A 115,343-nucleotide genomic window follows, 5' to 3' on the forward strand; every position below is an offset into this window, starting at 1 on the left:
CACACCTTTGTCGAAAAATTCCGGCGCATTGATACCGTGCAGACGGCCCAGACGCTGTGCGATCTCCTGACTCTTGGCCTCCAGATCAGCTTTGGCCAGATGCGGGCATGCAACCAGCAGGTTGAGCGCAATCGCATAGCGCTGCAGGGTTTCCGAGATGGTGCGTCCCAGCAGCATCAGTACCTGAGTGTTAGCCTGATTAATGGTTGCAACCCCATCTTCTACCGTCAGTAACTGCTGGCTTTCCAGCTCGGCCAGATACTGATCCACCCTTTCATCCAGCTGATCAGCGGCAATACTCAGGAACAGCTCCTGTTGCAAAAACGGATACACCTTGGCGACACAGGTCTTGATCTGGCTGACCGGCATCTGCTGCTGGCGAATCAGCATCTGCGCAATCAGCGACGGCAATGCCAGCAGATGAATGATGTTATTGCGGTAGTAGGTCATTAAAATCGACTGGTTACGATCCAGGGAAACAATGTCGCCCATGGTATCGCTTTCGACCACAAACTTATCCAGTGACTCAGCATGCTCGACCAGACTCTGGGCACTTTCATCCGGAATGGTGAAGGTGGCCGAGTAGGGCACATTGCGCAGCAGAGACAGGTAGCAGTCAATCTGTTTGATCAGCTTGTCACGCGCCAGAGCGCGCTGACGTGAGGCCAGCAGCGCCGTCGCGCACAGGGTCATGGCATTGGCCGCCGCGGCATCGTTGATATGGGTCATCATCTTAGTGGCCAGCGTATTGACCACCGGATTCATCCATTGCGGCTTGCTGCTGCCCATGGGGTCGATGTCCTGGGTCCACTGCGGTACCTGTTCATTAAGAAAGGCATTCAGCGGAATCGGTTCACCGAAGTTAACGTAACCCTGGCCGAAATTGCGCAGTTTGCGGATGGTACGCAGCACCAGGCTGGCATTCTCTTTCTCTTTGCGTTTGCCGCGCAGCTCTTTGGCGTAAGTGCCTACTTCCATCACATGTTCGTAGCCGATGTAGACCGGAACCAGAGTGACCGGACGATTGAGACCGCGCAGCATGGCCTGAATGGTCATCGCCAGCATGCCGGTTTTAGCCTGCAGCAGGCGACCGGTACGCGAGCGTCCGCCTTCGCTGAAGTACTCGACCGAGTAGCCTTTACTGAACAGCTCGGCCAGATACTCGCGGAAAATGGTTGAATATAGCTTATTGCCTTTAAAGCTGCGGCGGATAAAGAACGCACCGCCACGGCGGAAAATTGGCCCAGCCGGGAAGAAATTGAGGTTGATACCGGCGGCAATGTGCGGCGGAACCAGACCTTCATGATAGAGCACGTACGACAGCAGCAAATAATCCATATGGCTGCGATGACAAGGGACATAGACAATTTCGTGCCCGTCCTGTGCCAGGCGGCGCACGGTCGCGGCGTTGTTGATATTCAGCCCCTGATAGATGCGATTCCACAGCCAGCCCAGCAGACGATCGCCTTTTTTCACCAGTGAGTAGGAGAAATCCGCGGCAATTTCATCCAGAATCGCGTGGGCTTCTTTACGCGCTTTTTCCAGCGAAATATTTTTCGCCGCCGCTTCATCATGGATCGCTTTTTCGATCGCCGGTGAATCCATCAGGCGCTCAAACAGCCGCTGACGTTGTGGCAGGTTAGGGCCTGAGGCTGCCAGTTTCTGGCGTGAGAAGTGAATGCGGGCAACCCGGGCCAGCTTGTGAGCAATCGACGCGTCGGTGCCGTGTTCGTCTGCCATATAGCGCAGTGAGACGACCGGGCTGAAGCGCAGCAGGCAGTCGCGGCCTGAGCTGAGTACGGCTTTGGCTTTCTGGGCACCATTCAGAGCCAGCAGATAAGGGCGTTCACGACCTTCCTGACCGGGTTTCCGCCCCCACAATACACTGGCCGGAATGACCTGAACATCCAGTTGCTGATCGCTGTGGTGCAACTTAAGCAGTTCCGAGAAGGTATCAATCGAGTCGCTCGGCACGTGGTTATCATCCTGCAGCAGCGCCGGACGTGATGAGATGAACACGTAGCGGTTCAGGGTCTGGCCGTTGATCTCCAGCGGCTGCAGCGGATCGGGTAAACCGGCTTTCAGTGCGAGGGTCTGCAGAGTCAGCAAATCGACATTGGAGCGAAATGGTAGTGCGTAGACAATCGGCTTGTTAATATCTATATCCAGATCCTCAATCGGATTGGATGGAATGGCGGTTCCTTTAACCAGCATCGAGAGCGGCAGTTTTAACAGGGAACGCGATAACGAGTGTCCAGAAGACATAAGGTTCAGAGCCTCAAATATGGATACATGACCAGAGTATCAAGCTGTACTTTGCGCTGTGATTCATTGAAATGAAACAAGATGCGCAGACAGTAAAATACGTTGCAGTCGGTGTCTTTTTTGAGCTGCAAGAATACCAGAAACTGGTCAAACCTTTTAATATAATTGGGCTTATTTACGTCATTTCTGAGTGAAATGTTGGGAACAGGAACATAAAGTGCAAAAAAAGAATCCGCAGGGATTAAAACGTATCCTCAAGGCCAGTCGCTATTCATACCAGGGAATTGGGGCCGCGTTTAAAAATGAAGCGGCCTTTCGTGAAGAGATTATTCTGGCGTGTGTCTTGATTCCGCTTGCGGTGTGGCTCGATGTCAGCCAACTGGAACGGGTACTGATGATCGCCACAGTGTTATTGGTCATGGTGGTTGAGTTGCTCAACAGTGCGATTGAAGCTGTGGTGGACCGCATCGGTCCCGAACACCATGAACTGGCGGGACGCGCCAAAGACATGGGATCGGCCGCGGTATTTATCACCATGCTGCTCTGTGGCTATGTCTGGATAGAGGCCCTGTTTATCTGAACAGCGCTTTATCTAAAAAACAAGCAATTGGCTTTCCATTTCACCAATTACTGGATATACTCACAGTCAACTGTATAAAAAGACAGGTGACTTATGAAGCCGTTAACGCCACGCCAACAAGAAGTGTTTGATCTGATTAAAAGTAAGATCGAAGAAACCGGAATGCCACCTACTCGGGCGGAAATCGCTCGTGAACTGGGTTTTCGCTCAGCCAATGCGGCCGAAGAACACCTCAAAGCACTGGCACGCAAGCAAGTGATTGAGATCGTTCCGGGTGCCTCACGCGGCATTCGTATTCTGCTTGGAGCGGCCAACGATGAAGCCGATGAAATCGGATTACCGCTGATTGGCCGTGTTGCCGCGGGTGAACCGATTCTGGCTCAGGAGCATGTAGAGACTCATTATCAGGTCGATCCTGGCATGTTCCGTCCGCAGGCTGACTTTCTGCTGCGGGTGCAAGGCGAAAGCATGAAGAACATCGGTATTATGGATGGTGATCTGCTGGCAGTGCATAAAACTCAGGACGTGCGTAATGGTCAGGTCGTGGTGGCGCGGGTCGAAGAGGATGTAACGGTAAAACGTCTTGAGCGTAACGGCGCGAAAGTGCTATTGCACGCAGAAAACGAAGCGTTTGCCCCAATCGAAGTCGACCTCACCTGTCAGGAAATGACTATCGAAGGTATCGCAGTCGGTATTATCCGCAATACTGACTGGATGTGAGGTTAGTTGAGATTTATTCTCAATAACTTGCCAATCTAATTGATATTCATTATCATCTTTCTTGTGTCACACAAGGAAGATGATAATGCGCCCGAATCAATCCCCTGCAACACGACGCTACCCGATACCGGCTAACCTGATGCAACCGCTGTGGTTACGTAGCCGTGAGAGCCTGGTCGATAATGGTCTGGTTTATGACCCGATTGCCGCGTCCGCCTGTCAGCGCTGTCAGCTGGCACCGGAATGTTTATCCGGCGATATCGATCAAAAACAGTTACTGCATGCCACGCTGACCCAATTGTGCGATCAGCAGGTACGAGCTTTCCTGCAATCTCATCCTGATGGCTGGATTGTCAATGTCGGTGCCGGCCTGGACACCCGTTTTTACCGGGTGGATAACGGGCGCTGCCACTGGATTGAACTCGATGTGACGGAGAATCTGCTCTGGCGACAAAAACTGTTTCACCGTAGCGAGCGCTACCAGCATGACTGCGGCAGTGTCAGCGATCTCTCCTGGCTCGATTGTCTGCCAGTCCCCGAATATGCCCCGATTCTGATTGTGTGTGAACATGCGTTGCTGGATTGTCAGGCCGATCAGGTTGCGCGTTTTATCCGCGCCCTGGGGCTTAACTTTGTTAATGCCAGTGCTTGTTTGGTGCTGGCCGGCGATAAAGCCGCCAGCCGGTTGGGGCAGAGCATGGGATCCGGCCAATATCAGCATGGTTTCAGCGATGCCGCCCATGCGGTACTCAACTGTTTACCCTGGGCACGCAGCGTGCGGTTGTATTCCCCCCTGGATCAGCACTGCGGGCGCTGGAAGTTCTGGCAGCGGGTGGTGAGTAAGCTGGGCGGTTATAAGCACAGATTTACTCCGATTGTCACTTCGCTCCGCTGGTAATTGATTTCGTTAAGCGCGGGTACCTGGCCTGGCTGAGCGCGCAATCGGGCGGTTGGCGTAGCCGCTGCCGGTTAACTCAGATACACTTTGCGTTCTATTGTCAGAGGGTAAAGTGGTGCAATCTTTTTTTCATATCTTAGCCAATCCGGCCATGCACCGTAAGGTGCTGTGGCTGGCGATTCCTATGGTGCTTTCCAATATTACCATTCCATTGCTTGGCCTGGTCGATGCGGCCGTGATCGGCCATCTTCAGCATGCCTGGTATCTGGGCGGTGTTGCTCTGGGCAGTACGGTTATCAGTGTCTGTTTCTGGTTACTCGGCTTTTTGCGGATGTCGACCACAGGTCTGACGGCTCAGGCGCTGGGGGGCCGATAATGGCTTTAACCTCGCCCGGGTGTGGCTGCAGGGTATGCTGATGGCGCTGGGTTTTGCTTTGGTGTTCTTGTTAGGGCACCGCTATCTGGCTGAGCTGGTGTTCGGCCTGAGTAGTGCCAGTGAGCAGGTTAAGCAGGCCGCTCAGGACTACTTTGTGGTGCGTGCCTGGAGTGCGCCGGCGTCTCTGGCTAACTATGTGCTGCTTGGCTGGTTGCTCGGCACCCAGAATGCACGCGCACCGATGTGGATGGTGATCATCACCAACACGGTTAATATTGTACTCGACCTGCTGTTTGTGATCGGATTTGGCTGGCAGGTGCAGGGGGCGGCGCTGGCGTCAGTGATCGCAGATTACAGTGGTATGTTGTTCGGCCTGTGGTGTGTGTGGCGCTACTGGCTGCGTGAGCAACTGCCGGCGTTAGCGGAGGTATTGCGTGTCTCTACTCAGGATCTTGGCCGCTTTGTGCGCCTGAATCGCGATATTTTCCTGCGTTCACTCTGTCTGCAAGCGGCTTTTAGTTTTATGACCTTTCAGGGGGCCGCATTTGGCGATCAGACCGTGGCCGCTAATGCGGTGCTGATGAGTTTTGTCATGATCATCTCTTACGGTATGGACGGCTTCGCTTATGCGATGGAAGCCATGGTCGGTAAAGCGATGGGAGCTAAGAGTGAGCAGCAGCTCAAGGCGGCCATGGTCGGCAGTGCATTCTGGAGTGTGATCATCTGTGTCGTCCTGACGCTGGTTTTTGCTTACAGCGGTTCAGCCCTGATCGGTTTAATTACCGATATACCAGCAGTACAGGCGACCGCGTATCAATATTTACCCTGGTTAGTCGCCATGCCGCTGACATCCATGTGGTGTTTTCTGCTGGATGGCGTGTTTATCGGCGCGACCAAAGGACGCGAGATGCGCAACTGTATGTTTGTGGCCGGCTTGACCTATTTTGTTCTGTTTTTTGCGTTTTCAGACTGGGGCAATCATGCTTTATGGCTGGCGATGCTGGGTTTTATGGCGATGCGCGGTGTGTCTCTTGGTGTACTGTTGGTGAAGCAATGGCGTAGCGGGACTTTCTTGGCGGCCTGAATCCGGAATGAATGCTCTGAACAAAAAACGCAGCACGAGGCTGCGTTTTTTATGTCGGATTGATTTAAGCCCATTCAGAACAGGCGATTCAAACCATTCAACGCGGCGACCCGGTAAGCTTCCGCCATGGTCGGGTAGTTGAAGGTAGTGTTAACGAAATACTCAATGGTATTGGCTTCACCTTTCTGCTCCATGATCGCCTGACCGATATGGATGATTTCCGCGGCACGTTCACCAAAGCAGTGAATGCCGAGAATTTCTCTGGTTTCACGATGGAACAGGATTTTCAGACTGCCCACATCCATGCCGGCAATTTGTGCGCGTGCCAGATGTTTAAACGAGGAGCGGCCGACTTCATACGGGACTTTGGCGGCGGTCAGTTCCTGCTCGGTACGACCCACTGAGCTGATTTCCGGAATGGTGTAAATACCGGTCGGAATATCCTCAATCAGTTTGTTGGTTGCGCTGCCCTGGGTAATCGCCTGGGCGGTAAAGCGGCCCTGATCGTAGGCGGCACTGGCCAGGCTAGGGTAGCCGATAACATCACCGACCGCATAGATATGGTCGACGTCAGTCTGGTAGTTGCCGTTAACTTTCAACTGGCCGCGCGAGTCCGGACTCAGGCCGACTACTTCCAGGTTCAGTTTGTCGGTATTACCGGTGCGACCATTGGCATACAGGATACAGTCAGCTTTCATCTTCTTGCCCGACTTGAGATGGACAATCACGCCATCTTCGGTACCTTCAATTTTCTCATAGGTTTCATCGTTGCGGATGATCACACCGCTGTTCCAGAAGTGATAGGACAGAGCATCGGAGATTTCATTGTCGAGGAAAGCCAGGAGTCGGTCTCGGGTATTAATTAAGTCGGTTTTCACCCCCAACCCGCGAAAAATTGAGGCATACTCACAACCAATCACACCGGCTCCATATATGATGATGTGTCTTGGGTCATGTTTCAGGCTCAGAATCGAATCGCTGTCGTAAATACGCGAGTGATCGAAATCAACATCAGCCGGGCGATAAGGACGTGAACCGGTGGCGATAATAAACTTATCGGCAGTGTAAAGGTCAACCGTGTTGTCACTCTTGGTCACCGCGACGGTATGAGCATCGACAAAATGGGCGCTACCAAAAATCAGTGAGCACTCATTGCGGTCATAAAAGCCCTGGCGCAGACGGGTCTGTTTATCAATCACGGATTTTGCATGGCCAAGAATATTGGAGAAGGTCGCATGCAGGCTGGTGTTGTTTTTGCAAAAGAGCGGGTTACTGTTGAATTCAATGATCCGGCTAACCGCATGACGTAACGCCTTGGAAGGTATGGTTCCCCAGTGGGTACATCCGCCGCCGACACCGTTTTCTTTCTCTATGATGGCGACATTCATTCCCGCTTTGGTGAGCCCCATAGCGGCCCCTTCACCGCCCGGGCCGCTACCGATTACAATGACGTCAAAGTGGTTAGGTTGTGCCATAGGATTTCCTTGTTATATTCACTTAACATTGCTGTAGCGATATTTTAACTGATTCTGTCGTGTGGTAAATCGCGTTCCCATCACAGAGTGCAGAGGATCACGCTATAAACGGCAAAAATTTAGGTGATTAACTCTAGAGTGATGGATAACGGCCAGCGCTTAGCGTGATGACGCAGTCGCGAAATTGTCTGTTGCTTCAAACAGACGCATTTTGCCCCTTAGACAAGTTTCACATTCGCGTTATAGTATGAGCCAACATTTCGGGTCAGGCAGAGAACTAACGCAGTATGAAATCCACGGGTATTCGTGCACAGCAAAAAGAGAAAACGCGTCGTTCACTGATAGATGCTGCATTCAGCCAACTGAGTGCGGATCGGAGTTTTTCCAATCTGAGCTTGCGGGAAGTTGCCCGCGAAGCCGGGATTGCTCCGACGTCCTTTTATCGCCATTTTAAAGATATGGATGAGCTCGGGCTCACCATGGTGGATGAAGGTGGTTTATTGCTGCGGCAGTTGATGCGTCAGGCGCGTCAGCGGATCGTCAAAGAAGGCAGCGTAATCCGTACCTCGGTAGAGACCTTTATGGAATTCATTGAAAGCAGCCCGAACGTGTTTCGTTTATTACTCCGCGAACGTTCCGGCACGTCATTTGAATTTCGTGCCGCAGTAGCTCGAGAAATTGAGCACTTTTCTGCGGAATTAACTGAATATCTGGTGAATACTGGTATGAACAGGGAAGAGGCCACAACTCAGGCCGAAGCTTCTGTGACTCTGGTATTCAGCTCCGGTGCTCAGGCGCTGGATTTAGACCGGCGCTCACGTGATGAATTGGCGGAGCGCCTTATCATGCAGTTGCGAATGATTGCCAAGGGTGCATTCTGGTATCGCAAAGAACGTGAACGTAATCGACTCAAAGGCGGGATAGATTAATGTCGAAGGATAGCAGCAAAACCAAACAAGGTTCAGAACGGAAAACTCTGGTATTGGCGGTCGTGGCCGGTATGTGCGGAGACGCACTTTTGTCCTGGTTGACCATGAGTGAAATTTCTTTTTCTATTTTTCCGGTGATTGCACTGGTGTTGTCAGTACAGGCGTTGTACCAGGAGTACCTCAGCCACCCGGTGTCAGAGGATATTCCTCTGGTCGGCCTGGCGTGTTTCTTTGTCGGTGCATTTGGTCATAATGCGTTTGTCAAAGCGCAGTACCCGGATTCTGGCTCTAACTTCTTTGCCATTATTGTGGCGTTGTTACTGCTGGTGTGGATTGGCAGAAAGCTGGGTTACCTGGGCCGCGCTTCTTAACCGGGATTCCGGTTGCACAAGATCGAAAGTAAAAAACGAGCCATGTGGCTCGTTTTTTGTTGGCAGTAAGGCTTACGCTTTGCGCTCAAGCAGTACACCCGCTTCCATGTGGTGGGTGTAAGGAAACTGGTCAAACAGGGCAAAACGGGTCACGTTGTGGGTTTGACCGAGGATATCCAAGTTCTCTTTCAGTGTTTCCGGATTGCAGGAGATGTACAGGATACGTTGGTAGCCTTGCACCATTTTACAGGTATCGACATCCATACCAGAGCGTGGCGGGTCGACAAAAATGGTGTTGCAGTTGTAGCTTTTCAGGTCCACACCGGCATCTTTCAGGCGGTTGAACTCACGTTTGCCTTCCATCGCCTGGGTAAAGTCTTCCGCCGACATGCGAATGATCTGCACGTTGTCGATGTGGTTGGCGGCAATGTTGTATTGTGCCGATTCAACAGACGGCTTGGCCAGCTCGGTTGCCAGAACACGCTCGAAGTTCTGCGCCAGAGCCAGGGAGAAGTTACCGTTACCACAGTACAGCTCCAGCAGATCACCCTGACTGTCCTGAGTACAGTCGACCGCCCATTCCAGCATTTTTTCTGCCACTTTACCGTTAGGCTGGGTAAAGCTGTTCTCTACCTGCTGATAAATGTATGGCTGGCCGTTGACGTGCAGTTTCTCCACCACATAGTCACGGTCCATCACGATTTTCATCTTACGCGCACGGCCAATCAGGTTAAGATTAAAGCCTTCATCATTCAGGCGCTGTTTCAGCTTGTCAGCCGCTGCTTTCCACTCTTCATCCAACTGACGGTGGTAAAGCAGTGAGACCAGTACTTCGCCGCTCAGGGTTGAGAGGAAATCCACCTGGAACAGTTTACGGCGCAGGGTGTCATTGTCTTTCATCGCATCAATCAGTAACGGCATCAAATCGTTAATCAGACGACTGGCGGCCGGGAACTGGTCAACGCGGTATTTTTCGCGCGTTTCCTGGTTGAACATGATGTAGTACATGTCGTCGCCTTCGTGCCAGACGCGGAATTCTGCACGCATACGGTAATACTGCTGCGGAGACTCGAACACTTCCAATTCCGGCACTTGGTAAGCCTGGAACATATCGGTCAGGCGCGAGACCTTTTCTTCCAGCTGTGCTTGGTATTGGTTCGGGTTTACATCAAGAGTCGCCATGGTTTTACCTTTTTGTGGTGCAGTGAAATAGAAAGTACTTTCAATAAAAGAGCGCAGATTTTATTCAATCCCGCGCGCTTGTCCAGTCTTGTCCCCGATTCGTTGTGTTTTGCTCTCATCACAACATCGGAATGGTTAAAAATATAGTTGAAGATAATCTCAGCTAGACAATTCATTGATGGGTGCATACTATCACGCCCAAGCTGGTGTTTTTAGCAACCTAGACGTCTAAAAACTGAAAAGGGAATCTGGTGCGAATCCAGAACTGACGCGCAGCGGTAAGAGAGAACGAAAACTCAAAGGACACTGCATAAGTGGGAAGTCGAGTAAGTAGGTGACAGTGCTCTCAAGTCCGAAGACCTGCCAGCAACTGAGCGAAGTAGTGGAATCCAGTGATGCTCAGTCGGTTTAACGCGATTTAGGACAATATAATGAATAAATCCCTTCTGGCGATGGCAGTTGCATCGCTGCTTCCTTACGCCCCTGTGTCTTTGGCGCAGGACACTGCTGCAGATGAAACTGTCGTCGTGACGGCGAACCGTTTTGCACAGACTCTGCAATCAACCACCTCACCAATTGAAGTGGTGACTCGTCAGGATATCGAACGCATTCAGGCCAACAATGTGTTGGAAGTGTTGCGAACCCTGCCTGGTGTTCAGGTTGCAGCCAACGGTGGCTATGGTCAGACACAAAGTTTGTTTGTACGCGGTACAAACTCCAGTCATGTTCTGGTTTTGATTGATGGCGTGCGTTTTGGTAGTGCGACTACAGGTACCGCTTCAATCTCAGCGATTCCATTAGTGGGTGTTGAACGTATTGAGTTTTTGCGTGGCAGCCGAGCTGCACTGTATGGCTCAGATGCGATTGGTGGTGTGATTAATATTATTACCGCCACTCAGGGCTCTGAACATCAAATCTCAGCCACAGCTGGCAGCGACAACTATTATTCAGGTCAACTGTTGACTTCTGGACAGGTAACGGACGATCTGCATATGTCATTGGGTTTATCAGGCGTTGATACTGACGGCTATTCAGTGCAAACCAGTGATCCTGATGATGATGGTTATCGCGCGAAAAGTGTTACTGCTAACGCCAACTACACCATTAACAATAACTGGGATGTCGGCTTATTGGTGATGGCGGAAGAGGGCGATGTAGAATTTGACGGCTATTATGTGCGTGGTGATGAGACCTTGTACAACATTGTGACACGTCTTAACTACCATGATGAGATATTGCAATCCCGACTGACCGCGAGCACTAATCAGGATAAGTCAAATAGCTTTACTGCTGCCTCAGATAAAAGCCTGTACCAGACCGATCGTCACGAATTCTCTTTTGATAACCAATATGCTTTGAGCAACGCGCTATCTGTCGGAGTAGGGATTAACTGGTTTAAAGATGATGTTTCTCAATCGACGGTAGGTTATGACGAAAGCTCACGTACCAACTTGGGTGTCTACCTATCATCTTTGTATCAGGCTGAACAATACAATGTTGAAGCCGCTGTGCGCAGTGACGACAACCAGCGTTATGGTCAGAATACTACCTGGCAACTGGGTGCTGGTTATAAAATCAACGACGTGTATCGGGTGACGGCAAACGCGGGGACGGCTTTTAAAGCGCCGACATTTAACCAACTTTATTACCCAGGTTATGGCAATCCAGATATTAAACCTGAAAAATCAAAGAACTATGAAGTGGGTATGACGGCCCAATACGAGTTCGCAGATTTTCGCTTCAATATATACCGTAATGAACTGACTGATATGATTGGTTCATCACCGTTGCAGAACTATGGTGAAGTGACGATTAATGGTCTTGAAGTCGGAGCGTCGTTTGAAACTGGCCCGTTACAGCACAAACTTTCGTATGATTTAACTGATGCGGAAGATAAAGAAACAGGTAACGAGTTGGCCCGTCGTGCCAAGCACAGCGCTAAGTGGAATCTGTTTTATGAGTTAGACCAGTGGTCATTCAATATGGATTACCTATTCCAAGGTAAACGTTTTGATGATTCCTCAAACGAAGATAAGCTAGCTGCTTACTCGCTAGTCGATATCTCTACCGCTTATCGATTCACGAATGGTGTTACTCTTTCCGGAAAAGTGGGTAACTTATTCGATAAAGAGTATGAGACCGCGGCCGGTTATCTGACTCCAGAGCGTAAATACTACGCGACTGTCGCGTACCAGTTCTAACCAAGTGAAGCCGCCTTCGGGCGGTTTTTGCTTTCTTGGGGATGTTCAAAATGCGGGAGCCATCATGAAAAATGTCGTGCTGAGTTGGTCAGCGGTAAAGATTACACCTTAACTCTGCTCAGATTACAGGAGAGTGCCGAACCTGAGCTATTGCCCCTTGTGGTGAGAACGGTGAATTTCATATCCTCGTGACCTGGGCTCCGGTCTTTCGCGGCCGGATTGAGCTCACGCTCACTTCTGTGCTGTGTGGTGAGCGTTTTTGTCATCAGCGTTATCTGGCGCGCATTTACCTGGATGGGCAGGAGTTGCCTAATCCGGAAGAGGGAGTATGATCAGGGCGTTTATTATCTTCCTAATGATGTGACCATCAGGGTACCACGTGTCTGATCATCCCCAATACAAAGCACTTATATTTGATTCCGGTGTCGGCGGCTTGTCGGTCTACCGTGAAATACAGGCGCGCTTGCCGCAACTCAGTTATACCTACCTGTTTGATAATGCCGCATACCCATATGGTGAACTGGCGCAGGATACACTTCTGCATCGGGTTGAAGCTTTGGTGACTGGGTTAGTCGAGCAGCAGGGGTTCGATATTGTCATTATCGCCTGTAATACTGCGAGCACCATTGTATTACCTGTTCTTCGGTCCAGATTGAATATTCCTGTGGTCGGTGTGGTACCAGCGATAAAGCCGGCATCTGTACTGGCGCATAAGGCCGTGGGCTTAATCGCAACGCCTGCGACTATTACCCGCCAGTATACTCACGATCTGATCCGTGATTTTGCATTGAATAAAAGTGTCGAGCTTTTGGGATCAACCCGGCTGGTGGATATGGCTGAAGAAAAGTTGCGAGGTCAACCTGTCGATTTGGAGGAGTTGGCCACAATCTTGAGTCCGCTTCATAATCAGATTGATGTAGCGGTATTGGGATGCACTCATTTCCCACTTATCAAGGCAGAGATCCAGACAGTGTTGGGAGAGGAGGTCATCTTGGTGGACTCCGGCCAAGCGATCGCTCGTCGGGTAGAAGAGTTATTGGAGATTAGTGCTGGTGAGCAGCAGGAGAGTGCGCACAACATCTTCTCCAGCGCACCTCCCTGGCAGGAAGATGCGTTGAATCGAACGCTGGCGCAACTCGGCTTTAGTCCTGTTCGCCCATACCCTCTTCAGGGTGTTTTGGATCATTAGCAATTCGTACTTTCAGAGTACGCTGCATATAATCCTTTTCGTTTAAAGCATCAATGGCGGTTTGCGCATGGCCAGCTGCCATTACCACAAAACCAAATCCGCGACGCTTACCTGTTCGTTTGTCTTTCATCAGACGAACTGCGAACACTTCACCATGTTGAGCAAACAGATCACGGACGTGAGATTCGTTTGCTTTATATGGCAGATTACCTACATACAAAGTTTTGGTTGCCGTTGAAGATTCATCCTGAGATTTGAATGGCGACGATGTGGAAGTAAAAAGTTTAAAGATAATTGCTGCTGCCACAACACCAAGCACAAAGCTCACGGAAGGGTGAGTTGATACCTGAGAGAAAATGATAGCGCCTAAAACAATAAGGACGACTATCCATAACATCGATTTTTTTGAGTTCATATTGGAATACTACTTTTCAGCATAAAAATAAGATGCGTGCCTAGATTAACAAAATAGACACATGAATCTTACGTATATGCTTCGTTTTTTTCCAACCAATTGCTGTGACCCCCCTCAAATGTTGGAATTTTATTCGATAAACAGCCATTTGGTGGCTTTTTAAGCGAACGGGAAATTATTTGCAAAAAGTGCTTGTCATAATTCCAGACCTCCCTATAATGCCGCCTCACCGACACGGAGTGAGACAAATATCACAAAGTGGTTAGCGGTAAAGAGTTAAGAAAGTTTGAAAATAACGATTGACTCTGAAAAAGTTTAGCGTATTATACGCACCCCTGGCAACGGCGCTTAAAGCGAAGGTTTTGCTGGTGGAAATGCTCTTTAACAATATAAACCTATCAATCTGTGTGGGCACTCGTTGATGATAATCGAAGATGATTCTAAAGAATCAACTTAGGTATCAATGAACTGAGTGACCAATTTGAATGAGCAATCATTCGAGCACAGTCAATTCATTACCATTCTGTTGGAATGGTAATAGCTTTGAATTACTAAGGTAATTTGAAGTCAGTATTCATTGAGCCGAACAAAATCTTAAATTGAAGAGTTTGATCATGGCTCAGATTGAACGCTGGCGGCAGGCCTAACACATGCAAGTCGAGCGGCAGCGACTTAACTGAACCTTCGGGGAACGTTAAGGGCGGCGAGCGGCGGACGGGTGAGTAATGCCTGGGAAATTGCCCTGATGTGGGGGATAACCATTGGAAACGATGGCTAATACCGCATGATGCCTTCGGGCCAAAGAGGGGGACCTTCGGGCCTCTCGCGTCAGGATATGCCCAGGTGGGATTAGCTAGTTGGTGAGGTAAGGGCTCACCAAGGCGACGATCCCTAGCTGGTCTGAGAGGATGATCAGCCACACTGGAACTGAGACACGGTCCAGACTCCTACGGGAGGCAGCAGTGGGGAATATTGCACAATGGGCGCAAGCCTGATGCAGCCATGCCGCGTGTATGAAGAAGGCCTTCGGGTTGTAAAGTACTTTCAGCAGTGAGGAAGACGGATGTGTTAATAGCGCATTCGTTTGACGTTAGCTGCAGAAGAAGCACCGGCTAACTCCGTGCCAGCAGCCGCGGTAATACGGAGGGTGCGAGCGTTAATCGGAATTACTGGGCGTAAAGCGCATGCAGGTGGTTTGTTAAGTCAGATGTGAAAGCCCGGGGCTCAACCTCGGAATTGCATTTGAAACTGGCAGGCTAGAGTACTGTAGAGGGGGGTAGAATTTCAGGTGTAGCGGTGAAATGCGTAGAGATCTGAAGGAATACCGGTGGCGAAGGCGGCCCCCTGGACAGATACTGACACTCAGATGCGAAAGCGTGGGGAGCAAACAGGATTAGATACCCTGGTAGTCCACGCCGTCAACGATGTCTACTTGGAGGTTGTGGCCTTGAGCCGTGGCTTTCGGAGCTAACGCGTTAAGTAGACCGCCTGGGGAGTACGGTCGCAAGATTAAAACTCAAATGAATTGACGGGGGCCCGCACAAGCGGTGGAGCATGTGGTTTAATTCGATGCAACGCGAAGAACCTTACCTACTCTTGACATCCTCAGAAGAGACTGGAGACAGTCTTGTGCCTTCGGGAACTGAGAGACAGGTGCTGCATGGCTGTCGTCAGCTCGTGTTGTGAAATGTTGGGTTAAGTCCCGCAACGAGCGCAACCCTTATCCTTGTTTGCCAGCGAGTAAAGTCGGGAACTCCAGGGAGACTGCCGGTGATAAACCGGAGGAAGGTGGGGACGACGTCAAGTCATCATGGCCCTTACGAGTAGGGCTACACACGTGCTACAATGGCGCATACAGAGGGCGGCCAACTTGCGAAAGTGAGCGAATCCCAAAAAGTGCGTCGTAGTCCGGATTGGAGTCTGCAACTCGACTCCATGAAGTCGGAATCGCTAGTAATCGTGGATCAGAATGCCACGGTGAATACGTTCCCGGGCCTTGTACACACCGCCCGTCACACCATGGGAGTGGGCTGCAAAAGAAGCAGGTAGTTTAACCTTCGGGAGGACGCTTGCCACTTTGTGGTTCATGACTGGGGTGAAGTCGTAACAAGGTAGCGCTAGGGGAACCTGGCGCTGGATCACCTCCTTATACGAATGATTATTGCGATGAGTGTTCACACAGATTGATGGTTTATACGATTTAAGAGACGATACTGGGTCTGTAGCTCAGGTGGTTAGAGCGTTCGCCTGATAAGCGAGAGGTCGGTGGTTCGAGTCCACTCAGACCCACCAATCTTCCTCCCAGGAGATTGGCACACAGTATCAACACCTGATGGGGCTATAGCTCAGCTGGGAGAGCGCCTGCCTTGCACGCAGGAGGTCAGCAGTTCGATCCTGCTTAGCTCCACCATCTTTAAGCGCATTCCTTCATAAAGAAGAAATCAGTGCTCTTAAACATGGTTCATCTCATTAGAGATATGAATCTTGCTCTTTAACAATTTGGAAAGCTGACAAAATAATCTTTTGTTTATTCATAAACGAAATATTATTTGTAAAGTTCTCAATGTATTCCGAAATGGAATACACCAACAACACATTCAAGTGTGCTTGGTAGAAGCTTGTTTAACAAGTTTCAAAATTGAGTCCGGCAAAATCGAAAAGTCTCTCGCTCATTCAAATAATGAGAGACAACGAAACCTTGGTGACTTGGTTCATCAACTCGAAACTCCTTCGGGTTGTATGGTTAAGTGACTAAGCGTACACGGTGGATGCCTTGGCAGTCAGAGGCGATGAAGGACGTACTAACTTGCGATAAGCGTAGATGAGGCAGTAAGAGCCACTTGAGTCTACGATTTCCGAATGGGGGAAACCCACCTGCATAAGCAGGTATCATTAACTGAATACATAGGTTAATGAGGCGAACCGGGGGAACTGAAACATCTAAGTACCCCGAGGAAAAGAAATCAATTGAGATTCCGAAAGTAGCGGCGAGCGAAATTGGATTAGCCCTTAAGCTTTACATGCGTCAGGTGAAGGTTCTGGAAAGGACCGCGAAACAGGGTGATAGCCCCGTAGCCGACAGCGTATGTTCAGTGAAATCGAGTAGGGCGGGACACGTGTTATCCTGTCTGAACATGGGGGGACCATCCTCCAAGGCTAAATACTCCTGACTGACCGATAGTGAACCAGTACCGTGAGGGAAAGGCGAAAAGAACCCCCTGTGAGGGGAGTGAAATAGAACCTGAAACCGTGTACGTACAAGCAGTAGGAGCACCTTCGTGGTGTGACTGCGTACCTTTTGTATAATGGGTCAGCGACTTATATTCAGTGGCAAGGTTAACCATTTAGGGGAGCCGTAGGGAAACCGAGTCTTAACTGGGCGTTCAGTCTCTGGATATAGACCCGAAACCGAGTGATCTAGCCATGGGCAGGTTGAAGATTGAGTAACATCAATTGGAGGACCGAACCGACTAATGTTGAAAAATTAGCGGATGACTTGTGGCTAGGGGTGAAAGGCCAATCAAACTCGGAGATAGCTGGTTCTCCCCGAAAGCTATTTAGGTAGCGCCTCGGACGAATACTACTGGGGGTAGAGCACTGTTAAGGCTAGGGGGTCATCCCGACTTACCAACCCTTTGCAAACTCCGAATACCAGTAAGTACTATCCGGGAGACACACGGCGGGTGCTAACGTCCGTCGTGGAGAGGGAAACAACCCAGACCGCCAGCTAAGGTCCCAAATTACAGCTAAGTGGGAAACGATGTGGGAAGGCTCAGACAGCTAGGATGTTGGCTTAGAAGCAGCCATCATTTAAAGAAAGCGTAATAGCTCACTAGTCGAGTCGGCCTGCGCGGAAGATGTAACGGGGCTAAGCTGTAAACCGAAGCTGCGGCAATGCGATTTATCGCATTGGGTAGGGGAGCGTTCTGTAAGCCGTTGAAGGTGTGCTGTAAGGCATGCTGGAGGTATCAGAAGTGCGAATGCTGACATGAGTAACGATAAAGGGGGTGAAAAACCTCCTCGCCGGAAGACCAAGGGTTCCTGTCCAACGTTAATCGGGGCAGGGTAAGTCGACCCCTAAGGCGAGGCCGAAAGGCGTAGTCGATGGGAAACGGGTTAATATTCCCGTACTTCTTACAATTGCGATGGGGGGGACGGAGAAGGCTAGGTGGGCCTGGCGACGGTTGTCCAGGTTCAAGTGCGTAGGCTTGAGGGTTAGGTAAATCCGGCTCTCTGTAAGGCTGAGACACGATGTCGAGTCACTACGGTGATGAAGTCATTGATGCCATGCTTCCAGGAAAAGCCTCTAAGCTTCAGATTGTAAGGAATCGTACCCCAAACCGACACAGGTGGTCGGGTAGAGAATACCAAGGCGCTTGAGAGAACTCGGGTGAAGGAACTAGGCAAAATGGTACCGTAACTTCGGGAGAAGGTACGCTTCTGACGGTGAAGTCCCTCGCGGATGGAGCTATTGGAAGTCGCAGATACCAGGTGGCTGCAACTGTTTATTAAAAACACAGCACTGTGCAAAATCGTAAGATGACGTATACGGTGTGACGCCTGCCCGGTGCCGGAAGGTTAATTGATGGGGTTAGACTTCGGTCGACGCTCTTGATCGAAGCCCCGGTAAACGGCGGCCGTAACTATAACGGTCCTAAGGTAGCGAAATTCCTTGTCGGGTAAGTTCCGACCTGCACGAATGGCGTAATGATGGCCACGCTGTCTCCACCCGAGACTCAGTGAAATTGAAATCGCTGTGAAGATGCAGTGTACCCGCGGCTAGACGGAAAGACCCCGTGAACCTTTACTACAGCTTGGCACTGAACATTGAACCTACATGTGTAGGATAGGTGGGAGGCTTTGAAGACGTGACGCCAGTTGCGTTGGAGCCGTCCTTGAAATACCACCCTTGTATGTTTGATGTTCTAACTCTGGACCGTTATCCGGTTCGAGGACAGTGCCTGGTGGGTAGTTTGACTGGGGCGGTCTCCTCCCAAAGAGTAACGGAGGAGCACGAAGGTGGGCTAATCACGGTTGGACATCGTGAGGTTAGTGCAATGGCATAAGCCCGCTTGACTGCGAGAATGACAATTCGAGCAGGTGCGAAAGCAGGTCATAGTGATCCGGTGGTTCTGAATGGAAGGGCCATCGCTCAACGGATAAAAGGTACTCCGGGGATAACAGGCTGATACCGCCCAAGAGTTCATATCGACGGCGGTGTTTGGCACCTCGATGTCGGCTCATCACATCCTGGGGCTGAAGTCGGTCCCAAGGGTATGGCTGTTCGCCATTTAAAGTGGTACGCGAGCTGGGTTTAGAACGTCGTGAGACAGTTCGGTCCCTATCTGCCGTGGGCGTTGGAAGATTGAAGGGGGCTGCTCCTAGTACGAGAGGACCGGAGTGGACGAACCTCTGGTGTTCGGGTTGTGTCGCCAGACGCATTGCCCGGTAGCTAAGTTCGGAATCGATAACCGCTGAAAGCATCTAAGCGGGAAGCGAGCCCTGAGATGAGTCTTCCCTGACACTTTAAGTGTCCTAAAGGGTTGTTCGAGACTAGAACGTTGATAGGCAGGGTGTGTAAGCGTTGTGAGGCGTTGAGCTAACCTGTACTAATTGCCCGTGAGGCTTAACCATACAACACCCAAGGGGTTTTGATTGGACTCAATGACCAGTACATTGAATGTGTAATGAGAACGAAAACAGCTTTCCAATCTTTTGTCTTCACTTTTAAAAAAGTGAAAATAAAAGGTAATTATCGCTTACAGCGGTAGTTAAACAGAATTTTGCTTGGCGACCATAGCGTTTTGGACCCACCTGACTCCATTCCGAACTCAGAAGTGAAACGAAACAGCGTCGATGGTAGTGTGGGGCCTCCCCATGTGAGAGTAGAACATCGCCAGGCTCTTATTTTTGTCTTCAGATTTTAGAAAATCTGAAAGCAAAACGGCGCACTTGTCTACTAAGCAGACAAGTCACCATAAAGCTTTTAAAAAACTTAAAGTTTTATGTTGACTTTCACGGTGCACAGCGTAATATACGCGTCCTGCCCAGGTGTTAAGGCACTGAAAGCAAAGCTCTTTAACAATATAAACCTATCAATCTGTGTGGGCACTCGTTGATGATAATCGAAGATGATTCTAAAGAATCAACTTAGGTATCAATGAACTGAGTGACCAATTTGAATGAGCAATCATTCGAGCACAGTCAATTCATTACCATTCTGTTGGAATGGTAATAGCTTTGAATTACTAAGGTAATTTGAAGTCAGTATTCATTGAGCCGAACAAAATCTTAAATTGAAGAGTTTGATCATGGCTCAGATTGAACGCTGGCGGCAGGCCTAACACATGCAAGTCGAGCGGCAGCGACTTAACTGAACCTTCGGGGAACGTTAAGGGCGGCGAGCGGCGGACGGGTGAGTAATGCCTGGGAAATTGCCCTGATGTGGGGGATAACCATTGGAAACGATGGCTAATACCGCATGATGCCTTCGGGCCAAAGAGGGGGACCTTCGGGCCTCTCGCGTCAGGATATGCCCAGGTGGGATTAGCTAGTTGGTGAGGTAAGGGCTCACCAAGGCGACGATCCCTAGCTGGTCTGAGAGGATGATCAGCCACACTGGAACTGAGACACGGTCCAGACTCCTACGGGAGGCAGCAGTGGGGAATATTGCACAATGGGCGCAAGCCTGATGCAGCCATGCCGCGTGTATGAAGAAGGCCTTCGGGTTGTAAAGTACTTTCAGCAGTGAGGAAGGCGGATGTGTTAATAGCGCATTCGTTTGACGTTAGCTGCAGAAGAAGCACCGGCTAACTCCGTGCCAGCAGCCGCGGTAATACGGAGGGTGCGAGCGTTAATCGGAATTACTGGGCGTAAAGCGCATGCAGGTGGTTTGTTAAGTCAGATGTGAAAGCCCGGGGCTCAACCTCGGAATTGCATTTGAAACTGGCAGGCTAGAGTACTGTAGAGGGGGGGTAGAATTTCAGGTGTAGCGGTGAAATGCGTAGAGATCTGAAGGAATACCGGTGGCGAAGGCGGCCCCCTGGACAGATACTGACACTCAGATGCGAAAGCGTGGGGAGCAAACAGGATTAGATACCCTGGTAGTCCACGCCGTCAACGATGTCTACTTGGAGGTTGTGGCCTTGAGCCGTGGCTTTCGGAGCTAACGCGTTAAGTAGACCGCCTGGGGAGTACGGTCGCAAGATTAAAACTCAAATGAATTGACGGGGGCCCGCACAAGCGGTGGAGCATGTGGTTTAATTCGATGCAACGCGAAGAACCTTACCTACTCTTGACATCCTCAGAAGAGACTGGAGACAGTCTTGTGCCTTCGGGAACTGAGAGACAGGTGCTGCATGGCTGTCGTCAGCTCGTGTTGTGAAATGTTGGGTTAAGTCCCGCAACGAGCGCAACCCTTATCCTTGTTTGCCAGCGAGTAAAGTCGGGAACTCCAGGGAGACTGCCGGTGATAAACCGGAGGAAGGTGGGGACGACGTCAAGTCATCATGGCCCTTACGAGTAGGGCTACACACGTGCTACAATGGCGCATACAGAGGGCGGCCAACTTGCGAGAGTGAGCGAATCCCAAAAAGTGCGTCGTAGTCCGGATTGGAGTCTGCAACTCGACTCCATGAAGTCGGAATCGCTAGTAATCGTGGATCAGAATGCCACGGTGAATACGTTCCCGGGCCTTGTACACACCGCCCGTCACACCATGGGAGTGGGCTGCAAAAGAAGCAGGTAGTTTAACCTTCGGGAGGACGCTTGCCACTTTGTGGTTCATGACTGGGGTGAAGTCGTAACAAGGTAGCGCTAGGGGAACCTGGCGCTGGATCACCTCCTTATACGAATGATTATTGCGATGAGTGTTCACACAGATTGATACGGTTTAGATAAAGAAGAGTATCTTAGTGTCCCGTTCGTCTAGAGGCCTAGGACACCGCCCTTTCACGGCGGTAACAGGGGTTCGACTCCCCTACGGGATACCATTTCCTTGTGAAATAAAAGGGGTCGTTAGCTCAGTTGGTAGAGCAGTTGACTTTTAATCAATTGGTCGCAGGTTCGAATCCTGCACGACCCACCATTCCTTCCATGGGAATTAAAATAAGATGGGCGATTAGCTCAGTTGGGAGAGCACCTGCCTTACAAGCAGGGGGTCACTGGTTCGAACCCGGTATCGCCCACCACTCTCTAAGTATTTTTGGATTTCAAATTCCAAACCACTTCAGTAAAACGTACGTGGTTCGGATTTCTGACGCTGAGAATCTTTAGAAAGTGCCAAACAGGTACTCTGTTTCGAAAGAAACAACGCTCTTTAACAATTTGGAAAGCTGACAAAATAATCTTTTGTTTATTCGTAAACGAAACATTATTTGTAAAGTTCTCAATGTATTCCGAAATGGAATACACCAACAACACATTCAAGTGTGCTTGGTAGAAGCTTGTTTAACAAGTTTCAAAATTGAGTCCGGCAAAATCGAAAAGTCTCTCGCTCATTCAAATAATGAGAGACAACGAAACCTTGGTGACTTGGTTCATCAACTCGAAACTCCTTCGGGTTGTATGGTTAAGTGACTAAGCGTACACGGTGGATGCCTTGGCAGTCAGAGGCGATGAAGGACGTACTAACTTGCGATAAGCGTAGATGAGGCAGTAAGAGCCACTTGAGTCTACGATTTCCGAATGGGGGAAACCCACCTGCATAAGCAGGTATCATTAACTGAATACATAGGTTAATGAGGCGAACCGGGGGAACTGAAACATCTAAGTACCCCGAGGAAAAGAAATCAATTGAGATTCCGAAAGTAGCGGCGAGCGAAATTGGATTAGCCCTTAAGCTTTACATGCGTCAGGTGAAGGTTCTGGAAAGGACCGCGAAACAGGGTGATAGCCCCGTAGCCGACAGCGTATGTTCAGTGAAATCGAGTAGGGCGGGACACGTGTTATCCTGTCTGAACATGGGGGGACCATCCTCCAAGGCTAAATACTCCTGACTGACCGATAGTGAACCAGTACCGTGAGGGAAAGGCGAAAAGAACCCCTGTGAGGGGAGTGAAATAGAACCTGAAACCGTGTACGTACAAGCAGTAGGAGCACCTTCGTGGTGTGACTGCGTACCTTTTGTATAATGGGTCAGCGACTTATATTCAGTGGCAAGGTTAACCATTTAGGGGAGCCGTAGGGAAACCGAGTCTTAACTGGGCGTTCAGTCTCTGGATATAGACCCGAAACCGAGTGATCTAGCCATGGGCAGGTTGAAGATTGAGTAACATCAATTGGAGGACCGAACCGACTAATGTTGAAAAATTAGCGGATGACTTGTGGCTAGGGGTGAAAGGCCAATCAAACTCGGAGATAGCTGGTTCTCCCCGAAAGCTATTTAGGTAGCGCCTCGGACGAATACTACTGGGGGTAGAGCACTGTTAAGGCTAGGGGGTCATCCCGACTTACCAACCCTTTGCAAACTCCGAATACCAGTAAGTACTATCCGGGAGACACACGGCGGGTGCTAACGTCCGTCGTGGAGAGGGAAACAACCCAGACCGCCAGCTAAGGTCCCAAATTACAGCTAAGTGGGAAACGATGTGGGAAGGCTCAGACAGCTAGGATGTTGGCTTAGAAGCAGCCATCATTTAAAGAAAGCGTAATAGCTCACTAGTCGAGTCGGCCTGCGCGGAAGATGTAACGGGGCTAAGCTGTAAACCGAAGCTGCGGCAATGCGATTTATCGCATTGGGTAGGGGAGCGTTCTGTAAGCCGTTGAAGGTGTGCTGTAAGGCATGCTGGAGGTATCAGAAGTGCGAATGCTGACATGAGTAACGATAAAGGGGGTGAAAAACCTCCTCGCCGGAAGACCAAGGGTTCCTGTCCAACGTTAATCGGGGCAGGGTAAGTCGACCCCTAAGGCGAGGCCGAAAGGCGTAGTCGATGGGAAACGGGTTAATATTCCCGTACTTCTTACAATTGCGATGGGGGGACGGAGAAGGCTAGGTGGGCCTGGCGACGGTTGTCCAGGTTCAAGTGCGTAGGCTTGAGAGTTAGGTAAATCCGGCTCTCTGTAAGGCTGAGACACGACGTCGAGCTACTACGGTAGTGAAGTCATTGATGCCATGCTTCCAGGAAAAGCCTCTAAGCTTCAGATTGTAAGGAATCGTACCCCAAACCGACACAGGTGGTCGGGTAGAGAATACCAAGGCGCTTGAGAGAACTCGGGTGAAGGAACTAGGCAAAATGGTACCGTAACTTCGGGAGAAGGTACGCTTCTGACGGTGAAGTCCCTTGCGGATGGAGCTATTGGAAGTCGCAGATACCAGGTGGCTGCAACTGTTTATTAAAAACACAGCACTGTGCAAAATCGTAAGATGACGTATACGGTGTGACGCCTGCCCGGTGCCGGAAGGTTAATTGATGGGGTTAGACTTCGGTCGACGCTCTTGATCGAAGCCCCGGTAAACGGCGGCCGTAACTATAACGGTCCTAAGGTAGCGAAATTCCTTGTCGGGTAAGTTCCGACCTGCACGAATGGCGTAATGATGGCCACGCTGTCTCCACCCGAGACTCAGTGAAATTGAAATCGCTGTGAAGATGCAGTGTACCCGCGGCTAGACGGAAAGACCCCGTGAACCTTTACTACAGCTTGGCACTGAACATTGAACCTACATGTGTAGGATAGGTGGGAGGCTTTGAAGACGTGACGCCAGTTGCGTTGGAGCCGTCCTTGAAATACCACCCTTGTATGTTTGATGTTCTAACTCTGGACCGTTATCCGGTTCGAGGACAGTGCCTGGTGGGTAGTTTGACTGGGGCGGTCTCCTCCCAAAGAGTAACGGAGGAGCACGAAGGTGGGCTAATCACGGTTGGACATCGTGAGGTTAGTGCAATGGCATAAGCCCGCTTGACTGCGAGAATGACAATTCGAGCAGGTGCGAAAGCAGGTCATAGTGATCCGGTGGTTCTGAATGGAAGGGCCATCGCTCAACGGATAAAAGGTACTCCGGGGATAACAGGCTGATACCGCCCAAGAGTTCATATCGACGGCGGTGTTTGGCACCTCGATGTCGGCTCATCACATCCTGGGGCTGAAGTCGGTCCCAAGGGTATGGCTGTTCGCCATTTAAAGTGGTACGCGAGCTGGGTTTAGAACGTCGTGAGACAGTTCGGTCCCTATCTGCCGTGGGCGTTGGAAGATTGAAGGGGGCTGCTCCTAGTACGAGAGGACCGGAGTGGACGAACCTCTGGTGTTCGGGTTGTGTCGCCAGACGCATTGCCCGGTAGCTAAGTTCGGAATCGATAACCGCTGAAAGCATCTAAGCGGGAAGCGAGCCCTGAGATGAGTCTTCCCTGATACTTTAAGTATCCTAAAGGGTTGTTCGAGACTAGAACGTTGATAGGCAGGGTGTGTAAGCGTTGTGAGGCGTTGAGCTAACCTGTACTAATTGCCCGTGAGGCTTAACCATACAACACCCAAGGGGTTTTGATTGGACTCAATGACCAGTACATTGAATGTGTAAAGAGAACGAAAACAGCTTTCCGAATTTTGGAATTGAATTTATTAACTACATCCATGTAGTTAACCCTTCGGGCCGCACTAAAGTGCGTTAAATTTTGTTCCTGACAAAATTTTGCTTGGCGACCATAGCGTTTTGGACCCACCTGATTCCATTCCGAACTCAGAAGTGAAACGAAACAGCGTCGATGGTAGTGTGGGGCCTCCCCATGTGAGAGTAGAACATCGCCAGGCTCATATTTGTACTTGTCTAGTAATTAGACAAGTCACCATAAAGCTTTTAAAAAACTTAAAGTTTTATGTTGACTTTCACGGTGCACAGCGTAATATACGCGTCCTGCCCAGGTGCTAAGGCACTGAAAGCCTTCTCTTTTTAGAGAAATGCTCTTTAACAATATAAACCTATCAATCTGTGTGGGCACTCGTTGATGATAATCGAAGATGATTCTAAAGAATCAACTTAGGTATCAATGAACTGAGTGACCAATTTGAATGAGCAATCATTCGAGCACAGTCAATTCATTACCATTCTGTTGGAATGGTAATAGCTTTGAATTACTAAGGTAATTTGAAGTCAGTATTCATTGAGCCGAACAAAATCTTAAATTGAAGAGTTTGATCATGGCTCAGATTGAACGCTGGCGGCAGGCCTAACACATGCAAGTCGAGCGGCAGCGACTTAACTGAACCTTCGGGGAACGTTAAGGGCGGCGAGCGGCGGACGGGTGAGTAATGCCTGGGAAATTGCCCTGATGTGGGGGATAACCATTGGAAACGATGGCTAATACCGCATGATGCCTTCGGGCCAAAGAGGGGGACCTTCGGGCCTCTCGCGTCAGGATATGCCCAGGTGGGATTAGCTAGTTGGTGAGGTAAGGGCTCACCAAGGCGACGATCCCTAGCTGGTCTGAGAGGATGATCAGCCACACTGGAACTGAGACACGGTCCAGACTCCTACGGGAGGCAGCAGTGGGGAATATTGCACAATGGGCGCAAGCCTGATGCAGCCATGCCGCGTGTATGAAGAAGGCCTTCGGGTTGTAAAGTACTTTCAGCAGTGAGGAAGGCGGATGTGTTAATAGCGCATTCGTTTGACGTTAGCTGCAGAAGAAGCACCGGCTAACTCCGTGCCAGCAGCCGCGGTAATACGGAGGGTGCGAGCGTTAATCGGAATTACTGGGCGTAAAGCGCATGCAGGTGGTTTGTTAAGTCAGATGTGAAAGCCCGGGGCTCAACCTCGGAATTGCATTTGAAACTGGCAGGCTAGAGTACTGTAGAGGGGGGTAGAATTTCAGGTGTAGCGGTGAAATGCGTAGAGATCTGAAGGAATACCGGTGGCGAAGGCGGCCCCCTGGACAGATACTGACACTCAGATGCGAAAGCGTGGGGAGCAAACAGGATTAGATACCCTGGTAGTCCACGCCGTCAACGATGTCTACTTGGAGGTTGTGGCCTTGAGCCGTGGCTTTCGGAGCTAACGCGTTAAGTAGACCGCCTGGGGAGTACGGTCGCAAGATTAAAACTCAAATGAATTGACGGGGGCCCGCACAAGCGGTGGAGCATGTGGTTTAATTCGATGCAACGCGAAGAACCTTACCTACTCTTGACATCCTCAGAAGAGACTGGAGACAGTCTTGTGCCTTCGGGAACTGAGAGACAGGTGCTGCATGGCTGTCGTCAGCTCGTGTTGTGAAATGTTGGGTTAAGTCCCGCAACGAGCGCAACCCTTATCCTTGTTTGCCAGCGAGTAAAGTCGGGAACTCCAGGGAGACTGCCGGTGATAAACCGGAGGAAGGTGGGGACGACGTCAAGTCATCATGGCCCTTACGAGTAGGGCTACACACGTGCTACAATGGCGCATACAGAGGGCGGCCAACTTGCGAAAGTGAGCGAATCCCAAAAAGTGCGTCGTAGTCCGGATTGGAGTCTGCAACTCGACTCCATGAAGTCGGAATCGCTAGTAATCGTGGATCAGAATGCCACGGTGAATACGTTCCCGGGCCTTGTACACACCGCCCGTCACACCATGGGAGTGGGCTGCAAAAGAAGCAGGTAGTTTAACCTTCGGGAGGACGCTTGCCACTTTGTGGTTCATGACTGGGGTGAAGTCGTAACAAGGTAGCGCTAGGGGAACCTGGCGCTGGATCACCTCCTTATACGAATGATTATTGCGATGAGTGTTCACACAGATTGATGGTTTATACGATTTAAGAGACGATACTGGGTCTGTAGCTCAGGTGGTTAGAGCGTTCGCCTGATAAGCGAGAGGTCGGTGGTTCGAGTCCACTCAGACCCACCAATCTTCCTCCCAGGAGATTGGCACACAGTATCAACACCTGATGGGGCTATAGCTCAGCTGGGAGAGCGCCTGCCTTGCACGCAGGAGGTCAGCAGTTCGATCCTGCTTAGCTCCACCATCTTTAAGCGCATTCCTTCATAAAGAAGAAATCAGTGCTCTTAAACATGGTTCATCTCATTAGAGATATGAATCTTGCTCTTTAACAATTTGGAAAGCTGACAAAATAATCTTTTGTTTATTCATAAACGAAATATTATTTGTAAAGTTCTCAATGTATTCCGAAATGGAATACACCAACAACACATTCAAGTGTGCTTGGTAGAAGCTTGTTTAACAAGTTTCAAAATTGAGTCCGGCAAAATCGAAAAGTCTCTCGCTCATTCAAATAATGAGAGACAACGAAACCTTGGTGACTTGGTTCATCAACTCGAAACTCCTTCGGGTTGTATGGTTAAGTGACTAAGCGTACACGGTGGATGCCTTGGCAGTCAGAGGCGATGAAGGACGTACTAACTTGCGATAAGCGTAGATGAGGCAGTAAGAGCCACTTGAGTCTACGATTTCCGAATGGGGAAACCCACCTGCATAAGCAGGTATCATTAACTGAATACATAGGTTAATGAGGCGAACCGGGGGAACTGAAACATCTAAGTACCCCGAGGAAAAGAAATCAATTGAGATTCCGAAAGTAGCGGCGAGCGAAATTGGATTAGCCCTTAAGCTTTACATGCGTCAGGTGAAGGTTCTGGAAAGGACCGCGAAACAGGGTGATAGCCCCGTAGCCGACAGCGTATGTTCAGTGAAATCGAGTAGGGCGGGACACGTGTTATCCTGTCTGAACATGGGGGGACCATCCTCCAAGGCTAAATACTCCTGACTGACCGATAGTGAACCAGTACCGTGAGGGAAAGGCGAAAAGAACCCCTGTGAGGGGAGTGAAATAGAACCTGAAACCGTGTACGTACAAGCAGTAGGAGCACCTTCGTGGTGTGACTGCGTACCTTTTGTATAATGGGTCAGCGACTTATATTCAGTGGCAAGGTTAACCATTTAGGGGAGCCGTAGGGAAACCGAGTCTTAACTGGGCGTTCAGTCTCTGGATATAGACCCGAAACCGAGTGATCTAGCCATGGGCAGGTTGAAGATTGAGTAACATCAATTGGAGGACCGAACCGACTAATGTTGAAAAATTAGCGGATGACTTGTGGCTAGGGGTGAAAGGCCAATCAAACTCGGAGATAGCTGGTTCTCCCCGAAAGCTATTTAGGTAGCGCCTCGGACGAATACTACTGGGGGTAGAGCACTGTTAAGGCTAGGGGGTCATCCCGACTTACCAACCCTTTGCAAACTCCGAATACCAGTAAGTACTATCCGGGAGACACACGGCGGGTGCTAACGTCCGTCGTGGAGAGGGAAACAACCCAGACCGCCAGCTAAGGTCCCAAATTACAGCTAAGTGGGAAACGATGTGGGAAGGCTCAGACAGCTAGGATGTTGGCTTAGAAGCAGCCATCATTTAAAGAAAGCGTAATAGCTCACTAGTCGAGTCGGCCTGCGCGGAAGATGTAACGGGGCTAAGCTGTAAACCGAAGCTGCGGCAATGCGATTTATCGCATTGGGTAGGGGAGCGTTCTGTAAGCCGTTGAAGGTGTGCTGTAAGGCATGCTGGAGGTATCAGAAGTGCGAATGCTGACATGAGTAACGATAAAGGGGGTGAAAAACCTCCTCGCCGGAAGACCAAGGGTTCCTGTCCAACGTTAATCGGGGCAGGGTAAGTCGACCCCTAAGGCGAGGCCGAAAGGCGTAGTCGATGGGAAACGGGTTAATATTCCCGTACTTCTTACAATTGCGATGGGGGGACGGAGAAGGCTAGGTGGGCCTGGCGACGGTTGTCCAGGTTCAAGTGCGTAGGCTTGAGGGTTAGGTAAATCCGGCTCTCTGTAAGGCTGAGACACGATGTCGAGTCACTACGGTGATGAAGTCATTGATGCCATGCTTCCAGGAAAAGCCTCTAAGCTTCAGATTGTAAGGAATCGTACCCCAAACCGACACAGGTGGTCGGGTAGAGAATACCAAGGCGCTTGAGAGAACTCGGGTGAAGGAACTAGGCAAAATGGTACCGTAACTTCGGGAGAAGGTACGCTTCTGACGGTGAAGTCCCTCGCGGATGGAGCTATTGGAAGTCGCAGATACCAGGTGGCTGCAACTGTTTATTAAAAACACAGCACTGTGCAAAATCGTAAGATGACGTATACGGTGTGACGCCTGCCCGGTGCCGGAAGGTTAATTGATGGGGTTAGACTTCGGTCGACGCTCTTGATCGAAGCCCCGGTAAACGGCGGCCGTAACTATAACGGTCCTAAGGTAGCGAAATTCCTTGTCGGGTAAGTTCCGACCTGCACGAATGGCGTAATGATGGCCACGCTGTCTCCACCCGAGACTCAGTGAAATTGAAATCGCTGTGAAGATGCAGTGTACCCGCGGCTAGACGGAAAGACCCCGTGAACCTTTACTACAGCTTGGCACTGAACATTGAACCTACATGTGTAGGATAGGTGGGAGGCTTTGAAGACGTGACGCCAGTTGCGTTGGAGCCGTCCTTGAAATACCACCCTTGTATGTTTGATGTTCTAACTCTGGACCGTTATCCGGTTCGAGGACAGTGCCTGGTGGGTAGTTTGACTGGGGCGGTCTCCTCCCAAAGAGTAACGGAGGAGCACGAAGGTGGGCTAATCACGGTTGGACATCGTGAGGTTAGTGCAATGGCATAAGCCCGCTTGACTGCGAGAATGACAATTCGAGCAGGTGCGAAAGCAGGTCATAGTGATCCGGTGGTTCTGAATGGAAGGGCCATCGCTCAACGGATAAAAGGTACTCCGGGGATAACAGGCTGATACCGCCCAAGAGTTCATATCGACGGCGGTGTTTGGCACCTCGATGTCGGCTCATCACATCCTGGGGCTGAAGTCGGTCCCAAGGGTATGGCTGTTCGCCATTTAAAGTGGTACGCGAGCTGGGTTTAGAACGTCGTGAGACAGTTCGGTCCCTATCTGCCGTGGGCGTTGGAAGATTGAAGGGGGCTGCTCCTAGTACGAGAGGACCGGAGTGGACGAACCTCTGGTGTTCGGGTTGTGTCGCCAGACGCATTGCCCGGTAGCTAAGTTCGGAATCGATAACCGCTGAAAGCATCTAAGCGGGAAGCGAGCCCTGAGATGAGTCTTCCCTGACACTTTAAGTGTCCTAAAGGGTTGTTCGAGACTAGAACGTTGATAGGCAGGGTGTGTAAGCGTTGTGAGGCGTTGAGCTAACCTGTACTAATTGCCCGTGAGGCTTAACCATACAACACCCAAGGGGTTTTGATGGACTCAATGACCAGTACATTGAATGTGTATGAGAATTTAAACAGCTTTCCGAATTTTAAAATTTTGCTTGGCGACCATAGCGTTTTGGACCCACCTGACTCCATTCCGAACTCAGAAGTGAAACGAAACAGCGTCGATGGTAGTGTGGGGCCTCCCCATGTGAGAGTAGAACATCGCCAGGCTTAAACTTCTTGTTTTGAGTTTTTTTAAGCAAAAGCTCAAAGCAAAAAATGAAAAAGACTTTTATAGTCTGACCAATGCGGAGCGGTAGTTCAGTTGGTTAGAATACCGGCCTGTCACGCCGGGGGTCGCGGGTTCGAGTCCCGTCCGCTCCGCCACTTATTTACAGAAACCCAGTCTTATGACTGGGTTTTTTGTTTATGGTGATAGAGAAGTGTTTCGTCCTTTGGCCGAACGAGTCCCGCTGGTGCGCCAGCCCGGCCGTCCGCCACTTATTCGAAACCCTAGCAGAAATGCTGGGGTTTTTTCGTTTGAGCTGAACTAAATTCATCGCGTTGCGATGACGAGTCCCGCTCGTGTGCGACCCCAGCCGTCCGCCCCTTATTTACAGAAACCCAGTCTTATGACTGGGTTTTTTGTTTAAGGTGATAGAGAAGTGTTTCGTCCTTTGGCCGAACGAGTCCCGGACGTGCGCGTCTCCGATGGTGCGCCAGCCCGGCCGTCCGCTATTTCTTTATCTATTCCAGCCAATATCGAGACCGGAATATATTGCTATCTTTCCAGGTTATTGATTTTAAATTCTAGACCCTAGACCCTAGACCCTAGACCCTAGACCCTAGACCCTAGACCCTAGACCCTAACAAAAAAGCCCCGCTTGTAAGGGCGGGGCTTTGGTATATTTTGCTTGATGAAAGTTTAACAGCGTTGAGCGACTTTATCCTTCAGTGTCTGTTTTTCTGCTTCAGACAAGAAAGCGAGCTCCAGGCCGTTGATTTGAGCCTGACGGATTTGCTCTTGGCTTAGACCTGCTTGCGGGGCTGCCACTTCATACTCGTATGGTAATTCGATGCCTTCTACTGCCGGATCATCGGTATTCAGACATGCTGGCACACCGTGCTCAAGGAAACGTTTGAGCGGGTGTTGTGCCAGACTGGCAACGGTGCTGGTTTGAATGTTCGATGTCAGGCACGACTCAATACCAATCCGGTGTTTAGCCAGATAATCCATCAGCTGCGGATCTTCAATTGCTTTGACACCGTGGCCTATACGGGTTGCGCCTAATTCGCGAATAGCCTGCCACATGCTCTGCGGGCCAGCGGCTTCGCCTGCGTGGACGGTAATATTCAGTCCGGCATCGCGTGCTTGTTTAAAGTGGCTGACAAAGCGATCTCCAGGTTGTCCCAGCTCATCCCCGGCTAAATCGAGTGCGACGATGTGCTGTTTCTGGCTCAGAATGCCCTCCAGCTCTTGCTGACACGCTTTTGTGCCGAAAGTACGGCTCAGTATGCCAATCAGGTTAGCTTGCACGCCAAAATCGCGTACACCGGCTTGTACGCCATCGACCACGGCTTCGACGACACCGGCAATGGGCAGGTTATGTTTCATTGCCATGTAATACGGAGAAAAACGCAGTTCGGCATAATCGATCTGCGCGTTGAGTGCATCCTCAACGTTTTCGTAGGCCACGCGGCGGCAAGCGTCCAGATCACCCAGTACTGCCACACCCCAGTCAAGTTTCGACAGAAAGGCAACCAGAGAGGGTTCGGCTTCGACAATTTGTACATGCGGTGTCAGAGCTTCCACAGTATCGGCGGGTAACGCCATACCAAACTTCTGGCCAAGCTCAAGGATGGTTTGAGTGCGGATGTTGCCGTCAAGGTGGCGGTGTAGATCAGTCAGGGGAATATTTTTTGTAATCATTGTCATCTACCAAGTCAAATTCTGCGCTAAGTATAAAAACCAATCGGGTCAGTGTCAGTAGCTGTAATGGCTGAATCTGGCTTATTTTGCTGCGACTTTGTTCTTGTTTACTGTATATGTTGATCTCTCGTCGCTCGCTGAAAGGAGACTGCTGCGGGCTGAATGCAGCGGCGGAAAATAAAAAGGTGGCCTGATTACAGACCACCTTGCATAGCTCTCAGTGAGATTATGCTTCGGGCTAATACAATTCTTTAAGCTTGCGCGTCAGGGTATTACGTCCCCAGCCAAGCACTTTGGCTGCATCTTGTTTATGGCCGTTAGTATGATTCAAAGCGGCTTCCAGCAGGATGCGTTCAAATTCCGGCAGAGCATAAGAGAGGATTTCAGTTTCACCAGATGCTAGGGCGGATTTTGCCCAGGCTTCAAGCTGCTTCTGCCAACTGACATCACTGTCAAAGTCGACCGTTTTCTTCTCTGCCAGTAACTCAGAAGGCAGGTCGCTTGGTAACACTTCGGTACCACTTGCCATTACCGTCAGCCAGCGGCACATGTTTTCTAACTGACGTACGTTACCCGGCCAATCGAGACGATTGAGAATTTCGATTGTTTTGCTATGCAGAGTTTTCATCTCCACGCCTAACTCTTTGGCAGCCAGAGCAAGAAAATGTTTGGTCAGTTTGTCGATGTCCTGACGACGCTCACGCAAAGCAGGAATTTGAATGCGGATGACGTTAAGACGGTGGAACAGGTCTTCACGGAACTTGCCCTGATGAACCAGTTTTTCCAGATTCTGGTGCGTTGCGGCGACAATTCGCACATCGACTTTGATTGCGGAATGGCCGCCGACACGATAGAACTGTCCATCGGCCAGTACCCGCAGCAAACGGGTCTGAATGTCGAGCGGCATGTCACCGATTTCATCCAGAAACAGTGTTCCGCCATTAGCCTGTTCAAAACGGCCCTGACGTACATTGTTGGCGCCGGTAAACGCGCCTTTTTCGTGGCCAAACAGTTCAGATTCGATCAGGTCTTTCGGGATAGCGGCCATATTGAGGGCGATAAAAGGGTTCTGCGCCCGCGGGCTGTGACGATGCAGAGCATGAGCGACCAATTCTTTACCGGTACCCGATTCACCGTTAATCAACACTGAAATCGAAGAGCGGGACAGGCGGCCGATGGCGCGAAACACTTCCTGCATTGCTGGCGCTTCGCCGATGATTTCCGGTGTATCGTAGGTGGGGACCTGATTTTGTGACTGCTCTTTACGCTGTTCCTGACCGTGGGCAATCGCACGTTCAACCAGAGTGAGGGTCTCATCCACATCAAACGGCTTAGGCAGATATTCGAATGCCCCCTTCTGATAGGCATTTACGGCTGCATCCAGGTCGGAGTGGGCCGTCATGATGATCACCGGGAGCTCTGGTGAGCGCGAGTGTACCTGATGCAGTAACTCGATTCCGTCGATCCCGGGCATACGAATATCAGAAACCAGTACATCCGGCGTTTCTCGTTCTAATGCCATCAGAACGCTTTCCGCATCGGAGAAGGTTTCACATTTAATGTTTGCTGACGACAGGGTTTTCTCCATCACCCAACGAATAGAACTGTCGTCATCGACAACCCAAACGTATCCTTTACTCATAGTATTCTTCCTCAACAGCAACCTACATTCTCAGTGGTCGCATAATCACACCATCAGATGGGTAAATAAATCGTAAATATGGTTCGTCCTGGCCAGCTTTCTACATCGATTTTTCCATTGTGCTGGTCGATCAGGTTTTGAGAGATTGACAGACCAAGTCCGGTCCCACCTTCCCGGCCACTGACCATCGGGTAGAACAGTGTATCCTGTAGTTCGAGTGGGATACCCGGGCCGTTATCAATGATCTCAATGCGGGCCACCAACTTATGTCGCTGGCCGTGAATATTGGCTTGGTGCACGGTGCGGGTGCGTAGGGTAATCACGCCATGCGACTGCTGTGACAAAATTTGCGCCGCATTACTGACGATATTGAGTAGAGCCTGCTCGATTTGATCGGTATCCATCATGATATTAGGCAGGCTGGGATCGTAATCCCGCTCAATCTGCAACTCTTTGCCACCTTCGAGTTCAACCAGCTGACGAACCTTTTCCAGAATCAGATGCAGGTTCTCCGACGTTTTCTTGCCAGGCTTCTGCGGGCCAAGTAAACGGTCGACCAGCGCACGCAGACGATCTGCCTGTTCGATAATAATCTGGGTGTATTCGGTCAGGCTCTGGTCCGGTAACATGCGTTCCAGCAACTGAGCTGCGCCGCGCAACCCCCCTAACGGGTTTTTAATTTCATGAGCTAAACCTCGCACCAGCAGTTTCGCTGCTTGTTGCTGCGCATGCTGATTGAGCTCCTGAGTCAGGCGGCGTTGCTGACCGATTTTTCGCATTTCAACCAACAGCATCAAGCTCTTCTGCCACGAAATCGGACTAACGGTCACTTCCAGCATTAAGGGTTTGCCGTCAACCACGAAGGTGACATCACTGTCTGTAATACTCTGTCCGCTTTGCAATGGCTGAGACAGTAAAGCCAGGTCCATCGAAGCGTGTTGAATCAGTTTTGACAGCGGTTGATTGATAATGCGCTTGGCACTTTGGGAAAACAGTTGTTCGGCCGCCGGGTTGGCGTAACGTACGCACAATGTTTCATCCAACATCAAGGTGGCGGTTACAACATTGTTCAGAATGGTTTCGCTTAGCTCTGCACTCACAGTATCGTCCTTGCCGTGTTCCAAAATGATGCAATGCACAATAATGGTGCACTGTTTTGTCAAGTATGGCGCAACGGTATAGAAATAAAAAGTGAAATCCCCTGTTAAATCGGGCGATTGAGTGTTGTTCACACCTATTTAATGGATGCCCGATGCAGATACACCGTTACTTTACTAGACGATGCAATAACCTTGCCGCTTACAAGAGCCTGAATTAAAAAGGTATGTGAGCCGCGTGCAATATTACTCAGCTGCCACACTGTTTTGGTGCCGGGTGCACCAAAAGGCTGATCATCGAGCAGTAATTGCAGTGTCTCTTGCTCAGACAGCGGGCGGTTTAGTGCGATATGCAGGGTGATGTTGCCCTGATTGTCGTGAACCGTCTGTTCATGAGTCGGTTTTAACCACTCTATGTGCAGCTCTGTTTGAGTGGTTGTGTGCTGTTTCGGTGCAACCTGTGCCGTTGCCGCATTGACCGACGGGGTTAAGGCCGGCGGTGTGTCATTAACGAGCAGTGCGTCATTAACGGATAGTCGCAGCACCCGGCTATGGGCATGACTTGGATTATCACTAAAATGAACGGTGCCGTGATGATCGGTCCAGGTATAGATGGTCTGGGGCTGAGTGTCTGCTGCGGGCAGCAGACACAGCAGTAATGCAAGGGGAGTGGTCCGTTTCATGCGACTCCTTGGCTGAGCTGTCATATGGCAGTGAGAAGACAAGGATAATAAGGCTCTGAACGTCAACCAATAGAAAAAAGGCCCGCCTGCGAGGCGAGCCTTATTATTGATTGCAACCGCGGTTACAACGGCACTGAGTGCGAATTATACAGAGTAGTACAGTTCGAACTCTAGTGGGTGTACTGCTACGTTCACGCGCTCTACATCTTTAGATTTCAGGTCGATGTAAGAGTTGATGAAGTCATCAGAGAATACGCCACCTGCTGTCAGGAACTCGCGGTCTTCGTCTAGGCATTGCAGAGCTTGTTGCAGAGATTCTGCCACTTTTGGAATTTCTGCAGCTTCTTCTGCTGGTAGATCGTACAGATCTTTATCCATCGCTTCACCTGGGTGGATCTTGTTCTTGATACCGTCAAGACCAGCCATCAGCATTGCTGCAAACGCCAGGTATGGGTTCGCTGCTGGATCGCCGAAACGAATTTCGATACGACGTGCTTTAGGGCTTGGTACCACTGGGATACGGATAGACGCTGAACGGTTACGTGCAGAGTATGCCAGCATAACTGGTGCTTCGAAGTGAGGAACCAGACGCTTGTATGAGTTAGTCGCTGGGTTAGCGAATGCGTTGATTGCACGAGCGTGTTTGATGATACCACCGATGTAGTAGATCGCCATTTCAGACAGGCCGCCGTACTTGTCGCCTGCGAACAGGTTAACGCCGTCTTTTGCCAGAGATTGGTGCACGTGCATACCTGAACCGTTGTCGCCAACGAGTGGTTTAGGCATGAAAGTCGCTGTTTTACCGAATGCGTGAGCAACGTTATGAACAACGTACTTGTAGATTTGGATTTCGTCCGCTTTAGTCGTCAGAGTGTTGAAACGCGTTGCGATTTCGTTCTGACCCGCTGTTGCTACTTCGTGGTGGTGTGCTTCAACAACCAGACCCATTTCTTCCATGATCAGACACATAGCTGAACGGATGTCTTGAGATGAGTCAACTGGCGCTACTGGGAAGTAACCGCCTTTCACACCTGGACGGTGACCTTTGTTACCGTTTTCGTATTCAGTGCCAGTGTTCCATGCCGCTTCCACGTCATCGATCTTGAAGAAAGAACCTGACATGTCAGTAGAGAATTTCACGTCGTCAAACAGGAAGAACTCTGGCTCTGGACCAACCAGAACAGTGTCTGCGATGCCAGTTGAACGCATGTATTCTTCAGCACGTTTTGCGATAGAACGTGGGTCACGATCGTAGCCTTGCATAGTTGCAGGCTCAAGAATGTCACAACGGATGTTTAGCGTTGCGTCTTCTGTGAACGGGTCTAGTACAGCAGATGATGCATCCGGCATCATTACCATGTCAGATTCGTTGATACCTTTCCAGCCAGCAACTGATGAACCATCGAACATTTTACCTTCTTCGAAGAAGTCTGCGTCGATTTGGTGAGCAGGAATAGAGATATGTTGCTCTTTACCTTTTGTATCTGTGAAGCGTAGGTCAACAAACTTAACTTCGTTTTCTTGGATCAGCGATAGAACGTTTTCTACTGACATCTTGGATAACCTCCAGTGTTAATAAAGCGGTTTGGGCTCGAATCAAAGTGAAACCAGCATTGCTTAAGGCTGCACTATTTCTTAAGCAATGCTGATTTTATTAAGCTAATATCGTGCCAATTTCTTAAGTTCCGTAATTTCAATGCTTTGCGAGTGTTTGGTTCTTTTTGGTGCTTTCCATTGCACCATGATGATCCCTTACTGCACTCTTATGGTGCATAGTGGTTTTTGCTGCACCAATTTATAACAAAGCGAACACTATTCAGCCGATTATTTCTGTGATTGTCAATTGTCTTTTCTGCTCCAGGACGGTTTGTGTTCATTTCAATTCGCGACTAGGCTCTAAATGTGCGAAATTCACAGAGTCAGATCACATATTTCTAGGCTTTTCGCCAAAATCTGGTACATTATTGGCCGTTTTTTTAACCAAACTCAGGTACTGGTTTGCACTTCCGTAAATCGGGCCATTTGTGTAATTAAGTGAAGCAAAATTCCATGGCTACTCAGATTGAAAAACTAAGAAACATCGCGATCATCGCGCACGTTGACCACGGCAAAACGACCCTGGTAGATAAACTGCTCCAGCAATCGGGCACGCTAGAGTCGCGCGGTGACGTTGAAGAGCGAGTCATGGACTCGAACGACATCGAAAAAGAGCGTGGTATTACCATCCTGGCGAAGAACACAGCGATCAACTGGAATGATTTCCGTATCAACATCGTTGACACCCCGGGACACGCGGACTTCGGTGGTGAAGTAGAGCGTATTATGTCGATGGTAGACTCTGTACTGCTGATCGTTGACGCGGTTGACGGCCCAATGCCACAAACCCGCTTTGTAACGCAGAAAGCGTTTGCTCACGGTCTGAAGCCTATCGTTGTTATCAACAAAATCGACCGCCCTGGCGCGCGTCCTGACTGGGTTATGGACCAGGTATTTGACCTGTTTGACAACCTGGGCGCGACTGACGAACAGCTTGACTTCCAAGTGGTTTACGCATCAGCACTGAACGGTTGGGCATCGCTGGAAGAAGGCGAGACCGGCGAAAACATGGAACCGCTGTTCCAGGCAATCGTTGATAATGTTGAATCACCAAACGTTGACCTTGATGGTCCACTGCAGATGCAGATTTCACAGCTGGATTACAGCTCTTACGTTGGTGTTATCGGTGTTGGCCGTGTAACCCGTGGTAGCGTGAAGCCAAACCAGCAAGTGACGGTAATCAGTGCTGATGGCAAGAAGCGTAACGGCAAAGTGGGTACGGTTCTGGGTTACCTGGGTCTGCAACGTTCTGAAACTGACCTGGCAACGGCTGGTGACATCGTTGCGATCACAGGTCTGGGTGAGCTGAAAATCTCTGACACTATCTGTGACGTGAACACAGTAGAAGCTCTGCCTGCACTGACTGTTGATGAACCAACCGTTACGATGACTTTCCAGGTCAACACTTCTCCGTTCGCGGGTAAAGAAGGTAAGTTCGTGACTTCACGTAACATCCTTGAGCGTCTGGAAAAAGAACTGGTACACAACGTAGCCCTGCGCGTTGAGCAAACTGACGATCCAGATAAATTCCGTGTATCTGGTCGTGGTGAACTGCACCTGTCTATCCTGATTGAAAACATGCGCCGTGAAGGTTTTGAGCTGGCAGTATCTCGTCCGGAAGTTATTCTGCGCGAAGAAGATGGCCAACTGATGGAACCGTTTGAAACTGTGACTATCGACGTACTGGAAGAGAACCAGGGCGGTATCATGGAGAAAATCGGTCTGCGTAAAGGCGAACTGAAAGACATGTCTCCGGACGGTAAAGGCCGTGTACGTCTTGACTTCGTGATGCCATCACGTGGCCTGATCGGCTTCCAGACTGAGTTCCTGACTCTGACTTCTGGTACTGGTCTGCTGTACCATACTTTTGACCACTACGCCCCGCACAAAGGTGGCGAAATCGGTCAACGTGTTAACGGCGTACTGATCTCTAACGCAACCGGTAAAGCACTGACTTACGCACTGTTTAACCTGCAAGAGCGTGGCCGTCTGTTTGCAGAACACGCGGATGAGGTTTATGAAGGTCAGGTAGTGGGTATCCACAACCGTTCTAACGACCTGACAGTAAACTGTCTGAAAGGTAAGCAGCTGACCAACGTACGTGCTTCTGGTACTGATGACGCTCAGGTTCTGACTCCTGCGATCAAATACACGCTGGAACAGGCTCTGGAGTTCATCGATGATGACGAGCTGGTAGAAGTAACACCGAAGAGCATCCGTATCCGTAAACGTCACCTGACTGAGAACGACCGTAAACGCGCTGCGCGTAAGTAATCGTTCAGCGGATTAAAAAAGCCCTCATTTGAGGGCTTTTTTATTGTCTGGCGCCATGAGCGGATTAACCGGAGCGGTCTATCTGAATACCGCTGCCGGTCCGGTATTGGCGGTCATTACTGTTTTAACTGGCTGAGGAACTGATCTGACTCGGCAATTGCAGCATTCATCTGACTGATCGCACTGCGGATATCCTTCTCCAGTGAGGCGAATTCACCTTGCAGCGAGCCGACCGCGCTGGCGTTGAGGTTGTGTTTGAGATACAGGGTGTTGTCACGCAGTGTATTGAGCACAGGTGTCATTGTATGCTCAGCCTGTTTCATCGCTTTCAGCATGGTCTGATACGATGCCTGAGTTTGTTTCAGCTTCTGCTCACTGGCGCGACGCAACTTGCTGCTGGTATACAGCGACAACTCTTGCTGCCACTCGGCAAACAAAGCCTGGGAAACATCTTCGATTGCGGCGATACGATCGCGCACATCCGCGGCGGCGTCTTCGCTTTGCTGATACTGATCGTTGATGCGCTCATAGGCGCTTTCCAGCTCTCCACCGTCGAACTGGGTAAAGGCTGACAGGGCTTCGAGCGCGCTGGTCAGCTCCTGCTGAGCGTCTTTCTGTGAGTCTTGTGCGGCTTCAACCCGATCAACCATGATGTCACGTTTATGGTAGCCGACTTTTTCCATTGCCGAATAATACGCACTCTGGCAACCAGTCAGGGTGAAGACAGATAACAAGATGGCCAACAAGTAAGGCATCATGAACTCCTTTCTATTAAAATAATTGCATTGTAACCTGATATAGTCAGCATACCGTATTCAACACCGCTTTACTGGTCGATTTAGTGATAACTGATAGTGGTGTTCAATAAACCGGTTCAGTTTGTGTATCGCGCTGCATTCTGTGTCATCTGGCCGCGTTGCGTGTCACACTAAGCGCTATGATCCGCTACAATTTCAAAACCTTATCTGTCAGATAATTCAAATGTTCATATGATCACTCCAGCCAGATTGGTCATTCAGGGACGGATATCGTTAAATGGGAGAAACACCTTGAACATCCAGTTACTGGTCAAGCATAGTCTGTTATTCGGCCGCTATTTATTTGCCCGCATGGGGCACGACAGAGTCAATGTGAACGCTGGCTATCTGGCTTACATCACCTTGCTGTCTATCGTGCCGATGTTGACCGTGCTGCTGTCGATCCTCTCTTCGTTTGCTATTTTCGATAACGTCGGCGATGAAGTGCAGGATTATGTCATTACCCATTTCGTGCCGGCGGCCGGTGATGCGGTGCGCACCGCGTTAGCCGAATTTGTCACCAATACCGGTAAAATGACGGCCGTTGGCGGTATGTTCCTCTTTATCGCGGCGCTGACACTGATCTCGAACATCGATAAAAATCTGAACTATATCTGGCGGGTGCGTAAAAAACGCCGTCTGGTCTTTTCATTCTCGATGTACTGGATGATCCTGACCCTGGGGCCGATTTTGGTCGGTGCCAGTATCGCGGTGACGTCGTACATTACGTCACTTAAGCTGCTGGACAATGAAGCGCTGACCGGCGCGTTTAATTTTTTCCTCGCCCGCCTGCCGTTATTGCTGTCCTTTTTTGCCTTTTCGGGGTTGTACCTGCTGGTGCCGAATAAAAAAGTCGTTATCTGGCACGCGGTCTCCGGCGCCCTGGTCGCGGCCTTGTTGTTTGAACTGAGTAAGAAAGGTTTTGCTGTTTACATTACTCAGTTTCCGTCTTACCAGCTGATTTACGGCGCGCTGGCGGCGATCCCGATTCTGTTTGTCTGGGTGTACCTGTGTTGGTTGATCGTGCTGATTGGGGCTGAAGTGACCGCGGCGCTCGGTGAGCGTGACGAGTGGAGCGACGAGCCAGACATGATAAACTCAGCGCTCAATTCCCCAACCCAACCACAAGGAAAAGAGCAGAGTGATAGCCTTGATTCAACGAGTAAGTGAAGCGGCAGTGCGCGTCGAAGGTGAAATTGTCGGCGAGATTGAACAGGGTTTACTGGTATTGCTCGGGGTCGAGCGTGAAGATGACGAAGCGAAAGCGAAACGCCTGATGGAACGGGTGACCAGCTACCGCGTATTTGAAGATCAAGCCGGTAAGATGAATCTGAGTGTCAAAGATGTCGGCGGCAGTGTGCTGGTGGTCTCGCAGTTTACCCTGCCAGCAGACACCAAAAAGGGCACCCGGGCCGGATTTTCCCGTGGTGCTCATCCAGAGGATGCTGAACGCCTGTACGATTACTTCTCCGATTTATGCACTCAGGTACTACCGACACAGCGTGGCCGTTTTGCCGCGGATATGAAAGTGTCACTGATCAATGATGGTCCGGTAACCTTCTGGTTACAGGCTTAACGACGGCTCTTTAGAGCCAGCAGGAACCGACTCTATGTACAAACTTATTACGCCGAAGACGGATAATCAGCTCAATAAGTATTTTCATTTTCGCTGGCAGATGTTGCGCGAGCCATGGCGAATGCCACTCGGTTCGGAGCGGGACGAATACGATGCCATGAGCCATCACCGCATGATTGTTGACGGACGTGGCCGGCCGATGGCGATTGGACGTCTGTACATTACTCCGGACAGTGACGGCCAGATTCGTTATATGGCGGTGAAAGCGAACCGGCGCAGCAAAGGTATGGGATCACTCATCCTGGTCGCGCTGGAGTCGCTGGCGCGTCAGGAAGGGGCCAAACGGCTGGTGTGTAATGCGCGTGAGGATGCGATAAAATTCTATGAAAAGAACGGATTCGAGCAACGCGGTGAACTCACGGATGAACGCGGCCCGGTCCGCCATCAGCAAATGGTCAAACACCTTGATCCGATGGCAGATGTACTGCGCAAACCGGAATGGTGCACTGAGTTGCAGGAACGCTGGGGCGAGCATATTCCGATCAGTGAAAAAATGGGCATCAAGGTACTGCAGTACACAGGTTACCAGTTTCAGTGCGGGGCTCAGCTTAATCCTAATCTTAACCCGCACAACACCATGTTTGCCGGTTCAGCATTTACTCTGGCCACTCTGACGGGGTGGGGGATGGCCTGGCTGCTGATGCGTGAACGCAATCTGGAAGGGGATATTGTGCTGGTGGACAGCCGTATCCGTTACCGCCATCCGGTAGTCTATAACCCGGTGGCGTCCACTTCTCTGGATGGGATCAGTGGTGATCTTGACCGTCTGGAGTCCGGGCGTAAAGCGCGGATTGTGATGCGCGTTATCATCGCCAGCGGCGACAAGGACGCGGTCGAGTTTACCGGAACCTACATGCTTATCCCCGATTATCAGTCTATTCTCGAGCACGCTCGCGACTGAGTGTGTCTGCACACGCTTTGGCTGACAGAGTCTCTTCAGCCTGTTGATTACGCAGCAGGTCGAAGCGGGTTTGCTGACAGCCTTGGCGCGACTGCAGTTCAAGTGTCCCTTGCTGCGGGGCGACTAAGTCGATATTCCCTTGCAGGCGGGCATCAAGTCCGGGCCCAGCTAGCGGCGCCGCGTTAAGCTGTAAACGTCCGCGGTCCGCGCTGATAGTCAGCCCATCCAGTGTAAATGGCTGAACCACTAATTGCTGGTTCTGTTGTGTGGTGAGCACGCCATGACGCAAACCCAGTTGCAGTTCACCGGTGAGTGAATGAGCCAGCATGGAATAATCGCCGGCCAGTCCTTCGGCATTGAGATCCAGATCCGCCAGAGCATCGAAACGAAAAGGCAGTGTCAGCCACTGGTGCAGCTCGGTCAGCGGTAGTCCGTCGGTATGCAGCGCCACTTTCCACGGCGCGCTGTCAGCCGCGAAATGCCATTCCGCATTGGCATCGATGTAGCCTTTTTCCAGTGGCAGAAATGCGCGATCCAACCACCAGCGGCCATTGTCACTGTGCATTTCAATAATGCCCTGACTGCTGAGCACTGAACCGATACTGGCGTTATTGGCGCTGATGATGGCGGAGCCTTGCCAAAGTCCCCATTTGCCATCCCGCATCAGCTCGGTATCGCGGCCTTCGGCATTGAGTCCAGTCAACTGCCAGGCCGGAGTATGTCGCAGTTGGATCAGCTGCAGGTTGTGCAGATCAAATTGATCAATTTGCAGCGCGTGCCAGTTGCTAAGATCCATGCTGAGCCAGTGCCAGTCGCTGTCTTGTTCGCCAAACCACTTCAGACCACGAGCCGTCAGGTGGTGCAGGTGCACCTGCCCGGGAGTCAGTTCACCACTCAGTTGCAGGCTGCCCTGCAACACCTCACTGGCAAAGTCGCTGATTTGGATCTTGTCTGGTTCGAAGTCCAGTTTAACGCTTGGCTCTACCCATTGCAGGCCATGGCTGGTCATGCTGTCAGCATTGAGCGACAGGTAACCTTGCTGCTGTTGCCACCAGGTATGGTCTAACTGCAGATTTTCTGCCGACAGGGCCAGGTTGGCCATCTCGCTGCCGGCCACGCGCAGATTGCTGTTGAGAATATCCAGGCTGTTGATGCGCGCAACATGGCTGCGTAGGAGTGGCCACCAAGGGGCAGTGAGTTGAGTGAGGTCCTGATCCAGGTTGAGCTGGTTGATGGTGACATTGACCAGTGACCAGCCTTGCGGATACTGCTCGGCCTGACCGGAGAACTGACCGCCGCGCCAGATAAAAGAGGCGCCATAAACCGTGCTGTCGGCGGGCTGGTAGTCAGCATCGACTAACACATTGTCGATGGCTTCACTGTGCCAGTAAAACTGCTCGGCAGACAGCTGCAACTCGCCATAGGGCAGAAGTTGTGTCGCGCTGTGCCAGGACGGGTTTTTAATCTGCAGGTCAAAGCCGCGTGCAATCAGACCATCCATTGCAAAATCAATATTGTGCAGCGCCAGTTGGTTTAGTTTCAGTTCGGACAGGAAAGGGTGGCTGGGCAGCCCAGCCGAGAAATTGGCGCCATCAAGCAGCAGACTGTCGATAACCCATTTATCATCCTGCCAGGGGCGGGCGCTAAGCCAGACATCCACCTGCTGAAAGTGCAGCGGTTTTTCATCTTGATCCAGGGTGACATCGTGCAGGCGGAAATGACGCGGATAGTCGTATTCTAACCGGGTGAAGGTCAGCTCGCCGGGCCATAAATGGTCGGTTAACCATTGAGCGGAAGGCGTCAGGTAGCGAGTATGCATCAGGCCAAATGTAGCCAGTATCAGCACCAGCAACAGTGCGATTAATCCCATCCCTAGCGCGAGCAGCTTTTTCATAGTTTCCTGACTGAGTGACATTCCTTAAGAATCACAGCTTGGAACAATTTCATTCTGGCTTCAACAAAAAAAGCCCCTCAAAAGAGGGGCTTGTTGGCAAGTTTTGGTTTTCAGTCCAGCTGAGGGCCGGCGGAAACCAGCGCTTTGCCTTCGGCATTATCCGTGTACTTGGCAAAGTTATTGATAAAGCGGGTCGCCAGATCCTGGGCTTTGCTTTCCCATTGCAGCGGATCGGTGTAGGTATCACGTGGATCAAGGATGGAAGCATCGACGCCTGGCAGCGAGGTTGGTACCTCAAGGTTAAAGATAGGCACCTGTTTGGTTTCTGCCTGCTCAATTGAGCCATCCAGAATGGCGTCAATAATGCCACGGGTATCTTTGATCGAAATACGCTTACCAGTGCCGTTCCAGCCAGTGTTAACCAGATAAGCTTCTGCGCCTGCTGCTTCCATGCGTTTGACCAGTACTTCAGCGTATTGGGTCGGATGCAGGGTCAGGAAAGCCGCACCGAAACAGGCCGAGAAGGTCGGTGTCGGTTCAGTGATGCCACGTTCAGTACCGGCCAGCTTGGCGGTAAAGCCGGACAGGAAGTGGTACTTGGTCTGTTCCGGGGTCAGTTTGGATACCGGAGGCAGTACGCCAAACGCATCGGCCGACAGGAAAATCACTTTGTTCGCGTGGCCGCCTTTGGAAACCGGTTTAACGATGTTATCGATATGGTAGATCGGGTAGGAAACTCGGGTATTCTCGGTTTTCGAACCGTCATCGAAGTCGATTGAGCCGTCACCACGCACGGTGACGTTTTCCAGCAAAGCGTCGCGGCGGATGGCATTGTAAATATCCGGTTCCGCTTCTTTGGACAGCTTGATGGTTTTTGCGTAGCAACCGCCTTCAAAGTTGAAGACGCCATCGTCATCCCAGCCGTGTTCGTCATCGCCAATCAGCGCGCGCTTAGGATCGGTGGACAGGGTGGTTTTACCGGTGCCGGACAGGCCAAAGAAGACCGCCACGTCACCATCCTGGCTCATGTTAGCACTGCAGTGCATTGAGGCGATGCCTTGCAGCGGCAGGAAGTAGTTCATCATCGCGAACATCCCTTTTTTCATCTCGCCGCCATACCAGGTGCCGCCGATGAGCTGCATTTTTTCGCTCAGGTTGAATACAGTGAAGTTCTCAGAGTTTAGCCCTTGCTGCTGCCAGTTCGGGTTGGTGCATTTGGCGCCGTTCATGACGACAAAATCTGGTTTAAAGTCCGCCAGCTCATCTTTGGCCGGGCGGATGAACATATTGGTCACGAAGTGGGCCTGCCAGGCGACCTCGGTAATAAAGCGCACACACAGGCGGGTATCGGCGTTGGCGCCACAGTAGCCGTCGACCACAAACAGGCGTTTGCCTGACAACTGCTGGCTGACCAGAGATTTCAGGTCATTCCATACCGCCTGGCTAATCGGTTTATTGTCGTTTTTGGCTTGGTCAGAAGTCCACCATAAGGTGTCGCGGGTAGTGTCGTCATTAACGATGAATTTATCTTTTGGTGAGCGGCCAGTGAAGATGCCGGTGTCTACTGCCACGGCCCCCAGTTCGGTGACCACGCCTTTCTCGTAGCCTTCCAGATCCGGACGGGTTTCTTCTTCAAATAGTAACTCGTAACTCGGGTTACGAATGACTTCGCTGGCATCGGTGATGCCGTATTGGGTAAGATCAAGTCGTGCAGCCTTTGTTTGTTCGATAACAGTCATAGGTGCTCCTTATCGGGAATTTGTAGGGATTTTTATAATGTTTGTATTTTTTCTGCTCACCATGCTAGCAACGGGGTCGGGAAAAAACAGGGAGATGGGTCAAAAATTAACCATGCCTGATTTGTGGTTTTAGGTAACCTGTCACATATTGCTGGCGGGCTTATTTTATATTGCGTTTTGGCGTCAGTACCAGAGCAAAACGATTATTAATTCGCGGAAATTAAGTCGGGTGTTCTGCAGGGGAGTATGTTGATTTTTTTGGGTTTTTATGGGTTTTGATCACAAAAAAGCCAGCATGAAGCTGGCTGTAAGACTGTGTTGACGTGCTTGTTAATTCACAAGAATTAATGCTTGGTCTGAGAACCTGAATCCTGCTGGGCGAACAATTCAAACACTTGAGTGGAATCAAATGAGTAGGTGGTACCGCAGTAATCACAATGCAGGTTCACCGCGCCGTCTTCGGCCAGAATTTGGTTCAGCTCATCACGGGCGACGGTAATAATGGCTGCCGCACTGCGTTCACGGGAGCAACCACACAGGAATTCGACGGCCTGAGGTTCAAACAGCTGGACTTTTTCCTGGTTGTACAGACGGTAGAGTACTTCGTTCGCTTCTAGGCTGAACAGCTCTTCATTTTTCACGGTCGCAGTCAGTTGCGCCAGGTGATCGAAGTCGTCGGCGGAGCCGGTGCCGTCAGGCATGATTTGCAGCAGCATGCCGGCAGCGTGCAGTTTGCCGTCCAGCTGACCGGTGCGGATCCACAGGCGGGTCTTCAGCTGCTCTGAACGCATGAAATAAGCTTCCAGTACTTCAGCCAGATTATCTCCTTCCAGACCAACCACCCCCTGATAGCGCTCGCCTTTCTTCGGCTCGATAGTGATCACCAGATGGCCTTTGCCCATCAGATCATGCAGGCTGGCATCGTCGGCAATCTCACCGTCCCAGCGCGCTACGCCGCGAACTTTCTGGTTATTGTCACCATTGATGACGGCCAGAGAAACCGGGCCGTCACCTTGCAGTTGCATGGTGATCGAACCTTCAAATTTCAGGGTCGCAGTCAACAGCGTGGTTGCGACTAGCAGTTCGCCCAGTAACTGTTGCAGCGGAGCTGGGTATTCCTTGCTGCTGATAATATGCTGATACGTGTCGTCCAGTTGTACCAACTCGCCACGTACCGACAGATCGTCAAACAGGTAGCGGTGTAATGTGTTTTTAGACTTTGAGCTTGTCGTCATAAGGAATAGTCCGGCTCGTTATTGATGTTTAAATTTCAGCAGATCGCGACGCTGTTTCTTATCCGGGCGGCGATCCGGTGCTGGATTGTGTGCATTCAGCTTGCGTGCCAGTGCCTGCTTTTCACGTTTCTCAACACTGTCAGTGGTTTCTGAATAAAGGGTCTGTGCCTCGGGGGCTCCTCGTCTTTGATCGGAAACTCTTTCGATAACAACGGTTTTCTCTTCGTTGCCCTGACGCAAGGTGATGATTGCACCGAGTTCAACCAGCTTGCTGGGTTTGGTTCGTTGGCCATTATAGTGAACTTTGCCACCATCGACCATATTCCGCGCCACTGAGCGGGTTTTATAAAATCGCGCGGCCCATAACCATTTATCGAGACGCACTGCTTCAGATGGGGAACTCATGCTGGCAAATTACCTCTAAATTCATTATTTTGCTGCGTTAATGCGGTTTACAATGGAGTCTGAGTCACAGTTTTTCAAGGTTGCGGACAATTTTAACCTAACTGAAAAGAAGTGTTCCTCGGTTGTGATATATTGCTATATTTTATTTAAAGCCCTGAAATACAAGGCTCCGACTAATAAAAAACATGACGTTAGCGTTTAAAACGGAACCAAAGGACACCGAAGTGGAGCGTATCAGTTTTCAACCGCTGGCATCCGTCAACTGGATGCAGCGCCTTTCCGGCTGGCAAAAGCCGCTGAGTGTTTGGCTGGCAGTGCTGTGTATTGCGCTTTCCGCCTGGATTGTCGGCAAGATGGTGTGGATGTTTCACGGTGATCAAACCGCCGTGTCAGCCTGGGCACCCTCTGTGACTGCGCGCCAGACCAATCAAACTCATTTTGACCTCACGAACCTGCAACAAGGTGCTATTTTTGGCCGCTATAGCGAGAAAGTGACGCCGGTGGCCACACCGGTCAAAGTCGACGCGCCGAAAACCCGTCTTAACCTTGTGCTGGTGGGGGTGGTGGCCAGTTCTGAACCAACCCAGAGCCTTGCGGTCATAGCTAACCGTGGCCAGCAGTCGACCTACGGCTTGAACGAGGTGATTGAAGGTACCCGGGTTAAGCTGAAAGCCGTTTTGCCGGATCGTGTCATTATTGATAATTCTGGTCGTAACGAGACCCTGATGTTGGAAGGGTTGGACTATTCTAAATTGAATACGGCCCAGCCAGAGCGACGTGCGCGTAATAGCGCTGAGACCGGCGCCAACGATCAGGAAGACAAACTGGCAGCCATTCGCGCTGCAGTGGCGAACAATCCCAGTGAGATCTTCCAGTATGTGACGATGTCGCAGGTTAAGCAGGATGATCAAATTTTGGGATATCGTGTCAGCCCGGGTAAAGATCGGGCGCTGTTTGAAGCCGTCGGGCTGCAAAATGGCGACATTGCCACCCAAATTAATGGTCTGGATCTGACCGATCCGGATGTGATGAGCAAACTTTTTGAGTCCGTGTCTGATTTGACCGAGCTTAACCTGACCGTAGAACGAGATGGACAGCAACATGACATCTATATTCAGTTTTAATTTTCACCTTTGTGTAAAGGTTGAGGAAGTATCCCGTGAAGCATTGGCTTAACAAAAGTGCGTGGCTGCTCGCCATGAGTCTGGCGGCATCGCCAATGGCACTGGCAAATGAATTCAGTGCCAGTTTTAAGGGCACTGATATTCAGGAATTCATCAACATCGTCGGTCGCAATCTCGAAAAAACCATTATTGTTGACCCTTCTGTCCGCGGCAAAGTCGATGTGCGCAGTTATGACACCCTGAATGAAGAGCAGTACTACAGCTTTTTTCTCAATGTGCTGGAAGTGTACGGGTTTGCCGTGATTGAGATGGACAACGGTGTGCTGAAAGTCGTCAAGTCGAAAGACGCCAAAACCTCGGCCATTCCGGTGCTGGGGGACAGTGACCGCATGGATGGTGACAGCGTTATCACTCAGGTCGTGGCGGTAAAGAACGTCTCGGTGCGCGAATTGTCACCGCTGTTGCGCCAGCTGATTGATAACGCGGGTGCCGGTAACGTGGTGCATTATGACCCGGCCAACATCATTCTGATCACCGGCCGTGCTGCGGTGGTCAACCGCCTGGCAGACATCATTCGCCGGGTCGATCAGGCCGGTGACAAAGATATTGAAGTGGTGGAACTGAAAAATGCGTCTGCCGCTGAAATGGTGCGTATTGTCGAGGCGCTGAATAAAGCGAATGACACTAAAAATACGCCTGAATTCCTGCAGCCAAAGTTTGTGGCGGACGAGCGTACCAACTCAATTCTTATTTCCGGTGACCCGAAAGTACGCCAGCGCCTCAAACGTCTGATCAACAAGCTCGACGTCGAGATGGCCACCAAAGGCAACAACCGGGTGGTGTACCTCAAATACGCCAAAGCTGAAGACATGGTCGATGTGCTGAAAGGAGTCTCGGAAAACCTGGTAGCGGAGAAGAAAAGTGGCCAGCCGGGCGCTTCTGCCAAGCGGGATGATGTGATGATTGCCGCGCATGCCGATACCAACGCGATCGTACTGACCGCACCACAGGACATTATGAGTGAATTGCTGGATGTGATTTCACAACTCGATATCCGCCGTGCTCAGGTGCTGATTGAAGCGCTGATTGTGGAAATGTCGGAAGCGGATGGTATCAACCTCGGCGTACAGTGGGGCTCACTGGAGAGTGGTTCGGCGATTCAGTTCAGCAACAGCGGTGCCTCGATTGGTAATGTGATGGTGGGGCTGGAAGAGGCTAAGGATCAAACGACAACAGAATACTACTACGATGGCAATGGTAACCGTGTGCCTTACTCGGTGACCGAGTCTGGTGACTATTCAACCTTGGCATCGGCCTTGTCCGGCGTGAATGGTGCGGCGGTGAGCGTGCTGATGGGTGACTGGACCGCGCTGATTAATGCCGTGGCGAGCACATCGAACACCAATATCCTCTCTTCGCCAAGCATCACTGTGATGGATAACGGCGAAGCGTCATTTATTGTCGGTGAAGAAGTGCCGGTGATTACCGGCTCGACGGCGGGTTCGAATAATGATAATCCGTTCCAGACCGTGGATCGTAAAGAAGTGGGTATCAAACTTAAAGTGGTGCCGCAAATCAACGAAGGCGACTCGGTGCAGCTGTCGATTGAACAGGAAGTGTCGAACGTGCTGGGTGCGAACGGCGCGGTCGATGTGCGCTTTGCCAAACGTCAGCTCAATACCTCGGTGATGGTGCAGGATGGCCAGATGCTGGTGCTGGGTGGTCTGATTGATGAGCGGACCGCCGAAAGTGAATCGAAAGTACCACTGCTGGGCGATATCCCGATTCTTGGCCAGTTGTTTACTTCCACCAGTACTCAGGTTGAAAAACGTAACCTGATGGTGTTCATCAAGCCGACCATTATCCGTACCGGCATGACGGCTGACGGCGTGACCCAGCGTAAATATAACTACATTCGCGCTGAGCAGTTATTTAAAGCCGATAAAGGGCTGAAACTGATGGATGACAACAATATTCCGGTGCTGCCGAAATATGGTCAGGATCGTCTGCATCCGCCGGAAATTCAGGCCTTTTTAGAACAAATGGAAGAGTAATCATGACGGATGTTGTGGTAGCGCAGGCGGCGCGTAATCTGGTGCGCCGCTTACCGTTCAGTTTCTCTAACCGCTTCAAACTGGTGCTGGAATGGCATGACAGCCAGGACACTCCCACCGTGTATTATGTTGCGCCGCTGTCGATGACCTCGCTGGCGGAAGTGCGCCGGGTGATTAAAGGCCGCCTCAATCTGATTGAACTGCAGCCGAATGAGTTTGAAAGTAAACTGACTCAGGTCTATCAGCGTGATTCTTCCGAGGCGCGGCAACTGATGGAAGATATCGGTGCGGACAGCGATGACTTTTTCTCGATTGCCGAGGAGTTACCGCAAAACGAAGACCTGCTGGAATCCGAAGATGATGCGCCAATCATCAAGCTGATCAACGCCATGCTTGGCGAAGCGATCAAAGAGGGGGCGTCGGATATTCATATCGAGACCTTCGAGAAAGAGTTGTCGATTCGTTTCCGGGTTGATGGAGTGCTGCGTGAGGTTTTGTCGCCGAGCCGTAAACTGGCGCCGCTGTTGGTGTCACGGGTGAAAGTGATGGCCAAACTGGACATTGCCGAAAAACGTGTCCCGCAGGACGGGCGGATTTCGCTGCGTATCGGTGGCCGTTCGGTGGATGTGCGGGTGTCGACCATGCCGTCGTCGCACGGCGAACGAGTGGTGATGCGCCTGCTGGATAAAAATGCCACCCGGCTTGATCTGCACAGTCTGGGGATGACGGAATATAACCACGACCATTTCCGTCATCTGATTCAGCGCCCGCACGGGATTTTGCTGGTGACCGGACCGACCGGATCAGGTAAATCAACCACCTTGTATGCCGGGTTACAGGAGCTCAACAGCAATGAGCGCAACATTCTGACGGTGGAAGACCCGATCGAGTTCGATATCGAAGGTATCGGCCAGACTCAGGTCAACCCGAAAGTGGACATGACCTTCGCCCGTGGTTTGCGTGCGATTTTACGTCAGGACCCGGATGTGGTGATGGTGGGCGAGATTCGTGACCTGGAAACGGCGCAGATCGCCGTGCAGGCCTCCTTGACCGGCCACCTGGTGATGTCAACCCTGCACACCAATACTGCGATTGGCGCCGTGACCCGTCTGCGTGACATGGGGATTGAGCCTTTCCTGATCTCCTCTTCGCTGCTTGGTGTACTGGCTCAGCGTCTGGTGCGCACCTTGTGTCCGGAGTGTAAAGAAGCGTATCAGCCGAACAAAGAGCAGCGTAAGTTGTTCGCACTGGACGACGCTGAACCACTGACGCTGTATAAAGCGCATGGCTGTGACAAGTGTAACTTCAAAGGTTACCGTGGCCGGACCGGGATTCATGAGCTGGTGTTGATTGATGATGAGCTGCAGGCGTTGATTCACGCCGAAGCCGGTGAGCAGGAAATCGAGAAACGGGTCCGTATCAGTACACCGAGTATTCGTCAGGATGGCTTGGATAAAGTCCGGCGTGGGATTACCTCGCTGGAAGAAGTGATGCGAGTCACCAAGGAGTCCTGATGGCGGCGTTTGAATATAAAGCGCTGGATGAGCGTGGCCGGCACAAAAAAGGGGTCCTGGAAGGGGATAATGCCCGCCAGGTGCGTCAGCGTCTCAAAGAGCAGGGGCTGGTGCCGGTGGAAGTGGTGGAAACCCGTGCCAGGGCCGCGAAATCGCAAAGCAGCGGGCTTGGGTTTTCCCAGCGTGGTATCAGCACGCCGGATCTGGCGCTGCTGACCCGTCAGTTATCGACGCTGGTGCAATCCGGCATGCCGCTGGAGGAGTGTTTGCGCGCGGTATCCGAGCAGTCGGAAAAGCCGCGCATTCGTAATATGCTCGCCGCGGTGCGCTCCAAAGTGACCGAAGGTTACACTCTGGCGGACAGTATGGCCGATTACCCGCATATTTTTGACGATCTGTTCCGCTCTATGGTGGCGGCCGGAGAAAAGTCCGGCCACCTGGATGCGGTGCTGGAACGTCTGGCCGATTATGCGGAAAACCGCCAGAAAATGCGCTCTAAACTGCTGCAGGCGATGCTGTATCCGATAGTGCTGGTCGTATTTGCGGTTGGCATTGTGGCCTTCCTGCTGGCCGCTGTGGTACCTAAGATTGTCGGTCAGTTTGTCCAGATGGGGCAGGAGCTGCCAAAATCGACCCAGTTCCTGCTCTCGTCCAGTGACTTTATCCAGCATTGGGGGTTGCAGCTTATGGTGCTATTCGTGTTGCTGGTGTATCTGGTGCGCTGGTTGCTGAGCAAACCGGATCTGCGCCTGCGCTGGGATCAGCGCGTGATTCATATGCCGCTGGTGGGAAAAATCTCGCGTGGCCTCAATACTTCGCGTTTTGCCCGGACTTTGTCTATCTGTACCTCGAGCGCAATTCCGATTCTGGACGGAATGCGGGTCGCGGTGGATGTGATGTCCAATCAATACGTCAAGCAACAGGTGCGTCTGGCGGCAGAAAATGTGCGCGAAGGTGCCAGCCTGCGCAAAGCACTTGATCAAACCAAACTCTTCCCGCCGATGATGCTGCATATGATCGCCAGTGGTGAACAGAGCGGCGAACTGGAAAGCATGCTGACCCGCGCCGCAGATAACCAGGACAACAGTTTTGAAGCGACGGTTAATATTGCGCTGGGCATTTTTACCCCGGCGCTGATTGCGTTGATGGCGGGTCTGGTGCTGTTCATCGTAATGGCTACTCTGATGCCTATCCTGGAAATGAATAATTTGATGAGCCGCTGATTTGGCTCACTTCGTCTTGAGTAACATGGAGTCTCTATGAACAAAAAAGTAAACAAACAGTCCGGTTTTACCCTGCTGGAAGTGATGGTTGTGGTCGTTATTCTGGGTATTCTGGCCAGCTTTGTGGTGCCTAACCTTCTCGGCAACAAAGAAAAAGCCGACCAACAGAAAGCGATCACAGACATTGTCGCGCTGGAAAATGCCCTCGATATGTACAAGCTGGATAACAATGTCTATCCGACCACTGATCAGGGGCTGGATGCGCTGGTCACTATGCCAGGCAGCCCTGAGCCACGTAATTACCGCGCCGGTGGTTACATCAAACGTCTGCCAAAAGACCCTTGGGGTAACGATTACCAATACCTGAGCCCGGGTGATAAAGCCACGATTGATGTGTTCACCTTAGGTGCGGATGGTCAGGAAGGCGGTGAAGGTACGGCCGTCGATATCGGTAACTGGAATCTGCAGGATTTTCAGTAACAGGTTAACGGTGGCGCTTGGCGCCACCTTTTATTGAATTCAGGTCTGGCTGTTGTGATGAAGCGCAAACATGGTTTTACTCTGTTGGAAATAATGCTGGTGTTAGTGCTGCTTTCCGTCAGTGCGGTGGCCGTGATCGCCACTCTGCCGGTCAGACATGATGATGAGATTAAAGAAGTGGCGCAGAGTATTTTTCAGCGTCTGCAACTGCTCAATGAGGAAGCCATCCTCAGCGGCCGTGATTACGGGCTGCGCATTGATGAGCAGGCACGCACACTGCGTTTTTTAAGCCTGGAACAGACAGGCTGGCAAAAATTGGATAAAAATGGCATCGCCGCGGATCTGCAGCTAGAGGAGGGACTGGCGCTGCAGTATCAAGCCGGTGGCGATGTCTGGCAGGATGAAGACCGCTTGTTTAAGCCGGGCTCTCTGTTTGATGAAGAGATGTTTGCTGAGCAGGATGGCGAGCACAAACAGCGTCCGCCCCAGGTCTTTATCTTATCCAGCGGCGAACTGACCCCGTTTACGCTGGATATTTACGTGCAGAATGCAAGTGTTGAGCGTGGATGGCAGGTGCAGGTACAAGATAACGGTCAGATCACTCTGCTGGCACCGGGAGAACATGATGAGGCGCGCTGAGCGGGGCTTTACGCTGCTGGAAGTGCTGGTTGCGCTGGCCATCTTTGCCACTGCCGCATTGAGTGTGATGCGCGCCGTGACCCAGCACATCAATACCATCAGTTATCTGGAAGAGAAAACGTTCGCCGCTATGGTGGTGGATAACCAGACCGCCAAGGTGTTTTTGAGTGAACAGACACCTCGGGCGCAAAACGGCAGCGAAGAGCTGGCCGGACGCACCTGGTACTGGAAAGTCGCGCCGGTGAAAACGGCCAATGATGTCCTGGCAGCATTTGATGTCAGTGCGGCGACCGAGAAGAACGGCGCGCCGGTGGTGACGGTAAGAAGTTATGTTGCAAAGTAAATATGGTTCATTGAGACGAGTTGCACGCCGCCGCGGTTTTACCCTGATTGAAGTGCTGGTCGCCATGGCGATTTTTGCCAGCCTCAGTCTGGCGGCCTATCAGGTGCTCAATCAGGTGCAACGCAGCAATACCCTGTCCGCGGAACGAGAAGCGCGTCTGAGCGAAGTGCAGCGTGCGATCGTCATGATGGATGCGGATTTTCGTCAGATGGCGTTGCGTCATTTCCGCCATAACGGGGAAGCGCCCGCTGAGCGTATGTTGCTCTGGAGCGATTATCTGAACGACTCTGACAGTAAGGGGGTGATGTTTATCCGCCTCGGCTGGCATAACCCGGAGCAGCAATTCCCGCGTGGAGAAGTGGCCAAGGTAGGCTATCGTTTAAAAGAAGGTGTGTTGGAGCGCCTTTATTGGCGCTATCCGGATACCACGGTCTCTGAGCCTGCGGTGGTGATGCCTGTGCTGACTCAGGTTGAATCCTGGTCGCTGCGTTTTTACGCCGAGGGCGGCTGGCGTGATACATGGGAGTCGGATCAGGCGTTGCCGAAAGCAGTGGAAGTGACACTGACATTGCAGGATTACGGTCAGATTCAACGAATTTATCTTACCACCGGCGCATCACTGGGAGAGGGCGGGAATGGCTAAATCTCAACAGCGCGGTGTGGCTCTGATCATCGTTTTGCTGCTGCTGGCGATCATGGTGTCGATTGCCGCGACCATGTCGCAGCGGATGTTTACCCAGTTTCAGCGTGCCAGTCATCAGCTCAATTACCAACAGGCGTACTGGTACAGTATCGGGGTTGAAGGGCTGGCCAAAGCGGCCATCGAGCAGAGCTATAAAGACAGTGATGTCGTCAGCCTCAATCAACCCTGGTCACAGCGCGATCGCAGTTATCCGCTCGACTACGGTCAGGTGACCGGCAGTATCGTCGACAAGCAGGCCTGCTTTAACATCAATGCGTTTGCCGGTCTGGCGCCGGTCGCAGCGCAGACCACGACACCGTATGTGTATCGGGTGTGGCGCGCCTTGCTCGATGAGCTCGATGTTGGCAGCTATCAGGCCGAAAACATTGCCGATGGCACCTGGGAGTTTCTTGATGCCAATGATTCGGTCAACACCGCGAGCGGGGTGGAAGACAGTTATTATGAATCAGTGTCGCCGGCCTATATGGCCCCCAATGGTATACTGGCTGACGTCAGTGAATTACGTGCGGTGCACGAAGTCAGTGGCGAAGTGATGCAGAGTCTGCAGCCCTATGTCTGTGCGTTACCGGTGCAGGACTGGCGTTTGAATATTAATACGCTGCAACCTGAGCAGGCTAAACTGCTGGCCGCCATGTTCAGCCCGAACCTGAGTGAGTCCAATGCGCGTACTGTGCTGGAAGGACGGCCCTATGACGGCTGGAGCAGTATCGAAGATTTTATGGCTGAGGCGCCTATCGCCGCGGTTGATGAGAGTGTGCGGGAACAGGCACGCGGTTATCTGAGTATCGACAGCCACTATTTTGAGCTGGATGCGAACATTCAGGTCGAGCAATCCCGGGTACGTATCCGCAGTCTGTTTTTTAGTAGTAATTTAGAAACTGCAACGGTTATTCGCCGTCGCTTTGGAGGAATCAGTGAGCGAGTTTCTGACCGTTCGGCTGAGTAGTCAAAAAGAAGCCACCATTCCCTGGCTGGTGTGGTCAACTGACCAGCAGGCAGTGATTGCCAGTGGTGAAATTGCGGGCCTGGATCAGCTCGAAGATCTGGCACCTTATGCGGCCCAGCGTCCGACACTGTTACTGTTGTCGGCCAGCGATGTGGTGCTGACTCAGGTTGCCATTCCGTCGGGTGCCAGTCGCCAGCTTGAGTCGATGCTGCCTTATCTGGTGGAAGAGGAAATTGCCCAGGATGTGGATAAAATGCATTTCACCATTCTGGCGAAAAGTGGCGGAGTGGCTCAGGTTGCCGGTGTCGATCGCCAGTGGCTGCGTTCGTGCCTCGATTCGCTGCGCGCACTGCAGTTTGATGTGCGCCGGGTTGTCCCGGATGTGCTGGCTATTCCTCACTCTGAAGGGCTGAGCGCGCTGCAAATCGGTGACGAGTGGCTGGTACGTAAAAGTGAGTTTTCCGGCCTGAGTATCGACGTGCAGTGGTTGCCACTGTTTAGTCAGTCGCAGTGGGTACGTGACGGCGAAAACTGGTTAGCTCTGAACGCTTACACACCGTTGCCGGAGCTGCAGCTGGCTGAGGGGCAGGAGTGGCATAACCAGCCGGCAGCGTTGGTGATGCAGTTGCTGACCGAACAGGCGCTCAGTCACAAAATCAACCTGCTCAGTGGTGAGTTTAAAACCAAGTCATCCTGGAACAAGTACTGGCAAGTGTGGCGTAAAGCCGCGATTGCGGCCGGTTTGCTGGTGGTGGTCAGCACCGGTTATCAGCTGGTACAGGCCAATCAGTATGAAAGTACCGCTCAAAGTTATCGCGCTGAAAGTGAACGCATTTTTCGCTCCATTTTTCCTGACAAACAGCGCATCCCGACCGTGAGCTATCTGAAGCGCCAGATGAGCGATGAAGTGGCGCTGCTGTCGGGTGGCGGGGGCGGGGAGCATGTGTTGTCCTGGCTGGATAAATTGCCGGAAACGCTACGCAATGTCAGCGCCATGCAGGTACAGAGCCTGCGCTTTGACGGGAATCGCGGTGAAGTGCGTCTGGAGGCGGTCAGCAAAGATTTTCAGACCTTCGAACAGGCACGGGTACAGCTCGAAGAGCACTTCTCGGTTGAGCAGGGCCAGCTGAGCCGCAATGGCGAACAGGTGGTGGGTTCGTATGTACTCACACGCAAATAGGGACAGAGCATGAAGAATTTACTCAACCCGGCGCAGGCATGGTGGAGCTCGATCAGTCAGCGTGAACAGCGTCTGGTGCTGGTGTGCGGCGGACTGCTGTTGCTTGGTCTGGTGTATTGGGGGGTGGTGCAGCCACTGCAGCAACGCAGTGAAAACGCCCGGACCCGCATTCAGTCGGAGCAGCAGTTGCTGCAGTGGGTCAAATCGACCGCCGATGACATTATCACCCTGCGTCGTCAGGGCGGCGTGGTGCGCACCAATCAGCCGTTCAACCAGGTGATTGCCAGCTCGACGCGGGATTTCAATATTGAGCTGATCCGGGTGCAGCCGCGCGGAGAAATGATGCAGGTCTGGGTTCAGCCGTTGCCATTTTCTCAGTTGGTGGCCTGGATAAACTTCCTGCGTGAGAAGCAGGGGATTGATGTCGAATTTATGGATCTGGACCGCGGCGCAGCGCCGGGTCTGGTTGAAGTCAAACGCTTGCAGTTAAAACGAGGCGGATAATGAAAGGTGTGATTGGATACGTCAGCGTATTTGTGGTGGTGGTGCTGATTAGTGCGCTTGTCCATATCCCGGCCTCGTTGGTGGTCAAATACGCGCCGCTGCCACGTGCTCTGCAATTGCAGGGCGTCAGCGGTACTCTGTGGCAGGGCAGTGCGGAGCAGGTCAGCTGGCAGCGTAATAAACTGGGCGCCGTGCAGTGGAACTGGCAATGGTCGGCTTTGCTGGGGGCGAAAGCTCAGGCTACGGTGCGTTTTGGCCGTGGCAGTGATCTGGAGATGCGCGGTAAAGGTGTGATCGGCTATGGTCTGAGTGGCGCTTTTGCCCGTGATCTCGTGGTGTCTATGCCCGCTCAGCAAGTGGTGCAAGCACTGCAGCTGCCTGTGCCTGTCACGGCGCAAGGTCAGGTCGAACTGACGGTACGTGATTTCCAGTACGGGCAACCGTGGTGCAGCGCCGCCAGTGGTAATCTGGTCTGGACACCGAGTCAGATTGGTTCACCGCTCGGTGAGCTGCAACTGGATCGTGTGATGGCTGATGTGCAGTGTCAGGATAACGTCGTGACAGTCAATGGCAACCAGAATAGTGCCCAGGTCAGTGCAGAATTTTCTGCAGAGCTTAACGCGGCACGTCGTTATCAGGCCAAGGGCTGGTTTAAGCCCGGGGCAGAATTTCCGCCGCGTCTGAGCGAGCAGCTTAATCTGCTGCCACGTCCCGATGGGCAGGGGCGTTATCAGTTTACCCGCCAGGGCAGGCTGTAACTATGTTCCACTGTGGTGAGTGACCAAATCAGCAAGGGCGAGTTAGAACTCGCCCTTTTTTGTCTTTTGGCAACGCAGTGCGCACTCAGTCTTTGATTTGTAGAATCTGATCCCACGGCAGGTCAGCGTCACCGAGTACGATAAAGTTAGGATTTTCCAGCGTATCGCGCTCGTTGTAGGACAATGGCTCAAGCTGAGTACTGAGAATACGTCCGCCAGCTTCTTCGACAATGCATTGAGTGGCCGCAGTATCCCATTCCCCGGTCGGCCCCAGGCGCAGATAACAGTCTACGGCGCCCTCGGCGACCAGACAGGCTTTCAGTGCGGCCGAGCCGAGTGGTACCAGCTCATAGTTCCACTGGCTGCTCAGGCGCTTGGTGATGCGGTTGATGTCCTGACGGCGGCTGATGGCCATCGCGATCGGCTGTCCCGGCAGTTCATGTTTGTGTGAGCGGATACGCAGGCTGTCTGACATGTCCGGGATCTTCCACGCCCCTTTGCCAGCATAAGCGTAGTAAATCACGCCGGACACCGGGCCGTACACCACGCCCATCACCGGACGATTATGCTCGACCAGAGCAATAATTGTGGCAAAGTCGCCGCTGCGGGCAATGAATTCCTGGGTGCCGTCGAGCGGGTCAACCAGCCAGTAGCGTTGCCAGGTTTCACGGGTGGTCAGGCTGATGTTCGCCGCTTCTTCCGACAGAACCGGGATGTCCGGGGTCAGTTCCGACAAACGTTCAGTGATCAGTTTATGCGCAGCTAAGTCGGCGCTGGTGACCGGGGTCTCGTCACTCTTGGTGAATGCTTCGTACGATTTGTTTTCGTAGATGTCGAGGATAAGTTGTCCAGCTGAACGTGCAATACTGATCACGTCAGGCAGCAGATGGGAGAGATCTTTCGCGGTTGGCATACGCTTTCCTATAACTCTGCGGGTCAGGATTTCAGATGACGCAGTGCCAGCAGCAGGGCGGTAATGCTGCGGGCTTCGCTGAAATCTAAATGGGTCAGCAACTCTTCGGCCTGCTCAAGCGGCCAGCGCACCAGTTCCAGCGGTTCCGGTTCGTCGCCATCCAACTGTTCTGAGTATAGATCCTGCGCAATGAAGAGTGTCATGCGGCTGGAAAAATAAGAGGGAGCCAGGATAACCTCTTTGAGCGCAATTAACTCGCGGGCACCAAAACCGATCTCTTCTTTCAGCTCGCGTACCGCCGCCTGTTGCGGGGTTTCACCCGGATCGATCAGGCCTTTGGGAAAACCGAGTTCATAGTTTTCGGTACCGGCGGCGTATTCCCGGATTAACAGCAGGTCACCTTGTTCGGTCACCGGCACCATCATCACTGCGTTGCGGCCGCTCGGTTTCATCCGTTCATAAGTGCGTTGCTCACCATTAGAAAAACGGAGATCCAGGGCTTCAATCGAGAACAGCTTTGACCTGGCCACTGTACTCTTGGCCAGAATCTCCGGTAATAATTTGGATGGCATACGCTAACTCCTTCGCTTTCAAACGTTTCTTACTATATGAGAAAATTCTGCAGCTGAAAATGTTCTGTTTTAACAGGCGGCCAGATTGGTGTGAATAAAAAGAAAAAAAGCTGATGCACGGCATCAGCTTTTGATAATGGGTTGCTTAGTAGTAAGAGTGCTCACCACGGTCATGCTCAGTCTGGTCACGCACCGCAGTCAGTTCACCTTCAAACTGAGCCAGCAGTTCTTTTTCGATGCCTTCTTTTAGCGTCACATCCACCATAGAGCAGCCGTTACACCCGCCGCCGAATTGCACCAGCGCAACGCCGTCGTCAGAGATTTCGATCAAACGTACGTGACCGCCGTGACCGGCAAGTTGTGGGTTAACCTGGGTTTGAATCGCATATTCAACACGTTCCATCAGCGATGCGTCATCAGACACTTTACGCATTTTGGCGTTAGGTGCTTTCAGGGTCAGTTGTGAGCCCATTTTATCGGTGACAAAATCGATCTCTGCCTCATCCAGGAACGGCAGGCTCAATTCATCGATGTACGCGGAAAAGGCGCTGTATTTGATCTCTGTATCAGTGGCTTCTACTGCTTCTGGTGGACAGTAAGAGACGCCACACTCTGCATTCTGCGTTCCCGGGTTTACCACGAAGACGCGGATGTTGGTGCCTTCCGGTTGCTGAGCCAGAAGCTTGGCAAAGTGAGACTGGGCGTTTTCTGTAATAGTAATAGTATTTGACACGACGAATACCTGAGTAAATTTGTAGGCTATTTAGTCACCATTCTACTCCTGTCGAGCCGAGGATCCAGCCCTTTTTACTGACGCTTTTTGCATCAGATTCAGCTTCCCGGCTCAGGAGTACGGCATATACAGTAAATATCAAGCCTTTTGACCCCCACATCAAGCAGTAAATTGCATAATTGCCGCATGGTACTGCCTGTGGTGACCACATCGTCGACGATAGCAATATGGCGACTGGCTGGTGGTTCACTGAGGCGGAATGCCTGAGTCAGGTTACGGGTGCGTTCGCGTTTATTCAGTCCCTGCTGCATGGCGGTGGCACGTACCCGTTGCAACAGCTGCGGCTGGTAATGACACTGCAGTGCTTGACTCAGCGCCCGCGCCAGCAGATCACTCTGATTGAAACCACGCAGCCAGTAACGGCGCCAGTGCAGGGGCACTGAAGTGAGAAGCGGAGCCGGATCCGTGATGCGTGTTGCCAGTAAACCGGCCAGTGACGGTGCCTGCCAGAACTGACGCTGATACTTGAGTTTATGCACCGCCTGACTGAGTGGAAAACGGTAATCCCCGAGACAAATCAGGCGTTGCCAGGGCGGTGGCGAGCGCAGGCATTCACCGCATTGTGTGACCGGCATCGGGCTTGGCAGTCCGCAGCGCTCGCATCGCGGTTGCGGCGTATACCACTCGAGGCAGGCGGCGCATAAGCCGTGCGTATCCTGCTTGGCCAGCGGCAGGCGGCACAGCGGGCAGGCCGGAGCCAGCCAGGAAAGCATGGTTTTTTGAAGCTGATTCGCTAACATAGGATCTTCTTAAATGGCAGCTGTGGGGTTGATTGTGACCGGTTGGGCTGCCTGGTGAGCATGGAATGAGTAGGAGAAAGTGTGACTATGGCGGCAGACTTGTATTGGCAGGTAAGTGGTAGCGGTCCGGATCTGGTGTTGGTGCATGGCTGGGGCATGAACGGGGCTGTGTGGCAACAGACCGAGCAGCGTCTGGCGCAGCATTTCACTGTCCATGTGGTGGATTTACCCGGCTACGGTCACAGTGCGCATCTGCATGCTGACAGCCTGGAAGCGATTGCCCGGCTGTTGATTCTTAAGGCCCCCAGACAGGCGATTTGGGTTGGCTGGTCGCTGGGCGGATTGGTGGCCACGCATATGGCACTGCATCACAGCGATTATGTCGCGAAACTGGTCACAGTCGCATCGTCACCTAAGTTTGCGGCTGAGCGGCCATGGCGCGGTATTCAGCCCCAGGTCCTGAGCGCGTTTACCGATCAACTGGTGGAAGACTTCCATGCCACCATTGAACGTTTTATGGCGTTGCAAGCCATGGGCAGCCCTTCCGCGCGGCAGGATGTCAAAACCCTCAAGCAGGCGGTGTTATCGCGTCCGACCCCGAATCCGGATTCGCTGCTGGCCGGGTTGCAGATGCTGGCGGACGTCGATCTGCGTGAGCAACTGGCGCATATTTCCGTGCCGTTGCTGCGTCTCTATGGCCGCCTCGATGGATTGGTGCCGGTCAAAGTTGCCCACGATCTTGCGCAGGTGGTGCCACACAGCCAGCAATATATCTTCACAGAATCGTCCCATGCGCCGTTTATGACCGAATTTGATGCGTTTTGTCAGCAACTGGTTGCGTTTGGCGGGCCAAAGTAACGGATGTGGATGATTTTTGGCCCGGACGGACAAATAAGACTAAATTTTGTCCTGTTCTGGCCGATATAAAATCAGGCCCGGGTAGCAGCGAATTGCAACGGGCCGGGCGATACTGAGGAGGTTTCGGCTATGATAGTGTCACCGACCAATGTCGGCGTGCCACTCATCGCCCCATCAGTGAACGTTCCGACAGAACAGGTTGCGCGCGATAACCGCGCCCGTGAACCTGTGACGCCGACCGTAGCGCTGACCAAAACCCACGCTGAACGTAAGATTAAAGCAGATGACAAACGACGCAGAGACTCATCCTGGGATCCGGCCGAACATCCGGGCTATGAACTGGATGCGGAGGATGGGGTCGGTTGGGAGGGCGATGATCAACCGTCCAGTGAACTGGAACGACTGTTCGGATTGCTGGCATTAGCCAGCTACAGTGAAGAGCAGGGCAAGGGTTATGCGATGCGGTTTCGCCTGCCGAAACGCGTCATTGATGAAGCGATAACTGAGGGCAAAATGGCGCAGCGCCGCACCGTGATTAAATACCACTACGGTCAGGCTGTGGCGCCCAATACACCGTCAGAAGTGATTGCAGTCCTGTAGTGATCGCGTCAGTGATGAGACTGAAATAAAAATCCCCGCCCGGTAGCCCGGACGGGGATTTTTTCTGTGCGAGTAAAGGCTTATTTCTTGGCTTTGGCAAAAGCTGCGGCAAACGCCCCGCTCATCGCTCCGCCGGACTGTGTTTCCTCGCGGCGGCGTGGTTTACGTTCTGCGTTTGGTGCGCTGGCGCGCGCGCCACGGCTTTCCTGACCCGGTTCATCGTTAAGACGCATGGACAGGGCGATTCGCTTACGCTGCACATCCACTTCCATCACTTTGACTTTGACGATATCGCCGGCTTTGACCACTTCACGCGGGTCAGAAACAAAACGGTCGGTCAGGGCAGAAATGTGTACCAGGCCATCCTGATGGACACCGATATCGACAAATGCGCCGAAGTTGGCCACGTTGGAAACCACGCCTTCCAGTACCATGCCGACTTCAAGATCGGACACCTGATTGACGCCGTCGGCGAACGTGGCGGTTTTAAATTCCGGGCGTGGGTCACGGCCGGGTTTATCCAGTTCTTTAATGATGTCGGTTACGGTCGGCACGCCGAAATGTTGGTCGGTGTAATCAACTGCGCGCAGACCACGCAGAAACTCACTGTTACCTATCAGCGTCTTAATCTGCTGCTGATTCTTTTCGGCGATCGCTTTGACGACCGGGTAGGCTTCCGGGTGCACCGCAGAACCGTCGAGCGGATTCTTGCCGTGCATGATACGCAGGAAACCGGCACACTGTTCAAATGCTTTGGGCCCCAGACGGGCGACTTTTTTCAGCGCGGTACGCGATTCAAAGCGGCCGTTTTCATCGCGATAATCGACGATATTCTGCGCCAGAGTACTCGACAGGCCCGCGACGCGGGTTAGCAGAGCCGGGGAGGCGGTGTTAACATCGACACCGACGGCGTTCACACAGTCTTCCACCACCGCATCAAGACGTTTGGCGAGCAGAGTCTGGCTGACATCGTGCTGGTACTGACCAACCCCGATTGATTTCGGGTCAATTTTAACCAGCTCGGCGAGCGGATCCTGCAGACGACGTGCGATAGACACGGCGCCGCGCAGCGAGACATCCAGGTTCGGAAACTCTTTCGCGGCCAGTTCAGAGGCCGAGTAGACCGATGCCCCAGCTTCGCTGACCATGATCTTCTGCACTTTGAGGTTGCCACGCTTAATCAGATCCGCGGCGAAGGCATCGGTTTCGCGCGAAGCGGTACCGTTACCGATCGCAATCAGATCGACATTGTGCTGTTTGACCAGCGCGGTCACGCTCGCCATGGCGCGATCGTACTGGTTTTGTGGCTGGTGCGGATAGATGGTATCGGTCGCCAGGACTTTGCCGGTGGCATCTACCACGGCCACTTTACAGCCGGTACGCAGGCCCGGATCCAGACCCAGAGTCGCACGCGGGCCTGCCGGTGCTGCCATCAGCAGGTCTTTAAGGTTAGTGGCGAACACTTCAATGGCTTCGATTTCAGCGCGCTCTTTCATCGCACTCATCAGCTCGGTTTCCATATGCATCGATACTTTGATGCGCCATGACCAGCTGATGACCTGCTTACGCCACGCGTCCGCAGCCGCCTGGCTGAGATGAATGCCGTAATGCTCGGCGATCAGGGTTTCGCAGTACGACTGGCGTACGCCCTCTTCCTGCTCCGGATCCGCATTGAGGGTCAGGGTCAGAAAGCCTTCGTTACGGCCACGCAGCATCGCCAGAGCGCGATGGGAAGGTGTCTTACTGATCGGCTCCTGATGGGCAAAGTAGTCTTTAAACTTCTCCCCGTCGCGCTCTTTACCTTCGACCACGCGCGCCACGATATGAGCGTTACGGTTGAGGTGCTGACGAATCTTTTCCAGCAAATCTGCATCTTCGGCGATACGTTCCATGATGATAGCGCGTGCGCCATCCAGAGCCGCTTTGCTGTCTTCGATGCCGTGTTGCGCAGCAAGATATTTGCCTGCTTCCAGCTCCGGATCGGTGTGCGGATGATGCCACAAGGTATCCGCCAGAGGCTCCAGACCGGCTTCAATCGCGATCTGGCCTTTGGTGCGGCGCTTCGGTTTATACGGCAGATACAAGTCTTCGAGACGGGTTTTGCTGTCGGCATCAATAATCGCCTGCTCCAGTTCCGCAGTGAGTTTACCCTGGTCCTGAATCGATTTGAGGATGGTTTGACGGCGGTCGTCCATTTCACGCAGGTAGGACAAGCGGCTGTCCAGGGTGCGCAGTTGAGTGTCATCCAGCCCGCCGGTGACTTCTTTACGGTAGCGGGCGATGAATGGCACTGTGTTGCCGTCGTCAATCAGTTTGACGGCGGCGATGACTTGCTCTGAGCGAACGTTCAGCTCTTGGGCAATCGAATGACAGATAGCTAAGCTCATGGTTGGTATCACTTGTTACAACAGACTTCTTGATGTGGGGACAAGATAGTCTATTTTAAACGTTTACCGGCGTTGTCAGAGCAGATTCAGCGACAGAAGTGCTACGTTGTGCACAAATGCAGTGGCGATAGGCCCCATAGGTCATCCAGGAGTAGCCCAGTAATTCCAGACCTTCCTGCAGCGCGCTTTTCAGCACATAGTCATAGTCATCGCCCATGATGTGTTCCCACAACAGGTGACCACTGCCAAATACACGGCTGAACACCAGCAGCAGCAGAACGCCACCGACCATAAAGACATACTCACGTGAACGGGTATAGTCTGCCATCGGTGCCAGTACGGAATCTTTATAACGGGTCATCGCCATGCCGATACAGGTCGCGGCGGTGATCGCGGCCGGGATCTGCCAGAAGCCGTGCCAGATGTAGTCCAGGAACTGATCGAGTTCGCGGATCAGAATGCAGGCAAAAAAGCCGCTGACCAGCAGGTAAAAACCGCGTGACGACGGGGTGGTTTTCGCGGCGCGGGCAAACATCAGCATGGAGAGTAATACGAAACCCTCTTGAGCTAGTTCGGTCACTGAGATTTCGCCGACATCGTTTTTAAGCACGGCCAGATCGAGATAGAGTGCCAGAGGAGCGACAAGCAACAGAGCGATGATGGCGATAAGCTCTTTGCTGGCGTTGAAAATTTGCTGTTTTGCATCAGGTGCGGACATAATGGTTTTGACTCCGAAAAGGTAACTCAGAATCGCGTAATTCTATTAAAACAGTGTTTTTTAATCTAATAAAACAACCTAAAATGTTCTGTTTTTATCTTTTTATAAATTTGTAAGATTTTGATTATTAATTATTTTGTGGATTAAATGAAAACGAAACTTATTACTCGTGAAGGGTTTAATAAACTCAAAAAAGAGCATGATTTTCTCTGGAATGAACGGCGTCCTGAGGTCACCAAAATTGTGACATGGGCCGCAAGCTTGGGTGATCGCTCTGAAAACGCTGATTACACTTTCAACAAACGACTGCTGCGCCAGATCGATCGCCGCGTGCGCTTCCTGCGTAAATTGCTGCCGGAACTGACCATAGTTGACTACTCGCCGCAGCAGGATGGCAAGGTGTTTTTTGGTGCCTGGGTGGAGATTGAAAACGAAGCCGGTGAGATGAAAAAGTTTCGAATCGTCGGTCCGGAAGAAATTTATGGTGATGAGGTCAAAAATTACATATCAATTGACTCACCAATGGCGCGTGCGCTGCTGAAAAAAGAGGTGGATGATGAATTTGTCGTCAGGACGCCAAGTGGCGATAAAGTCTGGTTCATCAATAGCATTGAGTATAAAATAGATGCATAGAAACTAGTTTATTATCATTTTTGCTCTGTTTTGTGAAAAGCTGGCATAGTTTCAGTTATCCGTATGTTTTATGATAAAAGTCTGACGCGAGGTCAACCCGGGCGGAAACCTGTCGCCACTGATTAGGAAAAGTATGCAGCGAAAAACCAGACCCACCTTACAAGACATTGCTGACCAGGTGGGGATTACCAAAATGACGGTGTCGCGTTATTTGCGTGACCCGGGCTCGGTAGCCCAGAAAACCCAGCAAAAAATCGCCGCTGTAATTGAAGAGCTGGGTTATATTCAGAATCGGGTACCGGCGATTTTGTCCAAATCCTCCAGCCGTGCTATCGGTATTATTCTGCCCTCGTTGTCGAATCAGGTGTTCGCTCATTTAGTGCAGGGGATTGAGTCTGTGACCAAGCAGGCCGGCTATGACACCCTGATAGCCCACACCGGTTACAGCTCGAAGGAAGAAGAAGAAAAAATTGCGGCGTTACTGTCGTATCGCGTCGATGGCCTGATCCTGACCGAAACCAACCATACGGAACGCACCCTGCAGATGCTGAGATCAGCCGCGGTGCCTGTGGTGGAAACCATGGAGATCCCGGCCTGCCCGATTGATATGGCTGTGGGGCTGGATCATGAGCAGACATCGTATGAAGTGGTGCAGGAGATGCTGGCGCGCGGGCGGAAAAATATTGTCTATCTCGGCGCCCGGCTGGATACCCGGACCCGGTTACGGATGCAGGGCTACGAGCGTGCGATGCGTGATGCCGGTCTGGAGCCACAACAGATTTCAACCGGTGAACACTCCAGTTTCACCATAGGTGGAGTGTTGCTGGAAAAAGCGCTGGCGCAATGTCCGCAGCTCGATGCGATTTTCTGTACTAACGATGACGTGGCGATTGGGGCCATGATGTACTGCGCCCATAAAGGCATTGAGGTACCGAAACAGATTGCGGTGGTCGGCTACAATGCGTTGGATATCGGCCAGGCGATTATTCCTAAGCTGACCAGTGTGGAGACGCCGCGTTTTGCGATTGGCAAGAAAAGTGCAGAATTACTCTTAGCGGCGCTGGCCGGAGAGGAAGCGGAGCAGAAAGTCTACGATCTGGGCTACCGCCTGACGATCGGAGACAGTCTGTAATAGCACGGGCTGACCAGGTCAGCCCGTACAGGCCGGTTTTAAGGCTGTTTACAGCGCTGGAAACAGAAAGGTTGCGCCCTGATCGGCAGCGGTGACCTGCTGGCGCGCCAGAGCAAACAGTTCGCGTCCCCAGTCGTGCTGATCGGCTTCACTGGCTGGAACTGTGGCGCTGCGCTGGCTGAGGTCAGCCAGACAGGTCAGTTCGCCATTTTGGGCATCCAGCCGCAAAATATCCCCGTCTTCTACCAGGCCAATCATGCCGCCCCGCAGAGCTTCCGGCGACATATGAATCGCGGCCGGGATCTTACCCGAGGCGCCGGACAGGCGGCCGTCGGTCACCAGGGCGACTTTGAAACCGGCTTTTTGCACGTTGCCGAGGATCGGCATCAGTTTGTGCAGCTCCGGCATCCCATTGGCTGCCGGGCCACTGTAGCGTACCACGACCACACAATCCTGATTCAGCTCACCGCGTTGATAGGCGGCTTCTACCGCATGCTGCGAGTTGAAGACTTTCGCTGGTGCTTCAATCAGATGATGCTCAGCTTTGACCGCGGAAATTTTAATGACACTCTGACCCAGATTGCCTTTCAGCACCTTAATACCACCGCTGGTCTGATAGCAGGTCTGCTTGGCGGCAATGACGGCCGGGTTGAGGGTGTCACCACATGGCTGCCATACCAGTTCACCGTCAGCGAGCTGCGGGCGTTGGAGCTGCAGGGAAAAATCACCGATAGCCGGGGTGACACTGCGGTGTAACAGAGCGCGTTCATCCAGGCGGGACAACAGCATAGGGACGCCGCCGGCCGCTTCGAACTCGTTGATATCGGCCGTGCCGTTCGGATAAACGTTGGTCAGCAGAGGTACCACGTCAGACAGGTCACTGATATCCTGCCAGGTCAGGATCAGACCGGCAGCCCGCGCCAGCGCGACCAGATGAATGGTGTGGTTACTGCTGCCGCCGGAGGCGAGCAGGGCAACCAGTCCGTTAACCAGGCTTTCTGCCGTGACCACTTCGCTCAGCGGTCGGTAGGCCGGAGTGCCCGGCGCCATGGCAGCGATCGCTTTGGCGGCATACTCAGTCAGCGCAGTGCGCAGCGGGCTGTCCGGATGCACAAAAGCCGAGCCCGGCAGCATCAGTCCCATCGCCTCAAACACCAGTTGGTTGGTGTTGGCGGTTCCGTAGAAGGTACAGGTACCCGGTGAGTGGTAAGAATTACACTCCATTTGCAGCAGCGCATCGCGGCCGACTTCACCGGCGGCGTATTTCTGGCGCACATCGACTTTTTCTTCGTTGCTGATCCCGGTCGCCATTGGCCCGGCCGGGATAAATGCGGTCGGAAGGTGCGCATAAGCCAGCGCGCCCATCAGCTGGCCCGGGGCAATCTTGTCACAGATACCGAGCAGCAGGGTGCCGTCAAACATGTTATGGCTGAGCGACATCGCGGTCGCCTGAGCGATCAAGTCACGGGAAAACAGTGACATGTCCATACCCGGTTGCCCCTGAGTCACGCCGTCGCACATCGCAGGGACACCACCGGCAATCTGGGCAGTATGGCCAACCGGGGCCAGGGCGGCTTTGATTTGATCCGGATAATCTTTGTAGACCTGATGCGCACTGAGCATGTCATTGTAGGCGGTGATGATGGCCAGGTTGGCACGGGTCAGATCGAGAATGTTTGATTTCTCACTCTGACAGGACGCCGCAATCGCATGAGCCAGATTACCACATGACAGGCTGGCTTTGCCTTTGCCGCTGGCGTGCTGCTGGGCTGTTTTGGCCAGAAAGCGTGCCCGCAGCTCGGCACTGCGTGAGCGAATGTTGTCGGTCACCTGCTGAATATGCGGATGGGTCATGCCGTTGCCTCCTGCTGGTACAGCGCATGCACGGCGTGCTCAACCACGACATCGATATCGTCAGCAATCGAGATGTTCAGTACGTCGGTTTCACTGTTATCTGGGCGCTGTAGCGCCGCAAACTGGCTGTCAATCATATGAGTTTTCATAAAGTGACCTTGACGAGCCTGCATACGCTTGATGATCAGAGATTTATCACCATCAAGAAAAACAAAAGTGACGCTTTGGTTGCCGTCACGAATCTGATCACGGTAACTTTTTTTCAGCGCAGAGCAGACGATGACACCGCGTTCGCTCTTGTTTTCCAGGCTGAATGCTGCATCGCGGATACGCTCAAGCCAAGGCGCGCGATCGTTATCATCCAGTGGTTCACCGCGGCGCATTTTTTCAATGTTGGCGCGGGGATGAAGGTCATCGCCATCAATGAATTTGGCGTTGAGACGTTGGGCAATCTTGGCACCGATGGTGCTTTTTCCGCAACCACTCACGCCCATAACGATAATACTGCTACCCGTCATACTGACTCCTTAATCGCGAGATCTGAGCGAGATCTCAATTTTAAAATCTGCCGTAAGAATTGACTTTATCTTAGTGGTGTTATCGGTAACATGTTACCCGTAACTTTTGAAATTGTGAACTAATACACAAACATCCAATCCTTGATAAAGGTGAACAAAATGGAACAATTAGCACAGAGCCCAGACCCTACCCAGCTGTTGCTTATCGCTGCCGCCGCTATTGCTGCACTGCTGGTTTTGATCATGAAATTGAAGGTGCACGCTTTTGCCTCGCTGACGTTGGTGAGTTTCGGTACTGCGCTGGCAACGGGTATGCCGAGCGATAAAGTCGTGCCGACTATGCTGTCTGGACTGGGCGGCACGTTAGCCTCAGTGGCCCTGTTAGTTGGCCTGGGTGCCATGATAGGTAAAATTCTTGAGGTGACCGGTGGCGCGAAAGTGTTGGCGGACACCCTGATTAGCCGCTTCGGCGAGCACCGTGCGCCAATGGCGCTTGGTGTGGCATCGCTGATGTTTGGTTTTCCAATCTTTTTCGATGCCGGTCTTATCGTGATGATGCCGATTTTGTTCAGCGTGGCTAAGCGTCTGGGCGGTTCGCCGATCAAATACGCGTTCCCGGTCGCGGGGGCGTTTGCTGTGATGCATGCGTTTGTACCGCCGCATCCGGGCCCGGTGGCCGCTTCCGATCTGCTGGGCGCAGATTTAGGTCTGCTGCTGCTGGTCGGTTTGCTGATTGCGATTCCGACCTGGTATTTCGGTGCTTATCTGTTCAGTATCTATGCCGGTAACAAGTATGTGATTTCCCTGCCGAAAGCGTTTATGAACACCGAAGTGATGTTCAAAGACAAGCAGGATCTGCCGAAGTTTTCTACCGTGCTGCTGATTCTGCTGCTGCCGGTGATTCTGATTTTCCTCGATACTGGTCTCAATACTCTGTCTGTTGCCGGTGTGGTCGATGGCCAGCAGCCAGTGGTGGAATTTCTGCGTATGCTGGGTAAAACCCCGATTGCACTGCTGATCACTCTGCTGGTGTGTCTGGCGGTATTTACCGGTAAGTACGGTAAGCATAAACTGGAAAAACTGTGTACTGATTCTCTGGCGCCGATCTGTGCGGTGATCCTGGTCACGGGTGCCGGCGGTATGTTTGGTGGTGTACTGCGCTCAAGCGGTATCGGCCAGGCACTGGCGGATGTGCTGGCGCATACCGGTATGCCGGTGATTGTGGCCGCGTTCGTGATTTCGACCTGTCTGCGCGTGGCGCAAGGCTCTGCAACCGTCGCACTGACCACTACCGCAGCACTGATGGCACCGATTGTCGCCCAGACCACCGGACTGACTGCCCTGGATCACTGTTTTATCGTGATTGCGATTGCCGGTGGTGCCACGGTACTGTCTCACTTTAATGACTCCGGTTTCTGGCTGGTTTCTCGTCTGCTTGAGATGGATGAGAAAACGACCCTGAAAACCTGGACTGTAATGGAAACGCTGCTGGGGACGATCGCTTTTGTTATCGCCGCGGGTCTGAGCGTAATTTTATAAGGCTGACTGATAATGACTCTTGAACAACAACTGCAACAAATCAAAATTGTTCCGGTAATTGCGATTAACCACGCCGACCAGGCTGTGCCTCTGGCTAAAGTGCTGGTTGAAAATGGCCTGCCGTGTGCTGAAGTCACCTTCCGTACTGACGCGGCACAGGAATCGATTCGTCTGATGCGAGAAGCTTATCCTGATCTGCTGATCGGGGCCGGTACCGTGCTGACTACTGAGCAGGTGGATCAGGCAATTGCAGCGGGCGCAGACTTTATTGTCAGCCCGGGCCTTAACCCGACCACAGTCAAATACTGTCAGCAACGCGGCATTGCGATTGTACCTGGCGTGAATAACCCGAGCCTGGTTGAGCAGGCGATGGAGCTGGGCCTGAAAACCGTGAAGTTCTTCCCGGCTGAACCGTCAGGCGGCACGGCGATGCTGAAAGCACTGAGCGCCGTGTATCCGGTGCAATTTATGCCAACCGGCGGCGTCAATCCTGGTAATGTGCAGGAATACCTGGCGATTAAAGCGGTAGTGGCGTGCGGCGGCACCTGGATGGTACCGAGCGATCTGATGGATAAGGGTGACTGGGACGCGATTGCTAAACTGGTGCGCGAACTGTAAGTTCTCGCCTGAGCCGGTCACTGTCATCCACATAAGCCAACCCTGCGGTTGGCTTTTTTTTGTCTCTGCGTCAGGTCGCAGCTTAGAGATGAGGAGTGGGCTATGATAAAAGCAACATCACACAGCGCTGCCTGGTTGGTATGATGACTTAGCCACCTTGGCTGACAGGGCTTAAGTTAGTAATAAACGTTAACAATTCTTTGAGCCCTATCATGCGCAACAGTGTTACATTTTACTCGCTTCTTTCGCTTTAAGAAGCAGACACTTATTCGTGGGACAGGACAGATGCAAGAAAATCATAAAATATTAGTCGTGGATGATGATGCCCGCTTGAGAGCCCTGCTCGAACGCTATCTCTCGGAGCAAGGGTTCCAGGTACGCAGCGTGGCCAATAGTGAGCAGATGGATCGCCTGCTGACCCGTGAAACCTTCCATTTAATGGTATTGGATCTGATGTTGCCGGGTGAAGATGGTTTGTCGATTTGCCGCCGTCTGCGTAATGCCAACAACATGATCCCTATCCTGATGCTGACCGCCAAAGGTGACGAGATCGACCGAATCGTCGGTCTGGAAGTCGGGGCCGATGATTATCTGCCTAAACCGTTTAATCCGCGTGAGCTGCTGGCCCGTATCAAAGCGGTGCTGCGCCGCCAGGTAACCGAAGCGCCCGGAGCGCCGAGTGCCGATGACAAGATTGTGGAGTTCGGTGAGTTTCGCCTTAATCTCGGCACGCGCGAAATGTTCCGCGGTCAGGAAGCGATGCCGTTGACCTCAGGTGAATTTGCCGTGCTGAAAGCGCTGGTGACTAATGCCCGTGAACCGCTGTCGCGCGACAAACTGATGAATATGGCCCGCGGTCGCGAGTATTCGGCCATGGAACGCTCCATCGATGTGCAGATTTCCCGTCTGCGTCGTATGCTGGAAGTCGATCCGAGCAAACCGCGCTACATTCAGACCGTATGGGGGCTGGGTTATGTGTTTGTGCCGGACGGTAAGGAAGCCAGTTAATCCGATCTCCGTTTCAGTGCCAGCCTGTCTGGCACTGATTGTCCTGCATTGAAAGGTATCCCATGCGCATTCGCAGTTCATTTAGCCAGACCATTGTGCTGTTTTTTACCCTGCTGGTCGCAAGCCAGGTCTACTCCTATTACGCCCTGTTTAACTATGCGCTGATGCCTAGTCTGCAGCAGTTCAATAAAATTCTCAGTCATGAAATCAGTCTGATGCTCGATGATTCGATGCACATGGATGAAAACGGTCTGGTCATGGACGCACCGTTGCGCCGCCGTGTGCTGGAACAGCTCGGGGTCAGTATCTATGCTGAAAACAGTCCGCAGGCCGAGCCGTATCATCACTCCGTCGCGATTGATTTGATGAGTGAAGAGATGAGTGAGCAGCTCGGTTCGCCGACCGAAGTGCGTATGGGCGCGGGAGAAGACAGCTATGTGCTGTGGATGAAGATCGATATGCTGCCTGGTCAGGTGCTGCGGATCCCGCTCTCAGAACTGCAGGAAGAAGATTTTGCGCCGCTGTTTCGTAACAGCATCATTATGGCGGTGCTGATTGTGCTGGGTGGCTGGCTGTTTATCCGTTTGCAGAACCGACCGCTGATTGCGCTCGAAAAAGCGGCCAAATCGGTCGGACGCGGGGCGATTCCACCGCCGCTGCAGGAAAAAGGGGCCAGTGAAATTCGTTCGGTAACCCGGGCCTTTAATCAGATGTCGAAAGGCATTCAGGCATTGGAGGAGGACCGGGCACTGCTGATGGCCGGTATCAGTCATGACCTGCGTACGCCGCTGACCCGGATTCGTCTTGCGACCGAAATGATGTCGCCGGAAGAGAGTTATCTGGCGGAAAGCATCATCAGTGACACCGAAGAGTGTAACGAGATCATCAGTCAGTTTATGGATTACCTGAAACCGGTCAATCGCGACAGCTTTGAAGCGGTCGATCTCAATGCGATTGCCAATGATGTCGCGACCTCGGAAGGCGGTTATGCGGTGCATATTGAAACTGACCTGCACCAGAGCATGGAAGATGCGGTCGGTAATCCGATTGCGATCAAGCGTGCGGTGAGTAATCTGGTGGTGAATGCGCTGCGTTACGGTAATGGCTGGGTTAAGGTCAGTACCGGTCTGACGGCCGATAAGAAAATGGCCTGGGTGTGTGTCGAAGACAACGGTCCGGGTATAGATTCATCCCAGGTCAATAAGCTATTTGAACCCTTTACCCGCGGCGATACGGCGCGCGGCAGTGAAGGTACCGGGCTGGGGCTGGCTATCGTGAAAAGGATTGTCAGCCAGCACGCCGGAGCGGTGGCGGTCAATAACCGCAGCGAGGGTGGCCTCAAGGCCCAGATCAGTTTCCCGACGCGCTGAGCGCCAGCTTAACTGCAAAGCCATAAAAGAGGCTCGCCATATGGCGAGCCTCTTTTATGGGTAACCCGTTACCGCAAGGGCGGTGAAGCGTATCCGCCAGGTTGTGCTGGCAGACTGGCGCGGATCAGTCGCTAACCTGCGCTGCGCTTTGTTCCGCTTGTTTATGGTCTGGCAGCAGCAGGTTGAGCAGGATGGCCGTGATACCGCCGGCGGCAACGCCTGATGAGAAAATACTCTTAATGAATTCCGGCATAAACTGCAGGATCTCCGGCTTTTGTGCGATGCCAAGGCCCATAGAAAAAGAGAGCGCCATAATGAGAATTGCGCGGCGGTCGAGATCAACGCGCGAGATGATACGTACGCCTGCCGCGGCAATAGTACCGAACATTACGATGGTCGCACCGCCCAGCACCGGCTCCGGGATCAGCTGGACAAAGCTGGCAACACCAGGGAACAGGCCCAGCAACACCAGCATCGCGGAAATAAAGTAACCCACGTAGCGGCTGGCGACACCAGTCAGCATGATAATACCGTTATTCTGGCTGAAGGTGGAGTTCGGGAAGCTGTTAAATACCGCCGCCAGTGCCGAGTTGATGCCGTCGGCCAGCACGCCGCCTTTAATCCGTTTCATGTAGACAGGACCTTTGACCGGTTCACCGGACACTTCCGAGGTGGCGGTAATATCACCAATCGCTTCGAGCGCAGTGATGAGGAAAATCAGTACCAGCGGGATAAACAGGGACCAGTCAAAGCTCAGGCCGTACTGCATCGGGATAGGCAGGGCAACCAACTGGGTAGCGCTCAGTTTGCTGGTATCCACCATGCCCATCAGGTAGGCCATGATGTAGCCGACCAGCATGGCAATTACGATTGATGCTACGCGCAAATACGGGTTACGCGCGCGGTTAAGCAGGACAATAATCGCCAGGACCGTGCCCGCCAGAGCGAGTTTGTCGAGGCTGCCGAAGGTGCCGTCGCCCAGCGCCGCATAGCCGCCACCCATCGAAACCAGGCCAACCTGAACCAGGGTCAGGCCAATCAGGGTGACCACAATGCCCGATACCAGCGGAGTAATAATACGCTGCGCGTATTCCAGCACCCGCGACAGCAGAATTTCGGCAAACGATGCCAGCAAAATGGTGCCGAAAATCGCCGCCATCATGGTCGGTACATCAGCACCGCCGGCTTTAAGTGCCAGACCGGCCCCGATAATCGGACCTAAAAAGTTAAAACTGGTGCCCTGAATGGACAGCAAGCCGGAACCAATCGGACCAAAGGTACGAATTTGGATAAAAGAGGATAAGCCGGACGCAAACAGCGACATGCTGATGATGGTGTTGGTCTGATCGGCAGGTACGCCGAGAGACTGGCAGATGATCAGTGATGGCGTGATCACGGCAACGAACATGGCCAGCAGGTGTTGCAGGGCGGCAAAAATCGTATGCGGTAAAGGTGGGCGATCATTGAGCTGATAAACCAGCTCGGATGGACGCGCAGCGTGTTGGGTTGTCATGGCAGTTTCCTAAATTGTAAATGCACTTTGTGTATGCGCTGAATGGGCACGTAAAGCGGAACACGGAACATCTCTGTGATTGCTGTTAATCAGGTCCGGTTCTGGAGTTCTACCCGCTACGCCAATGGCGGCCGAGCCGCTTGGCGCACCGGGTATAAAGGTAAACGTTTGCGTTTACTCGTTTTGGGCGGCGATTATAAAACGTTTGACCATGAAAGCAAACGATTGCTGTAGGAGTGGGAAGAGCCGTTGTTCTCGCTCAAACGGCGCCTGTTCGGCGCTGTTTATGCTTTGACTTATGCTTTGGCGTAGACGTCGCGCTCGCCGAGCCAGCGCTCAATAATCGCACTGGCGTGCTCGGGGTATTGGTCGTGAATGTGGCGCGCAATGCGCTGAACTTCAGGAATAAGGCGCTGATCGCGAACCAGATCGGCAATTTTGAAATCGGCCATGCCGGTCTGCTTGGTACCGAGCAGTTCACCCGGACCACGAATTTCCAGATCGCGCTGGGCAATGATAAAACCGTCATTACTTTCACGCAGCACGGCGAGGCGCTTTTGCGCGGTCTTGGAGAGCGGAGCGTGATAGAGCAGCACACAGTGGCTGGCGACAGAGCCGCGTCCAACCCGGCCGCGTAATTGATGCAACTGAGCCAGGCCCAGCCGCTCCGGATTTTCAATGATCATCAGGCTGGAGTTCGGTACATCCACCCCGACTTCAATCACAGTGGTCGCAACCAGCAAATGGAGCTGGTTGTCTTTGAATGCCTGCATCACCGCCTGTTTCTCGGCCGGTTTCATCCGCCCGTGCACCAGGCCGATTTTGACGTCTGGCAGCTTGCGCTGCAGATCTTCGGCGGTATCCGCTGCAGCCTGGGCTTCCAGCACTTCCGACTCGTCAATCAGGGTACATACCCAGTAGGCCTGCTTGCCTTCGGTCAGGCAGGCATGGCGCACCCGTTCGATGATGTCATCGCGCTTGGTATCGGGAATGGCGACGGTCTGAATCGGCGTGCGGCCGGGTGGCAGTTCGTCGATAATCGAGGTTTCCAGGTCGGCGTAGGCGGTCATGGCCAGGGTACGCGGAATCGGGGTAGCCGTCATGATCAGCTGATGTGGATAGCTGCCCTGACGGGCGCCTTTTTCGCGCAGTTCGAGGCGCTGGTGGACGCCAAAACGGTGCTGCTCATCGATGATCACCAGAGCCAGATTATCGAACACCACGTGTTCCTGAAACAGGGCGTGAGTACCTACTACCATTTTGACTTCACCGCTGGCTATGCGCTCCAGCTCGGCCTGTTTGGCTTTACCTTTCAGTTTGCCCGCCAGCCAGCCGACTTTGATGCCCATACTTTCAAACCAGTTGGCAAAGTTGAGCGCGTGCTGCTCGGCCAGCAGCTCGGTCGGGGCCATCAGAGCGACCTGACAGCCGTGCTCAATCGCCCGCACCGCAGCCAGAGCCGCAACCAGGGTTTTGCCTGAGCCGACATCGCCCTGCACCAGGCGCATCATCGGGTGGGGTTTAGCCAGATCGGCTTCGATCTCGCTCACCACCCGGGCCTGGGCATTGGTCGGAGTAAACGGTAACTGGGCGAGCAGCTGCTGTTTGAGCGTATCCGCTACTGGCAGCGGCAGGGCGCTATCTTGCTGGCCTTTACTGCGCACCGCCAGCATCGACAGGTTCTGCGCCAGCAGCTCTTCCATTACCAGGCGGATCTGGGCCGGATGGCGGCCTTCATCAAACAGGCTGAGGTCAATATCGGCCGGCGGACGGTGAATCGTATGCAGCGCTTCGGCTAACGTGGTTTGATGATCATACAGTCCGGCAGGCAGTAATTCCTGCACGGCGGCTTTGTCGAGCAGGGCCAGAGCCTGGTCGGTCAGATTACGCAACGTGAGCTGGCGCAGGCCGTCAGTCGCCGGGTAGACCGGGGTCAGATTGGGTTCGCTATCTGGGTTTTGTGCCGGGGCAAAGAATTTGTAATCGGGGTGGATAATTTCTAACCCGCCATTGCCACGCTTAATTTCCCCGTAAGCATGCACTAACTTACCTTCGGCGAAATTGTTTTTCATCCCGGCAGTGAAGTTGAAAAAACGCAGCGTCAGTGAGCCGTTGCCGTCGCTGATTTTGACCGTCAGCATTTTACGCCGCCCGAACAGGGTATCGACCGCCATCACTTTGCCCTGTACCGCAGCCCACAAGCCAGGGTGCAGTTTAACGATGGGATAGACCCGGGTACGGTCTTCATAGCGCAGCGGCAGATGGAACAGCAGATCCTGGACACTGCTCAGCCCGATTTTTTCCAGTTTTTCGGCCACTTTAGCGCCCACTCCGGAGAGTGAGTTTAACGGAATTGCGGAAAGAAGCTGCGACATAAATTCAACCAGATACTCATTGACGAGTTAACTATTCAACCATTGGACTGTCTATTTGTACAGGGGCAATTAGTGAACAGCGCGCAATTACGCGCTCTGCATCGCCTTCCACCAGTCTTGGTCTGCAACGATTTGCCCTTCATCATCCAGTTGCGGGTAGGCCAGACCTTTACGCTTGGCCACTTTAGCCAGCACTGGGTGACCACGTTCGAACAGGATGCGCTGAATCGTTTCATCCGGTAATGGGCTGACATCGCGCTGATACATACCGGCGTCCTGACGCTGGCGCTGTGCTTCATACAGGATCAGCGCACCGGCCACCGATACATTGAGTGACTGCACCATGCCGACCATAGGGATGACGATATCCTGATCCGCTAATGCCAGGGCCTGCTTGGAAATACCGACTTTTTCACTGCCGAGGATGATAGCGGTTGGCTTGGTGTAATCGATACTGCGAAAATCGACCGCCTGATCCGACAGATGAGTGACCAGCACTTGCATGCCCTGTGCTTTAAGATGTTGAATGGCTTCCAGCGTAGTGTCGTGAGTTTCCACTTCGACCCAGTTACGTGCACCGGCCGAGGTGTGGCCGAGAGTACGCATCTGCTCATTGGGCCACACCGCATGGATTTTATGCAGGCCGACCGCGTCTGCGGTGCGGATCACGGCGGAGACATTGTTCGGTTTGTGGACTTCTTCCAGGCAGACCGTCAAATCGGTCTGGCGTGCTTTCAGTACTTGCTGAATGCGGGAGTAACGCTCTGAGTTCATGTTCGGATTCTTCAGTTAATAGTATGGCCGTTTCCTCCGGGCGGGCCATATGAATAAAAATGCCCCTGATAGGTTGGCCTATCAAGGGCATGATTTCCCTTGCTGCAAGCACTGCGCAGACGCGCGGCATTATCAGGCAGCGGGAGTTAGTGTTTTCTGCGGCGTACCTTGAGGGTGTACGGCATAGTGCGGATCTTACGCATGATGCCAGCCAGATGAACACGGTCTTTGGTAGTCAGCAACACAGTCACTGTATAGAGGCGGCCATCGCGTTCTTCGGTCGACAGGCCATGAATGTTCGAGCCGGTCTTCGAGATCACATTAGTCAGTTCAGCCAGAGCGCCCTGACGGTTCTGCATGTCGACTTTCAGTTCGGCTATGAACTCCTGATCGTAGTCTCGGGTCCATTCCACCGCCATGTACTTGTCCGGTTCACGCTGGTAACCACGCACGTTCGGACAGGTTTCACGGTGCACAACCAGACCACGACCCGGGGAGACATGGGCAATGATTGAATCGTCCGGGATCGGATGACAACAGTTGGCAAAGGTCAGCAGAATGCCATCCGCACCGCGGATTGGCAGTTTCTTCTTCGGCTTACCGTCATTGCTGCTGGTCGCGGTCAGAGCTTCTGCATCGCCAAGTAAACGACGTGCAATGACTATGCTCATCAGCTCACCCAGACCAATTGCAGCCAGCAGATCGTTCTCGCTGGCGATCTTGAGATCGCTCAGCACCTGAGTGAGGCTTTCCTGGCCGATGTCGCTCAGTGACGGGCCACCCAGCGCATGGTTGAGCAGACGACGACCGAGTGAAATCGACTCTTCACGGCGCATGGTTTTCAGTACCTGACGAATCTTGGTGCGTGCACGTGAGGTCACGACATAGTTGAGCCAGGCTGCATTCGGACGCGCGCCCGGTGCACTGATGATCTCAACCGTCTGGCCGTTCTTGAGAGATTTACTCAGCGGGTAAGGCGTGCGATCGACGCGGGCGCCGACACAGGTGTTACCCACATCGGTATGGACGGCATAGGCAAAATCGACCGCGGTCGCGCCGACTGGTAATTCGACAATGCGGCCTTTCGGTGTGAAGACGTAAATCTCGTCCGGGAACAGATCCGATTTCACGTTTTCAATGAATTCAAAGGAGTTACCGGCACTTTGCTGCAGCTCAAGCAGGCTTTGCATCCAGCGCTGCGCTTTAATTTGTGCCGTGGTTCCGCCACGTTCGCCGTTGGCTTTGTAAGACCAGTGTGCCGCCACACCTTTGTCCGCCATCTGGTCCATGTCTTCGGTACGGATCTGCACCTCGACCGGCACGCCGTGCGGGCCGACCATAGAGGTGTGGATCGACTGATAGCCGTTGGCTTTAGGTACTGCGATGTAATCTTTCATCCGCCCCGGACGTGGCTTGTACAGGCCGTGTACCTGACCGAGCACGCGATAACAGGTATCGGCGCTATCGACAATCACGCGGAAGGCGTAAATATCCATGATGGTATGAAAACGCTGTTCTTTGGTTTTCATCTTGTTGTAGATGGAGAACAGGTTTTTCTCGCGCCCGAGCACACGTGCCGGCAGTCCGACTTCCTGCAGACGATCTTCGATTTCGTTGTGGATGCGCTGAATCATCTCTTTACGGTTACCGCGCGCCGCTTTAACCACCTCTTTTAACACGCGGTAGCGGTTAGGATATAAGGCTTCAAAGCCGAGTTCTTCGAGCTCGGTTTTGATGTTGTGAATACCGAGACGGTGGGCGAGCGGGGCGTAAATTTCCAGCGTTTCGCGCGCGATACGACGTTTCTTATCCGGACGCAGGGCACCTAAGGTGCGCATGTTGTGGGTACGGTCAGAGAGCTTGATCAGAATAACGCGGATGTCCTGCACCATGGCGAGAACCATTTTGCGGAAGTTTTCGGCCTGAGCCTCTTTGCGATCGCGGAATTTGAGTTTATCCAGTTTGGATACGCCATCAACCAGTTCTGCGACTGCCTGACCAAACTGCTGCTCCAAATCTTCTTTGGTGACATCACAGTCTTCGATGACATCATGCAGGAGAGCGGCTTGCAGAGTTTCCAGATCCAGGCGCATTTCGGCCAGGATGCGGGCAACGGCAACGGGATGGATAATGTAAGGTTCACCGCTGGAGCGGGTTTGCCCTTCATGGGCATCTCTTGCCACGACATAAGATTGGCGCAGAGCCTCAATTTGAGGCTCTGAGAGATATTCCTGGGCAACATCTTTGAGGCTATCGAATAGATACAAATTTCAGGCCCGAGTGTTGATTAATTCCTGAGGCAGAATTAACGGTTGTGCACGATGCTGCTTACCGCTGCCAATTCTGCCGCTTCTTGCTCTTGCTGCTCTTGGCGTTCACGCGCGTCTAGCACATCTTTAGTGATAAGACCTTCTTCGATTTCGCGCAGAGCGATAACCGTTGGCTTATCGTTCTCTTCCGGCACCAGAGAGTCTTTACCGCCAGTTTGCATTTGACGAGCGCGGCGAGCCGCAATCAGAACCAAGTCGAAACGGTTACCAACTTTTTCAACAGCGTCTTGAACAGTTACGCGTGCCATGAGAACTCCAAATAGTTAACTAAAATGTTGAATGACGAGAAAGTATACAACCTAACGCTGTGAGATACTAGCGACAGGCTGGCAAATTCATTAATCCTTATCTGCGGCGCAACCACCGCAGATTAAGGCGAGGCGGGATTACTCCGCCAGAAGCTCAGACAGCATAGCGCTATATTTAGCAGCTTGTTTATCCTGCTTCAATCTTTCCGCACGGATGATGGCTTTAAAGTCAATCAGCGCGACATCGAAATCATCGTTGATGATGACATAGTCGTACTCGCCGTAGTGGGAGATTTCCGACCGGGCTTCGCTCATGCGCTTGGCAATCACCGCTTCGCTGTCCTGGCCACGAGCGTTGAGACGGCGCTCCAGCTCTTCTTTGGACGGCGGCAGAATAAAGATACTTTTGCTGTGGGGCATCTGGGTACGGATCTGACGTGCACCCTGCCAGTCGATGTCAAGGAACACATCGATACCTTTATTCAGGGTCTCTTCAATCCATACCCGTGAGGTACCGTAATAGTTACCGAACACTTCGGCATACTCTAGAAATTCGCCTTTGCCGATCAGCTCTTCAAAGTGCTCTTTCTGTACGAAGTGGTAATGTACGCCATCTTGTTCACCCGGGCGCATACCGCGTGTGGTGTGCGAGACCGAGACTTTCATCGCATAGGTCGGGTTACGTTCCAACAATGCTGAGATCAAGCTCGATTTTCCTGCGCCACTCGGTGCAGAAACAATATAGAGAGTACCTTTGCCCATTAGTTCGGTTCCACTTTGGTTGGGATCGTGTGCTCAACCTGGCGGTTGGGCAGCCTGAAAGCAGTTCTGACCGCGTTCATCTCATTGAGAGGCTGAATTTAGGTCAGAAAAATGGAGGCGAAGATTAGCACGATCTTCAGGATCTTCTCAAGCAAAAGGTCATCTGCGCTGATCCATGCCGAGTTGGTTGCGGACGCTGCCGACTCGGCGTGCGGCGGCGATACTTATCATCCGCCAGCCTCTTGCGGCACAAGCGGATTGCGGTATAATCGCCGCCCCATCGCGATTGGCTGAATTTTCGCCGTCCGATACGATAATTTATCAGGAAACAGCGTTTTCCATTTGGGTTCCCTCGCCCCCAAACCAAACCAAAAAGGTACAATATGAGTCCGTTTTCGTCGGCGCAACAGCGCAAAGCCCTGACCGTTCTGGTCCTGTTTCATTTGATCATTATTGCGTCCAGTAACTATCTGGTCCAGATCCCGTTTACCCTGTTTGGTTTTCATACCACCTGGGGCGCGTTTACCTTTCCGTTTATTTTTCTCGCCACAGACCTGACCGTGCGGATTTATGGTCCGGCGCTGGCAAGGCGTATCATCTTTCTGGTCATGGTGCCATCGCTGGCGGTGTCCTACCTGTTATCGGTGATTTTTTATCAGGGTCAGTTTCAGGGCCTGGCGCCACTGGGTGAATTTAACCTGTTTGTGGCCCGGATTGCGATGGCCAGCTTTATGGCCTATCTGTTCGGCCAGATGCTGGATGTGCAGGTGTTTAACCGCCTGCGTCAGATGAAGCAGTGGTGGGTCGCGCCGACAGCCTCTACCTTGTTCGGTAATGCGCTCGATACGCTGGCATTTTTCGCGATTGCGTTTTATCACAGTCCGGATCCGTTTATGGCCGAACACTGGAGTGAAATTGCCCTGGTTGATTACAGTTTTAAGCTGATCATCAGTCTGGGCCTGTTTGTGCCGATGTACGGTGTGCTGCTCAACTACCTGGTCGCGAAGCTGACCAGGTTGAATGAGCCGCAAACGTCGGCGCTGCAGCAGTGCTCGTAATCGAAGTGGTTGCCAAGTAAACAGGTTGCAAATAAAGCGGCGAGTCAATCACAACGATACAAATGAAAAAGCCCGGGTCAGTTCAGACCCGGGCTTTTTTGTTCACGGCTATTTTTTTGCTTTGCTGAGCTCAGCTCAGATCAGCTTAGTGCGAGTGTGCCTCGCCAGCACCTTTAGGGAAGCGGATCGATTCCACCATGTCCTGTACTTCGGTCGGTACTTCTGCGGTGAATTTATTCACCACAATCGAGACCACAAAGTTCAGACACATACCCAGAGTACCGATACCTTCAGGACTGATACCGAAGAACCAGTTGTCCGGAGTGCTGGCTGCCGGGTTAATGAACTTGAAGTAGATGATGTACGCCGCCGTAAAGGCAATACCCGCTACCATACCCGCAATCGCGCCCTCTTTGTTCATCTTCTTATAGAAGATGCCGAGGATAATGGCCGGGAAGAAGGAAGCCGCTGCCAGACCGAAGGCGAAGGCCACCACCTGAGCCACAAAGCCCGGAGGGTTGATGCCGAGATAACCGGCGGCAACAATCGCCACGACCGCCGCGCCACGCGCGGCCAGCAGTTCCTGTTTGTCGGTCATATTCGGTTTGAAGCCTTTTTTCAGCAAGTCGTGGGAAATTGAGGTTGAGATCACCAGCAGCAGACCCGCTGCGGTTGACAGTGCAGCCGCCAGGCCACCCGCTGCCAGCAGACCCACAACCCAGTTTGGCAGTTTCGCCAGCTCAGGAGAGGCCAGTACGATGATGTCGCGGTTGATGTTCATCTCGTTGCGCTCGTCACCGGAGTAGAACATTTTGCCATCGCCGTTTTTATCTTCCCAACTGACCAGGCCTGTGCTTTCCCAGTTCTTATACCAGCTTGGAGCCTGTGCAGCGGCAACACCCTGCATATCCGGACCGTTAATGGTGTCGATCATGTTGACGCGGGCAAACGCCGCGACCGCAGGTGCTGTGGTGTACAGCAGCGAGATAAACAGCAGTGCCCAACCGGCAGAGATACGCGCGTCACGTACTTTTGGTACGGTAAAGAAGCGGATGATAACGTGTGGCAGACCTGCAGTACCGACCATCAGTGCCGCACAGATAAAGAACACGTCGACCATACTCTTATTGCCTTCGGTATACGCGGTAAAGCCGAGTTCCTGGGTCAGGCCGTCCAGTTTATCGAGCAGATAAACGTCTGAGCCGACGGAGGTGGAACCCATACCAATTTGTGGCAGCGGGTTACCTGTCATCATGATAGAGGTAAAGATAGCCGGAACCAGGAAGGCGAAAATGAGGACACAGAACTGTGCCACCTGGGTGTAAGTGATACCTTTCATGCCGCCAAGTACAGCGTAAAAGAACACGATGGCCATACCAATCACGATACCGATGTTGATGTCGACTTCCAAAAAGCGCGAGAACACGACGCCCACACCACGCATCTGCCCCGCCACGTAAGTGAATGAGACGAAGATGGCACAGAACACCGCAACCATACGCGCGGTTTTGGAGTAGTAACGTTCGCCGATGAAATCCGGTACCGTAAACTGGCCGAATTTACGCAGATAAGGAGCCAGGCAGAGTGCCAGCAGCACGTAACCACCGGTCCAGCCCATCAGATAAACGGCACCATCGTAACCGATGAACGAGATGATACCCGCCATAGAAATAAACGATGCTGCCGACATCCAGTCCGCCGCGGTCGCCATACCGTTCGCTACCGGGTGAACACCGCCGCCCGCCACATAAAACTCGCTGGTTGATCCGGCACGGGCCCAAATCGCGATACCGATATACAGGGCGAATGACAGGCCAACCAATAAAAACGTCCAAGTTTGAATATCCATGTGCGAAACCTCTTAGTCTTCCTGTACGTTATACTTCTTGTCTAACGCGTTCATGCGTGCGACATAGATGAAAATCAGTGCGACAAAGGTGTAGATCGAACCTTGTTGAGCAAACCAGAATCCCAGTTTGAAGCCGCCAAGATGGATTGTGTTGAGTGCATCGACGAATAAAACGCCGGCACCGTAAGAAACAATGAACCAGATCGCCAGCAGCGATCCCATTATTCTCAAGTTTTCCTTCCAGTAGGCTTGAGCGTGTTCTGTGGATTCGAACGACATAGCCTTCTCCTTCCGTAGCTGTCTGAGTAGATGTGATGTTAATGTAATGTTACGGTTTTTAATGTAGCAGCGAAAAGGCAAGGGATCTGTGCAACTTTAGTCGTGACTCATACCACAGCTTATGGTGTTAAATGAGGGGATTAGCTCAGTAGCACTGGGATGGTGCATTGTTAATGTTGTGTTAAATTAGCCAAAGGTCTAATCCGGCATAAAATGAGATTGGTGGTTAGACCAGTTTGTATGAGGTGCCGGTGTGGCAGCGTGCTTGCCGCCGATCAGGCCGCGAGGTATTTGTTTACACAAACTTTTCGTCACAAGCGGCGGTTTTCGTGCACAATAGATAAGCCGTGACCGAGCGGTGCGTTGTTAGGTTTCAGTAAGCAGAGGGAGTGACAGTGGACGCAATTACCATCAACAGTTTTTTTTTGGTCGGTGCACTGCTGATCGCGCTCAGTGTGTTGCTGAGTCCGGTCTCATCCAAACTGGGCATTCCCATTCTGCTGGTGTTTCTCGCCGTGGGCATGCTGGCCGGTGAAGACGGTGTCGGTGGTATTCTGTTTGATAATTATCCGGTCGCGTATCTGGTCAGTAACCTGGCCCTGGCGGTGATCCTGCTCGATGGCGGGATGCGTACCCGGGTGGCCAGTTTCCGGGTCGCTTTCTGGCCCTCGGTCTCCCTGGCGACCATCGGGGTGGCCATCACTACCGCACTGACCGGGTTGATGGCAACCTGGTTGTTTGACCTTGATTTAATGCAGGGCATTCTGGTCGGCGCGATTGTTGGCTCGACGGATGCAGCGGCGGTATTTTCTCTGCTTAAAGGGCGCAGCCTCAATGAACGGGTCGGCTCGACACTGGAAATTGAGTCCGGTACTAACGACCCGATGGCGGTCTTTCTGACGGTTACCATGATTGCGGTGCTCTCCAGCAGCGGCAGTGAACTCAGTATCGGCTTCCTCGCGCTGAGTTTTATTCAGCAATTTGGTATCGGTGCGGCGCTGGGGTTGATTGGCGGCTGGTTGCTGTGGAAGCTGATTAACCGCAATCAGCTGCCGGAAGGCCTGTACTCGATTTTAACCGTCAGCGGCGGTCTGATCATTTTTGCGTTGTCGAATGCGCTCGGCGGCAGCGGTATTTTGTCGATTTATCTGGTCGGTCTGCTGATAGGTAACCGTCCGACCCGTAGTCGCCATTCGATTCTTAACGTGCTCGATGGCATGACCTGGCTGGCCCAAATCAGCATGTTCCTAGTGCTTGGCCTGCTGGTGACGCCGTCCAATCTGGTCACGATTGCCTTGCCGGGGCTGGCACTGGCATTTGGTATGATTCTGTTTGCGCGTCCGATTTCGGTCTGGATTGGTTTACTGCCGTTTCGCAGTTTTACCGCCCGGGAAAAATGGTTCATTTCCTGGGTCGGCCTGCGCGGCGCGGTGCCTATCATTCTGGCGGTCTTCCCGATGATGGCGGGCCTGCCCGGAGCTCAGCTCTATTTTAACCTGGCATTCTTCGTGGTGATGGTCTCGCTGATAGTGCAGGGCGGCACGCTGACCAAAGCGATGGCACTGGCCAAAGTGGAGTTGCCACCCAAACCTGAGCCGATTTCGCGCACTGGCGTTGAAGTGTTCCCGACCAGTGAATGGGAGCTTCTGATCTATACCCTGAAAGAGGACAAGTGGTGTATCGGCGAACCGCTGCGTAATCTCTTTATGCCTGAAGGGACGCGGATTGCCGCCGTATTTCGCGATAAACAGCTGTTCCATCCGTCCGGGAGTACCCAGTTGCAGGAAGGGGACACCCTGTGTGTGCTGGCGCAGGATAAAGATCTGGAAGCGCTCAGCCGTCTGTTCAGTGAAGCGCCGCACAAAGAGTCGCTGGCGCGTTTCTTCGGTGACTTCTTCCTGGACATCGAGGCAAGACTGTCGGATGTCGCCATGCTGTACGGTCTGGATCTGGGTGAGGGGATTGAAGGCAAAACATTGCGCGATCTCGTTGGTGAGCACCTTGGTGCCACCCCGGTACTCGGTGACCATTTTGAATGGCAGGGGCTGTACTGGGTCGTGGCCGATGTGGTGGACTGGAAAGTAACGAAAGTGGGCTTACGTCTGCCGCCGGATGATGAGGAAACGAAGCCGGGGGAGTAAGATTACGCGTTCAACTCGTTGAGCAAAATCACCGCCTGAGTGCGGTTTTTCACTCCGAGTTTACGGAAGATGGCCGTCATATGCGCTTTGATGGTCGCTTCCGAGACATTGAGTTCATAGGCGATCTGCTTATTGAGCAGGCCATCGGACAGCATGCCCAGTACCTTGTACTGCTGCGGTGTCAGAGTGGCAATCTTTTCTGCTAAGTCATTGTAGCTGCTGCTGTCGGTCACCAGACCTTGCGGAAAATAGGGTTCTCCGCCCAGTACCTGGTTAATGGCACTGATCAGCGTGCGCATATCACTCGATTTAGGAATAAAACCAAACGCGCCGTGCGATTTGGCCTGCGAGACCACAGGCGCATCTTCACTGGCTGAGACCACCACGATCGGCAATTCCGGATATGCTGCGCGCAGGTGGATAAGCCCGGACATCCCGTTTGCGCCCGGCATTTTCAGATCCAACAGCAGCAAATCCGGTTCCGGCTCTTTTTCCAGCAGCGTCAGCAGCGCATCATGAGAATCCGCTTCCAGCAGGTTGGCCCCGCTGACCGCCATATGAACCGACTGGAACAGGGCATTACGAAATAACGGATGATCATCGGCGATGATGATGGTGTAGGTAGAGTCCATGAGTGTGCGCACTTTTAACAAATAAGTTGAATAAATTATTGTCTGCTTTGAAAATATGGACAATCTTCACACGCTAAAAGTCTGAACTATATCCCTATTTTGGGGCAGACTATTGCAACAAAAAAGCGCCGGACGTCGAGTCGTACGTCCGGCGCTGCTTTACGCTCGCCAGTCAGAGACCATCAGTTGGTGAGCGGCGCTTCAAACACAGCGACTGACCAGGCCGGTACCGACAACTTGCCCGCGCTGATGCTGGCGCCAAAACCCAGTGAGGCGCTGCCGGCTTGTTGCTGGATGCTGTGCAGCTGGTAGCCACTGGCGTCCACGCCGGCAAAATCCGTCACTGCATCCGGTGACGCGTTCAGTACCACGATCAGGCCCTGGCGTCCGGCATCGATATTGGCATCGTACAGCGCGCCACTGTTATCGAGCTTCATCACGATAAGGCCGGGGATCTGTGCACTGCCGGTATTGTGGAATGTCACCCGGCGCAGGATTTCACTGCCCTTACCCAGCGTCAGTAGTCCCGAAGACGCACGCAATTGCGTCAGCTCGGTGAAGTACTGCTTCATGGCACTGATTTGTGCGCTGCCCGGTTTGGCCGCTGCACCGGCACCGTTGATCACTTGCTGGATGACAGTCCAGTTGTCACCGTCTTTATCGGCGCGCGGCAGACCGACATCCCAGTTATTGCCTTGCATACTGAAATCAACCCGGTTGAACCAGTCGCCGGAATCGTACGAGTCGCGTTGCATCGACTTGGAACGCAGCAGTTCACTGCCCATGTGAATAAACGGTACACCCTGGCCAAGCATGGCTGAAGAGAGGCTGACAGCCTGCATTCGTACCCGGGTGTCAGCAGACGCGGCGTAGTCGATTTTGTATTGGTTGTTGTCCCACAAGGTCTGGTTGTCGTGTTTGGAGACATAGTTCTGAATCTCCCACGCATCTTCGGCATAACCGGCGGCCTGGCCGTTATAGTCCAGTTCGGCCCCTGTGATCGGGTGATCCTGGCTGTCAGTAAAGGTGAATGCTTTCAGGTTACCCGCCATGCCAAGCCGGACCAAATCGGCAAGATGTAGTGCAGTGGCTAAATTATCGCTCGCGGCCAGCTCATTCGGTTGTACGTAGATACCGTTACCAAAACCCTGATTGGCGCGCAGCGCTTGCTGGCTGTCGAATGGGCCACCACCACGCACGGCATCACGCAGGCGATCAGAGAATGAGCCGATACCTGTGCCGCCCAGATGAGCCTGGCTGGCCTGGACAAACATGCGGTCATCGGCCACTTCACCAAAGTTCCAGCCTTCACCATAGAAGTAGACATCCGGATTAATCGTCTGGGCGGCTTGCAGCGTATGCTGGATTTGCGTCAGCGGATGATGGCCCATCAAATCCCAGCGGAAAGCGTCAATTTTGTAGTCGCGCACCCAGGTAGTGATCGAGTCATCAATCAGTTTGGCAAACATGCGGTTTTCCGGTGCGGTGTTGGAACAGCAGGTCGAGTTTTCTACCTGGCCCGAGAACTCATTCAGGCGCTGATAATACCAGGGCACGATCCGGTCGAGCACCGATTTGGAGGACACGCCCGCTTCATTGGTATGGTTATACACCACATCCATCACCACATTCAGGCCGATATCCTGTTTGATCGCCATGATCATCGCGCGGAATTCGCGGATGCGGGCCAGTCCGTCGGGAGCGCTGGAATATGAGCCTTCCGGTACGGTGTAGTGGTAAGGATCGTAGCCCCAGTTAAAACTGTCGACATCTCGCACCAGGGCATTGAGGCGCTGCACGGCCTGCGTCTGCTTGTCATCGCTTTGCAAAGCGCTGAACACCTCGGCCAGGGTGTCATTACTGCTACAGTAAGCGCCCAATTCGCTGTCGGCGCTGACACTTGACTGCAGTTGGCACAGCTTACTGAATGGCTGGTCGATATCGGCCACTTGATCCGGGTCTTCGTTAATGGTGGCAATATCGAAGACCGGCAGCAGATGCAGATGGGTGATCCCCGCATCCGCCAGCGCTTTGAGGTGGCTCACGGAGACGGAATCACTCTGGGTAAATGCGCTGAACTTGCCGCGATACTGGGCTGGCATGCTGGTATCTGAAGAGGAAAAATCACGCACGTGCGCTTCATACAACACAAATTGGGCCGGATTACTTTGTGAGTGAGGAGCCATGAGCGTTGTCCAGCCGCTGGGGGTAACATCGGCACTGTCTAAGTTAACCACCTGACTGTATTGCGAGTTGAGCGCCAGGCTGTGTGAGTAGGGGTCGGTCACCTCGTACTCCTCGACCTGATCGGTCACCGGATGGTAGACCTTGACCCGGTAACGATAGAAATCACCATGGCCCAGACTGGTATCGTTAATAAACCAGCTGCCTGAGGCCCCATCCCAGTTCATCGCCAGCGTCGCCTGCAACTGCTTATCGGCGTTATAGGCCATCAGTTCTACCGACTGCGCAGTTGGTGCCCAGAGGCGGAAACTGGTGCTATTGCCGTTGACGACAGCACCGTACTCAAGCTGACTGGCGGCATCGGCATAGAGTGCATCCAGGGCACTGGCCGGCTGCACTTCGGTTGCGGCTATCACACCACTGCTGTCGCTGGCTACCAGCCATAGCTGGCCTTTAAGCAGGGTTTTCAGATCGAGCGAGGCATCAGCAAAGTCAAAGTGAAAGGCGTGAAACTCGCCGGCCAGGTGGGGTTTACTGCTCTGCCAGCCGTCACTGGCAGTTTGAGCAGAGCTGACCACGGCATCAAAATCACGCACCGTTTTACTGTTGCCGTCAAAGCTCATACTGGCGTCTGCTGAGTAATACAAGGCCACGGAGGTTGCCTCAGCCGATGCGACCAGCAAGGTATTCGCGTCGGCAAAAATGGCACTGGCGCCGCTCAATTCGACCTGGGTCTGAGGTAACCGGGCGAGAGGCTGATAATAAACTTTGTCGGTACCCTTAAACACAAATCCGATCGGACCTATCGCGCCCTGCTGAGCAAAATCGAAACTCAGATTGGCCGTCTGGTAATCGCCGTTGCTATGACTGTTGGGGATGATATTGATGCAGTTGTTGTTGCTGTTGGTGGGCAAATCCCAATAGGCTCCATAGGTCGGGCTGAAGCCGGTGGGAGCCAAACCCGGCCAGGTCGTACTACTGTCAGCATAGCTGGTGCATTCACCTTCATTCCAGACATGCAGGGTAAAGCTATCGCTGTCGCCGTCTTCACTGTGCAGATAAATGCGGGTGGTATCGGCGGGCAGGTCATTCAGCGGGATTAACTCCGGATAGACAGCCGCGACATTTTGCTGAGTATAAACCTGGTTGTCGGTGCCGAGTTGGGTCAGATCGATTTTGGCATCATATTCGCCGAGGACTTTATTGCCGTCCACGCGCGGAATGAAGTTGACACACTGGGTGGCATCCTGATTGATAGGGAGCTGCCAGTACGCACCGAATTGACTGTCGATACCATCAGGGGCTAAGCCCTGAGCCCAGTCTGATGCCATGCCGGTATCGCCGGCAAAGGCATTGCAGTTGTCATCGTTCCAGACATACAGGCTGGCATTTTGGTAGGCGTTACTGTCGGTACTGAACGTCGTCACCGTATCACTGGCTTTATAATACACGGTGACCGTCTGGGTACGGCTCTTTGCTTGTGGGTCAGACGAAGAATTACAGCCGGCCAGAACTCCGGCGGCGATAACCGGCAGCATCGCCTGCCAGATTACCGAATGAGGCAGAGTAGGTTTGTTCACGTGGTTGACTCCTGATTATTATGATTTATCCGGCCCATACCGGGATTTATTCAGTCGTCATGCTAGATGCTGGCGGGGTCTACAAAGTGTGAGTCAGTTTGGCAAAGATAATTTGGTGCCAGAAAAAATCGCAACCTGGAGCAAAAATCACGAAGTGTGGGATGAGTTGTAGTGAGTTTAAGCACATATTGAAGGTTGAGAGGCAGGGATGAGTGCCGGAGGGTGAGCTGCCCGGCGCACACTATGCGCGGGTTCAGTATCGCAACAGCGGTGCAGTCTGGTTGTATTAGCGCCATAAGCCGCAACAGCCACCAGATATTTCAGCCGCTTAGTTTGCCGGCTAAAATATCTGGCTGCAGAGACGACCGCTTAGATCTTGGTTACAGCTTATGCTGCTGCAGATGGGTGAGGAACTCTGCTGCGGGAAGGAAGCCGGTGATACGGGCTGAGTCGAGTGGCTGCCCCTGCGCATCCCAGAACGCGATGGTTGGCAGGCCGAGTACCTGCAACTGACGCAGCAGTTCGATATCCTGTGGCTGGTTGCGGGTCACATCCGCTTGCAACAGCACGAAGTTACTCAGTTTCTGCTCGACATCTGGCTGGTGGAAGGTGTACTTCTCGAACTCTTTACACGCCACACACCAGTCAGCGTAGAAGTCGAGCATGACTGCTTTACCTTGCGCGCGTGCTGTCGCTAGTTGCTGATTGAGATCGGAGACATCGGCTATGCGGGTGAACTCAATCTGTGGCGTGTTTTGCAGCTGGGCAGTGCCGGGCATAAACCAGTGGTTCAGGGCTGGCTGAGCTGAGGCCAGCAAGCCAAGAATGGCAATGATGCCGAGCAGGCTCTGTTTCCAGCCGGCAAACGGCAGGCTGTTTTTGACATGGTACAGCCAGCCGAAAGCGGCCAGTCCCAGTGCTGACCATAAAATAGTGGACCAGCTCTCCGGCAGCAGACGCTCCAGCAGGAAAACCGGAGCGGCGAGCAGAATGAAACCAAACAGGGTTTTGACTCGATCCATCCAGGCGCCGCCTCTTGGCAGCAGGCGGTTACCGAACATCGCGACCAGAATCAGCGGGATCCCCATGCCGAGCGCCAGCGCGTACAAAGCAATCCCGCCAGTCAGCAAATCGCCACTTTGGGCCACGTACAACAAGGCTCCGGAAAGCGGCGCGGTGGTGCAGGGTGAGCAAACCAGACCGGATATCGCCCCCATGGCAAACACGCCAGCCAGGCTGCCACCTTGTTGCTGATTACTCAGGTCAGCCAGCCAGGTCTGAACTTTGCCGGGTAATTGGATGGTGTAGAGCCCGAACATCGACAGCGCCAGCACGACAAATAACAGACTCAGGCCGATTAATACATACGGATGCTGCAGCGCGGCCTGAAACTGTAAACCCGCCTGGGCGACGACCAAACCGAGCAGGGTATAAGTCAGTGCCATTCCTTGCACATAGACCAGGCTGAGCAACAGGGTGCGGCGTTGTGACAACGGCTTACCACCCAGAACGATACTGGTCAGGATCGGATACATCGGCAGCACACACGGGGTGAACGCGAGACCGATGCCGAGCAGTAAAAACAGCAGCGGTGTCCACCATGCCGCGGCCAGTTGCGAGGCCAGTGAGTCCTGAGGTGAGGTCGGCAACGATGTTGGCGGCGTCAGTGCTGCTGCTTTCACCTCCGGGGGCTTGGTCGATGCTGGCGTGCTGCTGTCTGTAAAATGGTTAACCTCGATCACCCGGGTCTCAGGTGGGTAACAGAAGCCAGCCTTGGCGCAGCCCTGATACTGTATGGTCAGTTGTGCTCCGGTCTGATACTGGCTGAGCGGAATATTAACCGACAGCGGGGTGGTATAGATGGTGACGTCGCCGAAAAATTCATCATGATAAGGCTCACCCGGCGGTAATTCGACCTGACCGGTCTGCACATCTTGACCCTGCAGCGTGATGCGATCCTGATACAGGTAATAGCCCGGTTTTACCTGCCAATCGAGGTAGATTTGATTGCCTTGCTGAAAGTAACTGAAGGCAAACGCTTCATCCACCGTGACAAAACGGCTGTTGCTGTTGCCCAGTGTTAAAGGGTTGCTGTTACCAAATGCGGCAAAAGCGGGTGCATTGAGTGCGCCGCACAGCAGTAGAATTAGGGAAAAAATTAGTCGCATCATTAGGATATTCTGAATAAGTGAACGCCCATACTATACCTGAACTATCGTTGAGTTCGGCGGATTGTGTCAAATTTCATCAAGCCGCCGACATATTGGTATCTCTGCAGGCCTTTGCAGCGAGCCTCGTCTGAGGAAAACAAAGTGGCGGACCGGATTGAGCCGAACCGGATTTGATTCGCTTAATCATTCAGACCGGTATAGAGCCGGTTTGGTTTCGTCGCCAAGCGAATTTATCGCAAGCGGTCCAGCGGGCGGTGTGAGCAGATAACGGGGCGGCCGCTGACCAATGGTCACAGTAGTGCCGCGCGGGGGAAAAATCAGGCCCCGAGGGGCCTGATGGGGCAAACAGCTTATTCGTAGCGTTTGGCTTTGTACTGCGGGTGCATCAGGTTCTGGACCGAGAAAATATCATCCAGTTCTTCTTCGGTCAGCAAACCACGTTCCAGTACCACTTCACGCACACTTTTACCGGTCTCTGCACAGATCTTACCGACAATGTCACCTTCATGGTGGCCAATGTACGGGTTCAGATAGGTAACGATACCGATAGAGTTAAACACGTAACCTTCACAGATCTCTTTGTTCACTGTAATGCCGTCAATACATTTATCACGCAGATTCACACAAGCGTTAGACAGCAGTGAAATCGACTCAAACATCGCCTGAGCAATGACAGGTTCCATCACGTTGAGCTGCAGTTGACCGCCTTCTGCTGCGAACGAGACGGTGTTGTCGTTACCCAGTACTTTAAAACAAACCTGGTTAACCACTTCCGGTACCACAGGGTTTACCTTGGCTGGCATGATGGATGAGCCCGCTTGCAGTTCAGGCAGATTAAGTTCGTTCAGGCCGGCGCGCGGGCCTGAAGACAGCAAACGCAGGTCGTTACAGATTTTCGACAGTTTCACCGCCAGACGCTTGAGGGCGCCATGGGTCATTACATAAGCGCCACAGTCTGAGGTTGCTTCAATCAGGTCTTCTGCCGGCACCACTTCCAGGCCAGTCACTTGTGCCAGGTGTTTCACCGCAGCCGCCTGGTAACCCGGTGCGGTATTCAGGCCAGTACCGATGGCTGTCGCACCCAGGTTGACCTCGAGCAGCAGTTTTGAGGTGTATTGCAGGGCACGGATTTCTTCGTTCAGCGTCACCGCCCAGGCATGGAATTCCTGGCCTACAGTCATAGGCACCGCGTCCTGCAACTGGGTACGGCCCATCTTGAGGATGGTTTTGAATTCCTGGCTCTTAAGCTCGAACGCGCCTTTCAGGTATTCAATTGCATCAATTAACTTTAGCACGCTGTTGTAAACCGCGATCCGGAAACCGGTCGGGTAAGCGCAGTTGGTCGACTGGCTCTTGTTGACGTGATCGTTCGGGTTGATGAACTGGTACTGACCTTTCTCTTTACCCATCAGTTCCAGAGCGACGTTAGCGATCACTTCGTTGGTGTTCATGTTGACCGAAGTACCGGCCCCCCCCCTGGAATACATCTGACGGGAACTGGTCCATGCACTTACCGGTCTCAAGAATCAGATCACAAGCCTGGATAATGTAATTGGCAACATCTTTCGGTACGACGCTCAGTTCTTTGTTAGCCAGAGCCGCCGCTTTTTTTGGTCATCACCATGCCACGCACAAACTCAGGCACATCAGAAATCGTGACATTTGAGATGTTAAAGTTTTCGATCGCACGCAGGGTGTGGATGCCGTAATAAGCGTCGGCAGGAACGTGACGCTGGCCGAGTAAATCTTCTTCAATTCGTGTGGCTGGGGAAGGGGAAGATGTCATTTGGGCTGCAGAGGTTTGAGCCATAACAGGATCCTTAAGATAATTATTCTGATTAGATTGCAACTAGTTAGCCACTTCTGCCTTAAGAATCCGTTCATCAGAGTTTTTGGCTGCAAAATCGATCCTGACTTTAGTGGCACATCATACTCAAGTCATAAAGAAAAAACAGGAAGTTGATCACTTTTTGTTGCGTTAAAGATCACGATTGTTGAGGTTCGACCACCGTCAGATTTTCAAAGCCATGCAACGAGACACAGTTTTTGCCTTTGCGCTTGGAGCGGTACATGGCTTTGTCGGCATTGGTTGCGGTCTGAATGGCATCCTTGGTGACTTCCGCCACTCCGACGCTGATGGTGACCTGATATTGCGGCCAGTTGGCGATAGCACTGCACACGCGTTGCATCAGTTTACCGGCCTGATGGATATCGGTGTGCTGGATAATGACCGCGAACTCATCACCGCCGATGCGGGCGATAAAATCAGTATCACGCAGCAGGGCTTGCAACTGCTGGGCGACATGTAAAATAACCACATCGCCGACCGCATGGCCCAGTGTATCATTGATGTCTTTGAACGAGTCGATGTCGATCACGGCCAGGCAGGCTGGCGGCTCGTCCGGATAACGCTGATGCAGGCGGGTGTGGTAGTTGAGCATATTTTCGAACTTTTTCTTGTTCCACAAAGCCGTTGCCGAATCGCGTTCGCTGCGTTCTTTGAGCTCAATGATGGCATTATGATGGTCTGAGATGTCGGTAAATGAATAGACATAATACTGCACTTTTTTCAGCTTGCTGCTCAGGGCACGCACGTCGGTTTTACACACCACTTCATCACCGTGCGGGTTTTGCAGGGTATATTGTCCTTCCCAGTGGCCCTGGTTAATCAGATCAGCGTGCATTTCACGCTGTTTGAGGCGTGAAGGTAAGAAGTTGAGCACACTGCGCCCTTGCAATGCGAACGGCTCCATTCCCACCATGTCACAAAAGCGCTTGCTGACGCGTAAAATGCGGTGCTCACGATTGGTGAACACAATGGCCACGCCGTTTTCAATCACGAACTGGGCATAGGTTTTATCCATTTTAATGCTTTTGTGCGCAATCCAGAACATGGCCAGAATCACCGAAACAATACCAAGCAGCAGCCAGATGACGATGGCATCCTTGAGTATCCCGGCGTTGCGTGGGGCGAACATCGCACTCAACATATCAGGCGTGTAATGAGTGAGCAGCATCAGTCCGCCGACCGAAGAAAATAGCTGATTATCAAAGCGCTGATAGATGAACAGTCCCTCTTTAGTGGTAAGGCTGCCTTTGGTGTTGTTATTGGCTTGCATGGCTTGCCAGACCTCAGGGTGCTCGTTGGGCAGGTTAAGTGATGCGCGGCTTTGGATTAAGTCACCAAACAGCCTGTTTTCATCGCTGCTGACGATGAAGTAACCCTGGCGATCGACAAAGTCGACACTGAGGTTCTGATTGTTGGCCGTGATCTGTTTGATGACCGCCATCACATCGAGGTTGGCGATAAAGTAGCCTAAGCGCCGCTGGTCTGTGTCAAGCGGATACAGGAGACGAAAGCCTGGCTTATAGGGGATGAGGGGCAGGCCGTGCTCATATTCGAGATCAATACCAAAGTAGCCCTGCTCTCCGACGGCCAGCTGGCGGGCGTAAATAAAATAATCGCGATGACCTTTCTCCTGCAGTTGTTCTTGTGGCACCACAAAAGCCTGAGTCATTTGCCGGGTGTAATCGACGCGGATAACTTCTTTACCTGCAAGATCAAGAAAACGCAGCTGATAAAACAGGCCGGAATTAAAGGACGTTAATGACCACTGGCTTTCGAGATAACGGCGCAACCGAGGATCGCGATCACGGGCGTAGTCGGCCAGCAGTGGTGAATGACTGAGTTGATAGAAGCTTTTTTGAATTTGAGAATGAGTGCGGCTGGCCTTCGCATCCACAAACGAAAGAAATTGCAAGCCCTGAGCTTCAAGCTGGTTGAGCAGGAACTGATGAGCCTTATTGGATAAATGGTAATAAAAGCCGAGTGGGAGCAGCGTTAAACCCAGCCACAGAATTACCGTTTTTTTTAGTGTATTGGTAACCCGTTTCATTATGCCACTTGTTGAATTTTATCTGTGTATTCAAGGTAGTCGACTTTCGGATGGGTTTCCAACCACAATTACTTTTATAGCAATAACTTACGCCTATCTAGTTGAATTGTTTACAATAGATTTTTTCCTCTTGGGCAATAATTTTTTATATTATGGCTGTGAGCTGATTGCTTGAACAAGATTGCCCTTAACGCTAATGTGAAGCCAACAAAGGAGGGACAGTGTTTCCGATATTATTGATGATGTTTATTGCGGTGCCGGTGATCGAAATCGGCCTGTTTATTCAGGTGGGCGGTATGCTGGGCTTATGGCCGACGTTGGCTCTGGTGTTGATCACTGCATTTGTTGGTGCTTCACTGGTACGCAGCCAGGGGCTGTCGACTCTGCTGACGGTGCAGCAGCGTATGCAGCGTGGTGAAATACCGGCTCAGCAGATCGTTGAGGGGGTCATGCTGGCGGTGGCTGGCGTGCTGTTGCTGACGCCTGGTTTTATGACCGATACCATGGGGATGCTGATACTGCTGCCACGCCCGCGGGCGATGCTGGCTAAGTATTTGATGACCAAAGTGGTTGTGACCAATATGTCGGCCGGGGGATTTCAGTCCGGCCCGTATGAGCGAGGCCCGGATCAACACGGTCAGGGTGGCCAGACCTTTGATGGCGAGTATGAGCGTAAAGACGACTCAGATCACGACAAGCTGGATCGTCATTAGGGCATTTGGCCAGCCATAACCCCAAAGCTAAAAAAGCTCTCGCTTGCGGGAGCTTTTGCTTTATTCAGCCCGGTGTTTCTCCAAGGGATCCCCGGGTTTTGTCTGGTTAAGACGGGAAGCCGGGGGCTCAAATCGCGCCGGCAAAGTCCATCTGACGCCAGGCTTCGAATGCGATGATAGCCACGGCATTGGATAGATTGAGGCTGCGTGCTTCTGGCATCATAGGAATGCGGATCCGCTGCTCAGGAGGTAGAGCCGCAATCAGATCGGCCGGTAGTCCGCGAGTTTCCGGTCCGAACAGCAGCACATCACCGTCCTGGTAGCGGGCATCGACATGATGACCGGTCGTTTTAGTGGTGCAGGCAAAAATGCGATATTCACCACGCTCAGCCAGGTAATCGAGAAAGGCCTGATAATCTTTGTGGCGGGTGACCCGTGCCAAATCATGGTAATCCAGTCCGGCCCGGCGAACCTTCTTCTCCTCCAGATCGAAGCCCAGCGGTTCAATCAGATGCAGGTTGGCACCGCAGTTGGCACACAGTCGAATAATGTTACCCGTGTTGGGCGCAATTTCAGGTTCATACAGGGCGATGTCTAACATGGCTTTTGCGTTCCTTAGTGATTGAACGCCGCAGTATATACCCAGAGAAGTGGATATACCCAGAGAAGTGGTCGATTCGGATAAGGAAAAACGGCAGCAGCTGGGGAGGGGCTGCCACCGGTCGGATTATCAGGCGGCCAGAGCTCTGGCAACGGCGTAGTTTTCTGCGACGGCCTGCCAGTTCACTACATTCCACCAGGCGGTGATGTAGTCAGGTCGACGGTTCTGATAGCTGATGTAGTAAGCATGTTCCCATACATCCAGAGCCAGAATCGGTTCTCCGCGCACATTGGCAATGTCCATCAGCGGGTTGTCCTGATTGCTGGTTGAGCTGATCACCAGCTCACCATCACGCACCACCAGCCAGACAAAACCTGAGCCGAAGGTGTTGACGGCTGCGTCGGAAAACTGTTGCTGGAATTGGCTGAAACTGCCGAACGTGCGTTCGATGGCATCGGCCAGTTCGCCTTCAGGCTGACCGCCGCCTTGTGGCGTCATGCAGTTCCAGTACAGGATGTGATTGTAATAGCCACCGCCGTTGTTACGAATCGCTGCAGGCAGGGTCGAAATACGTGCAAACAACTCATCGAGCGGGGTTTGCTCATACTCAGTACCTTTAATCGCGGTCATAAACTTATCGTAGTAAGTGCGGTGGTGCTTGCTGTAGTGCACTTGCATGGTTTGCGCATCGATGTAGGGTTCCAGGGCATCGTAGGCGTATGGCAGTTCAGGGAATGTATGCGACATAGTTGATCCTCCGTTCAATCAATACAGATAATATTGATAACCATTCTCATTATCAACTACGTCTTTTGTGTGGTTTTTGTGCAGCCGGAAGCGCGGGCGCTCTCCCGGCTCGGTCAGTCCTGCAGCGGCAGGGTAAAGGTGACTTTCAAACCGCCCAGCTCGCTGCGGCTGGCGGCAATCTTACCACTGTGCTGGCGAATGGCGCTTTCGGTGATGGCCAGGCCCAGCCCGGTTCCCCCACTGTGGCGATCGCGCGCGGTCGAGACACGGTAAAACGGACGGAAGATCTCTTCCAGTTCACTGTCCGGCACGCCTTCACCGTTATCTTCCACGCTGACCGTCACCTGCTGCGCTGAAACCGAGAAGTGGACAGCTATTTTGTCGTGGCCGTAGTGAATCGCATTGCGTACTATGTTCTCCAGCGCGCTCATCAGCAGCGGCGGATTGCCGGAGATATGGCGGTTCGGGATCTCTTCCATGGTCAGAGTTTTGTTCATCTGCTCGGCCTCAAACTGGGCATCGCTGAGCAGTTCTTCCCACAGGCTGCTCAGTGGCTGCACTTCGCGGCTCATCTGGCTGTTGGTCTGCATACGTGATAATTCCAGCAGTTCACTAATCATCTGCTCCAGACGCTGGGCTTCGGTATCGATACGCTCCAGTTCCGGGCTGGACCCCTGTTTACGGGTTGCCAGTGCATTCGCCATTCTCAGTCTGGTGAGCGGAGAACGCAGCTCGTGCGAGATGTCGGACAGCAAACGCTGCTGACCGGAAATCATCTGATTGACCGCTTCCACCATCTGGTTGAAGCTGCGTCCGGCCTGGCGAAACTCAGTGGTGCCTTTTTCCAGGCTGGCATCCACTTCAAATTCACCACGCGCGACACGTTGTGCGGCCTGAGCGAGGCGCTGTGCCGGCTGGCTCAGTGCCCAGGCCAGCCACAGCAGCAGCGGTGTGCTGACCAGCATCACGGCCAGTAACAGCTGCAGCGGGCGATCGAACAGGCGCAGCAGAAATGGTGGCGGCTGATCCCAGCGCAGGCCGATATACAGCAGTAAATTCTGTCCTGCCAGGCTGATCGGTGCCGGTCCGGCAACCATGTAGCGGCCATACAAACGCTGTTGTGGTTTATCCACGGATTCGATACTGGTAGTAAAGTTACGTAGTGCTTTCAGTTTGAAATCCGGATGTTTACGCGTGGTGAGGATATTGCCTTCCTGATCGGTAATAAAAAAGCGCGGTCCTTTCTCATGCGGTTCGTCGGCGCGGTTCTCCAGTACCTTGATGATGCGGGCCAGGTTTTTATCGCCGCTAAAGCGCGCTTCGATCACCTCTTTTTGTTCCAGCATGCGTTGGTAAGCATCGGCCGGCATATCGCGTGATTTGCGCGGATCAAGATGGGGCAGCGACAACACAGCAATCACCACCAACATCATGGTAAACCAGAAGATGGCAAAAATACGGCCGTACAGGTTGTTGAACTTGGGCAAGCGCATCAATCCTCCAGCACCATCAGATAGCCGCGTCCGCGCAGAGTTTTAATCCGCGGTTTGCCATCGCAGCGCTCGGGCAGTTTTTTGCGCAGGTTCGAGACATGCATGTCGATGGCACGGTCAAACGCGGCCAGATGTTTGCCGAGCACATCCAGGCTGAGCGACTCTTTAGTCAGAGTTTCGCCCGGATTCTGAACAAAATGGGTCAGCAGGGCAAATTCGGTGCTGGTCAGATCGAGCAGCTCACCCTGGCAATAAGCTTCCTGTTTGCCGGGGTAGAGTTGCAGATCCTGACACTCAATCACATCGGAGGTTTTGGCCGGCTGATGCGGATTGGTACGGCGCAAAATAGCGCGGATGCGAGCCAGCAGCTCCCGGTCACTGAATGGTTTGGGCAGGTAGTCGTCTGCGCCGAGCTCAAGGCCAATTACCCGATCAATTTCTTCACCCTTGGCGGTCAGCATCAGTACTGGCGTTTGCCAGTTTTCACGCAGCTTTTTCAGGGTTTCCATTCCGTTCATTTTCGGCATCATGACATCAAGCAGGACCAGATCGGTCTGCTCACTCACCGCCTGTAATCCCGCTTCGCCATCGTTGGCCTCGGATACCTCAAACCCTTCATAGCTCAGGACCTCTTTTAACAGGCTGGTGAGCTCGGTGTCGTCATCAATAAGAAGAATGTGCGCCATAACTGCCTCGTAAAACCGCGTTGATGAATGTAGTTTACTGCGAAATAGTGCGCTGAATCAGCGCCGATTGCACTCTTTACGTAGATTTACGCACTCTAAACGTCACTTTACCTGGCAGTTTGTATTCTAACCTCAAGCGTTGCGAAAGCAGCCTGTAAGCAAATGTCAAACCTGAGAGGATACGAGGATGAAAAACGTAAAAAAATGGATGCTTGCCGCATTGATTTTACCAGCCACACTAGGCGCCACCAGCGTATTGGCTGCGGGTGGAGATAAAGCACCGCATCAGCGTGACTGTGGCCCCGGCGCTGAACGGGCTCTGTTTAAGCAACTGAACCTGAGCGATGCGCAACAAGAGCAACTGCGCAGTCTGCGCGAGCAAGGCCGTGCTGAGATGAAAAAGCAGCCGCGTTCAGGCATGAAAGAAGAGATGCAGGCGCTGCATCAGCAAGAGCGCGCATTAATGCTGGCGCCAAATTTTGATAAAGCTGCGGCGACTGCACTGGCCAAACAGATGGCGGAAAAACAAGTCGAGCACCGGGTGCGTATGATGGAGAAGCGTCATCAGATGCTTAATGTCCTGACTGCGGAACAGAAAAGCCAGTTTGAGTCACTGCAACAAGAGCGCATGACGCAGTGCTGGAAAGAGGGGCCGCGTGGTGGACATCCAGGCGCGAAAGGTGAGCATGGTTATCGAGGTGACAAAGGCCAGCAAGGTAAACAGCCAGCCTCAGAAGCGGCGCAATAATCACACTGAAAGAAACCACAGGCAGCTTCGGCTGCCTGTTTTCGTTGTGGCTTACAGCCCATTCCTGCGGCCAGAGGGTGATGATCTTTTACTCACATTCAAGCACGATGTGGGTATAATTAAGCCATTGTTTTGATTTGGTAACCTAATATGAAACAGGAATACGCCCGACTTGTCACCACCGCGGCGTGGACGGCCACTGCGGTCGCGACACTGCTGCTTATTTGTAAAATTGCCGCCTGGTGGGTGACCGGTTCGGTCAGCCTGCTGGCTTCTCTGATTGATTCGCTGCTCGACATCGCGGCGTCAGTGGTCAACCTGGTGGTGGTGCGCTATTCGTTGCAGCCCGCTGACCGGGAGCACACCTTCGGGCACGGGAAAGCTGAATCACTGGCCGCCCTGGCTCAGGCAATGTTTATTTCCGGTTCAGCCTGTTTTCTGATTCTGAACGGGATCGACCGCTTTTTCCGCCCGCATGAACTGCAGTCTCCGGAATACGGTATTTATGTCAGTGCGTTTGCCATGCTTGTCACGGCCGCCCTGGTGATGTTTCAGCGGGCGGTGGTGGCCAAAACCGGCAGCCAGGCGATTGCGGCTGATTCACTGCATTACCAGTCCGATTTACTGATGAATGCGGCGATCATGGTTGCGCTGGGGCTGAGCTGGTTTGGGATCAAGCAGGCCGATGCGCTATTTGCAGTCGGCATCGGCATCTACATTTTATACAGCGCTTACCGGATGGCTTACCACGCGGTACATACTCTGCTTGATCATAAACTCCCGGATGAAGAACTGGTTCAGATCCGCACTATTTCATTATCGGTGGAAGGGGTGATGGGGGTGCATCAGCTGCGTACCCGCATGTCCGGACCTGTAAGATTTATCCAGTTGCATCTGGAACTCGATGACAATATTCCTCTGATTGAAGCGCACCGTATTTCCGATATTGTCGAAGCGAAGCTGCGTAAGGCATTTCCGGGCGCCGATGTGCTGATTCACCAGGACCCTTACTCCGTGGTATTCGGAGTGGAAAGGAAGCAAAAATTTCAGGGCTGGTAAGGCAAATACCAGCGATCTTGACTATCTTTTCTCAGTTCATGAAAGAAACCGGATCCTGATGTGAATCAACAACCGGAATGGCTAAAACTGTAATACTCTTACATAAGTAAAAAAGTTACAGAAAATCGTGCAATAACTGTAGTATTCCTATTTAGGAAATGTAACATAACGCACAGATAACAATGCTTTTGCCGCCTGAATGTCGTTAGCGGGCGGTATAGAAAAATTATATTAAGTTCCCAAAAATCGAGGGTGAGCATGATTAAGAAGATCGGTATTTTGACAAGTGGCGGCGACGCCCCGGGCATGAATGCTGCAATTCGCGGCGTGGTTCGTACTGCCTTGGGCGCAGGCCTGGAAGTGTATGGTATCTACGACGGCTATCAGGGCCTGTACGAAGATCGCATCAAGCAGCTGGATCGCTCCAGCGTATCTGATGTCATCAACCGCGGTGGTACCTTCCTGGGCTCGGCACGTTTTCCACAGTTTCGTGAAGTCGAAGTGCGTGAAAAAGCGATCGAAAACCTGAAAAAACACGGCATTGATGCACTGGTTGTGATCGGTGGTGACGGTTCGTACATGGGTGCGAAGAAACTGACTGAAATGGGTTACCCATGTATCGGTCTGCCAGGCACTATCGATAATGATATCGCAGGCACGGATTACACCATTGGTTACCTGACTGCACTCAACACAGTGATCGATTCGATTGACCGTTTGCGTGACACTTCATCGTCACACCAGCGGATCTCTATCGTGGAGATCATGGGTCGTCATTGTGGTGACCTGACCCTGATGTCAGCAGTGGCGGGTGGTTGTGAGTACATCATTACACCGGAAACCGGCCTGGACATGGAGCAGTTGATCTCTAACATCCAGGATGGCATCAAGAAAGGCAAGAAACACGCGATTATCGCGCTGACTGAGCTGATGATGGACGCCAACCAACTGGCGCAAGAGATTGAGAAAGCGACTGGCCGCGAAACCCGCGCTACGATTCTTGGTCACATTCAGCGCGGCGGTAAACCAACAGCATTTGACCGTGTACTGGCATCGCGCATGGGTAACTACGCGGTGCACCTGCTGATGGAAGGCTACGGCGGCCGCTGTGTCGGTATCCAGAAAGAGCAGCTGGTTCACCACGACATCATCGACGCGATTGAAAACATGAAGCGTCCGGTGCGTACCGACCTGTACAAAGTCGCTGAAGAGCTGTTCTAAGTCGGCTGCTGAGTGTCACAACTGAAAAAGACCGCTGCGGCGGTCTTTTTGTTATGGCCGCTATCCTTATCAGCGATAGCGGCCATTCCACTGCGCGCTTACAGAATCGCTTCACGCACTTCCGGATCTTTACGCTCCAGATAGTGGATCGACTTGATGCGGCGAATGGTACGACAGCGGCCACGAATAAGCAGAGTCTCGGTGGTGGCAATATTACCCTGGCGGGTAATGCCTTCCAGCAGATCACCTTTAGTAATACCGGTGGCGGAGAAAATCACATTGTCACTGCGCGCCATATCTTCCAGCTTGAGGATCACTTCAGCCTCAACGCCCATTTCCCGGCAACGCTCCAGCTCTTTAGCGCCCCAGATACGGTTGTCGTCACTGTCGCCTTTGACTTTATGGCGTGGCAGCAGACGGCCTTGCATATCACCGTCCAGCGCGCGGATAACCGCAGCCGACACCACACCTTCCGGCGCGCCGCCGATGCAATACATCACGTCCACTTCGCTGTCAGGCATACAGGTCAGAATGGAGGCCGCCACATCGCCATCCGGCACCGCAAAAACGCGTACGCCGAGGTTTTGCATCTCAGCGATAATGTTATCGTGACGTGGTTTGGCCAGGGTGATGACCGTCAGGTTGCTGAGCGGTTTATGCAGCGCCGCGGCGATATTCTCCAGGTTTTCCTGCAATGGTTTGTCGAGGTCAATACAGCCTTTCGCGCCCGGACCCACCACCAGTTTCTCCATGTACATATCCGGCGCCTTGAGGAAGCTGCCACGTTCACCGGCAGCCAGCACTGCCAGCGCATTGGACTGGCCCATTGCCGTCATACGGGTGCCTTCAATCGGGTCGACGGCGATATCGACTTCATCGCCGCCCAAACCGACGTGTTCACCAATGTACAGCATCGGCGCTTCATCGATTTCGCCTTCACCGATGACGATTTCACCACGGATGTCGGTTTTATTTAATAAGGTCCGCATCACTTCTACTGCGGCACCGTCAGCGGCGTTTTTATTGCCACGGCCGAGCCATTTGTAGCCTGCCAGGGCTGCGCCTTCCGTCACCCGTGAAAAAGCCATTGCTAAATCGCGTTTCATGCTCACTCCAAACCTGAAAAATCGTTATCCTCTCGCGTCCTGCGCTGCCATCATGCAGTGTTGACCGCATGTGAGCGTGCCGTATGCGGCGGCATGTCAGCCAGAGGGGGAAAGTTGCGCGAAGTTTAGCATATTCGGCGTGCAAGGTTCGGTTTTTGATTTGTGCACGGTTTAGCCTGGATCAAAATCGGCGTCAATAAGACGATTTCTGCGGCTGGATGTTTGTTAACCGCTGGTAAAGTTAACGCCAGGTCAATTTACGCTGTTTTTTTAAGCGAATGGCGCAAAATATCGAATATAGTGAGTGTTTCTCTGCGCTTGGCTGAGTAGAATGGAAAGATAACTGAAGTGACTGTCACCTCGACCGAATCAAGAAAAAGGTAAGTACCATGTCTTTTGAAGTGCTAGAACAATTAGAAGCGAAAATTCAAACTGCGGTTGATACAATCGCCCTGCTGCAAATGGAAGTTGAAGAACTGAAAGAAGAAAAACAGAAGCTGAGCACTGAAGCTTCTGAGCTGAAAGCCGAGCGTGAAGCGCTGGAGCAGCGTGCGCAGCAAGTTCAACAGGAACACGCAGCATGGCAAGAGCGTATCCGCAGTCTGCTGGGTAAAATGGACGACGTTGAATAACGACGACCTGAAGAATCAAAAAAACGCCGACCAGATGGTCGGCGTTTTTGCAGGTTGGGTTTGCCTGCGGTCCGACAGGCCAATCACCGATTATTTTTGCCTGTTCGGACGTACACCCAGGGTATGACACAGGGCGTAGGTCATCTCGGCACGGTTTAGCGTATAGAAGTGGAAATCTTTCACGCCTTCACGCGACAGGATACGAATCATGTCGATCGCCTGGCTGGCCCCCACCAACTGACGGGTCACCGGATCATCATCCAGGCCGTCAAACTGTTTTGCCATCCAGCTCGGGACTTTGACGTTGTTCTGCGCGGCGAAGCGCTGCGCCTGGTTGAAGTTAGACACCGGCAGGATACCCGGAACGATTTCTACATCGATACCGGCCGATACGCAGCGGTCACGAAAACGCAGGTAGCTTTCGACATCAAAGAAGAACTGGGTGATGGCACGGTTAGCACCGGCATCGACTTTGCGTTTCAGGTTAAGCAGGTCAGATTGCGCGCTCTTGGCTTCCGGGTGAACTTCCGGGAAAGCGGCCACTGACAGATCAAAGTCGTGGCGGGATTTAAGCAATGCGACCAGATCAGACGCGTACATATCTGGTTTGCCGCCGCCTTTAGGAATGTCACCACGCAGGGCGACGATATTCTGGATGCCGTTGTTCCAGTAGTCGTCAGCAATTTGAATCAGCTCTTCACGTGACGCATCAATACAGGTCAGGTGGGGGGCCGCGACCAGACCGGTCTGGTCTTTGATCGCTTTAATGATGGAGTGGGTACGGTCACGTTCACCGGAGTTCGCGCCGTAAGTCACCGAAACAAATTTCGGTTGCAGGGTTTTCAGACGGTGAACCGAATTCCACAGCGTCTCTTCCATTTGCGGTGTGCTCGGCGGGAAAAACTCAAATGAAACGTTGATGTCTGAAATATCAGCGATGTTCTGATTCAGAGCATCGATATGACTGGCGTGCGTGTATCCCATTTTCCTCTCCTTGTGGCATACGGCGGCCACAACGCGAACACTAAATTGAAACTGACGTTTAGACGTCTATATGGCTACAGAATGTCTTGAATACATTTTAATGTCAACATTGTAAATATGAACTTTTTTCATGTTGAACGTGAGCTTATTTCAACAATAATGTCAGCAATTGCACATCATTGACGTGTCTGACGGTGATATTCGACGTTTATCCTGTCGATGGATGTTTCTCTAGAATAATAGTAAAAAAGCTCGCCAAACAGGCGAGCTTTGTACGTTTGTTATCAGTCGTCGTTTTTAGCCGCCGTTATCTTTAGCTGCCATCGTTTGTAGCATAGTGTTGATTACAGCTGGCCCGCCAAACGGTTGAGATCGGATTGGATCGCACCGGCGGTGACTTCGCGTCCGGCCCCCGGGCCACGAATCACCAGCGGATTATCGCGGTACCATTTACTCTCGATGGCGAAGATGTTGTCACACGGCAGCAGGTTGGCGAGCGGATGCTCTTTATCCAGCGCTTCGACTCCGACCGTGGCTTTGCCGTCTTTTTCCAGACGCGCAACGTAACGCAGCACCTTGTCCTGCTTCTGGGCGCGGGCCAGACGCTCGGCCAGACGCTCGTTGAGCAACTGGCTGCGATCCAGGAAATCATCCAGCGACAAATCCTGCAGTTCGGCCGGCACCAGTGACTCGACTTTGACGCTGTCCGGTTCGATGTCCAGGCCAGATTCGCGCGCCAGAATCACCAGTTTGCGCATCACGTCTGAGCCGTCTAGGTCATGACGTGGGTCCGGTTCAGTCAGGCCTTGCTGCCAGGCCAGATCAACCAGTTCGCTGAACGGCACATTGCCGTCATACTGCTGGAACAACCAGGACAGAGTGCCGGAGAAAATGCCCGACAGGGCGGTGATTTCGTCGCCGCTCTCACGCAGGTCACGGACCGTGTGGTTAATCGGCAGGCCGGCACCTACTGTGGCGTTGTATAGCCAGTGACGGCTGATCTTGGCGAAGGCATCTTTAACCTGGTAGTAGTAATCTCCTGCAGCCGAGCCTGCCACTTTGTTGGCAGAGATCAGGTGCATGCCCTGTTCGGCGATTTGCGGATACAGGCTGGCAACGTCGGCGCTGGCGGTGACATCGAGCACAATCACTTCATCAAAGCCCTGGATGGCGCCCAACTGTTTAAGCCAGGTATGGCCGTCATTAGGCTGCGCTTCATCGGCGTAGCTGCTCAGTACTGAGGCTGCATCAATACCCTGCGGTTTAAACAGATACGCCTGGCTGTCGATCACGGCCACCAGCTCGAAGTGCATGCCGTAGCGTTTTTCCAGATCGTCTTTTTGTTCAGCGAACAGTTTCAGCCAGCTTGAGCCGATGTTGCCCTTGCCGCACAGCGCCAGTCCGACCCGTTTCTGGGCCTGGAACAACTGGGTATGCAGACCGGTCACCAGAGGATTCACATCACACTGACGCAGTACCGCAACCAGGCTCAGCTCGGATTCGGCTTCGCTGATAAATTCGACCGGCGCATTTTTCAGCTGCTGGAAAAAGCCGTAGCTGTGCTGGGCATTTTTGGTGACACCTGCGCCGACAGCGCCGACCAGAGCGAAGCCTTCCTTGAGGCGAATCTCGGCTTCAATCGCCACATCCTGCAGCAAGGAAAGCGCGCCGGAAGCGATCTCTGTGGTGTAAGCCAGACGCAGGCAGTGCTGATCGGCCTGCAGCTCAAACGCCAGCGGCTCGAGCTGAGCGCGTTTGAGTTTTTCCAGCACTTCGGCCTGAGCACGGGCAAAGTCGTGACCCTGGCCAAAGGCCAGTTCCAGCAGCAGCACTTCATCGAGTGACGTGATGATTTTGGCGCCGCGACCAGAGGCCAGCACACGTTCAATCCGGGTCGACCCCGACTCAGGCTGGTAGCTGCAACGCAGCTGCAGCTCCATCGCGCTCTGTGCGACGGGTTGTAAGGTGCGGCTGTGCAGCACAGGAGCGGCCAGACGGGCCAGTTCATTGGCTTCATCCAGGCGCAGCAGTGGCAGCAGACAGGCCTCCGACACCAGACGCGGGTCAGCGCTGTACACGCCGGCCACATCACTCCAGATGGTGACGCGTTCGGCATCGGCCAGGGCACCGATCACGGTGGCTGAGTAGTCAGAACCGTTGCGGCCGAGCAATACGGTTTCGCCTTGCTCGTTGCGGGCCATAAAGCCGGTGATGATCACCCGGTGATGAGCATGCTGGGCCAGGACTGCTTTCAGTAACGGGTAAGAGCGGGCGCGATCGACTTCCGGCTGAGTGCCGGTTTCGGCGCGCAGAAACGCACGTGCGTCCTGAGCCACTGCCGGCAATTTTTGCTGGTTAAGCAGCGCTGCCAGCAGGCGGGCAGACCAGAGTTCGCCGTGGCCGAGAACCGCGGCTTGCTGCGCTTTGCTCAGTGGTGCGGTCAGTTCTCCCAGTGCGACGAACTCGCCGCTCAGCTCGGTCAGCAGATGGTCTGCGACTTCGCCTTCCAGCAAACCTTCAATCAACTGGACCTGGAACTGGCGCAGGGCCTGCAGCGCTTCGTGCGCGGCGCGGCCATCTTTGTTGAGCGCTTCAAGAAATTCAATCAGGCGGTTGGTGGTTTTACCGGCGGCAGACACCACCACCAGATCGTCGGCCTGAGAGTAGTCACGCAGAATGTGCGCGACCCGTTGATAACATTCCGGATCCGCAAGGCTGCTACCACCAAATTTATGCAGCTGACGTGAAACCGACATTAAAAGGCCTCCTTGGCTTTGGTGAAGGCCTGGTCGAGGTCGGCAATCAGATCGCTCGCATCTTCCAGACCCACCGACAGGCGCAGCAACTGCTGAGAGACGCCGGCTTCGGCCAGCGCTTCTTCGCCCATCGCGCGGTGAGTCATGCTGGCCGGATGACATACCAGGCTTTCCACGCCGCCCAGCGATTCGGCCAGTGAGAACAGCTGCAGTTCACCGACAAAATATTTCAGCTGCTCGAATGAACCGCCGAATTCAAAGCTCAGCATGGAACCAAAGCCAAGCTGCTGTTTCTTGGCGATGTCATGACCCGGATGATTTGGCAGGCTAGGGTGGTAAATCACTTTGACCAGCTCCTGGTTTTGCAGGTAAGCGAGGATTTGCTGCGAGCTCTCTTCATGCACGCGCATACGGGCCCCCAGGGTGCGCAGGCCACGCAAAGTCATGTAGCTGTCAAACGGCGTGCCGGTGGCGCCGATGCAGTTACCCCACCATGCCAGCTCGGTGGCGTGTTCGGCGTCTTTACTGATGATCACACCGCCAATCACATCCGAGTGACCATTGAGGTATTTAGTGGTCGAGTGCACCACGAAGTCGGCACCAAGCAGCAGAGGCTTTTGGTACACAGGGGTCAAAAAGGTATTGTCGACCGCTACCAGAGCACCGACCGCTTGCGCCTGCTGACAGATTTTCTCAATATCCACCACTCGTACCAGCGGGTTAGACGGCGTTTCCAGCAGCACCAGCTTTGGCTTCTGGGCAAAAGCTGCGGCCATTGCCGCGTCGTCAGACTGGTCAACAAACAGCACTTTGAAATCGCCTTTCTTGGCGCGGGTGTTGAACAGACGGTAAGTACCGCCATAGCAGTCATGTGGTGCGATAATGATTTCGCCCGGCGACAGGAATGCCGAGACCCACAGGTTCAGTGCTGATGTGCCGCAGTTGGTGACCACGGCATCCGCACCGGATTCCAGTTCAGACAGGGCTTGTTCTAGCAGGCCACGGTTCGGGTTGCCGGAGCGGGTGTAGTCGTATTTTGGCACTTCACCAAATGCAGGAAAGCCATAGTTGGTTGAGAGATAAATGGGTGGAACAACGGCGTGGTACTGGGTGTCAGATTCAATACCGGTGCGAACCGCGATGGTGGCTGGCTTGCGATTGGTCATGAGCGTTTCCTTTCCTGTCTGGTGTTTCCTGAATGGTTGATTCCCTGAGCTCTGTCACCGAGCGAATCGGGCTACAGAGCGGGCAATGGTAAGCATTGGCATAGCTGCTATTGGGATTTCAAACAATTCCGGGCGATGTGTAAATCCAATTCCGGGGTGAGCGGTGAAGCAAATGTTCACTCCGGTGAATAACATCACACTTTACTGCTCAAAAAAGAAGACGTCAACACTTCTAGACGTCTATATGTCTTTGCTTATGGCAGTAAATCCCGCTAAAATTGAGGTCTTTGAAAAACTCAACTCGAATTCAAATTTACGAAGGTGCGCAATGGCAGACTGGAACGGCGAATATATTAGCCCGTACGCGGAACATGGGAAGAAGAACGAGCAGGTCAAAAAGATCACTGTCTCGATTCCGCTTAAGGTACTTAAAGTGCTGACGGATGAACGTACTCGTCGACAGATCAATAATTTACGTCATGCCACTAACAGTGAACTGCTGTGTGAAGCGTTTCTGCATGCTTACACCGGTCAGCCGCTGCCAACCGACGAAGACCTGCGTAAAGACCGTCCGGATGATATTCCGACCGAGGCCAAAGCGCTGATGACGGCGATGGGTATCGAGTTTGAGGCATACGACGACTAAGTCGCTGTGCACCGCATCAGCATAAAAAAACCCTGGTTACTGACCAGGGTTTTTGCATTGTTAGCTCTCAGATCATTTTTAAGCATCAGGGCATTGTTAACCCGCAAGGATCAACGCTTCCGTCACCGGAGTGTTTATCCGGCATGCTGCTTACTAATCTTGCATATAGTTATGCGGCATCTCGATCCGTGCGACACCAGAGTCAACCGCAGCTTGTGCGACTGCCTTAGCCACGCGGGGCAGCAGGCGTGGATCCATGGGCTTAGGAATAATGTATTGATGACCGTAGGTCAGGCTGTCACTGCCTGCGGCTTGTAGTACGGCTGCCGGCACCTCTTCTTTCGCCAGTTGACGAATCGCTTCGACCGCCGCCAGTTTCATCTCATCATTGATTTCGCTGGCACGTACATCCAGCGCGCCGCGGAAGATGAACGGGAAACACAGCACGTTGTTGACCTGGTTCGGGTAGTCACTGCGTCCGGTGCCCATGATCAGGTCGTCACGCACCGCGTGAGCCAGCTCAGGTTTGATTTCCGGATCCGGGTTAGAGCAGGCGAACACCACAGGCTTGTCAGCCATCAGCTTCAGCGCGTCGGCGGACAGCAGGTTCGGGCCTGATACACCCAGGAACAGATCCG

At 52.6% G+C, this 115,343-nt stretch carries 82 protein-coding genes, 8 tRNA genes, 9 rRNA genes, 3 pseudogenes and 1 riboswitch (2 of these 103 running past the window's edge); of the genes and pseudogenes, 58 read left to right on the forward strand and 44 right to left on the reverse strand.

From position 1 onward, the window contains the following. Positions 1-2,265, reverse strand: the 5' portion of a protein-coding gene (plsB, locus tag KNV97_RS19415) for a glycerol-3-phosphate 1-O-acyltransferase PlsB (protein WP_136487348.1). The gene continues 159 nt to the left of window position 1, outside the view; only the first 2,265 of its 2,424 coding nucleotides appear in the window; its start codon is at positions 2,263-2,265; the stop codon falls past the left edge of the window. 217 nt (positions 2,266-2,482) lie between these two features. On the opposite strand from plsB, the gene KNV97_RS19420 reads away from it, so the two are divergent. The 4 genes and pseudogenes from KNV97_RS19420 (at position 2,483) to dinF (ending at position 5,923) form a co-directional block, all read left to right on the forward strand. Further along, positions 2,483-2,845, forward strand: coding sequence for a diacylglycerol kinase (locus KNV97_RS19420; protein ID WP_136487349.1), 363 nt, complete (start codon positions 2,483-2,485; stop codon positions 2,843-2,845). 93 nt (positions 2,846-2,938) lie between these two features. Further along, complete coding sequence (gene lexA / locus KNV97_RS19425) at positions 2,939-3,565, forward strand: transcriptional repressor LexA (RefSeq protein WP_136487350.1); 627 nt, start codon at positions 2,939-2,941, stop codon at positions 3,563-3,565. Between the two features lie 79 nt (positions 3,566-3,644). Beyond that, positions 3,645-4,463: a class I SAM-dependent methyltransferase gene (locus tag KNV97_RS19430; RefSeq protein WP_218562608.1), complete on the forward strand. Its 819-nt coding sequence runs from the start codon at positions 3,645-3,647 to the stop codon at positions 4,461-4,463. Between the two features lie 151 nt (positions 4,464-4,614). Then, positions 4,615-5,923 (forward strand): annotated as a pseudogene (dinF, locus tag KNV97_RS19435) (MATE family efflux transporter DinF). 74 nt (positions 5,924-5,997) lie between these two features. Here dinF and sthA read toward each other — a convergent pair. Continuing rightward, the gene (gene sthA / locus KNV97_RS19440) at positions 5,998-7,398 is read right to left on the reverse strand and encodes a Si-specific NAD(P)(+) transhydrogenase (RefSeq protein WP_136487352.1); all 1,401 of its coding nucleotides are present in this window, start codon (positions 7,396-7,398) and stop codon (positions 5,998-6,000) included. A gap of 287 nt (positions 7,399-7,685) precedes the next feature. Between sthA and fabR the strand changes: the two genes are divergently transcribed. Both fabR and KNV97_RS19450 read left to right on the forward strand, forming a co-directional pair. Next, positions 7,686-8,327: an HTH-type transcriptional repressor FabR gene (gene fabR, locus KNV97_RS19445; protein ID WP_136487353.1), complete on the forward strand. Its 642-nt coding sequence runs from the start codon at positions 7,686-7,688 to the stop codon at positions 8,325-8,327. After that, complete coding sequence (locus KNV97_RS19450; protein ID WP_136487354.1) at positions 8,327-8,698, forward strand: YijD family membrane protein; 372 nt, start codon at positions 8,327-8,329, stop codon at positions 8,696-8,698. Before fabR ends, KNV97_RS19450 begins: the two co-directional genes overlap by 1 nt. A gap of 72 nt (positions 8,699-8,770) precedes the next feature. Here KNV97_RS19450 and trmA read toward each other — a convergent pair whose 3' ends face one another. Continuing rightward, positions 8,771-9,880, reverse strand: a complete 1,110-nt coding sequence (gene trmA / locus KNV97_RS19455; RefSeq protein WP_218562609.1) for a tRNA (uridine(54)-C5)-methyltransferase TrmA — start codon at positions 9,878-9,880, stop codon at positions 8,771-8,773. 187 nt (positions 9,881-10,067) lie between these two features. Further along, a riboswitch (cobalamin riboswitch) is annotated at positions 10,068-10,262 on the forward strand. 49 nt (positions 10,263-10,311) lie between these two features. On the opposite strand from trmA, the gene KNV97_RS19460 reads away from it, so the two are divergent. From KNV97_RS19460 to murI, 3 genes and pseudogenes are all read left to right on the forward strand, one after another. Further along, complete coding sequence (locus KNV97_RS19460) at positions 10,312-12,081, forward strand: TonB-dependent receptor domain-containing protein (RefSeq protein ID WP_218562610.1); 1,770 nt, start codon at positions 10,312-10,314, stop codon at positions 12,079-12,081. Between the two features lie 149 nt (positions 12,082-12,230). Further along, a pseudogene (locus KNV97_RS19465) lies at positions 12,231-12,413 on the forward strand (Dph6-related ATP pyrophosphatase); the annotation flags it as partial. 47 nt (positions 12,414-12,460) lie between these two features. Further along, positions 12,461-13,270: a glutamate racemase gene (gene murI / locus KNV97_RS19470; RefSeq protein WP_218562611.1), complete on the forward strand. Its 810-nt coding sequence runs from the start codon at positions 12,461-12,463 to the stop codon at positions 13,268-13,270. Here murI and KNV97_RS19475 read toward each other — a convergent pair. Continuing rightward, on the reverse strand, positions 13,224-13,685 hold the full coding sequence (locus KNV97_RS19475) for an RNA recognition motif domain-containing protein (protein WP_136487359.1): 462 nt from the start codon (positions 13,683-13,685) through the stop codon (positions 13,224-13,226). The two genes, murI and KNV97_RS19475, sit on opposite strands and share 47 nt — an antisense overlap. A 596-nt stretch (positions 13,686-14,281) precedes the next feature. Between KNV97_RS19475 and KNV97_RS19480 the strand changes: the two genes are divergently transcribed. The 17 genes from KNV97_RS19480 to KNV97_RS19560 all read left to right on the forward strand — a co-directional run bounded on the left by KNV97_RS19480 (position 14,282) and on the right by KNV97_RS19560 (position 31,192). After that, positions 14,282-15,834: ribosomal RNA gene (locus KNV97_RS19480) — 16S ribosomal RNA — on the forward strand. Positions 15,835-15,900: 66 nt separating this feature from the next. Further along, positions 15,901-15,977: transfer RNA gene (locus tag KNV97_RS19485), tRNA-Ile, on the forward strand. A gap of 42 nt (positions 15,978-16,019) precedes the next feature. After that, positions 16,020-16,095: transfer RNA gene (locus KNV97_RS19490), tRNA-Ala, on the forward strand. A 331-nt stretch (positions 16,096-16,426) separates the two neighbouring features. After that, a 23S ribosomal RNA gene (locus KNV97_RS19495) occupies positions 16,427-19,319 on the forward strand. A 152-nt stretch (positions 19,320-19,471) separates the two neighbouring features. Continuing rightward, positions 19,472-19,587 (forward strand): 5S ribosomal RNA (gene rrf, locus KNV97_RS19500). Positions 19,588-19,978: 391 nt separating this feature from the next. Beyond that, positions 19,979-21,532, forward strand: a 16S ribosomal RNA gene (locus KNV97_RS19505). Between the two features lie 68 nt (positions 21,533-21,600). Then, a tRNA-Glu gene (locus tag KNV97_RS19510) sits at positions 21,601-21,676 on the forward strand. A 19-nt stretch (positions 21,677-21,695) separates the two neighbouring features. After that, a tRNA-Lys gene (locus KNV97_RS19515) sits at positions 21,696-21,771 on the forward strand. Positions 21,772-21,798: 27 nt separating this feature from the next. After that, positions 21,799-21,874 (forward strand) — tRNA-Val (locus KNV97_RS19520). Between the two features lie 378 nt (positions 21,875-22,252). Then, positions 22,253-25,143, forward strand: a 23S ribosomal RNA gene (locus KNV97_RS19525). A 168-nt stretch (positions 25,144-25,311) separates the two neighbouring features. Further along, positions 25,312-25,427 (forward strand): 5S ribosomal RNA (gene rrf, locus KNV97_RS19530). A 369-nt stretch (positions 25,428-25,796) separates the two neighbouring features. Further along, positions 25,797-27,349: ribosomal RNA gene (locus tag KNV97_RS19535) — 16S ribosomal RNA — on the forward strand. Positions 27,350-27,415: 66 nt separating this feature from the next. Then, positions 27,416-27,492, forward strand: a tRNA-Ile gene (locus KNV97_RS19540). Between the two features lie 42 nt (positions 27,493-27,534). Beyond that, positions 27,535-27,610, forward strand: a tRNA-Ala gene (locus KNV97_RS19545). Between the two features lie 331 nt (positions 27,611-27,941). Continuing rightward, positions 27,942-30,831: ribosomal RNA gene (locus tag KNV97_RS19550) — 23S ribosomal RNA — on the forward strand. A gap of 89 nt (positions 30,832-30,920) precedes the next feature. Next, a 5S ribosomal RNA gene (gene rrf, locus KNV97_RS19555) occupies positions 30,921-31,036 on the forward strand. The 16S, 23S and 5S rRNA genes sit together here with 8 tRNA genes alongside, the layout of an rRNA operon. Positions 31,037-31,115: 79 nt before the next feature. Then, positions 31,116-31,192: transfer RNA gene (locus KNV97_RS19560), tRNA-Asp, on the forward strand. 538 nt (positions 31,193-31,730) lie between these two features. Here the strand turns inward: KNV97_RS19560 and add are convergent. The 5 genes from add to glnA form a co-directional block, all read right to left on the reverse strand. Beyond that, on the reverse strand, positions 31,731-32,735 hold the full coding sequence (gene add, locus KNV97_RS19565; protein WP_218562612.1) for an adenosine deaminase: 1,005 nt from the start codon (positions 32,733-32,735) through the stop codon (positions 31,731-31,733). A gap of 238 nt (positions 32,736-32,973) precedes the next feature. Continuing rightward, positions 32,974-34,377: a nitrogen regulation protein NR(I) gene (gene glnG / locus KNV97_RS19570; protein ID WP_136485492.1), complete on the reverse strand. Its 1,404-nt coding sequence runs from the start codon at positions 34,375-34,377 to the stop codon at positions 32,974-32,976. A 53-nt stretch (positions 34,378-34,430) separates the two neighbouring features. Beyond that, positions 34,431-35,477, reverse strand: coding sequence for a nitrogen regulation protein NR(II) (glnL, locus tag KNV97_RS19575; RefSeq protein WP_136485490.1), 1,047 nt, complete (start codon positions 35,475-35,477; stop codon positions 34,431-34,433). Between the two features lie 134 nt (positions 35,478-35,611). After that, positions 35,612-36,157 (reverse strand): DUF4124 domain-containing protein, encoded by a 546-nt coding sequence (locus KNV97_RS19580; RefSeq protein ID WP_168797019.1) that lies wholly within the window; start codon positions 36,155-36,157, stop codon positions 35,612-35,614. 144 nt (positions 36,158-36,301) lie between these two features. Then, positions 36,302-37,711, reverse strand: coding sequence for a glutamate--ammonia ligase (gene glnA, locus KNV97_RS19585; protein WP_136485486.1), 1,410 nt, complete (start codon positions 37,709-37,711; stop codon positions 36,302-36,304). Between the two features lie 495 nt (positions 37,712-38,206). On the opposite strand from glnA, the gene typA reads away from it, so the two are divergent. Beyond that, the gene (gene typA / locus KNV97_RS19590; RefSeq protein WP_136485484.1) at positions 38,207-40,027 is read left to right on the forward strand and encodes a translational GTPase TypA; all 1,821 of its coding nucleotides are present in this window, start codon (positions 38,207-38,209) and stop codon (positions 40,025-40,027) included. 116 nt (positions 40,028-40,143) lie between these two features. Here the strand turns inward: typA and KNV97_RS19595 are convergent, their stop codons facing one another. Further along, positions 40,144-40,782 (reverse strand): DUF2959 domain-containing protein, encoded by a 639-nt coding sequence (locus KNV97_RS19595; protein WP_218563459.1) that lies wholly within the window; start codon positions 40,780-40,782, stop codon positions 40,144-40,146. A gap of 354 nt (positions 40,783-41,136) precedes the next feature. Here KNV97_RS19595 and KNV97_RS19600 point away from each other — a divergent pair, with 354 nt between their 5' ends. The 3 genes from KNV97_RS19600 to KNV97_RS19610 are packed head-to-tail and all read left to right on the forward strand — an operon-like array spanning position 41,137 to position 43,361. Beyond that, positions 41,137-41,994 (forward strand): virulence factor BrkB family protein, encoded by an 858-nt coding sequence (locus tag KNV97_RS19600; RefSeq protein ID WP_256613005.1) that lies wholly within the window; start codon positions 41,137-41,139, stop codon positions 41,992-41,994. Continuing rightward, complete coding sequence (dtd, locus tag KNV97_RS19605) at positions 41,966-42,400, forward strand: D-aminoacyl-tRNA deacylase (protein WP_136485480.1); 435 nt, start codon at positions 41,966-41,968, stop codon at positions 42,398-42,400. Before KNV97_RS19600 ends, dtd begins: the two co-directional genes overlap by 29 nt. A 34-nt stretch (positions 42,401-42,434) precedes the next feature. Further along, the gene (locus tag KNV97_RS19610) at positions 42,435-43,361 is read left to right on the forward strand and encodes a bifunctional GNAT family N-acetyltransferase/hotdog fold thioesterase (protein WP_136485478.1); all 927 of its coding nucleotides are present in this window, start codon (positions 42,435-42,437) and stop codon (positions 43,359-43,361) included. On the opposite strand, the gene KNV97_RS19615 is transcribed toward KNV97_RS19610, so the two are convergent. The 4 genes from KNV97_RS19615 to hslR form a co-directional block, all read right to left on the reverse strand. Continuing rightward, positions 43,336-45,255, reverse strand: coding sequence for an AsmA family protein (locus KNV97_RS19615; RefSeq protein WP_218562614.1), 1,920 nt, complete (start codon positions 45,253-45,255; stop codon positions 43,336-43,338). The genes KNV97_RS19610 and KNV97_RS19615 overlap by 26 nt on opposite strands. 110 nt (positions 45,256-45,365) lie before the next feature. Beyond that, on the reverse strand, positions 45,366-46,994 hold the full coding sequence (gene pckA, locus KNV97_RS19620; RefSeq protein WP_218562615.1) for a phosphoenolpyruvate carboxykinase (ATP): 1,629 nt from the start codon (positions 46,992-46,994) through the stop codon (positions 45,366-45,368). Between the two features lie 344 nt (positions 46,995-47,338). Continuing rightward, the gene (gene hslO / locus KNV97_RS19625; protein ID WP_136485471.1) at positions 47,339-48,229 is read right to left on the reverse strand and encodes an Hsp33 family molecular chaperone HslO; all 891 of its coding nucleotides are present in this window, start codon (positions 48,227-48,229) and stop codon (positions 47,339-47,341) included. Between the two features lie 18 nt (positions 48,230-48,247). After that, complete coding sequence (gene hslR, locus KNV97_RS19630) at positions 48,248-48,634, reverse strand: ribosome-associated heat shock protein Hsp15 (protein ID WP_136485469.1); 387 nt, start codon at positions 48,632-48,634, stop codon at positions 48,248-48,250. Between the two features lie 224 nt (positions 48,635-48,858). On the opposite strand from hslR, the gene gspC reads away from it, so the two are divergent. Genes gspC through KNV97_RS19690 form a run of 12 tightly spaced genes read left to right on the forward strand, consistent with a single transcriptional unit; the run spans position 48,859 to position 60,102 of the window. Then, positions 48,859-49,758, forward strand: coding sequence for a type II secretion system protein GspC (gspC, locus tag KNV97_RS19635; protein ID WP_256612348.1), 900 nt, complete (start codon positions 48,859-48,861; stop codon positions 49,756-49,758). A 35-nt stretch (positions 49,759-49,793) separates the two neighbouring features. Continuing rightward, positions 49,794-51,812, forward strand: coding sequence for a type II secretion system secretin GspD (gene gspD, locus KNV97_RS19640; RefSeq protein ID WP_136485465.1), 2,019 nt, complete (start codon positions 49,794-49,796; stop codon positions 51,810-51,812). A 2-nt stretch (positions 51,813-51,814) separates the two neighbouring features. Further along, positions 51,815-53,326: a type II secretion system ATPase GspE gene (gene gspE, locus KNV97_RS19645; RefSeq protein ID WP_136485463.1), complete on the forward strand. Its 1,512-nt coding sequence runs from the start codon at positions 51,815-51,817 to the stop codon at positions 53,324-53,326. Further along, positions 53,326-54,549 carry a type II secretion system inner membrane protein GspF gene (gene gspF, locus KNV97_RS19650; protein ID WP_218562617.1) on the forward strand — a complete coding sequence of 408 codons (1,224 nt, stop codon included), beginning with the start codon at positions 53,326-53,328 and terminating at the stop codon, positions 54,547-54,549. Before gspE ends, gspF begins: the two co-directional genes overlap by 1 nt. A gap of 36 nt (positions 54,550-54,585) precedes the next feature. Continuing rightward, positions 54,586-55,029 carry a type II secretion system major pseudopilin GspG gene (gene gspG / locus KNV97_RS19655; protein ID WP_136485459.1) on the forward strand — a complete coding sequence of 148 codons (444 nt, stop codon included), beginning with the start codon at positions 54,586-54,588 and terminating at the stop codon, positions 55,027-55,029. Positions 55,030-55,086: 57 nt separating this feature from the next. Then, positions 55,087-55,668 carry a type II secretion system minor pseudopilin GspH gene (gspH, locus tag KNV97_RS19660; protein ID WP_136485457.1) on the forward strand — a complete coding sequence of 194 codons (582 nt, stop codon included), beginning with the start codon at positions 55,087-55,089 and terminating at the stop codon, positions 55,666-55,668. Beyond that, positions 55,655-56,011 (forward strand): type II secretion system minor pseudopilin GspI, encoded by a 357-nt coding sequence (gspI, locus tag KNV97_RS19665; protein ID WP_136485519.1) that lies wholly within the window; start codon positions 55,655-55,657, stop codon positions 56,009-56,011. The genes gspH and gspI overlap by 14 nt, the downstream gene beginning before the upstream one ends. Then, positions 55,998-56,654, forward strand: coding sequence for a type II secretion system minor pseudopilin GspJ (gene gspJ, locus KNV97_RS19670; RefSeq protein ID WP_218562618.1), 657 nt, complete (start codon positions 55,998-56,000; stop codon positions 56,652-56,654). Before gspI ends, gspJ begins: the two co-directional genes overlap by 14 nt. Then, a complete protein-coding gene (gspK, locus tag KNV97_RS19675) occupies positions 56,647-57,660 on the forward strand; it encodes a type II secretion system minor pseudopilin GspK (protein WP_218562619.1) in 1,014 nt (337 codons plus the stop codon). Before gspJ ends, gspK begins: the two co-directional genes overlap by 8 nt. Then, positions 57,629-58,840: a type II secretion system protein GspL gene (gspL, locus tag KNV97_RS19680; RefSeq protein WP_218562620.1), complete on the forward strand. Its 1,212-nt coding sequence runs from the start codon at positions 57,629-57,631 to the stop codon at positions 58,838-58,840. The genes gspK and gspL overlap by 32 nt, the downstream gene beginning before the upstream one ends. Positions 58,841-58,849: 9 nt before the next feature. Beyond that, the gene (locus KNV97_RS19685; RefSeq protein ID WP_136485449.1) at positions 58,850-59,344 is read left to right on the forward strand and encodes a type II secretion system protein M; all 495 of its coding nucleotides are present in this window, start codon (positions 58,850-58,852) and stop codon (positions 59,342-59,344) included. Next, a complete protein-coding gene (locus tag KNV97_RS19690) occupies positions 59,344-60,102 on the forward strand; it encodes a type II secretion system protein N (RefSeq protein ID WP_218562621.1) in 759 nt (252 codons plus the stop codon). The genes KNV97_RS19685 and KNV97_RS19690 overlap by 1 nt, the downstream gene beginning before the upstream one ends. Positions 60,103-60,187: 85 nt before the next feature. Here the strand turns inward: KNV97_RS19690 and cysQ are convergent, their stop codons facing one another. The 4 genes from cysQ to KNV97_RS19710 all read right to left on the reverse strand — a co-directional run bounded on the left by cysQ (position 60,188) and on the right by KNV97_RS19710 (position 63,120). Then, a complete protein-coding gene (cysQ, locus tag KNV97_RS19695) occupies positions 60,188-61,015 on the reverse strand; it encodes a 3'(2'),5'-bisphosphate nucleotidase CysQ (protein ID WP_136485445.1) in 828 nt (275 codons plus the stop codon). 23 nt (positions 61,016-61,038) lie between these two features. Next, entirely contained in the window at positions 61,039-61,587 is a 549-nt protein-coding gene (gene nudE, locus KNV97_RS19700; protein WP_136485443.1) for an ADP compounds hydrolase NudE, read from the reverse strand. Positions 61,588-61,732: 145 nt separating this feature from the next. Beyond that, positions 61,733-62,320 carry a Fe-S biogenesis protein NfuA gene (gene nfuA / locus KNV97_RS19705; RefSeq protein ID WP_136485441.1) on the reverse strand — a complete coding sequence of 196 codons (588 nt, stop codon included), beginning with the start codon at positions 62,318-62,320 and terminating at the stop codon, positions 61,733-61,735. A gap of 98 nt (positions 62,321-62,418) precedes the next feature. Next, entirely contained in the window at positions 62,419-63,120 is a 702-nt protein-coding gene (locus tag KNV97_RS19710; RefSeq protein WP_136485439.1) for a phosphoribosyltransferase family protein, read from the reverse strand. Between the two features lie 87 nt (positions 63,121-63,207). Here KNV97_RS19710 and bioH point away from each other — a divergent pair, with 87 nt between their 5' ends. Then, a complete protein-coding gene (bioH, locus tag KNV97_RS19715; RefSeq protein WP_136485517.1) occupies positions 63,208-63,978 on the forward strand; it encodes a pimeloyl-ACP methyl ester esterase BioH in 771 nt (256 codons plus the stop codon). Between the two features lie 129 nt (positions 63,979-64,107). Continuing rightward, entirely contained in the window at positions 64,108-64,578 is a 471-nt protein-coding gene (locus KNV97_RS19720; protein ID WP_136485437.1) for an ATP-dependent Lon protease, read from the forward strand. Positions 64,579-64,658: 80 nt separating this feature from the next. On the opposite strand, the gene KNV97_RS19725 is transcribed toward KNV97_RS19720, so the two are convergent. Both KNV97_RS19725 and KNV97_RS19730 read right to left on the reverse strand, forming a co-directional pair. Further along, positions 64,659-66,965 (reverse strand): Tex family protein, encoded by a 2,307-nt coding sequence (locus KNV97_RS19725; protein WP_218562622.1) that lies wholly within the window; start codon positions 66,963-66,965, stop codon positions 64,659-64,661. Positions 66,966-67,020: 55 nt separating this feature from the next. Further along, positions 67,021-67,683, reverse strand: coding sequence for a hypothetical protein (locus KNV97_RS19730; RefSeq protein WP_136485432.1), 663 nt, complete (start codon positions 67,681-67,683; stop codon positions 67,021-67,023). A 147-nt stretch (positions 67,684-67,830) separates the two neighbouring features. On the opposite strand from KNV97_RS19730, the gene greB reads away from it, so the two are divergent. Beyond that, positions 67,831-68,316, forward strand: a complete 486-nt coding sequence (gene greB / locus KNV97_RS19735) for a transcription elongation factor GreB (RefSeq protein ID WP_136485430.1) — start codon at positions 67,831-67,833, stop codon at positions 68,314-68,316. Between the two features lie 133 nt (positions 68,317-68,449). Next, complete coding sequence (locus KNV97_RS19740) at positions 68,450-69,448, forward strand: LacI family DNA-binding transcriptional regulator (RefSeq protein ID WP_218562623.1); 999 nt, start codon at positions 68,450-68,452, stop codon at positions 69,446-69,448. A gap of 48 nt (positions 69,449-69,496) precedes the next feature. Here the strand turns inward: KNV97_RS19740 and edd are convergent, their stop codons facing one another. Together edd and KNV97_RS19750 are read right to left on the reverse strand one after the other, a co-directional pair. After that, positions 69,497-71,302, reverse strand: a complete 1,806-nt coding sequence (gene edd / locus KNV97_RS19745; RefSeq protein WP_136485426.1) for a phosphogluconate dehydratase — start codon at positions 71,300-71,302, stop codon at positions 69,497-69,499. Then, positions 71,299-71,820 carry a gluconokinase gene (locus KNV97_RS19750; RefSeq protein ID WP_136485424.1) on the reverse strand — a complete coding sequence of 174 codons (522 nt, stop codon included), beginning with the start codon at positions 71,818-71,820 and terminating at the stop codon, positions 71,299-71,301. The genes edd and KNV97_RS19750 overlap by 4 nt, the downstream gene beginning before the upstream one ends. Positions 71,821-71,979: 159 nt before the next feature. Between KNV97_RS19750 and KNV97_RS19755 the strand changes: the two genes are divergently transcribed. From KNV97_RS19755 to envZ, 4 genes are all read left to right on the forward strand, one after another. Next, on the forward strand, positions 71,980-73,359 hold the full coding sequence (locus tag KNV97_RS19755; RefSeq protein ID WP_136485422.1) for a GntP family permease: 1,380 nt from the start codon (positions 71,980-71,982) through the stop codon (positions 73,357-73,359). A 12-nt stretch (positions 73,360-73,371) separates the two neighbouring features. After that, on the forward strand, positions 73,372-73,977 hold the full coding sequence (locus tag KNV97_RS19760; RefSeq protein ID WP_136485420.1) for a bifunctional 4-hydroxy-2-oxoglutarate aldolase/2-dehydro-3-deoxy-phosphogluconate aldolase: 606 nt from the start codon (positions 73,372-73,374) through the stop codon (positions 73,975-73,977). Positions 73,978-74,262: 285 nt separating this feature from the next. Next, positions 74,263-74,985, forward strand: a complete 723-nt coding sequence (gene ompR, locus KNV97_RS19765) for an osmolarity response regulator transcription factor OmpR (protein ID WP_136485418.1) — start codon at positions 74,263-74,265, stop codon at positions 74,983-74,985. A gap of 62 nt (positions 74,986-75,047) precedes the next feature. Then, a complete protein-coding gene (envZ, locus tag KNV97_RS19770) occupies positions 75,048-76,355 on the forward strand; it encodes a two-component system sensor histidine kinase EnvZ (RefSeq protein ID WP_218562624.1) in 1,308 nt (435 codons plus the stop codon). A gap of 124 nt (positions 76,356-76,479) precedes the next feature. Here envZ and KNV97_RS19775 read toward each other — a convergent pair whose 3' ends face one another. The 6 genes from KNV97_RS19775 to gmk all read right to left on the reverse strand — a co-directional run bounded on the left by KNV97_RS19775 (position 76,480) and on the right by gmk (position 84,357). Next, positions 76,480-77,868 (reverse strand): uracil-xanthine permease family protein, encoded by a 1,389-nt coding sequence (locus KNV97_RS19775; RefSeq protein WP_136485414.1) that lies wholly within the window; start codon positions 77,866-77,868, stop codon positions 76,480-76,482. Between the two features lie 296 nt (positions 77,869-78,164). Next, positions 78,165-80,243: an ATP-dependent DNA helicase RecG gene (recG, locus tag KNV97_RS19780; RefSeq protein WP_218562625.1), complete on the reverse strand. Its 2,079-nt coding sequence runs from the start codon at positions 80,241-80,243 to the stop codon at positions 78,165-78,167. A gap of 87 nt (positions 80,244-80,330) precedes the next feature. Then, a complete protein-coding gene (gene trmH / locus KNV97_RS19785) occupies positions 80,331-81,017 on the reverse strand; it encodes a tRNA (guanosine(18)-2'-O)-methyltransferase TrmH (protein WP_218562626.1) in 687 nt (228 codons plus the stop codon). Between the two features lie 146 nt (positions 81,018-81,163). Further along, on the reverse strand, positions 81,164-83,284 hold the full coding sequence (gene spoT / locus KNV97_RS19790) for a bifunctional GTP diphosphokinase/guanosine-3',5'-bis pyrophosphate 3'-pyrophosphohydrolase (RefSeq protein ID WP_136485408.1): 2,121 nt from the start codon (positions 83,282-83,284) through the stop codon (positions 81,164-81,166). 38 nt (positions 83,285-83,322) lie between these two features. Next, entirely contained in the window at positions 83,323-83,595 is a 273-nt protein-coding gene (rpoZ, locus tag KNV97_RS19795; RefSeq protein WP_004728487.1) for a DNA-directed RNA polymerase subunit omega, read from the reverse strand. 138 nt (positions 83,596-83,733) lie between these two features. Beyond that, positions 83,734-84,357 (reverse strand): guanylate kinase, encoded by a 624-nt coding sequence (gene gmk, locus KNV97_RS19800; protein WP_136485406.1) that lies wholly within the window; start codon positions 84,355-84,357, stop codon positions 83,734-83,736. Between the two features lie 383 nt (positions 84,358-84,740). Here gmk and KNV97_RS19805 point away from each other — a divergent pair, with 383 nt between their 5' ends. Then, positions 84,741-85,415, forward strand: a complete 675-nt coding sequence (locus tag KNV97_RS19805) for a 7-cyano-7-deazaguanine/7-aminomethyl-7-deazaguanine transporter (RefSeq protein ID WP_136485404.1) — start codon at positions 84,741-84,743, stop codon at positions 85,413-85,415. A 145-nt stretch (positions 85,416-85,560) separates the two neighbouring features. Here the strand turns inward: KNV97_RS19805 and KNV97_RS19810 are convergent, their stop codons facing one another. Then, complete coding sequence (locus tag KNV97_RS19810; protein ID WP_218562627.1) at positions 85,561-87,264, reverse strand: sodium:solute symporter family protein; 1,704 nt, start codon at positions 87,262-87,264, stop codon at positions 85,561-85,563. Between the two features lie 12 nt (positions 87,265-87,276). Beyond that, positions 87,277-87,543 carry a DUF4212 domain-containing protein gene (locus tag KNV97_RS19815; RefSeq protein WP_136485399.1) on the reverse strand — a complete coding sequence of 89 codons (267 nt, stop codon included), beginning with the start codon at positions 87,541-87,543 and terminating at the stop codon, positions 87,277-87,279. A 395-nt stretch (positions 87,544-87,938) separates the two neighbouring features. On the opposite strand from KNV97_RS19815, the gene KNV97_RS19820 reads away from it, so the two are divergent. Beyond that, a complete protein-coding gene (locus tag KNV97_RS19820) occupies positions 87,939-89,684 on the forward strand; it encodes a potassium/proton antiporter (RefSeq protein WP_136485397.1) in 1,746 nt (581 codons plus the stop codon). Positions 89,685-89,686: 2 nt separating this feature from the next. Here the strand turns inward: KNV97_RS19820 and KNV97_RS19825 are convergent, their stop codons facing one another. The 5 genes and pseudogenes from KNV97_RS19825 to KNV97_RS19845 form a co-directional block, all read right to left on the reverse strand. Further along, a complete protein-coding gene (locus tag KNV97_RS19825; protein WP_136485395.1) occupies positions 89,687-90,316 on the reverse strand; it encodes a response regulator transcription factor in 630 nt (209 codons plus the stop codon). Positions 90,317-90,498: 182 nt separating this feature from the next. Next, on the reverse strand, positions 90,499-94,080 hold the full coding sequence (gene pulA, locus KNV97_RS19830) for a pullulanase-type alpha-1,6-glucosidase (protein ID WP_218562628.1): 3,582 nt from the start codon (positions 94,078-94,080) through the stop codon (positions 90,499-90,501). A 380-nt stretch (positions 94,081-94,460) separates the two neighbouring features. Beyond that, positions 94,461-96,251 carry a protein-disulfide reductase DsbD gene (locus KNV97_RS19835; protein WP_218562629.1) on the reverse strand — a complete coding sequence of 597 codons (1,791 nt, stop codon included), beginning with the start codon at positions 96,249-96,251 and terminating at the stop codon, positions 94,461-94,463. Positions 96,252-96,601: 350 nt separating this feature from the next. Beyond that, a pseudogene (gene aspA / locus KNV97_RS19840) lies at positions 96,602-98,061 on the reverse strand (aspartate ammonia-lyase). Between the two features lie 175 nt (positions 98,062-98,236). Further along, the gene (locus KNV97_RS19845; RefSeq protein ID WP_218562630.1) at positions 98,237-100,147 is read right to left on the reverse strand and encodes a sensor domain-containing diguanylate cyclase; all 1,911 of its coding nucleotides are present in this window, start codon (positions 100,145-100,147) and stop codon (positions 98,237-98,239) included. Between the two features lie 221 nt (positions 100,148-100,368). On the opposite strand from KNV97_RS19845, the gene KNV97_RS19850 reads away from it, so the two are divergent. Then, entirely contained in the window at positions 100,369-100,860 is a 492-nt protein-coding gene (locus tag KNV97_RS19850; RefSeq protein ID WP_136485385.1) for an FxsA family protein, read from the forward strand. Positions 100,861-100,987: 127 nt separating this feature from the next. On the opposite strand, the gene trmL is transcribed toward KNV97_RS19850, so the two are convergent. From trmL to KNV97_RS19870, 4 genes are all read right to left on the reverse strand, one after another. Further along, the gene (trmL, locus tag KNV97_RS19855) at positions 100,988-101,461 is read right to left on the reverse strand and encodes a tRNA (uridine(34)/cytosine(34)/5-carboxymethylaminomethyluridine(34)-2'-O)-methyltransferase TrmL (RefSeq protein ID WP_136485383.1); all 474 of its coding nucleotides are present in this window, start codon (positions 101,459-101,461) and stop codon (positions 100,988-100,990) included. A gap of 129 nt (positions 101,462-101,590) precedes the next feature. Beyond that, entirely contained in the window at positions 101,591-102,208 is a 618-nt protein-coding gene (locus tag KNV97_RS19860) for a superoxide dismutase (protein WP_136485381.1), read from the reverse strand. 113 nt (positions 102,209-102,321) lie between these two features. After that, positions 102,322-103,701 carry an envelope stress sensor histidine kinase CpxA gene (gene cpxA / locus KNV97_RS19865; protein WP_218562631.1) on the reverse strand — a complete coding sequence of 460 codons (1,380 nt, stop codon included), beginning with the start codon at positions 103,699-103,701 and terminating at the stop codon, positions 102,322-102,324. Then, complete coding sequence (locus tag KNV97_RS19870) at positions 103,701-104,387, reverse strand: response regulator (protein ID WP_136485377.1); 687 nt, start codon at positions 104,385-104,387, stop codon at positions 103,701-103,703. Before KNV97_RS19870 ends, cpxA begins: the two co-directional genes overlap by 1 nt. Positions 104,388-104,574: 187 nt before the next feature. Here KNV97_RS19870 and KNV97_RS19875 point away from each other — a divergent pair, with 187 nt between their 5' ends. The 3 genes from KNV97_RS19875 (at position 104,575) to pfkA (ending at position 107,415) form a co-directional block, all read left to right on the forward strand. Next, on the forward strand, positions 104,575-105,135 hold the full coding sequence (locus KNV97_RS19875; protein ID WP_136485375.1) for a CpxP family protein: 561 nt from the start codon (positions 104,575-104,577) through the stop codon (positions 105,133-105,135). 150 nt (positions 105,136-105,285) lie between these two features. After that, positions 105,286-106,194 carry a CDF family cation-efflux transporter FieF gene (gene fieF, locus KNV97_RS19880; protein ID WP_136485373.1) on the forward strand — a complete coding sequence of 303 codons (909 nt, stop codon included), beginning with the start codon at positions 105,286-105,288 and terminating at the stop codon, positions 106,192-106,194. A 258-nt stretch (positions 106,195-106,452) separates the two neighbouring features. Continuing rightward, positions 106,453-107,415, forward strand: coding sequence for a 6-phosphofructokinase (gene pfkA, locus KNV97_RS19885; RefSeq protein WP_136485370.1), 963 nt, complete (start codon positions 106,453-106,455; stop codon positions 107,413-107,415). Between the two features lie 98 nt (positions 107,416-107,513). Here the strand turns inward: pfkA and glpX are convergent, their stop codons facing one another. Then, positions 107,514-108,521: a class II fructose-bisphosphatase gene (gene glpX / locus KNV97_RS19890; protein ID WP_136485368.1), complete on the reverse strand. Its 1,008-nt coding sequence runs from the start codon at positions 108,519-108,521 to the stop codon at positions 107,514-107,516. 389 nt (positions 108,522-108,910) lie between these two features. Between glpX and zapB the strand changes: the two genes are divergently transcribed. Further along, positions 108,911-109,153, forward strand: a complete 243-nt coding sequence (gene zapB / locus KNV97_RS19895; protein WP_136485366.1) for a cell division protein ZapB — start codon at positions 108,911-108,913, stop codon at positions 109,151-109,153. A gap of 90 nt (positions 109,154-109,243) precedes the next feature. On the opposite strand, the gene metF is transcribed toward zapB, so the two are convergent. The 3 genes from metF to KNV97_RS19910 form a co-directional block, all read right to left on the reverse strand. After that, a complete protein-coding gene (gene metF, locus KNV97_RS19900) occupies positions 109,244-110,137 on the reverse strand; it encodes a methylenetetrahydrofolate reductase (protein WP_136485363.1) in 894 nt (297 codons plus the stop codon). 344 nt (positions 110,138-110,481) lie between these two features. Next, a complete protein-coding gene (locus tag KNV97_RS19905) occupies positions 110,482-112,893 on the reverse strand; it encodes a bifunctional aspartate kinase/homoserine dehydrogenase II (protein ID WP_136485361.1) in 2,412 nt (803 codons plus the stop codon). Beyond that, the gene (locus tag KNV97_RS19910) at positions 112,893-114,059 is read right to left on the reverse strand and encodes an O-succinylhomoserine (thiol)-lyase (protein ID WP_136485358.1); all 1,167 of its coding nucleotides are present in this window, start codon (positions 114,057-114,059) and stop codon (positions 112,893-112,895) included. Before KNV97_RS19910 ends, KNV97_RS19905 begins: the two co-directional genes overlap by 1 nt. Positions 114,060-114,387: 328 nt before the next feature. Here KNV97_RS19910 and metJ point away from each other — a divergent pair, with 328 nt between their 5' ends. Further along, positions 114,388-114,705, forward strand: coding sequence for a met regulon transcriptional regulator MetJ (gene metJ / locus KNV97_RS19915; RefSeq protein ID WP_136485356.1), 318 nt, complete (start codon positions 114,388-114,390; stop codon positions 114,703-114,705). Positions 114,706-114,858: 153 nt separating this feature from the next. Here metJ and KNV97_RS19920 read toward each other — a convergent pair whose 3' ends face one another. After that, positions 114,859-115,343: the 3' portion of a malic enzyme-like NAD(P)-binding protein gene (locus KNV97_RS19920; RefSeq protein ID WP_136485354.1), read on the reverse strand. It continues 793 nt past the right edge of the window; the window shows 485 of its 1,278 coding nt (coding positions 794-1,278); the start codon falls outside the window, past its right edge; it ends in the stop codon at positions 114,859-114,861.

Source organism: Vibrio ostreae (genome assembly GCF_019226825.1).
GTDB classification, from domain to species: Bacteria; Pseudomonadota; Gammaproteobacteria; order Enterobacterales; family Vibrionaceae; genus Vibrio; species Vibrio ostreae.

What these genes read in the sequence shown, in the direction of transcription:
- KNV97_RS19430 (WP_218562608.1), top strand. Translation starts at nt 3,645, where the DNA reads ATGATAATGCGCCCGAATCAATCCCCTGCAACACGACGCTACCCGATA.
- KNV97_RS19875 (WP_136485375.1), top strand. Translation starts at nt 104,575, where the DNA reads ATGAAAAACGTAAAAAAATGGATGCTTGCCGCATTGATTTTACCAGCC.
- bioH (WP_136485517.1), top strand. Translation starts at nt 63,208, where the DNA reads ATGGCGGCAGACTTGTATTGGCAGGTAAGTGGTAGCGGTCCGGATCTG.
- KNV97_RS19580 (WP_168797019.1), bottom strand. Translation starts at nt 36,157, where the DNA reads ATGAAACGGACCACTCCCCTTGCATTACTGCTGTGTCTGCTGCCCGCA.
- gspG (WP_136485459.1), top strand. Translation starts at nt 54,586, where the DNA reads ATGAACAAAAAAGTAAACAAACAGTCCGGTTTTACCCTGCTGGAAGTG.
- pckA (WP_218562615.1), bottom strand. Translation starts at nt 46,994, where the DNA reads ATGACTGTTATCGAACAAACAAAGGCTGCACGACTTGATCTTACCCAA.
- KNV97_RS19475 (WP_136487359.1), bottom strand. Translation starts at nt 13,685, where the DNA reads ATGAACTCAAAAAAATCGATGTTATGGATAGTCGTCCTTATTGTTTTA.
- KNV97_RS19610 (WP_136485478.1), top strand. Translation starts at nt 42,435, where the DNA reads ATGTACAAACTTATTACGCCGAAGACGGATAATCAGCTCAATAAGTAT.
- KNV97_RS19720 (WP_136485437.1), top strand. Translation starts at nt 64,108, where the DNA reads ATGATAGTGTCACCGACCAATGTCGGCGTGCCACTCATCGCCCCATCA.
- KNV97_RS19460 (WP_218562610.1), top strand. Translation starts at nt 10,312, where the DNA reads ATGAATAAATCCCTTCTGGCGATGGCAGTTGCATCGCTGCTTCCTTAC.
- gspE (WP_136485463.1), top strand. Translation starts at nt 51,815, where the DNA reads ATGACGGATGTTGTGGTAGCGCAGGCGGCGCGTAATCTGGTGCGCCGC.
- KNV97_RS19870 (WP_136485377.1), bottom strand. Translation starts at nt 104,387, where the DNA reads ATGGCGCACATTCTTCTTATTGATGACGACACCGAGCTCACCAGCCTG.
- KNV97_RS19815 (WP_136485399.1), bottom strand. Translation starts at nt 87,543, where the DNA reads ATGTCGTTCGAATCCACAGAACACGCTCAAGCCTACTGGAAGGAAAAC.
- KNV97_RS19710 (WP_136485439.1), bottom strand. Translation starts at nt 63,120, where the DNA reads ATGTTAGCGAATCAGCTTCAAAAAACCATGCTTTCCTGGCTGGCTCCG.
- trmH (WP_218562626.1), bottom strand. Translation starts at nt 81,017, where the DNA reads ATGAACTCAGAGCGTTACTCCCGCATTCAGCAAGTACTGAAAGCACGC.
- fieF (WP_136485373.1), top strand. Translation starts at nt 105,286, where the DNA reads ATGAAACAGGAATACGCCCGACTTGTCACCACCGCGGCGTGGACGGCC.
- envZ (WP_218562624.1), top strand. Translation starts at nt 75,048, where the DNA reads ATGCGCATTCGCAGTTCATTTAGCCAGACCATTGTGCTGTTTTTTACC.
- gspI (WP_136485519.1), top strand. Translation starts at nt 55,655, where the DNA reads ATGAGGCGCGCTGAGCGGGGCTTTACGCTGCTGGAAGTGCTGGTTGCG.
- KNV97_RS19740 (WP_218562623.1), top strand. Translation starts at nt 68,450, where the DNA reads ATGCAGCGAAAAACCAGACCCACCTTACAAGACATTGCTGACCAGGTG.
- KNV97_RS19685 (WP_136485449.1), top strand. Translation starts at nt 58,850, where the DNA reads ATGAAGAATTTACTCAACCCGGCGCAGGCATGGTGGAGCTCGATCAGT.
- add (WP_218562612.1), bottom strand. Translation starts at nt 32,735, where the DNA reads ATGATTACAAAAAATATTCCCCTGACTGATCTACACCGCCACCTTGAC.
- gspJ (WP_218562618.1), top strand. Translation starts at nt 55,998, where the DNA reads ATGTTGCAAAGTAAATATGGTTCATTGAGACGAGTTGCACGCCGCCGC.
- KNV97_RS19910 (WP_136485358.1), bottom strand. Translation starts at nt 114,059, where the DNA reads ATGACCAATCGCAAGCCAGCCACCATCGCGGTTCGCACCGGTATTGAA.
- glnA (WP_136485486.1), bottom strand. Translation starts at nt 37,711, where the DNA reads ATGTCAGTAGAAAACGTTCTATCGCTGATCCAAGAAAACGAAGTTAAG.
- KNV97_RS19760 (WP_136485420.1), top strand. Translation starts at nt 73,372, where the DNA reads ATGACTCTTGAACAACAACTGCAACAAATCAAAATTGTTCCGGTAATT.
- KNV97_RS19755 (WP_136485422.1), top strand. Translation starts at nt 71,980, where the DNA reads ATGGAACAATTAGCACAGAGCCCAGACCCTACCCAGCTGTTGCTTATC.
- KNV97_RS19615 (WP_218562614.1), bottom strand. Translation starts at nt 45,255, where the DNA reads ATGAAAAAGCTGCTCGCGCTAGGGATGGGATTAATCGCACTGTTGCTG.
- KNV97_RS19825 (WP_136485395.1), bottom strand. Translation starts at nt 90,316, where the DNA reads ATGGACTCTACCTACACCATCATCATCGCCGATGATCATCCGTTATTT.
- gmk (WP_136485406.1), bottom strand. Translation starts at nt 84,357, where the DNA reads ATGGGCAAAGGTACTCTCTATATTGTTTCTGCACCGAGTGGCGCAGGA.
- lexA (WP_136487350.1), top strand. Translation starts at nt 2,939, where the DNA reads ATGAAGCCGTTAACGCCACGCCAACAAGAAGTGTTTGATCTGATTAAA.
- ompR (WP_136485418.1), top strand. Translation starts at nt 74,263, where the DNA reads ATGCAAGAAAATCATAAAATATTAGTCGTGGATGATGATGCCCGCTTG.
- edd (WP_136485426.1), bottom strand. Translation starts at nt 71,302, where the DNA reads ATGACCCATCCGCATATTCAGCAGGTGACCGACAACATTCGCTCACGC.
- KNV97_RS19810 (WP_218562627.1), bottom strand. Translation starts at nt 87,264, where the DNA reads ATGGATATTCAAACTTGGACGTTTTTATTGGTTGGCCTGTCATTCGCC.
- fabR (WP_136487353.1), top strand. Translation starts at nt 7,686, where the DNA reads ATGAAATCCACGGGTATTCGTGCACAGCAAAAAGAGAAAACGCGTCGT.
- metF (WP_136485363.1), bottom strand. Translation starts at nt 110,137, where the DNA reads ATGGGATACACGCACGCCAGTCATATCGATGCTCTGAATCAGAACATC.
- typA (WP_136485484.1), top strand. Translation starts at nt 38,207, where the DNA reads ATGGCTACTCAGATTGAAAAACTAAGAAACATCGCGATCATCGCGCAC.
- hslR (WP_136485469.1), bottom strand. Translation starts at nt 48,634, where the DNA reads ATGAGTTCCCCATCTGAAGCAGTGCGTCTCGATAAATGGTTATGGGCC.
- recG (WP_218562625.1), bottom strand. Translation starts at nt 80,243, where the DNA reads ATGTCGCAGCTTCTTTCCGCAATTCCGTTAAACTCACTCTCCGGAGTG.
- nudE (WP_136485443.1), bottom strand. Translation starts at nt 61,587, where the DNA reads ATGCCATCCAAATTATTACCGGAGATTCTGGCCAAGAGTACAGTGGCC.
- KNV97_RS19600 (WP_256613005.1), top strand. Translation starts at nt 41,137, where the DNA reads ATGGGGCACGACAGAGTCAATGTGAACGCTGGCTATCTGGCTTACATC.
- cpxA (WP_218562631.1), bottom strand. Translation starts at nt 103,701, where the DNA reads ATGCGCTTGCCCAAGTTCAACAACCTGTACGGCCGTATTTTTGCCATC.
- glnG (WP_136485492.1), bottom strand. Translation starts at nt 34,377, where the DNA reads ATGAGTAAAGGATACGTTTGGGTTGTCGATGACGACAGTTCTATTCGT.
- gspK (WP_218562619.1), top strand. Translation starts at nt 56,647, where the DNA reads ATGGCTAAATCTCAACAGCGCGGTGTGGCTCTGATCATCGTTTTGCTG.
- greB (WP_136485430.1), top strand. Translation starts at nt 67,831, where the DNA reads ATGAAAACGAAACTTATTACTCGTGAAGGGTTTAATAAACTCAAAAAA.
- KNV97_RS19450 (WP_136487354.1), top strand. Translation starts at nt 8,327, where the DNA reads ATGTCGAAGGATAGCAGCAAAACCAAACAAGGTTCAGAACGGAAAACT.
- sthA (WP_136487352.1), bottom strand. Translation starts at nt 7,398, where the DNA reads ATGGCACAACCTAACCACTTTGACGTCATTGTAATCGGTAGCGGCCCG.
- pfkA (WP_136485370.1), top strand. Translation starts at nt 106,453, where the DNA reads ATGATTAAGAAGATCGGTATTTTGACAAGTGGCGGCGACGCCCCGGGC.
- KNV97_RS19860 (WP_136485381.1), bottom strand. Translation starts at nt 102,208, where the DNA reads ATGTCGCATACATTCCCTGAACTGCCATACGCCTACGATGCCCTGGAA.
- KNV97_RS19730 (WP_136485432.1), bottom strand. Translation starts at nt 67,683, where the DNA reads ATGTCCGCACCTGATGCAAAACAGCAAATTTTCAACGCCAGCAAAGAG.
- KNV97_RS19725 (WP_218562622.1), bottom strand. Translation starts at nt 66,965, where the DNA reads ATGAGCTTAGCTATCTGTCATTCGATTGCCCAAGAGCTGAACGTTCGC.
- gspH (WP_136485457.1), top strand. Translation starts at nt 55,087, where the DNA reads ATGAAGCGCAAACATGGTTTTACTCTGTTGGAAATAATGCTGGTGTTA.
- KNV97_RS19690 (WP_218562621.1), top strand. Translation starts at nt 59,344, where the DNA reads ATGAAAGGTGTGATTGGATACGTCAGCGTATTTGTGGTGGTGGTGCTG.
- KNV97_RS19905 (WP_136485361.1), bottom strand. Translation starts at nt 112,893, where the DNA reads ATGTCGGTTTCACGTCAGCTGCATAAATTTGGTGGTAGCAGCCTTGCG.
- metJ (WP_136485356.1), top strand. Translation starts at nt 114,388, where the DNA reads ATGGCAGACTGGAACGGCGAATATATTAGCCCGTACGCGGAACATGGG.
- KNV97_RS19835 (WP_218562629.1), bottom strand. Translation starts at nt 96,251, where the DNA reads ATGATGCGACTAATTTTTTCCCTAATTCTACTGCTGTGCGGCGCACTC.
- rpoZ (WP_004728487.1), bottom strand. Translation starts at nt 83,595, where the DNA reads ATGGCACGCGTAACTGTTCAAGACGCTGTTGAAAAAGTTGGTAACCGT.
- KNV97_RS19595 (WP_218563459.1), bottom strand. Translation starts at nt 40,782, where the DNA reads ATGCCTTACTTGTTGGCCATCTTGTTATCTGTCTTCACCCTGACTGGT.
- trmL (WP_136485383.1), bottom strand. Translation starts at nt 101,461, where the DNA reads ATGTTAGACATCGCCCTGTATGAACCTGAAATTGCGCCCAACACGGGT.
- KNV97_RS19750 (WP_136485424.1), bottom strand. Translation starts at nt 71,820, where the DNA reads ATGACGGGTAGCAGTATTATCGTTATGGGCGTGAGTGGTTGCGGAAAA.
- gspF (WP_218562617.1), top strand. Translation starts at nt 53,326, where the DNA reads ATGGCGGCGTTTGAATATAAAGCGCTGGATGAGCGTGGCCGGCACAAA.
- KNV97_RS19845 (WP_218562630.1), bottom strand. Translation starts at nt 100,147, where the DNA reads ATGAAACGGGTTACCAATACACTAAAAAAAACGGTAATTCTGTGGCTG.
- zapB (WP_136485366.1), top strand. Translation starts at nt 108,911, where the DNA reads ATGTCTTTTGAAGTGCTAGAACAATTAGAAGCGAAAATTCAAACTGCG.
- KNV97_RS19805 (WP_136485404.1), top strand. Translation starts at nt 84,741, where the DNA reads ATGAGTCCGTTTTCGTCGGCGCAACAGCGCAAAGCCCTGACCGTTCTG.
- glpX (WP_136485368.1), bottom strand. Translation starts at nt 108,521, where the DNA reads ATGAAACGCGATTTAGCAATGGCTTTTTCACGGGTGACGGAAGGCGCA.
- trmA (WP_218562609.1), bottom strand. Translation starts at nt 9,880, where the DNA reads ATGGCGACTCTTGATGTAAACCCGAACCAATACCAAGCACAGCTGGAA.
- cysQ (WP_136485445.1), bottom strand. Translation starts at nt 61,015, where the DNA reads ATGCCAACCGCGAAAGATCTCTCCCATCTGCTGCCTGACGTGATCAGT.
- KNV97_RS19775 (WP_136485414.1), bottom strand. Translation starts at nt 77,868, where the DNA reads ATGACAACCCAACACGCTGCGCGTCCATCCGAGCTGGTTTATCAGCTC.
- hslO (WP_136485471.1), bottom strand. Translation starts at nt 48,229, where the DNA reads ATGACGACAAGCTCAAAGTCTAAAAACACATTACACCGCTACCTGTTT.